The sequence below is a fragment of the Duganella sp. GW822-FHT06D06 genome (assembly GCF_058799615.1).
This window is the reverse complement of record NZ_JBXALQ010000001.1, coordinates 56906-167832: the sequence shown is the minus strand read 5'-3', so window position 1 is coordinate 167832 and position 110927 is coordinate 56906. Positions and strand designations below refer to the sequence as shown.

General features: G+C 61.8%; 113 protein-coding genes and 1 tRNA gene (2 of these 114 running past the window's edge). 49 read left to right on the top strand and 65 right to left on the bottom strand.

Going from position 1 to position 110927, the window contains the following annotated elements; all coding sequences use genetic code 11:
- On the top strand, positions 1-109 hold the final stretch of the coding sequence (locus AC1RMD_RS00820; protein WP_492922717.1) for a type II toxin-antitoxin system VapC family toxin. Its footprint begins 302 nt before the window's first position; only the last 109 of its 411 coding nucleotides appear in the window; its start codon lies beyond the left edge, outside the window; the stop codon is at positions 107-109.
- Here AC1RMD_RS00820 and AC1RMD_RS00815 read toward each other — a convergent pair.
- Positions 106-336: a RidA family protein gene (locus tag AC1RMD_RS00815; RefSeq protein ID WP_492922715.1), complete on the bottom strand. Its 231-nt coding sequence runs from the start codon at positions 334-336 to the stop codon at positions 106-108. The two genes, AC1RMD_RS00820 and AC1RMD_RS00815, sit on opposite strands and share 4 nt — an antisense overlap.
- Before the next feature lie 69 nt (positions 337-405).
- Between AC1RMD_RS00815 and soxR (AC1RMD_RS00810) the strand changes: the two genes are divergently transcribed.
- Entirely contained in the window at positions 406-969 is a 564-nt protein-coding gene (gene soxR, locus AC1RMD_RS00810) for a redox-sensitive transcriptional activator SoxR (protein WP_492922713.1), read from the top strand.
- 26 nt (positions 970-995) lie between these two features.
- Here the strand turns inward: soxR (AC1RMD_RS00810) and AC1RMD_RS00805 are convergent, their stop codons facing one another.
- The 4 genes from AC1RMD_RS00805 to AC1RMD_RS00790 form a co-directional block, all read right to left on the bottom strand.
- The gene (locus AC1RMD_RS00805) at positions 996-2084 is read right to left on the bottom strand and encodes a type I restriction endonuclease (RefSeq protein WP_492922711.1); all 1089 of its coding nucleotides are present in this window, start codon (positions 2082-2084) and stop codon (positions 996-998) included.
- Positions 2085-2266: 182 nt separating this feature from the next.
- Positions 2267-2692 (bottom strand): putative toxin-antitoxin system toxin component, PIN family, encoded by a 426-nt coding sequence (locus AC1RMD_RS00800; protein WP_492922709.1) that lies wholly within the window; start codon positions 2690-2692, stop codon positions 2267-2269.
- Positions 2676-2915: a hypothetical protein gene (locus AC1RMD_RS00795; RefSeq protein WP_492922707.1), complete on the bottom strand. Its 240-nt coding sequence runs from the start codon at positions 2913-2915 to the stop codon at positions 2676-2678. The genes AC1RMD_RS00800 and AC1RMD_RS00795 overlap by 17 nt, the downstream gene beginning before the upstream one ends.
- Positions 2916-3010: 95 nt before the next feature.
- A complete protein-coding gene (locus AC1RMD_RS00790; protein WP_492922705.1) occupies positions 3011-3406 on the bottom strand; it encodes a RidA family protein in 396 nt (131 codons plus the stop codon).
- Between the two features lie 69 nt (positions 3407-3475).
- On the opposite strand from AC1RMD_RS00790, the gene soxR (AC1RMD_RS00785) reads away from it, so the two are divergent.
- The gene (gene soxR, locus AC1RMD_RS00785) at positions 3476-3916 is read left to right on the top strand and encodes a redox-sensitive transcriptional activator SoxR (RefSeq protein WP_492922703.1); all 441 of its coding nucleotides are present in this window, start codon (positions 3476-3478) and stop codon (positions 3914-3916) included.
- Between the two features lie 317 nt (positions 3917-4233).
- Here soxR (AC1RMD_RS00785) and icmF read toward each other — a convergent pair whose 3' ends face one another.
- The 3 genes from icmF to AC1RMD_RS00770 form a co-directional block, all read right to left on the bottom strand.
- A complete protein-coding gene (gene icmF, locus AC1RMD_RS00780; protein WP_492922701.1) occupies positions 4234-7533 on the bottom strand; it encodes a fused isobutyryl-CoA mutase/GTPase IcmF in 3300 nt (1099 codons plus the stop codon).
- Between the two features lie 106 nt (positions 7534-7639).
- The gene (locus AC1RMD_RS00775; protein WP_492922699.1) at positions 7640-11203 is read right to left on the bottom strand and encodes an indolepyruvate ferredoxin oxidoreductase family protein; all 3564 of its coding nucleotides are present in this window, start codon (positions 11201-11203) and stop codon (positions 7640-7642) included.
- Positions 11204-11419: 216 nt separating this feature from the next.
- Positions 11420-12352: a LysR substrate-binding domain-containing protein gene (locus tag AC1RMD_RS00770; RefSeq protein ID WP_492922697.1), complete on the bottom strand. Its 933-nt coding sequence runs from the start codon at positions 12350-12352 to the stop codon at positions 11420-11422.
- A 132-nt stretch (positions 12353-12484) separates the two neighbouring features.
- Between AC1RMD_RS00770 and AC1RMD_RS00765 the strand changes: the two genes are divergently transcribed.
- Entirely contained in the window at positions 12485-13705 is a 1221-nt protein-coding gene (locus AC1RMD_RS00765) for an HD-GYP domain-containing protein (protein WP_492922695.1), read from the top strand.
- A gap of 9 nt (positions 13706-13714) precedes the next feature.
- Here AC1RMD_RS00765 and AC1RMD_RS00760 read toward each other — a convergent pair whose 3' ends face one another.
- Positions 13715-14758, bottom strand: a complete 1044-nt coding sequence (locus AC1RMD_RS00760; RefSeq protein ID WP_492922693.1) for a GGDEF domain-containing protein — start codon at positions 14756-14758, stop codon at positions 13715-13717.
- 464 nt (positions 14759-15222) lie between these two features.
- Here AC1RMD_RS00760 and AC1RMD_RS00755 point away from each other — a divergent pair, with 464 nt between their 5' ends.
- The 11 genes from AC1RMD_RS00755 to AC1RMD_RS00705 all read left to right on the top strand — a co-directional run bounded on the left by AC1RMD_RS00755 (position 15223) and on the right by AC1RMD_RS00705 (position 25289).
- Positions 15223-15402 carry a Flp family type IVb pilin gene (locus AC1RMD_RS00755; RefSeq protein WP_492922691.1) on the top strand — a complete coding sequence of 60 codons (180 nt, stop codon included), beginning with the start codon at positions 15223-15225 and terminating at the stop codon, positions 15400-15402.
- Positions 15403-15458: 56 nt separating this feature from the next.
- Positions 15459-15989 carry a prepilin peptidase gene (locus AC1RMD_RS00750; protein ID WP_492922689.1) on the top strand — a complete coding sequence of 177 codons (531 nt, stop codon included), beginning with the start codon at positions 15459-15461 and terminating at the stop codon, positions 15987-15989.
- 100 nt (positions 15990-16089) lie between these two features.
- A complete protein-coding gene (locus tag AC1RMD_RS00745; protein ID WP_492922687.1) occupies positions 16090-17454 on the top strand; it encodes an ATP-binding protein in 1365 nt (454 codons plus the stop codon).
- Positions 17451-18287, top strand: a complete 837-nt coding sequence (gene cpaB, locus AC1RMD_RS00740) for a Flp pilus assembly protein CpaB (protein WP_492922685.1) — start codon at positions 17451-17453, stop codon at positions 18285-18287. The genes AC1RMD_RS00745 and cpaB overlap by 4 nt, the downstream gene beginning before the upstream one ends.
- A 7-nt stretch (positions 18288-18294) precedes the next feature.
- Positions 18295-19815, top strand: a complete 1521-nt coding sequence (locus tag AC1RMD_RS00735; protein WP_492922683.1) for a type II and III secretion system protein family protein — start codon at positions 18295-18297, stop codon at positions 19813-19815.
- Positions 19816-19828: 13 nt separating this feature from the next.
- Positions 19829-20107: a hypothetical protein gene (locus AC1RMD_RS00730; protein ID WP_492922681.1), complete on the top strand. Its 279-nt coding sequence runs from the start codon at positions 19829-19831 to the stop codon at positions 20105-20107.
- Positions 20108-20116: 9 nt separating this feature from the next.
- Entirely contained in the window at positions 20117-21289 is a 1173-nt protein-coding gene (locus AC1RMD_RS00725) for a CpaE/TadZ family protein (protein WP_492922679.1), read from the top strand.
- 23 nt (positions 21290-21312) lie between these two features.
- Positions 21313-22665 (top strand): TadA family conjugal transfer-associated ATPase, encoded by a 1353-nt coding sequence (locus AC1RMD_RS00720; protein WP_492922677.1) that lies wholly within the window; start codon positions 21313-21315, stop codon positions 22663-22665.
- A gap of 4 nt (positions 22666-22669) precedes the next feature.
- Positions 22670-23647 (top strand): type II secretion system F family protein, encoded by a 978-nt coding sequence (locus AC1RMD_RS00715; RefSeq protein ID WP_492922676.1) that lies wholly within the window; start codon positions 22670-22672, stop codon positions 23645-23647.
- A 10-nt stretch (positions 23648-23657) separates the two neighbouring features.
- Positions 23658-24593 carry a type II secretion system F family protein gene (locus AC1RMD_RS00710; RefSeq protein ID WP_492922675.1) on the top strand — a complete coding sequence of 312 codons (936 nt, stop codon included), beginning with the start codon at positions 23658-23660 and terminating at the stop codon, positions 24591-24593.
- Between the two features lie 9 nt (positions 24594-24602).
- Complete coding sequence (locus tag AC1RMD_RS00705; protein WP_492922674.1) at positions 24603-25289, top strand: LytR C-terminal domain-containing protein; 687 nt, start codon at positions 24603-24605, stop codon at positions 25287-25289.
- An 80-nt stretch (positions 25290-25369) separates the two neighbouring features.
- Here AC1RMD_RS00705 and AC1RMD_RS00700 read toward each other — a convergent pair whose 3' ends face one another.
- Both AC1RMD_RS00700 and AC1RMD_RS00695 read right to left on the bottom strand, forming a co-directional pair.
- Positions 25370-26143, bottom strand: coding sequence for a GIN domain-containing protein (locus AC1RMD_RS00700; protein ID WP_492922673.1), 774 nt, complete (start codon positions 26141-26143; stop codon positions 25370-25372).
- A 36-nt stretch (positions 26144-26179) separates the two neighbouring features.
- Positions 26180-26383, bottom strand: coding sequence for a hypothetical protein (locus AC1RMD_RS00695; protein WP_492922672.1), 204 nt, complete (start codon positions 26381-26383; stop codon positions 26180-26182).
- A gap of 399 nt (positions 26384-26782) precedes the next feature.
- On the opposite strand from AC1RMD_RS00695, the gene AC1RMD_RS00690 reads away from it, so the two are divergent.
- The gene (locus AC1RMD_RS00690) at positions 26783-27772 is read left to right on the top strand and encodes an alpha/beta fold hydrolase (protein WP_492922671.1); all 990 of its coding nucleotides are present in this window, start codon (positions 26783-26785) and stop codon (positions 27770-27772) included.
- A gap of 99 nt (positions 27773-27871) precedes the next feature.
- A complete protein-coding gene (locus AC1RMD_RS00685; RefSeq protein WP_492922669.1) occupies positions 27872-28615 on the top strand; it encodes a substrate-binding periplasmic protein in 744 nt (247 codons plus the stop codon).
- Positions 28616-28624: 9 nt separating this feature from the next.
- On the opposite strand, the gene AC1RMD_RS00680 is transcribed toward AC1RMD_RS00685, so the two are convergent.
- The 22 genes from AC1RMD_RS00680 to AC1RMD_RS00575 form a co-directional block, all read right to left on the bottom strand.
- On the bottom strand, positions 28625-29509 hold the full coding sequence (locus AC1RMD_RS00680) for a dienelactone hydrolase family protein (protein ID WP_492922667.1): 885 nt from the start codon (positions 29507-29509) through the stop codon (positions 28625-28627).
- A gap of 108 nt (positions 29510-29617) precedes the next feature.
- Positions 29618-29935, bottom strand: coding sequence for an HVO_A0114 family putative DNA-binding protein (locus AC1RMD_RS00675; RefSeq protein WP_492922665.1), 318 nt, complete (start codon positions 29933-29935; stop codon positions 29618-29620).
- Between the two features lie 28 nt (positions 29936-29963).
- Positions 29964-30230, bottom strand: coding sequence for a hypothetical protein (locus AC1RMD_RS00670; RefSeq protein ID WP_492922663.1), 267 nt, complete (start codon positions 30228-30230; stop codon positions 29964-29966).
- A 12-nt stretch (positions 30231-30242) separates the two neighbouring features.
- Positions 30243-31400 carry an FtsX-like permease family protein gene (locus tag AC1RMD_RS00665; RefSeq protein WP_492922661.1) on the bottom strand — a complete coding sequence of 386 codons (1158 nt, stop codon included), beginning with the start codon at positions 31398-31400 and terminating at the stop codon, positions 30243-30245.
- On the bottom strand, positions 31397-32512 hold the full coding sequence (locus tag AC1RMD_RS00660; protein WP_492922659.1) for a hypothetical protein: 1116 nt from the start codon (positions 32510-32512) through the stop codon (positions 31397-31399). The genes AC1RMD_RS00665 and AC1RMD_RS00660 overlap by 4 nt, the downstream gene beginning before the upstream one ends.
- Positions 32513-32560: 48 nt before the next feature.
- On the bottom strand, positions 32561-33280 hold the full coding sequence (locus AC1RMD_RS00655; RefSeq protein WP_492922657.1) for an ABC transporter ATP-binding protein: 720 nt from the start codon (positions 33278-33280) through the stop codon (positions 32561-32563).
- Between the two features lie 17 nt (positions 33281-33297).
- The gene (locus AC1RMD_RS00650) at positions 33298-34428 is read right to left on the bottom strand and encodes an efflux RND transporter periplasmic adaptor subunit (RefSeq protein WP_492922655.1); all 1131 of its coding nucleotides are present in this window, start codon (positions 34426-34428) and stop codon (positions 33298-33300) included.
- The gene (locus AC1RMD_RS00645) at positions 34425-35063 is read right to left on the bottom strand and encodes a hypothetical protein (protein WP_492922653.1); all 639 of its coding nucleotides are present in this window, start codon (positions 35061-35063) and stop codon (positions 34425-34427) included. The genes AC1RMD_RS00650 and AC1RMD_RS00645 overlap by 4 nt, the downstream gene beginning before the upstream one ends.
- Positions 35060-37207 carry a hypothetical protein gene (locus tag AC1RMD_RS00640; RefSeq protein ID WP_492922651.1) on the bottom strand — a complete coding sequence of 716 codons (2148 nt, stop codon included), beginning with the start codon at positions 37205-37207 and terminating at the stop codon, positions 35060-35062. Before AC1RMD_RS00640 ends, AC1RMD_RS00645 begins: the two co-directional genes overlap by 4 nt.
- Complete coding sequence (locus tag AC1RMD_RS00635) at positions 37204-37815, bottom strand: hypothetical protein (RefSeq protein ID WP_492922649.1); 612 nt, start codon at positions 37813-37815, stop codon at positions 37204-37206. The genes AC1RMD_RS00640 and AC1RMD_RS00635 overlap by 4 nt, the downstream gene beginning before the upstream one ends.
- A 2-nt stretch (positions 37816-37817) precedes the next feature.
- Complete coding sequence (locus AC1RMD_RS00630) at positions 37818-39125, bottom strand: YcaO-like family protein (protein ID WP_492922647.1); 1308 nt, start codon at positions 39123-39125, stop codon at positions 37818-37820.
- Positions 39122-39970 carry a hypothetical protein gene (locus tag AC1RMD_RS00625; protein WP_492922645.1) on the bottom strand — a complete coding sequence of 283 codons (849 nt, stop codon included), beginning with the start codon at positions 39968-39970 and terminating at the stop codon, positions 39122-39124. Before AC1RMD_RS00625 ends, AC1RMD_RS00630 begins: the two co-directional genes overlap by 4 nt.
- A gap of 4 nt (positions 39971-39974) precedes the next feature.
- Entirely contained in the window at positions 39975-41108 is a 1134-nt protein-coding gene (locus AC1RMD_RS00620) for an ABC transporter permease (RefSeq protein WP_492922643.1), read from the bottom strand.
- Positions 41098-42018, bottom strand: coding sequence for an ABC transporter ATP-binding protein (locus AC1RMD_RS00615; RefSeq protein WP_492922641.1), 921 nt, complete (start codon positions 42016-42018; stop codon positions 41098-41100). The genes AC1RMD_RS00620 and AC1RMD_RS00615 overlap by 11 nt, the downstream gene beginning before the upstream one ends.
- A gap of 119 nt (positions 42019-42137) precedes the next feature.
- Positions 42138-42347: a hypothetical protein gene (locus AC1RMD_RS00610; protein ID WP_492922639.1), complete on the bottom strand. Its 210-nt coding sequence runs from the start codon at positions 42345-42347 to the stop codon at positions 42138-42140.
- A gap of 32 nt (positions 42348-42379) precedes the next feature.
- A complete protein-coding gene (locus AC1RMD_RS00605; protein WP_492922637.1) occupies positions 42380-42556 on the bottom strand; it encodes a hypothetical protein in 177 nt (58 codons plus the stop codon).
- A 91-nt stretch (positions 42557-42647) separates the two neighbouring features.
- The gene (locus tag AC1RMD_RS00600; RefSeq protein ID WP_492922635.1) at positions 42648-43148 is read right to left on the bottom strand and encodes a toxin-activating lysine-acyltransferase; all 501 of its coding nucleotides are present in this window, start codon (positions 43146-43148) and stop codon (positions 42648-42650) included.
- Entirely contained in the window at positions 43145-44902 is a 1758-nt protein-coding gene (locus AC1RMD_RS00595) for a hypothetical protein (RefSeq protein ID WP_492922633.1), read from the bottom strand. Before AC1RMD_RS00595 ends, AC1RMD_RS00600 begins: the two co-directional genes overlap by 4 nt.
- Positions 44903-45347: 445 nt before the next feature.
- A complete protein-coding gene (locus AC1RMD_RS00590; protein ID WP_492922631.1) occupies positions 45348-46124 on the bottom strand; it encodes a LytR/AlgR family response regulator transcription factor in 777 nt (258 codons plus the stop codon).
- Positions 46121-47227, bottom strand: a complete 1107-nt coding sequence (locus tag AC1RMD_RS00585; RefSeq protein ID WP_492922629.1) for a sensor histidine kinase — start codon at positions 47225-47227, stop codon at positions 46121-46123. Before AC1RMD_RS00585 ends, AC1RMD_RS00590 begins: the two co-directional genes overlap by 4 nt.
- Before the next feature lie 46 nt (positions 47228-47273).
- Positions 47274-47684, bottom strand: coding sequence for a hypothetical protein (locus AC1RMD_RS00580; RefSeq protein WP_492922627.1), 411 nt, complete (start codon positions 47682-47684; stop codon positions 47274-47276).
- 66 nt (positions 47685-47750) lie between these two features.
- Complete coding sequence (locus AC1RMD_RS00575) at positions 47751-48785, bottom strand: tetratricopeptide repeat protein (RefSeq protein WP_492922625.1); 1035 nt, start codon at positions 48783-48785, stop codon at positions 47751-47753.
- A 312-nt stretch (positions 48786-49097) separates the two neighbouring features.
- Here AC1RMD_RS00575 and AC1RMD_RS00570 point away from each other — a divergent pair, with 312 nt between their 5' ends.
- From AC1RMD_RS00570 to AC1RMD_RS00560, 3 genes are all read left to right on the top strand, one after another.
- Positions 49098-50078: a CE1 family esterase gene (locus tag AC1RMD_RS00570; RefSeq protein ID WP_492922623.1), complete on the top strand. Its 981-nt coding sequence runs from the start codon at positions 49098-49100 to the stop codon at positions 50076-50078.
- A 64-nt stretch (positions 50079-50142) separates the two neighbouring features.
- Positions 50143-50883 carry a DUF2306 domain-containing protein gene (locus tag AC1RMD_RS00565; RefSeq protein ID WP_492922621.1) on the top strand — a complete coding sequence of 247 codons (741 nt, stop codon included), beginning with the start codon at positions 50143-50145 and terminating at the stop codon, positions 50881-50883.
- Between the two features lie 265 nt (positions 50884-51148).
- On the top strand, positions 51149-52039 hold the full coding sequence (locus AC1RMD_RS00560; protein ID WP_492922619.1) for a PLP-dependent cysteine synthase family protein: 891 nt from the start codon (positions 51149-51151) through the stop codon (positions 52037-52039).
- 547 nt (positions 52040-52586) lie between these two features.
- On the opposite strand, the gene AC1RMD_RS00555 is transcribed toward AC1RMD_RS00560, so the two are convergent.
- Complete coding sequence (locus AC1RMD_RS00555; RefSeq protein ID WP_492922617.1) at positions 52587-52910, bottom strand: DUF1496 domain-containing protein; 324 nt, start codon at positions 52908-52910, stop codon at positions 52587-52589.
- A 37-nt stretch (positions 52911-52947) separates the two neighbouring features.
- Complete coding sequence (locus AC1RMD_RS00550; protein ID WP_492922615.1) at positions 52948-54369, bottom strand: hypothetical protein; 1422 nt, start codon at positions 54367-54369, stop codon at positions 52948-52950.
- A gap of 1056 nt (positions 54370-55425) precedes the next feature.
- Here AC1RMD_RS00550 and AC1RMD_RS00545 point away from each other — a divergent pair.
- Together AC1RMD_RS00545 and AC1RMD_RS00540 are read left to right on the top strand one after the other, a co-directional pair.
- Entirely contained in the window at positions 55426-55887 is a 462-nt protein-coding gene (locus AC1RMD_RS00545; RefSeq protein WP_492922613.1) for a hypothetical protein, read from the top strand.
- A gap of 373 nt (positions 55888-56260) precedes the next feature.
- Positions 56261-56854 (top strand): hypothetical protein, encoded by a 594-nt coding sequence (locus AC1RMD_RS00540; protein WP_492922611.1) that lies wholly within the window; start codon positions 56261-56263, stop codon positions 56852-56854.
- 28 nt (positions 56855-56882) lie between these two features.
- Here AC1RMD_RS00540 and AC1RMD_RS00535 read toward each other — a convergent pair whose 3' ends face one another.
- The 7 genes from AC1RMD_RS00535 to AC1RMD_RS00505 form a co-directional block, all read right to left on the bottom strand.
- The gene (locus AC1RMD_RS00535) at positions 56883-57098 is read right to left on the bottom strand and encodes a hypothetical protein (protein ID WP_492922609.1); all 216 of its coding nucleotides are present in this window, start codon (positions 57096-57098) and stop codon (positions 56883-56885) included.
- A 108-nt stretch (positions 57099-57206) separates the two neighbouring features.
- Positions 57207-57794, bottom strand: coding sequence for a hypothetical protein (locus AC1RMD_RS00530; RefSeq protein ID WP_492922607.1), 588 nt, complete (start codon positions 57792-57794; stop codon positions 57207-57209).
- 47 nt (positions 57795-57841) lie between these two features.
- Positions 57842-58408: a recombinase family protein gene (locus AC1RMD_RS00525; RefSeq protein WP_492922605.1), complete on the bottom strand. Its 567-nt coding sequence runs from the start codon at positions 58406-58408 to the stop codon at positions 57842-57844.
- A gap of 154 nt (positions 58409-58562) precedes the next feature.
- Positions 58563-59453, bottom strand: coding sequence for an Abi family protein (locus tag AC1RMD_RS00520; RefSeq protein ID WP_492922603.1), 891 nt, complete (start codon positions 59451-59453; stop codon positions 58563-58565).
- Positions 59454-59755: 302 nt separating this feature from the next.
- The gene (locus AC1RMD_RS00515; protein WP_492922601.1) at positions 59756-59923 is read right to left on the bottom strand and encodes a hypothetical protein; all 168 of its coding nucleotides are present in this window, start codon (positions 59921-59923) and stop codon (positions 59756-59758) included.
- Positions 59898-60368, bottom strand: coding sequence for a hypothetical protein (locus AC1RMD_RS00510; RefSeq protein ID WP_492922599.1), 471 nt, complete (start codon positions 60366-60368; stop codon positions 59898-59900). The genes AC1RMD_RS00515 and AC1RMD_RS00510 overlap by 26 nt, the downstream gene beginning before the upstream one ends.
- A 27-nt stretch (positions 60369-60395) precedes the next feature.
- Complete coding sequence (locus AC1RMD_RS00505; protein ID WP_492922597.1) at positions 60396-61085, bottom strand: hypothetical protein; 690 nt, start codon at positions 61083-61085, stop codon at positions 60396-60398.
- A 571-nt stretch (positions 61086-61656) separates the two neighbouring features.
- On the opposite strand from AC1RMD_RS00505, the gene AC1RMD_RS00500 reads away from it, so the two are divergent.
- A complete protein-coding gene (locus tag AC1RMD_RS00500) occupies positions 61657-62439 on the top strand; it encodes a hypothetical protein (protein WP_492922595.1) in 783 nt (260 codons plus the stop codon).
- A 26-nt stretch (positions 62440-62465) separates the two neighbouring features.
- On the opposite strand, the gene AC1RMD_RS00495 is transcribed toward AC1RMD_RS00500, so the two are convergent.
- Complete coding sequence (locus AC1RMD_RS00495) at positions 62466-62792, bottom strand: DUF2280 domain-containing protein (protein ID WP_492923547.1); 327 nt, start codon at positions 62790-62792, stop codon at positions 62466-62468.
- A 638-nt stretch (positions 62793-63430) separates the two neighbouring features.
- On the opposite strand from AC1RMD_RS00495, the gene AC1RMD_RS00490 reads away from it, so the two are divergent.
- Positions 63431-64564 carry a tyrosine-type recombinase/integrase gene (locus AC1RMD_RS00490; RefSeq protein WP_492922593.1) on the top strand — a complete coding sequence of 378 codons (1134 nt, stop codon included), beginning with the start codon at positions 63431-63433 and terminating at the stop codon, positions 64562-64564.
- A gap of 417 nt (positions 64565-64981) precedes the next feature.
- Here the strand turns inward: AC1RMD_RS00490 and AC1RMD_RS00485 are convergent, their stop codons facing one another.
- Together AC1RMD_RS00485 and AC1RMD_RS00480 are read right to left on the bottom strand one after the other, a co-directional pair.
- On the bottom strand, positions 64982-66220 hold the full coding sequence (locus AC1RMD_RS00485; RefSeq protein ID WP_492922591.1) for an AAA family ATPase: 1239 nt from the start codon (positions 66218-66220) through the stop codon (positions 64982-64984).
- 483 nt (positions 66221-66703) lie between these two features.
- Positions 66704-66967 carry a helix-turn-helix transcriptional regulator gene (locus tag AC1RMD_RS00480; RefSeq protein ID WP_492922589.1) on the bottom strand — a complete coding sequence of 88 codons (264 nt, stop codon included), beginning with the start codon at positions 66965-66967 and terminating at the stop codon, positions 66704-66706.
- Positions 66968-67297: 330 nt separating this feature from the next.
- Between AC1RMD_RS00480 and AC1RMD_RS00475 the strand changes: the two genes are divergently transcribed.
- Both AC1RMD_RS00475 and AC1RMD_RS00470 read left to right on the top strand, forming a co-directional pair.
- A complete protein-coding gene (locus AC1RMD_RS00475) occupies positions 67298-69199 on the top strand; it encodes a hypothetical protein (protein WP_492922587.1) in 1902 nt (633 codons plus the stop codon).
- Positions 69200-69400: 201 nt separating this feature from the next.
- Positions 69401-70867, top strand: a complete 1467-nt coding sequence (locus AC1RMD_RS00470) for an ApeA N-terminal domain 1-containing protein (RefSeq protein WP_492922585.1) — start codon at positions 69401-69403, stop codon at positions 70865-70867.
- Between the two features lie 293 nt (positions 70868-71160).
- On the opposite strand, the gene AC1RMD_RS00465 is transcribed toward AC1RMD_RS00470, so the two are convergent.
- The 4 genes from AC1RMD_RS00465 to AC1RMD_RS00450 all read right to left on the bottom strand — a co-directional run bounded on the left by AC1RMD_RS00465 (position 71161) and on the right by AC1RMD_RS00450 (position 75104).
- The gene (locus tag AC1RMD_RS00465) at positions 71161-72384 is read right to left on the bottom strand and encodes a tyrosine-type recombinase/integrase (RefSeq protein ID WP_492922583.1); all 1224 of its coding nucleotides are present in this window, start codon (positions 72382-72384) and stop codon (positions 71161-71163) included.
- A 383-nt stretch (positions 72385-72767) separates the two neighbouring features.
- Positions 72768-73577 carry a HesA/MoeB/ThiF family protein gene (locus tag AC1RMD_RS00460; protein ID WP_492922581.1) on the bottom strand — a complete coding sequence of 270 codons (810 nt, stop codon included), beginning with the start codon at positions 73575-73577 and terminating at the stop codon, positions 72768-72770.
- 496 nt (positions 73578-74073) lie between these two features.
- Positions 74074-74412: a hypothetical protein gene (locus AC1RMD_RS00455; protein ID WP_492922579.1), complete on the bottom strand. Its 339-nt coding sequence runs from the start codon at positions 74410-74412 to the stop codon at positions 74074-74076.
- Entirely contained in the window at positions 74409-75104 is a 696-nt protein-coding gene (locus AC1RMD_RS00450) for a hypothetical protein (protein ID WP_492922577.1), read from the bottom strand. Before AC1RMD_RS00450 ends, AC1RMD_RS00455 begins: the two co-directional genes overlap by 4 nt.
- Before the next feature lie 360 nt (positions 75105-75464).
- Between AC1RMD_RS00450 and AC1RMD_RS00445 the strand changes: the two genes are divergently transcribed.
- The gene (locus AC1RMD_RS00445; RefSeq protein WP_492922575.1) at positions 75465-76529 is read left to right on the top strand and encodes an ImmA/IrrE family metallo-endopeptidase; all 1065 of its coding nucleotides are present in this window, start codon (positions 75465-75467) and stop codon (positions 76527-76529) included.
- Positions 76529-77020 (top strand): PIN domain-containing protein, encoded by a 492-nt coding sequence (locus AC1RMD_RS00440; protein ID WP_492922573.1) that lies wholly within the window; start codon positions 76529-76531, stop codon positions 77018-77020. Before AC1RMD_RS00445 ends, AC1RMD_RS00440 begins: the two co-directional genes overlap by 1 nt.
- Before the next feature lie 175 nt (positions 77021-77195).
- On the opposite strand, the gene AC1RMD_RS00435 is transcribed toward AC1RMD_RS00440, so the two are convergent.
- The 6 genes from AC1RMD_RS00435 to petA form a co-directional block, all read right to left on the bottom strand.
- A tRNA-Thr gene (locus AC1RMD_RS00435) sits at positions 77196-77271 on the bottom strand.
- A gap of 26 nt (positions 77272-77297) precedes the next feature.
- A complete protein-coding gene (locus tag AC1RMD_RS00430; RefSeq protein ID WP_492922571.1) occupies positions 77298-77777 on the bottom strand; it encodes a ClpXP protease specificity-enhancing factor in 480 nt (159 codons plus the stop codon).
- A 91-nt stretch (positions 77778-77868) separates the two neighbouring features.
- On the bottom strand, positions 77869-78480 hold the full coding sequence (locus AC1RMD_RS00425) for a glutathione S-transferase N-terminal domain-containing protein (RefSeq protein WP_008443913.1): 612 nt from the start codon (positions 78478-78480) through the stop codon (positions 77869-77871).
- Positions 78481-78588: 108 nt separating this feature from the next.
- Entirely contained in the window at positions 78589-79353 is a 765-nt protein-coding gene (locus AC1RMD_RS00420) for a cytochrome c1 (protein ID WP_492922569.1), read from the bottom strand.
- A 36-nt stretch (positions 79354-79389) separates the two neighbouring features.
- Positions 79390-80802, bottom strand: coding sequence for a cytochrome b (locus tag AC1RMD_RS00415; protein WP_492922567.1), 1413 nt, complete (start codon positions 80800-80802; stop codon positions 79390-79392).
- Positions 80803-80805: 3 nt separating this feature from the next.
- The gene (petA, locus tag AC1RMD_RS00410; protein WP_492922565.1) at positions 80806-81414 is read right to left on the bottom strand and encodes a ubiquinol-cytochrome c reductase iron-sulfur subunit; all 609 of its coding nucleotides are present in this window, start codon (positions 81412-81414) and stop codon (positions 80806-80808) included.
- Between the two features lie 360 nt (positions 81415-81774).
- Between petA and mscL the strand changes: the two genes are divergently transcribed.
- Genes mscL through AC1RMD_RS00395 form a run of 3 tightly spaced genes read left to right on the top strand, consistent with a single transcriptional unit; the run spans position 81775 to position 84098 of the window.
- Positions 81775-82209 carry a large conductance mechanosensitive channel protein MscL gene (gene mscL / locus AC1RMD_RS00405; protein WP_492922563.1) on the top strand — a complete coding sequence of 145 codons (435 nt, stop codon included), beginning with the start codon at positions 81775-81777 and terminating at the stop codon, positions 82207-82209.
- Between the two features lie 35 nt (positions 82210-82244).
- Entirely contained in the window at positions 82245-83408 is a 1164-nt protein-coding gene (locus AC1RMD_RS00400) for a Do family serine endopeptidase (RefSeq protein WP_492922561.1), read from the top strand.
- A gap of 9 nt (positions 83409-83417) precedes the next feature.
- Complete coding sequence (locus AC1RMD_RS00395; protein WP_492922559.1) at positions 83418-84098, top strand: DUF2461 domain-containing protein; 681 nt, start codon at positions 83418-83420, stop codon at positions 84096-84098.
- Between the two features lie 97 nt (positions 84099-84195).
- Here AC1RMD_RS00395 and AC1RMD_RS00390 read toward each other — a convergent pair whose 3' ends face one another.
- From AC1RMD_RS00390 to AC1RMD_RS00370, 5 genes are all read right to left on the bottom strand, one after another.
- A complete protein-coding gene (locus AC1RMD_RS00390; RefSeq protein ID WP_492922557.1) occupies positions 84196-85227 on the bottom strand; it encodes an NAD(P)H-dependent glycerol-3-phosphate dehydrogenase in 1032 nt (343 codons plus the stop codon).
- Between the two features lie 39 nt (positions 85228-85266).
- Entirely contained in the window at positions 85267-85710 is a 444-nt protein-coding gene (locus AC1RMD_RS00385; protein ID WP_492922555.1) for an SH3 domain-containing protein, read from the bottom strand.
- A 96-nt stretch (positions 85711-85806) separates the two neighbouring features.
- Positions 85807-86292 (bottom strand): protein-export chaperone SecB, encoded by a 486-nt coding sequence (gene secB, locus AC1RMD_RS00380; RefSeq protein WP_217943493.1) that lies wholly within the window; start codon positions 86290-86292, stop codon positions 85807-85809.
- A gap of 152 nt (positions 86293-86444) precedes the next feature.
- Entirely contained in the window at positions 86445-86705 is a 261-nt protein-coding gene (grxC, locus tag AC1RMD_RS00375) for a glutaredoxin 3 (RefSeq protein WP_492922553.1), read from the bottom strand.
- Positions 86706-86715: 10 nt separating this feature from the next.
- Positions 86716-87117 (bottom strand): rhodanese-like domain-containing protein, encoded by a 402-nt coding sequence (locus AC1RMD_RS00370; protein ID WP_332853433.1) that lies wholly within the window; start codon positions 87115-87117, stop codon positions 86716-86718.
- A 107-nt stretch (positions 87118-87224) separates the two neighbouring features.
- On the opposite strand from AC1RMD_RS00370, the gene gpmA reads away from it, so the two are divergent.
- The 18 genes from gpmA to AC1RMD_RS00280 all read left to right on the top strand — a co-directional run bounded on the left by gpmA (position 87225) and on the right by AC1RMD_RS00280 (position 107414).
- Complete coding sequence (gene gpmA / locus AC1RMD_RS00365; RefSeq protein WP_492922551.1) at positions 87225-87971, top strand: 2,3-diphosphoglycerate-dependent phosphoglycerate mutase; 747 nt, start codon at positions 87225-87227, stop codon at positions 87969-87971.
- A 73-nt stretch (positions 87972-88044) separates the two neighbouring features.
- The gene (locus AC1RMD_RS00360; RefSeq protein ID WP_492923545.1) at positions 88045-89508 is read left to right on the top strand and encodes a murein hydrolase activator EnvC family protein; all 1464 of its coding nucleotides are present in this window, start codon (positions 88045-88047) and stop codon (positions 89506-89508) included.
- Positions 89509-89522: 14 nt separating this feature from the next.
- Positions 89523-91076 (top strand): S41 family peptidase, encoded by a 1554-nt coding sequence (locus tag AC1RMD_RS00355; RefSeq protein WP_492922549.1) that lies wholly within the window; start codon positions 89523-89525, stop codon positions 91074-91076.
- A 28-nt stretch (positions 91077-91104) separates the two neighbouring features.
- Positions 91105-91854: a HesA/MoeB/ThiF family protein gene (locus AC1RMD_RS00350; RefSeq protein WP_492922547.1), complete on the top strand. Its 750-nt coding sequence runs from the start codon at positions 91105-91107 to the stop codon at positions 91852-91854.
- A gap of 29 nt (positions 91855-91883) precedes the next feature.
- Positions 91884-94007, top strand: coding sequence for an amidohydrolase family protein (locus AC1RMD_RS00345; protein WP_492922545.1), 2124 nt, complete (start codon positions 91884-91886; stop codon positions 94005-94007).
- Between the two features lie 138 nt (positions 94008-94145).
- Complete coding sequence (gene gspG / locus AC1RMD_RS00340; RefSeq protein ID WP_492922543.1) at positions 94146-94592, top strand: type II secretion system major pseudopilin GspG; 447 nt, start codon at positions 94146-94148, stop codon at positions 94590-94592.
- Positions 94593-94612: 20 nt separating this feature from the next.
- A complete protein-coding gene (locus tag AC1RMD_RS00335; RefSeq protein WP_492922541.1) occupies positions 94613-95080 on the top strand; it encodes a GspH/FimT family pseudopilin in 468 nt (155 codons plus the stop codon).
- A complete protein-coding gene (gene gspI, locus AC1RMD_RS00330; protein WP_492922539.1) occupies positions 95081-95449 on the top strand; it encodes a type II secretion system minor pseudopilin GspI in 369 nt (122 codons plus the stop codon). It abuts the gene before it with no gap.
- The gene (locus AC1RMD_RS00325) at positions 95446-96060 is read left to right on the top strand and encodes a PulJ/GspJ family protein (protein ID WP_492922537.1); all 615 of its coding nucleotides are present in this window, start codon (positions 95446-95448) and stop codon (positions 96058-96060) included. The genes gspI and AC1RMD_RS00325 overlap by 4 nt, the downstream gene beginning before the upstream one ends.
- Complete coding sequence (gene gspK, locus AC1RMD_RS00320) at positions 96057-97004, top strand: type II secretion system minor pseudopilin GspK (protein WP_492922535.1); 948 nt, start codon at positions 96057-96059, stop codon at positions 97002-97004. The genes AC1RMD_RS00325 and gspK overlap by 4 nt, the downstream gene beginning before the upstream one ends.
- A gap of 39 nt (positions 97005-97043) precedes the next feature.
- On the top strand, positions 97044-98306 hold the full coding sequence (gspL, locus tag AC1RMD_RS00315; protein WP_492922533.1) for a type II secretion system protein GspL: 1263 nt from the start codon (positions 97044-97046) through the stop codon (positions 98304-98306).
- Positions 98303-98821 (top strand): type II secretion system protein M, encoded by a 519-nt coding sequence (locus AC1RMD_RS00310; protein ID WP_492922531.1) that lies wholly within the window; start codon positions 98303-98305, stop codon positions 98819-98821. The genes gspL and AC1RMD_RS00310 overlap by 4 nt, the downstream gene beginning before the upstream one ends.
- 16 nt (positions 98822-98837) lie before the next feature.
- Positions 98838-99611 (top strand): type II secretion system protein N, encoded by a 774-nt coding sequence (gspN, locus tag AC1RMD_RS00305; protein ID WP_492922529.1) that lies wholly within the window; start codon positions 98838-98840, stop codon positions 99609-99611.
- A gap of 21 nt (positions 99612-99632) precedes the next feature.
- Positions 99633-101900 carry a type II secretion system secretin GspD gene (gene gspD / locus AC1RMD_RS00300; RefSeq protein ID WP_492922527.1) on the top strand — a complete coding sequence of 756 codons (2268 nt, stop codon included), beginning with the start codon at positions 99633-99635 and terminating at the stop codon, positions 101898-101900.
- Between the two features lies 1 nt (position 101901).
- Positions 101902-103323: a type II secretion system ATPase GspE gene (gspE, locus tag AC1RMD_RS00295; protein WP_492922525.1), complete on the top strand. Its 1422-nt coding sequence runs from the start codon at positions 101902-101904 to the stop codon at positions 103321-103323.
- A 10-nt stretch (positions 103324-103333) separates the two neighbouring features.
- Complete coding sequence (gene gspF / locus AC1RMD_RS00290) at positions 103334-104554, top strand: type II secretion system inner membrane protein GspF (RefSeq protein WP_492922523.1); 1221 nt, start codon at positions 103334-103336, stop codon at positions 104552-104554.
- Between the two features lie 16 nt (positions 104555-104570).
- A complete protein-coding gene (locus AC1RMD_RS00285; protein ID WP_492922521.1) occupies positions 104571-105155 on the top strand; it encodes a type II secretion system protein N in 585 nt (194 codons plus the stop codon).
- A 9-nt stretch (positions 105156-105164) separates the two neighbouring features.
- A complete protein-coding gene (locus tag AC1RMD_RS00280) occupies positions 105165-107414 on the top strand; it encodes a patatin-like phospholipase family protein (RefSeq protein ID WP_492922519.1) in 2250 nt (749 codons plus the stop codon).
- On the opposite strand, the gene AC1RMD_RS00275 is transcribed toward AC1RMD_RS00280, so the two are convergent.
- From AC1RMD_RS00275 to AC1RMD_RS00255, 5 genes are all read right to left on the bottom strand, one after another.
- Positions 107404-108156: a helix-turn-helix domain-containing protein gene (locus tag AC1RMD_RS00275; RefSeq protein ID WP_492922517.1), complete on the bottom strand. Its 753-nt coding sequence runs from the start codon at positions 108154-108156 to the stop codon at positions 107404-107406. The genes AC1RMD_RS00280 and AC1RMD_RS00275 overlap by 11 nt on opposite strands.
- Before the next feature lie 185 nt (positions 108157-108341).
- On the bottom strand, positions 108342-108548 hold the full coding sequence (locus AC1RMD_RS00270) for a hypothetical protein (protein ID WP_492922515.1): 207 nt from the start codon (positions 108546-108548) through the stop codon (positions 108342-108344).
- 25 nt (positions 108549-108573) lie between these two features.
- Entirely contained in the window at positions 108574-109923 is a 1350-nt protein-coding gene (gene hslU / locus AC1RMD_RS00265) for an ATP-dependent protease ATPase subunit HslU (RefSeq protein ID WP_492922513.1), read from the bottom strand.
- The gene (gene hslV / locus AC1RMD_RS00260; RefSeq protein ID WP_217943513.1) at positions 109920-110462 is read right to left on the bottom strand and encodes an ATP-dependent protease subunit HslV; all 543 of its coding nucleotides are present in this window, start codon (positions 110460-110462) and stop codon (positions 109920-109922) included. The genes hslU and hslV overlap by 4 nt, the downstream gene beginning before the upstream one ends.
- A 71-nt stretch (positions 110463-110533) precedes the next feature.
- Positions 110534-110927, bottom strand: the 3' portion of a protein-coding gene (locus AC1RMD_RS00255) for an STAS domain-containing protein (protein WP_492922510.1). 932 nt of this gene lie beyond the right edge of the window; 394 of the gene's 1326 nt are visible here — the last part of the coding sequence; its start codon lies off the right edge, out of view; the stop codon is at positions 110534-110536.

The window sequence follows — 110927 nt, the reverse complement described above, 5'->3', positions numbered from 1 at the left end:
TGACAAGCAAATTGCGGCAATTGCGCTCGTTCATGGACTTGAGGTTGTGACCCGCAATGTCCATGACTTTGCCGCGACGGGAGCCATTTTGTTGAATCCGTTTGTTTAGACGACGGCGGTGGCTTCGATCTCGAACAGCATGCCGTCCAGCGCGGTTTGCAGGATGGCCAGCGCCTGCTGGACCTGCGCTTCAAAACTTTCCGACAGCACGCCATCGATATTCTCGCCGCCCTGGCCTGAAATGTAGATGATGCGCGCGGGCGCTTCGGCGACGACGACGTGGCTGTAACCGTTGGGGCGTGGATCGTACAGACCGGCTGGGTTGATGAATTTCATGGCGTCCTTCAGGCAGTGAATGTGCGGACACTATAAAATCTCAACTTAACTTGAGGTCAAGGATTTTATATGGCATCTCCTCCGAAAGAACTCGGCGTCGGCGAGCTGGCCGAACGCGCAGGCGTCGCGGTATCGGCGCTGCATTTTTACGAAGCCAAGGGATTGATCCATTCGGTCCGTTCCAGCGGCAACCAGCGGCGCTACGCGCGCTCGGTGCTGCGGCGGCTGGCTGTGATCAAGGTGGCGCAGCGCGTCGGCTTGCCGCTGGCGGCGATCGCGCAGGCATTGGATGCGCTGCCGTCGGGACGAACGCCCACCGTCGCGGATTGGCGCCGTCTCTCCGCAGCGTGGAAGCTGGAGCTGGAAGAACGGATCAAGACTTTGACGCAATTGCGCGATCAGCTCGGCGGCTGCATCGGTTCGACGCCGGCCGTAGCCAATTTTGGCAATGCTCAGCAAGCATCTCAGATGCATGCTGCCGGATCTCATTGCGTAACATCGCTTCTAGCTTCGGCGACTCAAGTAACCCCAGCTCATTGGCATCTCGCGCTACGTCATCTGGAAAATCGCAGGCATGGGCTCCATGGGCGCGCTGCTCGCGACGCTGGCATCGACATCGGAACGGAGATGTGAGGCGATGATACACATCGCCTCGGGTATTAGCTTTTTGCCGTGTCGGGTGGAAGATGGAACAGAATGGTCGCTTTTAACTGTTCAGCATGTTTGTACAGATCGTCGAGATGATCCAGTGCCACTCGCTCCTCTTCCTTTTTGTCGTTGAACAGGCCGAGCGACAGTTTTTGAAGATTATTGAAACGCAATCGGCACACGGGTTTGCGATTGTTATCGTCAAGCAGTATCGCGCAATAACTTTGCGAGTCTCGCATGACAATGCGGCGAGGATTGACTACATCGCGCAAAATTGATCGGACTATATGCAAGCCTTCAATTTCTTCCGCCGTGGTAATGATCGAAGCGTCATCGATACCCTCAGGGACCATCACGGGTATCTGCTCAGATGCAGGCGACGATTCAGGCGTCATCGCACCCTTCAGGCGATCATTGATGCGCTCCCCCAATAGTTGTTCGAATGCCCTCTTTGTGATGATCGTGAACTGATCTTTTACCGTTGGTGTGAAGCGCTTTCCAGCTAAAAGATCGGATGACAAAAGCCTGACAAAATCTTCCGATGGATTGAGCATCCATTCGGCGAGTCGGTTTTGGATTGCACGTGTATATTTCAGATCGTTTGCCGTTGTGAGTATGGTATCCACATCGAACATTGTCTTGGCGAATTTTTTAAGCTCGTCAACATCGCGCTCTTTGAAGTCCAGGATATTGAACTCAAAAAAGGGTTTTTCGTCCATCTTGTTGGGTTGCTCAAGATCGGTAAAAAACTTGTAGGTCAAACCGTTCGTTAGCACTCCAAACCGCGCAGCGGTGACATGGAAATATCTGAATAGTTGCCCCGCATGATTGATGTTGAGGTCGGCGCCGCTTTTTTTGCATTCAAAAAGCATGATGGGTTTTCCTTCGCGAAGTACCGCGTAATCAACCTTTTCGCCCTTTTTTGTACCTACATCCGCGATCAATTCCGGTGTGACCTCCGTCGGATCAAAAACGTTATATCCAAGAATTTGAATGAACGGCATGATCATGGCGTTCTTAGTGGCTTCTTCTGTTTGAATCAAGTCTTTTGAAGTTGTAACTCGTGCTGCTAATGCTCTTAGTTGATCGATCAGATCCATTACTGCTCCCTAGCGCTATCAGTTTTAAAGCGAAACAAGTCGTTTTTGTAGAAATGAAACAGCAAGTAAGTTTTGCATAATTTTTTATTAATTATCAATAAATAAATCCATCTGGATCAGTGGAAATTGTCGAAGTGATCAAAGAAGAGACAGATTGCAGGCGCAGGGAAGGTCGGATCAGATTAAGGGTATGGTGGTGACAATACGTCTAACGCTTCTCTTGGGGTCCATATCTGGACGCCTTGAAGTTGCCGCAAGACGAGCAGATCTTTGTCGCCGGAAATTATCGCGTCGGCTTGTGCGGATAAAGCGCATGCTAGAACGATATCGTCCTTGGGATCTCGGGACAGGTGGGGAATGATGGAGGGCAGATTGACTCGGATCGAAATATTTCTATACATCGTGGTCATGCTTTGTGGATCTGCGCGGCTAACGGCTAAGCGCTTGGCAAACTTCGGACGAGCCAAAACATCTAGCAGCTCCGTCAGTAGTTCCTGGCAAGTGTAAGGGACGAAAAGTTTTTTGCTGGCGCAGTCTAATAATTTTTGCGGTGTTCCGTACCAAAATAACCCTGACACTACAGTATTGGTATCAAGGACGAACCGCATTTTCTTCTTCTCTGGCGGCGCGGATTTCTGCCTGAACTTCTTCAGTGGTCATCGGAATGTCCCCAGCAGCAGCCAATCTGTCTGCTACCGAGAAAATATACTTAAATGCGCGACGCCGCATTTCTTCTTGGAGAATTTCTGCAATGGTATTGGCTTCCAGAAGGCCCATTTCTTGAGCGTCTTTCGCTAATTCTTCTGGGAGCGAAATTTGAAGTGTGACCATGACTACCTCCGGATTTGATCTAGCCTTATCAGTGTAGTACGACATGAGGGGCGGCGAAAGGCCGGAGATGTTGACCAGCCTCTTGCTGCGCTGGATTAGCTGATGACTGCGGTGGCTTCGATCTCGAACAACATGCCATCAAGTGCCAGGCGGGGCACGGGGATCAGCGTGCAGGCTGGGGCGGGGTGGTCGCCCCACGTGGCGCGTAGCGCGCTGCTGAAGATGCCAAGGCGCGCTTCGCTGTGATCGACGATCAGTGCCGTGACCTTGGCGACGTCGGTCAGCTTGGCATCGGCTGCGGCCAGCGCGGTTTGCAGGTTGGCCAGCGCCTGCTGGACCTGCGCTTCAAAACTTTCCGACAGCACGCCATCGATATTCTCGCCGCCCTGGCCGGCGATGTAAATGATGCGCGCCGGTGCTTCGGCGACGACGACGTGGCTGTAACCATTGGGGCGTGGATCGTACAGACCGGGTGGGTTGATGAATTTCATGGCGTCTTTCAGGCAGTGAATGTGCGGACACTATAAAATCTCAACTTAACTTGAGGTCAAGGATTTTATATGGCATCTCCTCCGAAGGAACTCGGCGTCGGCGAGCTGGCCGAACGCGCAGGCGTCGCGGTATCAGCGCTGCATTTTTATGAAGCCAAGGGATTGATCCATTCGGTCCGCTCCAGCGGCAACCAGCGGCGCTACGCGCGCTCGGTGCTGCGGCGGCTGGCGGTGATCAAGGTGGCGCAGCGCGTCGGTTTGCCGCTGGCGGCGATCGCGCAGGCATTGGATGCGCTGCCGTCGGGACGAACGCCGACTGTCGCAGACTGGCGCCGCCTCTCGGCCACTTGGAAGCTGGAGCTGGAAGAACGGATCAAAACTTTGACGCAGCTGCGCGATCAACTCGACGGCTGCATCGGCTGCGGATGCCTGTCGCTGAAGGCCTGCCCGCTGCGCAACGCGCAGGACGCGCTGGCGCAGGAGGGCGCTGGGCCGCATTTCGAGTCGTGATGGCTTGTTCTGGGCCGATGCAGCGACTATATTGAATTGAGATCAAACCGTTGGGGACAGCACCATGACAAACGCGCACGATTCATTGACGTTGCAGATGTTGGACTGGCTGCAGCAGCGGCCACATTCTTACTCCGAGGTGATGGAGGTATGGCGCAGCTCGTGTCCCCGGCTGACCATATGGGAGGACGCTTGCGCCGATGGTCTGATTGCTAGCGAAGGAGGCTACGCCGGCCGCGTCTTCGTTTCGGAAAAGGGCCGGAGACTGCTGCAAGCGACTGCCGGGAGGCATTGAGCCGCCTCCCTCCTCGCTGGTCTTACATATTGCGGCGGTACTGGCCGCCGACTTCGAACAGCGCCGTCGTGATCTGGCCCAGCGAGCAGACGCGCACGGCGTCCATCAGCTTTTCAAACACGTTGGCGTTGTCGATGGCGGCCTGCTGCAAGGCCGCCAGCGCTGCCGGCGCCGCGTCCGCATTGCGGGCGTGGAAGTCGTCCAGGCGCGTGAGTTGCGATTGCTTCTCGTCGTCGGTGGAGCGCGCCAGTTCGATCTTTTGCGGCTCGCCGGTCGCCTTCGGATTGCGGAAGGTGTTGACACCGATGATAGGCAGCGTGCCGTCGTGCTTCTGGTGCTCGTACAGCATCGACTCTTCCTGGATCTTGCCGCGCTGGTAGCCGGTTTCCATCGCACCCAGCACGCCGCCGCGTTCGGCGATGCGTTCGAACTCCTGCAGCACCGCTTCCTCCACCAGGTCGGTCAGCTCTTCCATGATGAACGAGCCCTGGTTCGGATTCTCGTTCTTGGCCAGGCCCCATTCGCGGTTGATGATCAGCTGGATCGCCAGCGCGCGACGCACCGATTCGTCGGTCGGCGTGGTGATCGCTTCGTCGTAGGCGTTGGTGTGCAGCGAGTTGCAGTTGTCGTAGATCGCGATCAGCGCCTGCAGCGTGGTGCGGATGTCGTTGAAGTCGATCTCCTGCGCGTGCAGCGAGCGGCCCGAGGTCTGCACGTGGTACTTGAGCTTTTGCGAACGGTCGTTGGCGCCGTACTTGTCGCGCATCGCCACCGCCCACAGGCGGCGCGCCACGCGGCCCAGCACCGTGTATTCCGGGTCCATGCCGTTCGAGAAGAAGAACGACAGGTTCGGCGCGAAGTCGTCGATGTGCATGCCGCGCGCCAGGTAGGCTTCGACAAACGTGAAGCCGTTCGACAGCGTGAACGCCAGCTGCGAGATCGGGTTCGCGCCCGCTTCGGCGATGTGGTAGCCGGAGATCGACACCGAGTAGAAGTTGCGCACCTGGTGGTGGACGAAGTATTCCTGGATGTCGCCCATCACCTTCAGCGAGAATTCGGTCGAGAAGATGCAGGTGTTCTGGCCCTGGTCTTCCTTCAGGATGTCGGCCTGCACGGTGCCGCGCACGTTCTGCAGTACCCAGTCCTTGATCTTGGCCGCTTCGTCGGCACTAGGCTGGCGCTTGTTCTCTTCGACGAATTTTTCAACCTGCTGGTCGATGGCGGTGTTCATGAACATCGCCAGGATGGTCGGCGCCGGGCCGTTGATGGTCATCGACACCGAGGTGCTCGGGCTGCACAGGTTGAAGCCGTCGTACAGCACCTTCATGTCGTCCAGCGTGGCGATCGACACGCCGGAGTTGCCGACCTTGCCGTAGATGTCCGGGCGCAGCGCAGGATCGGCGCCGTACAGGGTCACGGAATCGAACGCGGTCGACAGACGCTTGGCGTCCATACCGGTGGAGACCAGCTTGAAGCGGCGATTGGTGCGGAAGGCGTCGCCCTCGCCGGCGAACATGCGGGTCGGGTCTTCGCCCTCGCGCTTGAAGGCGAACACGCCGGCCGTGAACGGGAAGGAGCCCGGCACGTTTTCCAGCATCAGGAAGCGCAGCACTTCGCCATGGTCTTCATAACGCGGCAGCGCCACCTTGCGGATCTTGGTGCCGGACAGCGTGTGTTGGATCAGGCGGGTGCGGATTTCCTTGTCGCGGATTTTGACGACGTAGTCGTCGCCCGCGTAGGCGGCCTGCATGTCCGGCCACTGGGCCAGCAGCTTCTTGGCGCCGCCGTCCATTTCCGCGTCACGCTCGGCGATGAGGTCATCAAAGTCGGCGGTCTTGTGGGCGATGGCCAGCATGCGTTTCGATTCGGTCAGCTGCTGGCGTTCGCGCGCCAGCGTCACCTGCTTGCGCGTGAAGCGGTGGTAGCCGCGCACGGTGTCGGCGATCTCCGCCAGGTAGCGCGCGCGTGCCGGCGGCACGATCACGTGTTTGCCGCTGGAGAAGCGCACATCCACCGGCGCCAGCTTGCCCGGCTTGGTCTTCAGGCCGAACTGCTCCAGCTTGGGCAGCAGGCCCTGGTACAGCGCGGTGACGCCGTCGTCGTTGAAGCGCGACGCCTGGGTGCCGTAGACCGGCATTTCGTCCGGACGCTTGCTCCACATTTCGCGGTTGCGCTGGTACTGCTTGGCGACGTCGCGCAGCGCGTCCTGCGAACCCTTGCGGTCGAATTTGTTGATGGCGATGAAGTCGGCAAAATCGAGCATGTCGATTTTTTCCAGCTGCGATGCGGCGCCGAATTCCGGCGTCATCACGTACATCGACACGTCGACGTGCGGGACGATGGCGGCGTCGCCCTGGCCGATGCCGGAGGTTTCGACGATCACCAGGTCGAAGCCCGCCACTTTGCAGGCGGCGATCACGTCCGGCAGCGCCTGCGAAATCTCGGAGCCCGCTTCGCGCGTGGCCAGCGAGCGCATGAAGACGCGGCTTTGAAGCTGACCATTGGCCGACCACGGATTGATCGCGTTCATGCGGATACGGTCGCCCAGCAGCGCGCCGCCGGATTTGCGGCGCGACGGGTCGATCGAGATGATGGCGATGTTGACGGCGTCGCCCTGGTCGAGGCGGATGCGGCGTATCAGTTCATCGGTCAGCGAGGATTTACCGGCGCCGCCGGTGCCGGTGATGCCCAGCGTCGGCACGGCCAGGCCTTCGGCGGCGGCCAGCAGTTCGGCGCGCAGGGCAGGGGAGGCCTTGTCGTTTTCCAGCGCGGTGATCAGCTGGGCCAGCGGGCGGTGGCGCGCGGCGATGTCGCCTTCGCGCAGCGGCGCCAGCGTGGTCGGCGAGTAGCTGGACAGGTCGATGTCGCATTGCTGCACCATCCACTGGATCATGCCGACCAGGCCCATGCGCTGGCCGTCTTCCGGGCTGAAGATCTTGGTGACGCCGTAGGCGTGCAGGTCGGCGATTTCGTCGGGGACGATGACGCCGCCGCCGCCGCCGAACACCTTGATGTGCGCGCCGCCGCGCGCGCGCAGCAGGTCGATCATGTACTTGAAGTATTCGACGTGGCCGCCCTGGTAGCTGGAGATGGCGATGCCTTGCACGTCTTCGGCCAGCGCCGCGGTGACGACTTCGTCGACCGAGCGGTTGTGGCCGAGGTGGACCACTTCGACGCCGTTCGATTGCAGGATGCGGCGCATGATGTTGATCGAGGCGTCGTGGCCGTCGAACAGCGAGGCGGCGGTGACGAAACGGACTTTATTGTTCAGGCGCGGTTGATCCGGCACGGCTACAACTTTCGGAGCGGAGAGGTCGTTCATGGTGTCCCTTGGGCTTTTATGCTTTATTTGGTTCATTATATGACGTTTACGTTAACGTCAAGTCAAGCGAATTATCGGGGCAGGCCGTAGCCCGCCCCATGATGCCTTACGCTGCGCGCTGCTGGGCCAATTGCGCCAGCAGGCGCGCCTTCTCGGTACGGAAGGTGGCGACCGCCTTTTCCTTCACGTGGCCGAAGCCGCGCACTTTCTCCGGCAGGCCGGCCAGTTCCACCGCGGTGGCGTGGTTTTCCGGCGACAGCTTGTCCATCAGCGAATTGATCAGATCGCGGTATTCGACGATCAGCGCGCGCTCCATCTTGCGTTCCTCGGTGTAGCCGAAGATGTCGAAGGCGCCGCCGCGCAGGCCTTTGAATTTGGCCAGCAGCTTGAACGCGCTCCACATCCACGAACCGAATTCCGCCTTGACCAGATGGCCCTTGGCGTCCTTCTTGGCGAACATCGGCGGCGCCAGGTTGAACTTGAGCGAGAAGTCGCCCTCGAACTGCTGCTTGAGCTGCTCGACGAAACGGCCGTCGGTGTACAGGCGCGCCACTTCGTATTCGTCCTTGTAGGCCATCAGCTTGAAGGCGTACTTGGCGACGGCGGTGGACAGCTTGTTGCCCAGGCCCAGAGCGGTCTCCTTCGCGCGCACCTGCGACACCAGCTGCTCGTAGGTGGCGGCGTAGGCGGCGTTCTGGTAAGCGGTCAGGAACTCGACGCGCTTGTTGATGACGTTCTCCAGGCTTTGCGGCATCTGCATCACGATCGCCTGCGTCGGCATGGCCACGCGCTCGACGCGCTTGAGGTCCACGGCGGCGCGGCGGCCCCACAGGAAGCTCTTCTTGTTGGAGGCGATACCGACACCGTTGAGCTCAATCGCGCGCAGCAGCGATGCCTCGTTCAACGGGATGCGGCCCTTCTGCCATGCGTAACCGAGCATGAACAGGTTGGCGGCGATGGAGTCGCCCATCAGCGCTGTGGCCAGCTTGGTGGCGTCGATGAAATCGGCGGCGCCGGCGCCGACCGATTCCTCGATCAGCGCGCGTACTTCGGCCACCGGATACTGCCAGTCGGCGTTCTGCGCGAAGGTGCCTGGCGGCTGCTCGTGCAGGTTGACGATGGCCAGCGTGCGGCCCGGACGCATCTTCGACACCGCGTCGGCGGCGCCGGCGGTCAGCATGTCGCAGCCGAGGATCACGTCTGCCTCGCCGGTGGCGATGCGTTGCGCGCGCAGGTGGGCCGGGGTCTTCGCGACTTTGACGTGCGAGGTGACCGAGCCGTTTTTCTGCGACATGCCGGTCATGTCCAGCACCGACGCGCCCTTGCCTTCCAGGTGCGCGGCCATGCCCATCAGCGCGCCGACGGTGATCACGCCGGTGCCGCCGATGCCGTTGATCAGGATGTTGTACGGCTGCTCGCACGGTGGCAGCGCCGGTTCCGGCAGGGCGCCGAAGCCGTCGTCGGCGTTGTCCTTGGTGACGCCGGTCTTGGTCTTCTTCAGCGATCCGCCTTCAACCGTGACGAAGCTCGGGCAGAAGCCCTTCACGCACGAGTAGTCCTTGTTGCAGGACGACTGGTCGATGGTGCGCTTGCGGCCGAACTCCGTTTCCTTCGGCAGGATGGAGGTGCAGTTGGACTGGATGCCGCAATCGCCGCAGCCTTCGCACACGGCTTCGTTGATGACCATGCGCTTGGCAGGGTCGGGGAACTCACCCTTCTTCCGACGGCGGCGCTTCTCGGCCGCGCAGGTCTGGTCGTAGATCAGCACCGATACGCCGCCCACTTCGCGCAGCTCGCGCTGCACCGCGTCCATGTCCTTGCGGTCGTGCAGGCTGACGATCGACGGCAGCGCGCTGCGGTCGGTGTAGCGGCCCAGGTCTTCGGTGACCAGCGCGATGCGTTTGACGCCTTCGGCGGCCATCTGCTGGGCGATCATCGGCACCGAGGTGATGCCGTCGACCGGCTGGCCGCCCGTCATTGCCACAGCGTCGTTGTAGAGGATCTTGTAGGTCATGTTGACCTTGGCCGCCACGGCCGCGCGGATCGCCAGGTAGCCTGAGTGGAAGTAGGTGCCGTCGCCCAGGTTCTGGAACACGTGCGGGATCTTCGAGAACGCGGCCTGGCCGATCCACGGCGCGCCTTCGCCGCCCATGTGGGTGGTCAGCTTGTTGAACTCGGGGTAGATCGAGGTCGCCATCACGTGGCAGCCGATGCCGGCCAGCGCCAGGCTGCCTTCCGGGACCTTGGTCGAGGTGTTGTGCGGGCATCCGGAGCAGTAGAACGCCGGACGGAACGGGGTGTTGATGGCTTTCTTCAGCACCGCGTCTTTGGCGTCGAGGAAGCTCAGGCGGGCCTTGATATGGTCGCAGGTGACCGGGTCCGAGATCAGGCGCTTGACGCGCGAGGCGATCACGCGCGCCACTTGCGACACGGAGAAGTCGGCCTTGGAGGTCAACAGCCATTCGCCGCGCGGGGCGACCCATTCGCCTTTTTCATCGAACTTGCCGATCACGCGCGGACGCACGTCGTCGCGCCAGTTGTACAGCTGTTCCTTCAGCTGGTACTCGACGATCTGGCGCTTTTCCTCGACCACCAGGATCTCGTCCAGGCCTTGCGCGAATTCGCGCACGCTGTCCGGCTCCAGCGGCCATGGCATCGCGACCTTGAACAGGCGCAGGCCGACGTCGGCCGCCATCTTTTCGTCGATGCCCAGTTCTTCCAGCGCTTCCAGCACGTCCAGGTAGGACTTGCCGGAGGCGATGATGCCCAGCTTGGCGTTCGGGCTGGTGATGGTGGTGTGATTGAGCTTGTTCTCGCGCGCATAGGCCAGCGCCGCGTAGATTTTGTAGTCCTGCATCAGCGCTTCCTGATTGCGCGCCTGCTGGCCCAGCGGGATGCTGGACAGGCGTGCGTTCAGGCCGCCTTCCGGCATGACGAAGTCGTGCGGGATCTTGACCTCGACGCGGAACGGATCGGCGTCGACCGAGGCCGACGATTCGACCGTGTCGGCCAAGGCCTTGAAGGCCACCGTGCAACCGGAGAAGCGCGACATGGCCCAGCCGTGGATGCCCAGATCCAGGTATTCCTGCACATTGCATGGATACAGCAGCGGGATCATCGAGGCCGAGAACAGGTGGTCCGACTGGTGCGGCAGCGTCGACGAATAGGCGCCGTGGTCGTCGCCGGCCACCAGCAGCACGCCGCCATGCCTGGACGTGCCGGCATGGTTCATGTGCTTGAAGACGTCGCCGCAGCGGTCCACGCCCGGGCCCTTGCCGTACCACATGGCGAACACGCCGTCGTACTTGGCTTCGCCGATCAGGTCGACCTGCTGCGAACCCCAGACGGCGGTCGCGGCCAGATCCTCGTTCACGCCCGGCACGAACTGCACGTGGTGCGCTTCCAGGTGCGACTGGGCTTTCCACAGGTTCTCATCCAGGCCGCCCAGCGGCGAGCCGCGGTAGCCGGAGATGAAACCGGCGGTGTTCAGGCCGGCCGCCTGGTCGCGCACGCGCTGCATCATCGGCAGCCGCACCAGCGCCTGGATGCCGGACAGGAAGATGTCGCCTTTGATTGCGGTGTATTTGTCGTCGAGGCTGACGGTGGTGAGGCGGGATGGGGCGGCGTCTCTGGTGGACGTTGTTGGGCCGTTTGCCGTGGTATCGGGCATGGTGGTGTCTCCGGTGTTGTGTCAGATCGCGCCCAAACTTGGTGGCGCCGGGTAGGCGCGCCAGGATCAGGCCATGGGCCGCATGGTTAGCGGCGTTGCAGGTATTTTAGGCTTAAAAAACCCGCTTTGTAGCAGAGTATGGGCGCTAGTTGACGTATACGGAAATACGGAATGCCGATGGGGGTATAAGAAAAAGTGATGGCTAAGGGAGAGGGCTCAGCCGATGGCGGTCGCGCCCGGCCAGGTGTCGCCGGCGCACAACTGCGCGCTCACTTGCTGCACCAGCCGGCTGACCGCCGCCGCCGCGTTGGTCAGCGGAATGTTCTTGGAGGCGCACAACACCACCGTGCGCGAAATCGACGGGCTGTGGATGCGGTGGGAGCGCATCGCGCCGCGCTCCAGCTCGTCCAGGACAGGCGCCGACGGCAGGATGGTGGCGCCCATGTCGGCCAGGATGGCGGATTTGAGGATAGCGATGGAATTGATCTCGATGACCTTGCCCAGCGCTAGTCCGGCCTCGCGCGCCACGCTTTCGATGCGCGGGCGGACGCCGTGTTGCAGGCCGGGCAGGATCAGCGTGGTTTTCAGCGTCTGCGTCAATGTGAGTGCCTGCTCACCTTGCGCGTAAGTCGCATCGGCGCGACAGATGAAGCGCAGTTCTTCCTCCACCAGTGGGGTGGTGGCGAACTGGGCCAACTGGCCGTCGTCGAACAGCACCGCCAGGTTGACGCGGCCGGATTTGAGCTGCTCGCTCAGGTTGCCGGTCAGTTCTTCCGTCAACTGCAGCGTAATTTCGGGATATTGGGCGCGCGTTGCCGTCAACAGCGGCAGCGCCAGCGCGCCGGAAATGCTGTGCGGCAGGCCCAGCGTGACGGCGCCGCTGGGACGTTCGGCCGACTGCGCCACGGCCGAGCGGGCGTCCGCCACCTGCTTGAGGATGGCCTGGGCATGTTCGTAGAAGATCTTGCCGGCATCCGTGCTGAGCACGCCTTGTGCCGAGCGGTGCAGCAACTGCACGCCCAGCTCCTCTTCCAGTTGCCTTAACTGTTGCGTTAGTGCCGGTTGCGCAACATGCAGCACCACGGCCGCCCGCGACAGCGAACCGTGGTCTGCTATGGCTACAAAGTAACGAAGTTGGCGTAATTCCATGGCTTTGAGGGAGAGTGTTAACCTAGACAAACAAATGGTAGCATCTGTAAATCTAATCCTGATAGGAAACTATTTGCTATACTGGCATCAGCACTTTCCGCAGCCTCCAGCCATTTAAAAGTGGGTACCAGTATGTTAAAGAAAGTCGACTCTTCGCAGCTAAAAGTGGGCATGTACATCCACGACCTGAGTTGCGACTGGATGACCCATCCGTTTGTCCGCAACCGTTTTTTGATCTCCAGCGAAGATGAAATCCGCAAGATCATCAATGCCGGCATCCATGACGTTGTCATAGACAACAGCAAGGGACTGGACGTGCAGGATGCACCGTCGCTGGCCGAGGCACAAGCGGCGACCGAACGCGAAATCGTCGAAATCGTCGCCAAGGCGCCGGTCATCACCCGCGTCTCGCTCGGCGAGGAAATGAAGCGCGCGGTGCAGATCCGCCACCAGGCGTCGACGCTGGTGCGCACCGTGATGCAGGATGCGCGCCTGGGCAAAGCCATCGAACTCGATCAAGTCCAGCCGGTGGTGCAGAATATCACCGAATCCATCCTGCGCAACCCGGGCGCGCTGGTTGGTTTGCTGCGCATCAAGAACAAGGATGATTACACCTTTTTGCACTCGGTTAGCGTCTGTACGCTGCTGGTTGCATTTTGCCGTTCGCGCGGCTTCGATGCGGAAATCACCCATCAGGCCGGCCTCGGCGGCTTGCTGCACGACACCGGCAAGGCCCTGGTGCCGGACGCCATCCTGAACAAGCCCGGTCCGCTGACGGACGAGGAATTCGCCGTCATCAAGCGCCACCCCCAGGATGGCTACAACATCCTGCTGCAATCGCCGGAGATCGGTCCGATACCGCTGGACATCACGCTGCACCACCACGAACGGCGCGACGGCAGCGGCTATCCGAACAAGCAGGCGGCCGACGGCATCAGCGAACTGGCGCAGATGGCGGCGATTGTCGACGTGTACGACGCCATTACGGCGGACCGCTGCTATCACAAGGGCATGTCGGCGGCGGCGGCCTTGCGCAAGATTTATGAATGGAGCAAGTTCCACTTCAATCCACAGTATGCGCAGGAATTTATGCGCTGCGTGGGGATCTATCCGGTCGGCACCATGGTGATGCTGGAGTCGGGACGGCTGGGTGTTGTGATTGAGCCACACGAGACCAACTTGCTGGCGCCCAAGGTCAATGTTTTCTTCAATACCAAGCAAAATCTCTACATCAAGCCGGAAACCATCGATTTGTCGCGGGGACTGGGCTTTGGCGGCGGCGACAAGATCGTCGGCCACGAATCGCCCAGCAAGTGGAATGTCGACCCGATGCGCTTCCTGACGTTAGCCTGAGGCCAGCGCTTAGAAAAACTCGGCGGTATCGTTGGATTCGATGGCTTGCAGCATGCCGCCATCGACCAGCTCGTCGTAATGGCAGGCCAGGTTGCGGCCGTGGCTTTTCGCGTAATACAGCGCCTGATCGGCGTGTCCCAGGATGATCACCGGCGCCTCCAGCGCGCTGATGCTGACAAACCCAACACTGACCGTCACCTTGCCCACTTGCGGGAAATCATGCGACGCCACGTTCATGCGGAAGCGGTCGATGATTTTCTTGGCGTTGTCCAAGGTGGTCGAACGCAGCAGCACGACGAATTCCTCGCCGCCGAAGCGGAACACGCGGTCTTGCGCGCGGAACGAGGAGGTGAGCAGGTTGGCGATCAGGATCAAGACCTCATCGCCGTATAAATGGCCGAAACGGTCGTTAACGTGCTTGAAATGGTCCACATCGACCACGGCCAGCCATTGCTTTTCCTGCTCGTAGTGGCTGCGGCGCTCCGGTTCGCCCGGCAGCGTGAGGGCATCCTGTTCGGTGCTGGCGGCCAGCATCTTGGCCAGCTGGTCGTCGAAGGTCTTGCGGTTGAGCAGGCCGGTCAGCGAATCGCGCTCGCTGTAGTCCAACAGATTCTGGAAATTGCGGTAGACGCTGACGATGCCGCCGATGACGTGGATGGTGTCGCTGGTGTACGGGGTCGGGTTGACAATTTCCAGGCAGGTGTCGGCCTTGTCGCCCAGCCAGATCGGCAGCCACAGCGTGTGTTCGCCCGCCTCGTTGGCGACGTCGGCGCCTGATTCGTGGTGGGCGATGCAGTGGGCCAGGGCCGGGATGTTCTCGATGGGTTCGCCGGGATTGTGCAGGTCCGTGGTATCGACCATGCGTGCCGCTTCGCCGGCGCAGATGATGGTGCGCGGGCGGACAAAGGTCTTGCCCCTGACTGTGGCCAGCGTCAGAACGCGGACCTGGCTGGCGCGTGCAAGCTCCTGCACCGCCGAGATCACGGAGATGTCGAGCATCGTGTGATCGCGGTGGCCGGTCATGTCCACCATGTGTTTCAGTAGGGAATCCATTTTCTTCTCTGGAAAATAATCACACAACCTTGTGTCGAGCCACGTTTCGTACACGCCTATCAAGCCAATCTCTTTGATAGTCAGGCGCACAGTGAAGCTGCAACACGGGGCCTTTCCAAAGAACAGCTAAGCAGGATAATAGCTTTTTGCAATCAAGGCAATTCATGTGTGCGAAAAAAAACATTCCATGCAACTGTATGCGACCTTTTTCCGACAGCTGGAGTACCCGTTCCAGCTTACCGGCCAGGAAACTGATGCAGTTTGACATAAGCCAGCCGTGAAGTGTGTTTCGTGCGCACATATTCATCAAACCCATGAAAATAATGCCACGTGGAAAGCTTGCGTCAAGTCAACTCTCGGAAAACTCCGATCCGTATAGTAAGCCTTAATGGCGTGGCACTGGCGATTTGGAAGTCAGCCAACCGCGCCAGGGGTACTTTCTTGACTTAATCCAGGAGTAAATCATGAACTCGCTTATTGCAGCTGCAAAGGTGTTCGCACACGACGAAGACGGGATCACCGCCATTGAATACGGCTTGATCGCGGCAACCATGGCGACGGCGATCATTGCCGTCTTCTCTTTGTTGAACACCGGGCTGACCACTGCCTTCACCACCCTCGCCGGGAAGATCACCGGCGCGTAACCACCCGGCTTTCCAGCCGCAGTCTGGCTGGAAAGCCTTACGTCGGGGAGACCGTCATGTTGAACGCGATCGAAGTGATCTTGATCTGCCTGGTGGCGCAAGCGGCCGTGACCGACCTGGCCCTGCGCAAGATCCCGAATGTGCTGATCCTCAGCGGCCTGCTGCTGGCGCTGATGTTGCACATGCTGGGCGGCCTGCACTGGGCGCCGTTGACGCAGTGGGTAGCCGGCAGCCTGGCCGGCTTTTTTTTATTCCTGCCCCTGTATCTGCTGCGCGGCATGGCCGCCGGCGACGTCAAGCTGATGGCCATGGTCGGCAGCTTCGTCGGCCCGCTGATGGCGCTGAAGGTGGCGGCGCTGGCCACGCTGATCGGCGGCCTGATGGGCCTGCTGATGCTGTTGTTCAACGGCCGCTGGCGCGACGGCTGGCGCAACGTGGTGACGATCTGCAAACCGCTGCTGTTGCGCAGCCTGGGCATGCCCCTGCAAGCGGTGCCGCTGGCGCCGGGCGCCAGCGTCGGCGGCATGCCCTACGGCCTGGCGATCGCGCTGGCCACGATGGCGATGTTGGCGCTCGCACATCGCTGATCGGCCGCTAGCCGTGAATTTGCTGTGCGTCAATATCCACAAAGCGCGGGCCGATAGACTTGATTCCTCAACGTAACTAATTCCACCGCTGGAGATCGTCATGCTCGCCGTAGAATCGCCTTCCTCCGCCCTCCATGCCGATCCCGCCGAGCTGCTGCCGGCCCAACCGAAGACGGTGCGCGACAGCGGCTTGCCGCAACAGCTGATCGTCGAGCTGATCGCCAAGACCATCTTCATCACCGGCAAGATCCACTTGCCGGTGCTGACCACGCGCTTGCACCTGTCGATCAATGTGCTGCGCGAAGCGCTGGAGTTCATGGTGGCCGAGCACGTGGTCGAAGTGGCCTGGCGCGGCGAATCGGACATCGACGTGCAGTACCAGCTGACCTCGGCCGGCCGCCTGCGCGCCAGCGCCTGGATGGACCGCTGCGCCTACGTCGGCCCGGCGCCGGTGACGCTGGACGCCTACCGCGCCGTGGTCGAGCGCCAGGCCGGCCAGGCGCCGCAGCTGTGCGCCGACGAACTGGCCGCCGAATTCGCCGACGACTTCCTCAGTCCCGCCGTGCAGCGCATGCTGGGCGCGGCCATGCACGCTGGCCGCACGGTGCTGCTGCATGGGCCGTCGGGCAGCGGCAAGTCGGCGCTGGCGCGCCGCCTGGGCGCCCTGCTGCAGGGCGTGATCGCGGTGCCGCATGCGCTGGTGGTGGGGCAGGAGATCATCCAGGTCTACGACGCGTTGCTGCACCGCGCGCCGGCGCCGCAGCATTTGCGTCAGCTGCGGCAGGCCCAGGAACGCCGCAGCAGCGATCCGCGCTGGGTGCTGTGCGCGCGGCCCGTGGTGGCGCTGGACGCCGACCTGAGCGCCGACATGCTGGAACTGCAGGCGGACAGCCATAGCGGCTGCTATCGCGCGCCGCCGCAGCTGAAGGCCAACAACGGCTTGCTGATCGTCGATGACCTGGGCCGGCAGCGCATGGCCGCCGCCGATTTGCTGAACCGCTTCTCGCAGGCGCGGGAACTGGAGCGCAGCCAGCTGGCGCTGGCCGGCGGCTGTCACTTCAGCGTGCCATGCCGCATGCAGCTGGTGTTCGCCACCAGCCTGGCGCCGGAGGCGTTGCTGGACGCAGCGGCGTTGCGCCGGGTCGGCTACAAGATCCCGGTCGGGCCGCTGGAGGCAGCCAACTACCGCATCCTGTTTCGCCAGCAGTGCGCCGCCGCCGGCGTGGCGTTCGACGAGGCGGCGCTGGGCTATCTGATAGAAGAGCTGCATGCGGGTAGCGGCCTGCCGCTGCTGGCCTGCTACCCGCGCGAGATTATCGGCCGTGTCCTTGATTTCGCCGGCTTCCTGGGCGAGCCCGCGCGGGTCAGCGTGGAGACGCTGGAGCAGGCCTGGATCAGCATGTTCACCACCGGCGTCGCGGCGCCGGCCGACGCCATCGACCAACTGCAACGGCGCCTGGCATGAACAACCGGCGCGCATTGATGATGATGGCGCTGGCCGTCGTACTGGGACTGGTGGCGGTGGTGCTGGCCTCGCGCTGGCTGCTGCGCCAGACGCCGACGTCGGCCAACAAGATCATCGTCGCCGCCACCGATGTGAACCTCGGCCAGCGGCTGACGCCGGAGATGTTGAAGGCGATCGACTGGCCGGCCGAAAGCCTGCCGCGCGGCGCCATCCGCGACGGCTCCAAGCTGGTGGGACGCGTGCTGAAAACCAGCGTGCTGCGCGACGAGCCTTTGAGCGAGGCCAAACTGGCGCCGGCCGGCACGCTGGGCGGCTTGTCGGCGCTGATCTCGGAAGGCAAGCGGGCCATCACGGTGCGCGTCAACGACGTGGTGGGCGTGGCCGGATTTGCGTTGCCGGGGAATTTTGTCGACATCATCGTCAACACGCAGGCCGCCGCCAGCGGCAACGAGAACGCGATTTCCAAGATCGTACTGGAACGGATACTGGTGCTGGCCGTGGCGCAGGAAGTGGGGCGCGACGAAACCAAGCCGCGCGTGGTCAACGCCGTCACGCTGGAGGTGACGCCGGCGCAGGCCGAGAACATCGACCTGGCGCGCAGCGTCGGCACGCTGTCGCTGGTGCTGCGCAACCAGGTCGATCCGCGTCCGGGCGTGACCGACGGCGCGACCAAGACCAGTTTGCTCGGCATCGCCAAGCCTCCGGCGGCGCCGCCGGCGGAAGCGCCCGTCGACGCTGCCAAGCCGCGCCCGCAACTGGCGCAAGCCGCGCCGCGCGCCCGCGCCTGCGTCGGCGTGATCGCCGGCGTGCAGCGCACGCAGGAATGCCTGTGAGCCGGCCATGACGACGCTACGACACGCGGCGCTGTTGTTGGCGATGGCCAGCCTTGGGCCGGCCGCCGCCGCCGCACCGCCCCCCGCGGCCGTTCCCGCCGTGGCGTCGCCGGCCTCGGCCCCTGTCCGCGCCGCGGCGGAGGCGCCGCAGCCGCAGCCGCAGCCATCGACGGGGCGCGAAGCCGTGAGCCTGCGGTGCAGCGGCCAGGCGGCCACGCCGGGCAGCCTGACGCTGGCGCTGGGCAAGTCGACGCTGATGCGCATGCCGGAAGCGGTGCAGGCGCGCAGCGTCGGCAATCCAGCCGTGCTGCAAGCGATGCTGGTGGCGCCGGACACGCTGTACGTGGTCGGCGTCGACATCGGCAGCAGCAATATGATCGTGCAGGGCCGCAGCGGCGTGTGCAATGTGATCGAGGTGGTGGTCGGCATCGACCCGGCGGCGCTGCAAAACGCGCTGGCAGCGCTGATGCCCACGCAAAAAGACATCCAGGTCAGCGCCGCCGGCGATACGCTGGTCCTCAGCGGCACGGTCGACGACGCCCAGACCGCCGCGCGCGTGCTGGAGCTGGCCGCCGCGTTTGTGCGGCGGCCGGCGCAGGCGCTGGAGGCGGCCAAGGGCGACAAGGGCGGCGCGCCCGCAACGCCAACGCCCCCTGCGTCGGCATCGGCAGCGGCCGGCGGCGTCGCGCGCATCGTCAACTTCCTCAACGTCGGCGCGCCGCAGCAGGTGATGCTGGAGGTGAAAATCGCCGAGGTCTCCAAGACGCTGCTGGATAAACTGGAGACCGGGCTGTCGCTGAGCTTTGGCGGCGGCAGCTGGAGCACCACGCTGGCGTCCAACTTCGTCAGCGGCACGCTGAAAGGCCTGCTCAGCGGCGGCAAGGCCACAGGCAACCACCTCGGCATCGCGGCCGACAAGCAGGATGGCCTGGTGCGCATCCTGGCCGAGCCGACGGTGATGGCGATCAGCGGCCAGGAAGGCAGTTTTCTGGCCGGCGGCAAGATCTTCGTGCCGGTCGCGCAGGACAACAACAAGATCACGCTGGCGGAAAAGGAGTTCGGCATCGGCCTGCACTTCACGCCCACCGTGCTGGCCGGCGGCCGCATCAACCTGCGCGTGGCGCCGGAGGTGTCGGAGCTGTCGCGCGAAGGCATCGGCATCTCGGCCGCCGGCTTCTCGGGCGGCGCCATCCTGCCGCTGATTACCACGCGCCGCGCCGCCACCACGGTTGAACTGTTCGACGGCCAGAGCTTCGCCATCGGTGGCCTGATCAGCAACAACCAGACCACCAACATCCGCGGCCTGCCGGTGCTGGGCGAGCTGCCGGTGCTGGGGGCGCTGTTCCGCAGCGCCGACTACCAGCAGGACCGCACCGAGCTGCTGTTCGTGGTCACGCCGCACCTGGTCAAGCCGCTGCCGCCCAACTACAAGCTGCCGACCGACAGCGTCACCACACCGAACCGCGCCCAGCTCTTCCTCGAAGGGCGCATGGAAGGGCCGCCGGCCCAGAGTACCGACCACAAATAAACGGGATATGACGATGCGATACCTACTAAGCCTGCCGCTGGCATGCACGCTGGCCTCCTGCGCCCTGCCACCGGCGTCCACCACGCCGGAGTGGGACCGGCATTTCGGCGCCGCTGCCCGCGTCGCGCTGGCGCAGCAGGTGATCGACCGGGACGCGGGCCGCAACGGCGACCCGGCTGCCGGCATGGACGGCCGCGCCGCGCGCGCCGCCTTCGAACGCTATCAAAAGGCCAGCAGCGATCCAGCGCCGCAGCCGTCCGCATTTACCATCGGCGTCAGCGGCGCCAAGTGAGGAACGACCATGAAAGCACTGATGATCAGCAAGGACAGCCTGCTGCATGCCGAAGTCGCCGCGCAAGGTTCCGCGCGCATGCCCGCCATGCAGCTGGTGGCGTCGCGCAATGGCCTGCGCGACGCGGTTGAACGCCAGCTGCCGGAGCCGCCGGAGCTGGTGATCGTCGACGCCAGCGATGTAACGCCGGACGAGGCGGAACTGGTCGAGCGCCTGAGCAAGCTGTATCCATCCTCCTCCTTCATGCTGCTGACGCGCGAACCGCAGCAGGACCTGCTGATCCGCGCCATGCGCGCCGGCATACGCGAGGTGCTGCAACTGCCGCTGGTGCACAGCGCCTTCCATGAAACGATGAGCCGCATCGAAGTGGCGGCCGGCGTCAGCCAGACGCGCGAGGGCAAGGTGCTGGCCTTCATCTCCTGCAAGGGCGGCAGCGGCGCGACCTTCCTGTCGACCAACTTCGGCTACGCGCTGGCCGCGCTGGCCGACAAGAAGGTGCTGCTGATCGACCTGCATGGCCAGTTCGGCGACGCCACGCTGTATGTGTCGGACCAGAAGCCGGCGATGACGCTGTCCGACATCTGCGCGCAGATCGGCCGCATGGACGGCTCCTTCCTCGATTCCTGCCTGGTGCACGTGGCGTCCAACTTCGGCGTGTTGGCGGCGGCGGACGATCCCAATCACGCGGTCGACATGAAGCCGGAGCACATGGACACCATTCTGCGCGTGGCGCGCCAGCACTACGACTTCATCGTGCTCGACGTCGGCCGCCAGATCGACGCCATCTCGCTGCGCGCGCTGGACCAGGCCGACACCATCCACCCGGTGCTGCAACTGGCGCTGCCGGATATCCGCGACGGCCGCCGCCTGCTGGACATCTTCCGCTCGCTGGGCTATCCGAGCGAGCGCACCCGCCTGATCGTCAACCGCTACGAGAAGGGCGGCAAGCTGCGTCTGATGGACCTGGAGCAGGCGCTGGGGGCGGAGGTGGTGCACACCGTGCCGAACGACTATCTGTCGGCCACCGATTCGGTCAACCAGGGCATCCCGGTGCTGCAGCTGTCGCGCAGCAGCGCGGTGGCGCGCAGCCTCGCCGAGCTGGTGGAGCAGGTGACGACGCGCCGGGTGGCGGAAAGCAAAGGACTGTTCGACCGCCTGTTCGGTCGCAACGATAGCGAGTAGCAACCACGACAGCGGAGAATGACATGAGCTTACGCGAACGCTTGGCGACGGCGGACGACAGCCGCCAGGGACTGATTCTCGGCGGCCTGCCGGGACTGGCGGCATCCGCCTACCAGGAGCTGAAGAAGAGCATGCACCAGACGATACTCGACCGTATCGACCTGGAACGCCTGAAGCGGCTGACGCCGGAGCAGTTCAAGCACGAGCTGGCGCTGCTGGTCCAGCGCATCATCGAGGAAGAGCGCATCGTGCTCAATCAGCACGAGCGGCATAGCCTGGTGCTCGACATCCAGCACGAGATGCTGGGCTTCGGGCCGCTGGAGCCGCTGCTGGCCGATCCCGGCGTGTCCGACATCCTGGTCAACACCTGCGCCAAGGTCTACGTCGAACGCGCCGGCCGGCTGGAGCTGACCGACGTCACCTTCAACGACAACGCCCACCTGATGAAGATCATCGAGAAGATCGTTTCGCGCGTGGGCCGCCGCGTGGACGAGTCCAGCCCGATGGTCGATGCGCGGCTGCCGGACGGCTCGCGCGTGAACGCCATCATTCCGCCGCTGGCGATCGATGGGCCGATCCTGTCGATACGCCGCTTCTCGGTCCATCCGCTGACGGTGCAGAACCTGCTCGACTACCGCAGCCTGACGCCGCCGATGATGGAGGTTCTGAAGGCGCTGGGCCAGGCCAAGGTCAACATCCTGATCTCCGGCGGCACCGGCAGCGGCAAGACCACCATGCTGAACCTGCTGTCCGGCTTCATCCCGGCGGCGGAGCGCATCGTCACCATCGAGGACGCGGCGGAGCTGCAAATGCGCCAGCCGCATGTGGTGCGGCTGGAGACGCGGCCGCCCAACATCGAAGGCAAGGGCGAGGTCAATCAGCGCTCGCTGGTGCGCAACGCGCTGCGCATGCGGCCGGACCGCATCATCCTCGGCGAGGTGCGCGGGCCGGAGGCGCTGGACATGCTGCAGGCGATGAACACCGGCCACGAAGGCTCGCTGGCCACCATCCACTCGAACACCCCGCGCGACGCCTTGTCGCGGCTGGAGAACATGGTCGGCATGACCGGCTTGAACCTGACCCCGCGCGCCACGCGGCAGCAGATCTGCTCCGCCGTGACGGTGGTGATGCAGGTGTCGCGGCTGACCGACGGCACCCGCAAGCTGGTCAGCCTGCAGGAGATCACCGGCATGGAGGGCGATGTGATCGCCATGCATGAGATCTTCCGCTACGAGCAGAAAGGCGTGGACGCGAACGGCAAGGTGCTGGGCCATTTCTCCGCCACCGGCGTGCGGCCGCGCTTCGCCGACCGCTTGCGCATGTTCGGCGTGCCGGTGGCCGATTCGGCGTTCGATCCCGACAAGATCTACGAGTAGCGGCATGGATGCGATCTTCTCCGCTTTCGCGGTGCTGCTGTTCGCCGCCGTGATCCTGATGATCGAGGGCGCCTGGCTGTGGTGGTCGGGCGCGCACGGCGGCGGCGCGCGGCGCATCGCCAAACGCCTGCGGCTGATGGCGGCGCGCGGCGAGCGCGGTGGAGAGCGGATCGATATCCTCAAGCAGCGCAGCTATAGCCGCAATCCGGCGCTGGAAAAATTCCTGCGCCGCTACAAGCACCTCGCTGCGCTGGACCGCCTGCTGCTGCAAGCGGGCGTGCGCTGGTCGGTGGCGCAGTTCATGGGCTGCGTGCTGGCGTTGCTGGCGCCGGCGCTGCTGCTGCCGGCCATGCTGGAGTTGCCCGCGCTGGCGGCGAGCGGCATGCTGGCGATGATACTGTCGCTGCCCTGGGCGCTGTTGATGCGCACGCGGCGCGCGCGCCTGGTCAAGCTGGAGGAGCAGCTGCCGGAGGCCGCGGATTTTCTCGGCAGGGCCCTGCGCGCCGGCCACTCCTTCGCCAACGTGATGCAGATGGTGGGCGAGGAAATGCCGGAGCCGATCGCCGGCGAATTCAAGTTCGCGTATGAAGAGATCAACTACGGCGTGCCGATGAACGAAGCCTTGCACAACCTGGCGGTGCGCGTGCCGCTGACCGACCTGCGCTACCTGGTGATCGCGGTGCTGATACAGCGCGAATCCGGCGGCAACCTGGCCGAAGTCCTGGGCAACATCAGCCGGTTGATACGCGCCCGCCTGCGGCTGCTGGCGCAGGTGCGCGTGATGTCGGCCGAGGGGCGGATGTCGGCGTGGATACTGGGCTTGCTGCCGCTGGGCGTGCTGGCGCTGATGATGCTGTCCAATCCCGCTTACGTCAGGGTGCTGTGGACCGATCCGGCCGGCGTGAAGCTGACCTGGTACGCGCTGACGATGGCGGCGGGCGGCGTGGTGTGGATGCGCAAAGTGATACGCATACGGGTCTGAGGAGCGTGGCATGGATATCCGGCAGATAGGTTTTCTCGTTATCGTGTTCGCGGTGGTGGTGGGCGTCGTGCTGGTGGCGCTGCTCAGCTTTTCGTCGGTGCCGATACGCGAGCGCCTCGGTGATTTTATCGGCAAGTCGGAGTCGCCGGCGCCGGTCGACGGCGGCTGGATAGAGAAGGTCGCGCAGGCGGCGCAACCGTTTTCGCGGCTGTCGCTGCCGGAGGAGGGCTGGGAACGCTCGCCGCTGCGCACCCGCTTCATGAACGCGGGCTGGCGCGGCGCGTCGGCGCCGTCGCTGTACTTCGCCGCCAAGACCCTGTTGGCGCTGGGACTTCCGGCCTTGCTGGCGGGACTGTGCGCCGCCGCGCTGGAGAATATGCTGAACCGGGGCTTCATCTATCTGCTGCTGATGACGGCGGGCATCGGCTACTACCTGCCGAACATCATACTGACGCGCCGGGCGGCCAGCCGCTGCCGCGAGATCTTCGAGAACTTCCCCGATGCGCTGGATCTGTTGACCGTCTGCGTGGAAGCGGGCCTGAGCCTGGAGCGCGCCATGGCCAAGGTGGCCGGAGAAATCCACATCAAGAGCGCGGCGCTGGCGCAGGAACTGCAACTGGCGCTGATGGAGATGCGCGCGGGCTTCAGCAAGGAGAAGGCCTTGCGCAACCTGGCCTTGCGCAGCGGCGTCGATGATGTCGATACGCTGGTGGCGATGCTGATACAGTCGGAACGTTTCGGCACCAGCATGGGCGAATCGCTGCGGGTGCACTCGGACAATCTGCGCAGCAAGCGCAGCATGATCGCCGAGGAGGCCGCCGCCAAGATCGCATTGAAGCTGCTGTTCCCGCTGATCTTCTGCATTTTTCCGACCTTGATGCTGGTGCTGATCGGCCCCGCCGGCATACAGATTTACCGCATGCTGCCGAGCGTAACGGGAAATTAGGAGGCGATGATGAAACGTACACTGGGCGCCGCGTGCACCGGCGCGTTGCTGATGGCGTGCAGCGGCATGGTCCCGGCGCCCATGCCGGAGACCGGCCGGCAGGCCGGCGCCATCACCGCGCTGGAACAAGCCTGCCTGCTGGCGCCGACCGACGCGGCGCGCTGGGAGCAGCTGGGCGCCGCGTTGGAGGCGGGCGGAGAGCGCGCACGGGCGGCGACCATGTTCAGGCAGGCCGCCACGCTGCGCGCGCACGATGTGCAACGCGACTACGCGCTGTTGAAGGAAGGCGCGGCGCAGGCCAGGGCCGTCGTCGACGCCTCGATGCCGCGCACCGAAGTGAGGAAGGTCGGCGCGGCGCTGGTGGAAGTGCTGCGCGTGGCCGCAAGCGTTGAAGCGGCGCCGGTGGCGCAAGGCGTCAAGCTGGAAATCAGCAACGGCAACGGCGTGGCCGGCGCCGCCGCGCGGCTGGCGCGCACGCTGGACGCGGAAGGCATCAAGGCCACGCGCCTGACCAATGTGAGGCCGTTCGTGGTGACGGCCAGCCGCATCGAGTATCAGCATGACCAGCAGCTGTTGGCGCAAGCGCTGGCGCAGCGACTGGGCCTGCCATTGCAAGCGCAGGGCGGCAAGTCGGTCTACGCCGACATGCGCATCGTGCTGGGGCGCGATGCCGTGCAGGCACGCTATCTGAAGTAAAAAAAACCGTCCGAGAGGAGTGAGCCTCGCGGACGGTAAAAACACACCCATGTGTTTCCTGCTGCGGACTACCGCATTCCTTACTGCCAGCTGATGCTGCCCATGCCGCGGGCGCTGGCGCTACGATTGGCCGGGTTGCCATACACCTTGGCCGAACCCATGCCCGATAACTTCATGTTCGCGCTGGTCTTCGCGTACACCGACGCGCTCCCCAGTCCCGACATATTGACTTCCACCATGTCGGCGCGCAGCTGCTCGGCGTCGAGGCCGCCGACGCCGCCAAGGCTGGCGTGCAGCTGCCTGGTCTGGCCGGTGATTTCGATGTGGCCGGTGCCGCGCAAATTCAGGTCGACGTTGTCGCTGTTGCCGGCGTTGACGGTCATGCTGCCGACCCCGCCCAGCTTCACATCGACGTTGCGGTACTGGGCGTTGACCTTGACCGAACCCGCGCCGTCCAATGCCAGGCGCAGGTTGTCGCCGCTAAAGCCGTACACCTCGGTGGAACCGACGCCGTTCGACGCCACTTGGCGCAGATTTGGCAGCGTCAGTTCCGCCCGCAGGTCTTGCTTTCTTCCGAAGCCGAAGTTGAAGCCGCGGGACTTGCTGGTGCCGATGTGCAGGGTATCGCCCGTCTGCTCCACCGTCACTTTTTTCAGCGCGTCAGCCTCTCCGTGTAGAGTCAGCGACGCGACTGGACCTTGCTTGATCTTGAGGCTGATGACGCCATCCAGATCGATGTTGACGGCGCGCGCATCGACGCTGCGGTTTTCGCTGATCACATCGGCGGCCAGCGCGGCGCTGGCGCCGCTGCTTAGTACCGTGGCCAGCATCGCAGCCTTCAAATATTTTTTCATCATGCGCTCCGTCGTTCAGCGTGAGTTAGAAATCGATTACAGCGCGGCTTTTTCAGCAGCGGTCAGGCGCTTGGCGCTGACGGTCACCACTTGCATTTTCGTGGTGTCGGCCGTGGCGGCGACTGCTGCCACTGGGGCGGCGCGGTGCACTGCCGGTACGGCGGCGGTGGCGAACGAGGTAGCGCTGGCGACGACGATTGCGGCTACGAAGATGGCTTCCATGTTTTTAGCGATGTTCATTTTGAGCTCCTTGGGTTGTTTGGTTCACTGCGTTTTGTCTTGCGTTGAGTGAACTATAGACAAGGGCCCCCTGTACATCCACCGGGATGTGACGAACTGCAAAAACGAGGGGTCAGAATGCGGATTGGCGGTTTGAGACCATGCGGCACGACGCGTCCCGGCAACCGGCGTCGCGCTGTACCTCGCCGCCGCCGATGCGCATCGTCATGCCCAGGCTGTTCACCTTCAGCGCCCGAGATACCGGGTCGCCGGCCGGCGGTCCAAAAATAATGCATAAAAATAGTTTGCTATTTAGTAGTGCACGATATATATTGGGCGCATGGACAGCGCAAACCGTCCGCCCAGAGTACACAAACATAGTTCACTATTAAATCGTTGACTATTAAAATGGAGCCCGTCATGAACAAGAATACCCAAGACCAAGCAGTGAGTCCTTCCCGTCGTTCCGCCCTGTTCGGTGGCGTCGGCGCCGCCGTGGCCGCCGTAGCGGTTCCCCTGGCCGCGTTTGCCGGCAGCAGCGCACAAGCCGCGCCGGTTGCGCGTCCCGTCAGTAAGACGGCCAGCACCATCACCACCCGCGACGGCGTCGAGATCTACTACAAGGATTGGGGGCCACGCGCCGGCCAGCCGGTGATCCTGAGCCATGGCTGGCCGCTGAACGCGGATAGCTGGGAATCGGCGGCTTTCCACCTGGCCAACAACGGTTTCCGCGTCATCACCCACGACCGCCGCGGCCACGGCCGTTCCAGCCAGCCGTGGGACGGCAACGACATGGACCACTACGCCGACGACCTGGCGCAGCTGATCGAAGCGCTGGATTTAAACAACATCATCCTGGCCGGCTTCTCGACCGGCGGCGGCGAAGTGGCGCGCTACGTGGGCCGTCACGGCACCCGGCGCATCGCCAAGCTGGGCCTGATCTCGGCGGTACCGCCGCTGATGCTGAAGACCGCCAGCAATCCGGGCGGCTTGCCGATGGAAGTGTTCGACGGCATCCGCGCCGGCTCGGTGGCCAATCGTGCCCAACTGTACCTGGATATCGCCTCGGGTCCGTTCTACGGCTACAACCGTCCGGGTGCCAAGCCGTCGCAGGGCATCATCGCCGCCTGGTATGCGCAAGGCATGCAGGCCGGCCACAAGAACACCTATGATTCGATCAAGGCCTTCTCGGAAACCGACTTCCGCGACGACTTGAAGAAATTCGACAAGCCGACGCTGATCATCCATGGCGACGACGACCAGATCGTGCCGATCGCCGCTGCCGGCCGCGCCTCGGCCGCCATCGTCAAGCATGCCAAGCTGATCGTTTATGCTGGCGCGCCGCACGGCCTGACCGACACCCACAAGGACCGCTTCAACGCCGATTTCCTGGCCTTCGCCCAGTCCTAAAACGAAGAAAGGGCCCCGCAGGGCCTTTTCTTATGCGCCGGCTTGCAAGGTTGGGACAGGCTTGAATCGGGCCGCGCGGTGGCGTGCTATATTTCAAGTATGAAAAAGTTCCTGACGGCACTGGCGATGCTGTGCCTATGCGTGCTCCACGGGGCGGCGCAGGGTGAGGTCGTCAACGTCTACACCAGCGCCCGTGTCGCCCCCCTGATGATCGGCGACGGCGGCGGCATCTATCCCGACCTGGTGGATTACCTGAACCGTAAAAAACTCGGCCAGCTGAGTTTCAAGTTGATCTACCTGCCGCGCAAGCGCTTGCAGCTGCAAGTGGAGCGGGGCGAACTGGACGGCATCGTCATCGGCATGATGCCGCCCTGGTTCAATGACGTCGGCCAGAAAAAATACCTGTGGACCGTGCCGTTCGGCATCGACCGCTATGTGATCGTGCTGCCTGCGGGGCAGGCCTTCAGCGTGTCCAAGCCTGGCGCGCTGCGCGGCCGCACGGTCGGTTTGGTGCTCGGCTACAGCTATCCCGACCTGGACGCGTGGATGCGCCAGCAGGGGCTGGTTCGCAACGACGCCATCAGCGACGACAACAATCTGGAGAAACTGCGCTTCGGACGGGTGGACAGCGTGGCCGCCGCCGAGTCGGTCGTGCGCTACTACCTGAAGGTGCACGCGGTGGCGGCGGACAAATTCCAGCTGCACGAGTTGCCGTCGAACATCACCGAGCGGCGTTTTCTGGTGCCGCGCGCCAAGGGGGCGATCTATGAAAAGATCGCCCCGGTGATCCGCCAGCTCAAGGACGACCCCGAGTGGCAGCGGCTGGCGGCCAAATACGAGTAGCTGGACGGGTCAGGCCAGCCGCGCGCGGAAGAAGTCGGTTGTGCGCTGCCAGGCCAGCTTGGCGGCGGCGGCGTCGTAGCGCGGCGTGGTGTCGTTGTTGAAGCCGTGTTCCACGCCGGGGTAGACGTGGTACTGGTAGGCCGCGCCGGCATCCTTCAACGCCTGCTCGTAGGCGGGCCAGCCGGCGCGGATGCGTTCATCGTTGCCGGCGTCGTGGATCAGCAGGTGGGCCTTGATGCGCGCCGCGTCCGCCGCGTCCGGTTGCCCGCCGTAGAAAGGCACGGCCGCCGCCAGCTCGGGCAGCTGCGTGGCCAGGTAGTTGGCGATGCCGCCGCCGAAGCAGAAGCCGACCACGCCGAGCTTGCCGTTGCCTTCCGGCCGTTGTTGCAGCCAGCGGGCGGCGGCGACGAAGTCGGCGCGGGTCTTGGGCTGGTCCAGTTTGCCGAACAGGGCGCGCGCCTGGTCCTCGTCGCCGGGGTAGCCGCCCAGGGTGAACAAGGCATCCGGCGCGAAGACGATGAAGCCGTCCAGCGCCAGGCGGCGGGCGATGTCTTCGATGTGCGGGTTCAGGCCGCGATTCTCGTGCACCACCAGCACCAGCGGCAGCTTGCCCTTGGCGTCGGCCGGCGAGACCAGGTAGCCGCGCACCGTGCCGTTGCCCTGCGGCGAAGGCAGTTCGAGGTAGCGGGCCTTGATGCGGCGGTCGTCCGGGGTGACCAGCGGCGCGGCGAAGCTCGGGCTGAGCGCGCCGAGCAGGCCGGCGGCGGTGGTGCCGCCCACGGCATAGCGTGCCGACGAGGACAGGAAATCGCGTCGCGTGATGCCGCCGTGTACATACTGGTCGAACAGCTTCAATACTTCCGGGTCAAAATCGGCGGCGGTTTTGCGTGTCATGTCTCGATTCCTCAGGCAGGTGGGCGAGCGGCCAGTGTAGCGCAGCGCCGTTCCGCCGGCGTTTCGCGCCGGCGGAATATTTCTGCATATCCAAGCGCGGGTTTTGGCTCAGGCGAGTTTGAATTGATCAGCTGTCAGGCGCACACCTTGCGGCGCCACAGTGACCAGACCGACCTTTTCCAATTCTTCGATATCGCGCCTTATCATGTCGGGAACATTGCCCACGCGTTCTGCAACAGACGCAATCGAACCGGGATGCTCGGCGATTGCGCGAAGCAGGGTCAGACGCGCGGGTGTCAACAACTTAAGCCGATCGGCAGGATCCTCGAAGCTGACGATGTATTCGACGGGGAGTTCCTGCTGTTGGTCGGCTAGTTGGGCAATGCGTCTTCCTTGTCCGTGCGCATGTGCGGCCCTGAGTTGCACGCTTGGATCTAAGGCCTGCCGGCGCCTGTCACGACCAATCGGCCTCGCCCTCCTGCGCCGACCCGGGCTCCGGGCGGAACAGCATGGCATGCAGCCTGGCGAGGGTCCACATCCCGCCCGCCACGCCGAGCAGCAGCACTCCGGCCACCAGCAACAGCGTCGCGGGCGGCAAGGCGCGGCCTTGCGCCAGCAGCGGACGCAGCACGCCGAAATACAGGCCGGCGCCGACCCCGGCCACGCCCATCAGCGCGCCCGCGCAGGCGCAAAAAAATGCGATCTTTTTGCTGCTTTGCATATGCTCCCCCTTTCAATCCATGCCTGTTGTGCCGGCGCCGACCATCCGCCGCCTGAAGTAAAATGCCGCTCCCCCCAACGCCGCTGCCAGCGTCAGCGCCAGCACGCAGCTCAGCGGATCGCTGTGCAGGGACATGTCGAGATCGGCGCCCGGCAGCGCGATCTTCAGGCTGTGCCGACCTAGCGCCAGGCCGCTGGCGAGCATCGCCAGCGCCGCGCCCAGCAGGCCCAGCAGCATTCCCTCCAGCACCGCAGCGGCCTCGATCTGGCGTTGGCTGAAACCGATGGCGTGCAAGGTCGCGTAGGCCGCGCCGCGTTCGAAGGCGATCACGCCGGCCAGCATGGCTTGCGCCAGGCCGGCGCAAAACACCACCAGGCACAGGACGCAACGCCATAACCACAGCACGCCTTGCTTGACGTTCGCCGTGACTTGCTCGACCTGGCGCCGGTACTGCACCAGCTCCAGCGATTTCTCGTGCACGCGGCCCAGCGCGGTGCGCAGCGTCGTCGCCGCCGCGTCGCCGTCGGGCAGGCGCAAGCTGAGCGAACTGATGGTGCCGGCCATCTCGAAGTCGGTTTGCACCGTCTGCAGGGAGGTCACGATTTCCCAGTCGCCGCCGCCCATCGGCGAGCTGGTCACGCCCACCACCTGCCAGCGCCGTCCGGCCAGCACCATGCTGCCGGTCGCGCCGCCATGTCCGGCCAGCCAGTCGAACAACGGCTGGGTCAGCAATGCCTCGCGGCTCCCCACGCGCGGCCAGCGGCCCTGGCGCAACACATAGTCGCGGTTTCCCGCCAGGCCGATGCCGCGCAGCGTGGCGGCGGTGAGGGCGCTGCGGGCCGGGTTCTCCACATTGACATCGAGCGCGATGGCGGGGCTGATGCCACGGTCGTCCAGGCCGCCTTCGTTGCTCATCAGTGCGATCGCCATGGCGCCGATCTGCGCCGGGAAGAAACTATGCGTTTCCACCGTGGCGGCGCTGTCCATCACCAGATAGCGGTCGGCCGGAATTTGCTCGATGCGCCGCTGGAAGGCGTTGGAAAACGCCAGGCCGCCCAACAACAGGATGGTGGGCGCCGCCAAAGCCAACAGGAAGATAACAAACCGTAGCGGCTGCCGCCGGTGGGCCCGCAGGAAGATCGCCAGCAGATGCAGGGTCGCGCCGATCACATCGTCTCCTCGTTCAAGGCCGCCGGGCCGGTGTTGTGCAAGGCCAGATACAAGGCAAACCCGCTGCAGGCGGCGGTCAGCAGCGCGACGCCGGCGGCGCCGGCCAGGCCGAGCGCGGGCGACTCGAAGCGCAACCAGACCACGTCCGCCGTCAGCGCGCTGCCGTCCAGCAGCCAGGCCAGCGCGAATGCGCTGGCGCAGGCGGACGTCACCAGCAGCGCCACCGCGCACAGCAGCTGGCGATACAGGCGCGGCCGGCGAAACCCCAGGCACAGCAACAGCGCAAAAGCAGGCCGGTGCACCACCCCGTTCAGGTAGCAGATCAGGGCCGGGATCGCCAGCACCGTCAGCAGCACGCAGGCCACCACGGCGATTGCGAGCGTCCGCAGATTCATCACCGAATGCAGGTGTGCGCCTTGCGCCGCCGAAAAAGGACCGCTGCGGGTGGCGTAGGTGTCGTTGGCAAAATGCGCGTCGATCCGCGTGGACAGGCCGGCGCCCGCGGCCGCGCCGCCGGCGCCGCGCACCAGGATCGCGCTGACGATGCCGCGGTAGGCGGGCAGCGCCTGCTCGATCGGATCGCGTCCCACCAGAATGCAATATTCGCAATCGAGCGCCGCCGAGCGCTGGAAGCTGCCGAGCAGGCTCAGGCTTAACGCCTGTTTTTGTCCGCCATTGAGCACCAGCAGCTGAAGATTGCTGCCCGCATCCAGCGACAGGCGGCGCCACAAGGCGGCGCTGACCAGGGCGCCGTCGCGTCGCTGCCGCCAAGCGGCCAGGACGCCCGGTTCAAGCGCGAGCGCCGGCACCACGTCCGGCAAGCCGTCCTTGTCGACCAGCAGGATCGCGCTGGTGTGGCTGACCACGGGCAGCCAGGCGAGCGCCGAGCTGAGTTCGGAACTGGCCTCGACGCCGTCCAGCTTGCGGACCCGCTCCAGGTAGGAGAACGGCAGGAACTGCTGCGGCGACAAGGCGTTGCTCACGATCAGCAGGTCCGGTTCTGGCGCGCTGAGGCCGGTCCAATAGCTGTTGGACGCCAACATGACGGCCAGCAAGGAGGCCGCCGTCACCAGCAACCAGCAGGCCGTCAATTGGCGCAGATGTTGACGCATCAATCCCAGCATCGCGAGCCTCGCTGCTGGCAAGCCGGCAGGCCGGGGTCAGCCATGGCACACCTCGCGCGCACCGGCCGGCTGTAGCGCGGACAGCAATTTCCCTCCGTGCAAAAACAAGCGGCGATCGGCCTGCGCCGCCAGATGGTCGTTGTGCGTGATCAGCACCACCGCGCGGCCGTGGTCGTGCGCCAGTTGCTGCAGCAGCTGGAAGATATCGTTGGCGGCCTCCTCGTTCAGGCTGCCGGTCGGCTCGTCGCACAGCAGCAGCGCGGGCGCGGCCGCCACCGCCCTGGCCACGGCGACCCGCTGCTGTTCGCCGCCGGACAGCTGGCCGGGCAGCGAGCGCAGCTTGTGACCCAGCCCCACGTAGTCCAGCGCGGCGCGGGCTTGCTCGCGCCGCAGCTGCCGGCTCAAGGGCTTGAGCTTCAAGCCCAGTTCGACGTTTTCCTGCGCGTTCAGGAAAGGCAGTAAATTGAAGCGTTGGAAGATGAAACCCAGGTGTTGCGCCCGCAAGCCGGCCCGGGTGTTTTCGTCTAGCCCCGCCAGTGAGCGTCCCAGCAGGAGTATCTCGCCCTGGTCCGGCGCCTGGATGCCGGACAACAGCTTGAGCAGCGTCGACTTGCCGCTGCCGGAGGGGCCGCTGATGGCCAGCAATTCGTGCCGGCGTACGGCGCAATCGCTGCCTTGCAATACCTGTTGCCGTCCGGCCGCCGAGACGTAGCCGTAATGTAAGTTCCGTGCGCTGACCACCAAATCCTCGTCCATGCGTGTTCCTGTTCTGTTCAATGTTGACGGGCGTCCGGCGCGCAGCGTGCATCGTTGGCACCGACAAACACCACGTTCGCCTCGCCGTTTAAGATCGGCCATGCGGTCGTTGCCTGCCGGCTAGCCAGGTACACGGTGAGCGTGCCGCGCTGGCGGTCGGCCGTTTGCGCGACCTCGTCGATCACATACGGGCTGGCGCTGATCTTGTCCGGCTGGGCGACGGAGCTGACCAGGGCGCAACCGGCCTGGCGCACCTTGGCGTACAGGCTCTCCTGCACCGACAGCTCGACCCGCAGCGACTGCGGGTCCACCAGGGTCAGCAAGCCGGACTGCACAAAGCGCTCATCGTAATTCCCCGGCGATACCACTTCGCCTTCGGTGGCGGCGATCGCGATCACCTTGCCGGCGAACGGGGCGCGCAAGCTCAATTGGCGCTGGCGCTGATCGATGCCCAGCAAAAAATTGCGCAGTTCCCGTTGCTGTGCCCGGGCGATGTCCAGCCGCAGCCGCGCCTGCTCCATTCCCAGCCGGGTCCGCGCCAGGCTTTGCGCGGAGACGTAGCCTTGCTGGCGCAGGTCTTCTTGCTGCTTGAGCTCGATGGCGGCCTGTTGCAGGGCGAGCTTTTCCGTGTTGATCTGGAGTTCCTGCCCATCCAGCTTGGCTTGCGCCGCCGCCCGCTCGGCATCGCCCCCGGCCACGTCCAGCAGCAGCAATTGCTCGCCGGCCCGCACGTGCTGTCCCTCGCGCACCGCGATCCGCGCGACCCGCGCCACCACGTTGCTCGTCAGGCGCGACAAACGGCGCGCCATGAAATGCCCGCTGATGTGCATGTCGCCGGCCGGCGCGGGCGCCTTGTCGGCATCGTTGGCCGCGGCCGCTTGGACGGGGCGGGCCGCTGGCGCCGCCGCCGGTGTGGCCCAGGGGCGGACATACCAGGCGGCCAGCGCCATGCAGAGCAGCACCAGCAACACCAGCAACAGCGCGGCGCGCGCCGACAACGCGGAGCGCGGGCCGGCCTGGCGCTCCGTCGACTGCGCGGCATGGCCGTCGACGCGGTCCACCATGGCCTGCAATTTTTCCCTGGCGCTGGCGCTGTCGGGGCGGGCATCGGCCGCCGGCGCCGCCTGGGCCTGGACCGGCGGCTTCAAGCCTGCACCCACAGCAGAAAGCGGTAGGCCGCGACCGGCATCGCCGCCGCCAGCGCGACGGCGCCCGGCAGCAAGGCGTAATTCCAGTAGCGCGCCAGCGCGGACGGTTCGGCGCAGCTGGCGAGCGCCTGGCCCAGGTCGCTATCGTCCAAGGCCAGCAGGTTGAAAAAACTGCTGAAGCAGGCGCAGAACGCCGCCGGCCACAATATGGCGGACCCGTGCGGCAGGCCCAGCATCAGCAACAGCTGCGCCAGGCAAAACACCTGGTCGGACAGGGGACCGGCCAGATACACCGTGCAACGGGTGGCGGCACGGGCCAGGCCCGCTTGCGGCGCGACCACATAGCGCGGCCGTGGCCAGGCGCCTTGCCAGAATTGCAGTCGCGCGCTGTGCAGGGAACAGCGCCGGCCCGCCAGCCAATGCGCGCCTTCGTGCGCGGCGACCATCACACCCATACTCAGCAGTAGCCAGCCGGCGCTGCACGCGGCGACGGCGGCGCCGGGCCAGTCCGGCGTCGACCCGGCGCGCGCGGCGGCCAGCAGCAAGCCGCCGTTGATGCCGAACAGCAGCCACAAGGCCAGCAAACGCCGTGCTCCCCGCCATGGGCGCGGCCAGGCGATCAAGCCGCTGCTCATCGCGCCGGCACTTTGCCGAAGGAAAAGGAGAACAGGCCGGAAAGCCGGGCGTAGTCGCGCGGCAAGGCGCGCAGCAGATCGCTCTCGACCATGATGCCGGCCGGGCAGCCGCCATGCTGCTGCGCCTTCAGGCCGAGCCAGAAATGCCCGACCCAGCGGCCCACGCAGGCCAGCGCCATATCGTGTCCGCTCGGGCCAAACTCGCCGACCAGATCGTGCAGCGGGGCCAGCATGAAGAGGGCGGCCGGCGCCGCGTTCAGATTCTTTTGTACCGTGAGGTCATCGAGCTGATGGGGCAGGAGCTGGCCCGGCTGCGCCGCGTCGAGACGGGTCAGGCCGGTCTTCAGCTGGAAGCGGTAGCTGCCTTGCGCCTGGCCCTCGCGCACCAGCAGGATGACGACGAGTTGCTCGGTCAGCTGGCGTTCGATCGGCGTCAGCATGGCCAGCTCGGCGCCGCGCAGCAGGCGTTCGATCCGCCCGATCGACATGGCCAGGCCGTCGTAGTCGCGCAGCGCGTGGCTGGCGGCCAGGCGCTGGTCGAGCTTCAGCGCCGCCGTCGGCCGGGCCAGCGAACTGAGCCATCCGGGCGCGCTCAGTTCCGCGCACCAGCCGCTGCCGTAGCGATGGGCGCGATCGCCCAAGGCCGCCATCACGCTGGGCAAGCGGTGGGACGGATCCTCGAAGCGCAAGTCGATGCCCAGCGCGACGGCGCTGGCCTCGCCGAACGCGCGCGCGACACCGGCGTCGAGCTGGACCAGATTCAGGCCGAAGGCGCTGTACTTGCTCTGCGCCTTGCCCAGGTTCATCAGGCAGGCCAGCCACACCCGCGGCTCGGCCAGGGTATCGCCCGCCTGCAGCGCACGGGTGAAGACCAGCTCGAACCGGTCCACCACCGGCACATAGCGATACAGGATCTCCAGTCCCAGGGTGGCGCAGCGCAGCACCGCGATGCCCTCCGGCGAACCGAGGTTGCCGCCGCTGGGCGTGATGCGCTTCAACGCCGGCCCGGCCTGGGCATAGCCGAACGCGCGCTGGGCAAGCTGCTGCGCCGCGTTCAGCAGGCGCTGCGCCGCCGCCGGCAACACCAGGTCGCGCTCGAAATGGGCCGGGCGCGGAATTTCTTCCGCCGCCGCGATATGGCGCGGATCGTAGTGGACCTCGTGCATTTTGCTGCCGATAAAACGTTTCGGCGGCGTGGCGATGGCGGCCAGGCGCTCCAGCCGTGCCCAGCCATCGCTGGACAGCGCGGCGTGTGGCGCCAGCGGCCGGCCGTCCAGATGGCAGCGCCGCACGATGGGGAGCTCGCTGACCTGCGGCGCGCCGTCGTGCCAGTCCCAGACCTTGCTGACGTTCACCAGGCGCAGCGCGGCGCAGCGGCCCAGCACCAGCGTCAGCGTATGCACCAGCACGGCGAACTGCAGGCCCTCGGCGCCGTCCGCCACGCCGAACGGCAACGCCCGGGTCGCGTCCAGGTAGCAATACGCGTTGGCGCTGCCCTGGCCCAGGATCATCGGCCCGATATGCAGCGCCTGCTGGCGGAACGAGATCAGTAGAATGGAGTGTCCCGCCGCCATCAGGGCGGCGGTGCGCGGGCACAACCCGGCCTGGTCTTGCAGGCAGATGAGCAGCTGTCCGGCGGCGGGCTGGTCGCCGCCCAGCCGTGGCCGCAACCCCGCCTGGCGCGCGTGCGCGGCGAACCGGTCCAGCAAGGCGGCGTTGCTGCCGACCACGGAAAATTCGCCGCGCGCGGCGTCGGCCACGGCGGTCCGCGAGCGGAACACCCGGGTTTGATCCATCAGCGGCGCCAGCGCGACGGCGAAGCGGTCGTCGTCGTCGTCCGCCGCCGGCGCGGCGCCGCCTTCTTCCAGCAAGCCGTGGCGCGCCAACTGGATCAGCAGGTCGCGGGTGGCGTCGGTTTCCGCGCCCGAGCGCAGCAACAGCTCGGACATGGTGTGGCTGCCATCCAATTGCTGCAGGAAACGCACCACGTCCAGGCCGCGGTCGAAGGTCGGCAGCATCGGCGCGTTCAGGCCGCCCAGCAAAATCACCCGCTCCACGCCGCACGGCACCAGCATGAGTTCCTCCAGCAGGCTGGGCCGTTCAGGGAGGACGCTGTCGATCTCTATATCGCCGGTCAATGTCATGCTGGGACTCCTTGCGTGGTGGTGGCGCCGGCCAGGCAGGCTTGCAGCTCGGGGACGAAGGCCACGAAGCGCCGGCCGCCGACCCGCTCCGGGGGGATGCCGGCGCGCCGGCAACGGCAGGCGTGCAGCGGCAGGACCGGGTCGGACAGGATGTTCAAGCTGCCGAGGTCGAGCGCCAGGGCCCGGTTCGCCTTGCCGGCGACGGCTTGTTGCCGCACCAGTTCCGCCGCCAGCTGCAGCGTGCCGCGGTGCCAGTTGTGGTAGGCGAACTCGGGATGCTCGTCGCAGATCCGGACCGCCGCCCGCACCACGAAATCGTTCAAGGGCTGCGGCGGATGGCTCAACAGACGCGCCGTGTAGCAGGCCGCGCAAGGGCCGTCGTCGTTGCTCAACAGCGGGGTGACGAACAAAAAGCGTTCAAACAGGAAGACCCCCAGCAAGCGCTGTTGGCCGTCCAGCCCGCGCGCATATTCCTGGAAGCTTTGCAGATTGAGCGCCGAGGCGCAATACACGTGCAGACCGGCGCCGCCGGCGTCGGCCCAGGGCTGAAGCAGGGCGGCGAGGGACCGGCCGAACTGTCCGGTATGAGCGAGTTGGATAGGGTTCATAGTCAGGCGAAGGATTGCGGAAAAGGGGTGATGGCGTCGTCCAGCGGCGCCGCGATCTGCCAGTGCTGGTGCATCTGCCGCAAACGCCGGGAAGCCAGGAAGCGGCAACGCATATCGGTCGTCATCGGCATCAGGCCGGGGATCAGCGCGCGAAACACCCGCACGCCGGCATCGTGCAAATCGTCCGGCGTCAATTCGCTGATGAGGATATCGTGGCCGCCGGCCCTGGCTTGCGTGACCAGCCACTGCAGGCGTTCGGCGTCGTTGGCGGCGTCCGGCTGGCTGGCCAACAGTTCGCTCAAGCCGACCGTGACGCCGGAGGCGCCGAGAAAATCGAACGCCGCGGCACGTTCGGGCAAGGCCATGAAGACCGCGCCCTCTTCGATGCTGGCGCACTCGGAGGCGTTCTCGCGCGGCTTGATGCGGCCGGTATCGAGCCCCGCGCTCATGGACACCATCTCGCGCAGCGCATTCGCCACGGCGGCGTGGTAGTCGAAATTGGCGGCGCAGGTGACCAGGTTGGCGGCATAGGGATGATTCGCGCGGCGCCGGTGCAGATAGACGATCGGCAAGCCGAAATCGCTGCGCGCGTCGTAGAAGGCGAACTCCTCCTGGCGCAGCAGTGGCTGCACCGCCGGCGCGAAGCTGGCGATCTCCTCCTCGGTAAACCGGATGCGCCGCAAGGGGTGGCGCAGCAGCCAGTTGAGCGCGATCGCATCGCGTTCGATCACCTCGCAAATGGCGGAGATGATGCAGCGCCGCCAGTCGGTGTGCGCGGCCAGCCCGGTCGAAATGGTGTAGGTGAAGCGCTCCGCGGTCCAGCCGCGCGGTTGCAGATGGGTCAGGGCCAGCGGCACCGCCTGCTCGCGGCCGCTGCACAGGTTCCAGGCGGCGATCCAGCGGATAGGCGCGGCCGGATCGAAGTTGCTGTAGATCTGCTGCGGCAGCGCCAGTTCGGCCTCGGACAGCAGCGGCAGGCTGCGCCAGTCGAACGCCTGCTCGCCCAATTCATCGGCGCTGGCGATCCGGTATTCGCCGTCCCGCAACACGCAGGACGCGTAGCGTTCCAGGGTTTCGCAGACCGCCTTCAACTGCGCCAGGTCGGCGTCGATATCGGTACCGGCGCCCGACATCGGCACGCCCCACAAGGGATGCAGGAAGGGCGACGAGGCGCCGTCGTGCAAGGCGACCGTGCTGCCGCTGACACAGGAATAGATGTGGTAGGCGCTGTCGATGAAACTACCGGGCGGCAGCATTTCCACCTTCTTCAGCAAACTCATGTGCGCACCGCACAAGGTCATCGGGCTCATACGCCGGCCTCCTCGAGTGCGAGTTCGCACGGCAGGGAATTGGCCAATAGCAGCAGGTAATCGGTCTCCACCTGGCTGAATCCGAGCAGGCTCAAAAATTCCCGACAAACCACCAGCATGTCGCGCATGGTCTGGCTCTCCTGGGCCAGTTCGGCCTGCAGCGCGCCGGCCCAGGCTTGTCCCTGGCCGTCCAGCACCAGACGCCGCTCGCCGGCTTCGCGCCGCAGGCTGGCGCACAGGTCCAGCAAGGCCTGGCGCGTCTCCGGGTCGTCGCAATACAGCATCAATTGTTCGGGCGCGGGGGCGCCATCCTCGCGCCACAATGGTTGCAGCAGCGCCGCCAGCATCAGCGGCAGGCAGTCTTTCAAGCGCCGGCGGTCCAGCCGCAACCAGCGCGCGGCCAGGGCGGACAGGCGGCACAGCAGCGCCGGACTCAGGACGCTGCTGGGGCGCAGGTTGGCGAACCAGTCGTCCAGGCTCACCGGCGTGCACGCCACATAGGGGAAGCCGACGAACAGCCGCGCGCCGCCATCGAACACCAGGCCGGCCTGGTCCCACAGCAGGCTCTGTTCAAAACTGTCGAGCTGGCGCTCGGCCCAGACATAGGCGGCGCGGCGAAAGGCGTCGGCGTCGCGCTGCGGCACACGCACCACGCTGTCGAGCGTGCAGCGATTGGACCAGGTGCTCAGGGCATGGCAATGCAGGCTGGCGCCGCCCGGTTGGCGCTCCAGAAACGCCAACAAGGCGCCGGCGAAAGGCAAAGCCAAACCCGGACGGGCGCCGAAGTCCACCAGCAGTCGCACCTCCGACCAGTACTCGGTATCAGAAACGTCTAGCCGCAACATAAATTCATTCCCCCGCTGTGTATTTGAAATTTTTGACGGTGAGCCACAAGGACAGCACTGAAAAAACGACCAAGAAAACTATCGATTGCCACACGGCGAATGTGGCGTGGGCATCGGCCATGACGATGCGCAGCAGGTTGCTGACATGCGTGGTCGGCATGAAAAATACGATGGGCCGCAAGAAATCAACCGACGACGCCGGCATAAAAAGGTCGCCCAGGAAGCAGGTGACGAGATTGGTGATGGTGAAGGCGTGCACGCCCTTGGACAGATTGGGCAGCACGGCGCCCAGCGCATAGCCCAGCAGGATCAAGGGGATGCCGCACAGCGTCGCCACCAGCAGTGTGAGCAGGGTCTGTTGCAAGCCCATGTGGAAGTGATAAAAGGCGAACGCCAGCCCCAGCATGAATGCCGTCTGCAGCACCACGAACAGCAGCCGGGTCGCCAGTTCCGCGCCGATATAGACGTAGAAGGAAACCGGGAAATTCCGGTAGAGGCGCAATGCGCCGCTCGAACGGTCCTGCAGCAATTTGACGCCGGCCGAGAACAGCCCCAGGTTCAGCAAGGCCATCACCAGGATGCCGGCGCTGACCTTGGCCACGCTGAGCTGGGTCTCCGCTTCGCCGGGACGGCTGGTCAGGATGGCGATCTCGCCGCCGCCGTCCGCCGCCTGCTCCGGCGCCGTCCCGTCCCCCGCCTTGGCCGTCGCGCGGATGGCGCGCGCCAGCAGCAGTGCCGTCACATGGTCGCCCGGCGCGGTGTGCAGCACCAGGCCCTTGGCGCTGCTGCTCAACACCATGCGCGCCTGCTGGCTGGCCATCAGCTGCTCCGGGCTGGAGGTGCCGGTGGCGGCTTTCAACTCCAGCCCGGGGATCTTTATCGTTTGCAGGCGCGCCAGTTCGGCGGCCGGCAGCTCGGGCGTGGCCAGCACCACCATCGCCGGCTCGGCGCCGCCGCTCATCGAAATCGGAATCAGGTAGATCACGAAGAAGACCAGCGGCACTCCGCTGGCCATCAGCACCGATACCCAATTGCGGAAGTAGGAGGCAAACGCGATCCGCGCGAACACGAAAAACACGTGGCGCCCGGTGCCACGGGATGCCGGTGCGATGGCGGTTGGGATCGAACTAGTGTTCATGAGAAATCGTATCCAGATAAATGTCTTCCAGTTTTCCGCTCGACACCTGCACCCCCGATAAAAAATCGAACGCCGTTTCCGCGCGCAGCAGATCGTCCAGGAATTGCGCCGCGGCGTCGTGGTCGCACTCGACTTGCCAGCGTCCTAGCGCCAGTCCCAGGGGCACGCTGGTGCGGGCCTCCAGGCCGGCATGCAATTGCCGCGTCACCGCTTCCGGCGCGCTGAATTCGAAGCGCAGGCGACCGCGATTCATCTGGCGCAGTTGTTCCGAGGTCGCGTCCAGCTTGATCTCGCCGTGGTCCAGGATGTAGATCCGGTCGCACAGCGCGGCCGCGTCTTCCAGCTCGTGCGTGGAGAGCAGCACGCCGAGGCGATGGGTGCGGCAGCGCTCGACCAGCAATTCACGCATCGCGCGGCGCGAACGCACGTCGAGCGCCGAGGTCGGCTCGTCGAGTATCAGCAGGCCTTGCCGCCCGTAGACCGCGCAAAAGAACGCCAGGCGTTGCTGCTGGCCGGCGGACAGGCTGCCGATGCGTTTCTTCAGCAACTGTCCCAGGCCCAGGCGCGCGATCAAGTCGGCGCCGTTCTCGTGCGGGTAGAGCGCGGCATACAGGTCGACGAATTCCGCCACCTGGCTATAGCCGGGCAGCGCGTAGCGTTGGAACATCAGGCCGACGTCGCCGCGCTCCTGCGGCGTCAGTTGCTGCGGATGCTTGCCCAGTACGACCACGCTGCCGCTGGACGGCTGTAGCAGGCCTTCCAGCAATTCCATCAGCGTCGTTTTGCCGGCGCCGTTCGCGCCCAGCAGGCCGACGATCTCGCCGCGCCTGACGTGGATGGCGATCCGATTGAGGGCCAGGGTCTGGCCGTAGAACATGCTCACATCAATGAGTTCACAGAGTTTTTCCATCGTCCCTCTTCCTCGCTGGAAGATGTCAACAGGAATGCTCCGGTTGACATCTTCTGTGCGCCAATCAGCCGGCACAGCGGCCTCAATGGCGCCCTATTTGCTACCGCTGCAAGGCGTCGTTAGATGCTGGAGCAGCCGAAAGAGCCGATCGAGCCGGCGGTACCAAAAGTACCGCAGGCGGAACCGGCGGAGCCGAAGGTACCGGCCGTGCCGATGCAGTTGAACGCCGCTTCCAGCGTCGTGGAGGCAACGCCGGCCAGCGGTTGGCTGGTGCCGAACAAGGCCACGTCGAACTTGCTGGCGTCGCTATCGATACGAATAACTTTCATTGAAATATCTCCTGAATTATTGTTGAGTTGGATTAGATGGAGCCGCAGCCAAAGCTGCCGGCGCTGCCGAAGGTGCCGGCCGTGCCGCAGGCCGAACCCAGCGTTCCCATCGAGCCGACACTGCCGAAGCAATTGAAGGCTGCCTCCAGCGAGGCCGTGGCGGCGACGCCGCCGGATATCTGGGCGTCGACCAGGGCCACGTCAAACATGCTTGCATTGCGATCTAAACGTATGACTTTCATTGCATCACCTTTAAAAAACGGCCTATTTAAAAATAGGTTCGGCCAACTACCTATCCGGTTAGGCGCGCTCGCACGCGGCCTGGCGGAAGAAGGCGCTGTGCTCGGACCTGGCTACGCTCTTCAGCAAAATATGACCGCGTTTGAAACGGCAATACGAAACCTGCTGCTGGCCGGGAAAAAGCTCATCGCGCATTTTCCGCAGCACGTAACGCAGGTTGCCGTGCGGGACCAGGAAATCGACGATCCATAGCTGGTCTCCCTCGTTCCATTCGCTCAAGTGCAAGTCCAGGCGCCCGCTGCCGCACATGCGCGCGATGGTCGCTTCGCTCAAGTAGGCCCATGCCAGCATGGCGACGACTTCACCGTCGTCATTGAAATAGCACTTCACATTGTTGTGTCGGATGGCCGGCAGCCACACCTTGGCCAGATAGGACAAGGGCAGTTGCGCGTGGCTGGCGCTTTTGCTCATCAAACTGCTGACCCAGCCCAATAGCTCGTATTGCTGACGGAATTCGTCGCCGCCGGCGTCATACACTTGCAGGTAGCTCATGGTGTTCATGGCAAGGCGTCTCCCTGTATCCGCGTACGCAATTGTTTAAGCAAGGCATCGGCGCCCGGCAGCCCGACCCAGACCTCCCCGCGCTGCGCCGGCAGCAGCGCGTCCACCCGGAACGCCCCCGCGTCGGGCTCGGCGACCAGGCTGCGCGCCGTCTCCACGTGGCGCGCGACGAAGGGCGCGATTGCGCCGCCGTCGGCCATCAGTTGAGCGATGCTTCGGTCGAAGACCGGGCGATACAGGTCCGCAAACGGCGCGTTGCAGCGCCAGGCATTGAGCCGCAAATAAGCCGCCGCGTCGGCACTGGCGGCGTGTTGCTGGAGCCAGGCGGCGCGCAGGGCCATGTAGCTGCCCACCAGTTCAGCCCGTAAATCGTCGGCCGGCAGGGCGGGCCGCAATAGCGCATCCATGGCGCTGGCCGTGGCGGCGCGCGCGGCCGTCCGCAGCAGCGTATTCAGGTGAAAATCGCCCATCTTTTGGGGCATCGCGGACACATGGGATGGCGAGAGCTTGAACGGTTCGCGGTTGCCGCAGCCGATGATGCGCTGGCAAATGGCAAAGAAGCGCCGCACGACGGCGGCATCGATGGCCTCCAGATCGGCTTCGGGAATGCCTGACAGCTTGCCAAACTCGATCGGAAAGCGGGCCGCCAGCTCGGCATGAAAATGGCCCGCCCAGGCGGTCGCGCTCAAGAGCCCCGTCGTGAGCCGGGTGGGCAGGTATTTGAGCAGATAGCAGTGGAAATTTTCCAGCGTGTCGTACAGGGCGGTGTGCTGATTCCACAAATCGGGCATGTTCTTCGCCACGATCACCCGGCCATAATCCGAGACGGTGGTTGGAGTGCCGTAATCGATCCAACGTCCATCGACGCAGATGTTCGAGCCGGACAAGCCGCCGTGGAAGATCCGTTTGGCGTGGGCACAGGCCAGCTGCCGCGCGAAGCGCGAGGTCATCGCGCTCAGATAGCGGTTCAAGTCGGCCGCGCTGCGCAAGCTGCCGCCGTAGGCGCTTTCCAGGCCCGCGCCGATCATCCCGATGGCCAGTGCGGTGCGGCGCGCGTCGGCCATGCCGTCCAATGGCTGGCCCGCCGTGGTTTTCTGGAAGATGGCCCGCATGTAGTGCGCCGGCCGCAACGCGCCTTCGCGCAAGATCAGGCAGCGCTGTGTCTGGCGCGGCCCGGTCGGCGCCGCGTAAGGGGCGGCGGTTCCGGTCGCGATCAAACCCAGCGTGCGCACCCCGCCGAATGGCAGGGCGATATTGCACACCTCGCCCCACACCGCTTCGCGTATGCCTTCCTCGACCGACGCCGCGCCGTGGCTGTGCCAGTAGTCGGCATCGGTGCCGGCCAGCGGATTGCGTCCGATCCCCTTGACCTGGACCTGCCCGCGCAGGCCGCAGCGCACACCGCCGCCGTTGCTGCTGATGCCGTTGCCGCCGTAACGTTCGGCCAGGAAGGTTTGTGCCGGCGCTGCCGTGTCATAGGCGTCGTCGGTTTCTTCCGGCAATGGCAGGCAGTAGCTGAAATCGTCCAGCTCAAACGGAATACTGCTGGACGGATTCGACCACAGCAGCTTTGCCTTGCGTAATTTTCGCGCGGCGAACGGCACAAACGATGCCGTTGGCAGCAGTGTTTCCAAAGCGGGCTGCAAGGCCGATGCATTCGACGTCGCCGTCGATGCATCCTCCCGCCCCAATGACAAGGAATTCTGTGGTCCCGCAACCATCGTGTCTCCTTGGTCGGCGTAGTTCGCCGCCATGTTTTGTCTTTTGTTTTAGCCGGTATATCGCACCAAATGAGTGCGTTCGGCCTAAATTCAGGATGCGATGCTGGCGATTGGTCGTCAAGTGGTTTTTATAAATCAATAACATTGCATACCAGTTACGTAATGCAATAAATGCAATGAATACGGATGGCTGCAACTTGTCTGGTCGCTAGAGATTGTTCCTGGCGACTAGTTTTCCATTGAGAATTTCGGCAAATTTCCTGCGTCTGGCGTCAGGGGATGTATAGCAGGTAAAGGAAATGATAATTGCCTTTATGGCAATAAAATACTTAAGTTAAATTAGTACCAATTTTTTCCTTAGGTTTACTGGTATTAGAGGGGCGTCTCGCTTGAGTGAGTCGTGGACGGATTTTTACCAGTTTGAACCACGCTTGTTAAGTAAGCGTCAGCTGGAAGAAGTTGCCCTAGGCGGGCGGGCCTACATCTCTTTGAAGAACTGCAAGTAGCTGCGGCTGACTGGCAGGCGCTCGCTACGTCCCTTGAGCTCGATGTCGGCGGTCTCGTTTTCGCCTCGGGTGACGCGGCGTATCGCCCGCAGATTGACCGCCACCGAGCGGTGTACCTGCGCAAACAGCTGCGGGTCGAGTTGCGCGATCAGCTCCTTCAGCGGCATGCGTATCAGCGCCTCGGCGGGCTGGCCCTCGTCGCGGAACGCGACCAGGGTGTATTTCGTATCGCTCTTCAGATAGTCGATGTCGTCGACCGGTATCATCCGCAAGGAGCCGCCCACCGTCGCGCGTAACCAGCGCAGCGCCTCGGGCTGGCCGAGTTTGAGGCGCTCGGCCAATTGCGCCAGCAGCGCCTCGGTATGCACGGCCGGTTGCGCCGTTTGCGTGCGCGCCTTGAGGCGTTCCACCGTTTCCGCCAGACGCGCGGCGGTGACTGGTTTGACCAGGTAGTCCAGCACGCCATGTTCGAAAGCGTCCAGCGCGTACTGGTCGAAGGCGGTGACGAAGACCAGATGCGAACGTTTGCCGATGTGCCGCGCGACTTCGATGCCGTTCAGGCCCGGCATATGCATGTCCAGGAAGCATATCGTCGGCAGATGCTGCTCGAATAGTTCGATCGCCTGCCGGCCGTTGCGCGCCTGCGCGACGATCCGCAACTCCGGCCAGGCGGCGGCCAGCCGTGCTTCCAGGATCTCGCGCAGCAGCGGTTCGTCGTCGGCAATCAGGGCGGTGATGGGAGTGGTCATGTAGGCTCGATATTGAATTCAATGGTCACTTGTACGCCGTGCGGCTCCACTTCGACCAGGTCGAGCGTCGCGCTGCCCCGGTAGGCCCAGGTCAGCCGCTCGCGCAGCGCCGCCAGACCGGTGCCGAGGCCCCGGCCGGCCGCCTGCAGGCCGATGCCGGTGTCGATGACGGTCAGGCGGCAACGCGGCGTGCCGCCTTCAGCTGCGAGCACGTCGGCGTGCACATCGATACGGCCGCCTTCTTCGCTCGGGTCGATGCCATGCTGGACCGCGTTCTCAACCAGGGTCAGCAGTGTCATCGGCGGGCAGCGCAGCAGATGCACGCCAACGCCGATGTGCAGCGCGAAGGCGAGACGGTCGGGCATGCGCATCTGCATCAGTTCCAGATAGGCGCGCACCAGTTCCAGCTCCTGGCCGAGCGTGTTGGTCGAACCGTCGAGCCGGGGCACGGCGGCGCGCAGATAGGCCGTCAGGCTTTGCAGCAGTTGCGGCGCACGCGGCGAACCGGCCTCCACCAGGGCCTGCACATTGGCCAGGGTGTTGAACAGGAAATGCGGCTGCGCCTGGGCGGTGAGCAGGCGCATGCGGGCATCCAGTGCGGCCCGCGCCATTTCGCTGCGCTCCAACTCGAAGCCGATGGCTTGTTCTTCCACCGTCGCTTCGCGCTGGCGCAGCAGGGCCGTCAGCGCGGTCCAGGGCGCGAGCAGCATGCCCAGGAACGTGAAGGTCATGAAGCCTTCCAGCCGAACCGGATCTTTCCAGAACATCGGCGCGCCCGCTGCGGTGCTCCACATGTAGGCGATGAACATGGCGATCGGCACCATCACCCCGACCGCCGCGACTTGCAGGACCCAACGGGCCAGCCACTTGGGCAGGCTGCGCGGCCATTGTTCAAACAGGCCGAAGGCCAGCAGCAAGGTCAGGCCGACACCGAATATCCTGATCACGAGGACGGACAGGCCGGCCTTCCAGCCAAAGCTGAACAGCAGGATGATCAGCGTGCAAAGGATGGCGACGGTGCGCAGGCGGCGCCAGCCGAACATGGCGCGCCAGTTGGCCGGCACGGCGGGGGCGTTGAGTCGGGCGGTTTGGTCGGTTGGCATGGCGATATGATACTCGATGGGTTGAATGGGCTAAGGGGGGAGCGGCTTAGCGCCAACGCTGCGCCGGCTTGGCGAAATAGTGCTGCGCGATATGGCGCCATGGCAGCACCAGCGGCGTCAGCACGATGCCCAGCAGGCAGGCAAAGGCGGTCTCTTCCACTGCCGGCGTCATGGCTCCACCCAGCCACAGCGGCAGGGCTATGGCCAGCAGCCAGAGCGATTTCCAGACCAGTTCGAAGATCAGCAGCGGCAGCATTTGCAGCGGATAGCGCAGCCCCCACACACAGAGGATCGCCAGGCCGCTCAACAGCGCCGCGGTTTCGCCCTTGCGCTGCGCCCAGAGGTCGCTGTGCTGCAGCATCAACGGGCCGAAGCTGAGCGTCAGCCCCAGCGTCACCAGCAAATAGAAGGCGCGCAACAGGTTCAGGCGCCAGAGTGGGAGGTCGTCGTGGTTCATATGAGTTCGCTTTCAGTGGAGGAGTTTGACTGGCCTCGACGAGGCCGCCTTGAAGCTTGGATAGGTTCAGCCGAGTTTGGCCAGGCTCTTGCGAGCGGCGTCGGCATTGGCCGGATTGGCGCGCTTGTTCGCGATGAAGCGTTCATAGGCCGCCTTGGCCTGCGCCTTGTCGCCTCTGGCCAGATAGGCGTCGCCCAGGCGGTGCTCGATCGGATATTCGTCGGCGCCGCTCATGGTCTTGGCGCGCTCGAAGTTGCGAATCGCCTCGTCCGCTTGGCCCATTTGTGTGTAAACCCGGCCCAGCCCGTAGTAGCCGGCGGCATGCTCGGGCTGGTCGCGCAGCAGGGTCGCGTACAGACTCCTGGCCTTGGCCAGGTCTTTGCCGTCCGCGAGGTAGGCCTGTGCCAGCTGCATGGTGGCGCCACGAATTTCTTCCAGCATGGCGCCATCCTTGCCCGGTTTGAGCGCCGCCAACTCGCCCTCCATCGTGCCCCATTGCTTGGCTTCGGCGGCGATGTGGACCCGGATGATGCGCGCCGTTTCAGGTTGGCTGGCGCGCACGGTGGCCTCCAGTTCCCTGGCCTTGGATACGCTGCCGCCCATCATGCCGGGCACGGTCAGGTAGAGCTTGGCCAATTGCACACGGGCCACGAAGCTGCCGGGGGCCAGCTCCAGCGTGCGGATCCAGGACTCTTTCAGGGTATCGAGCATGCGCATCGCCTTGAACATGCCGACGTTGAGCATCTGCATGCTCAGGTTCTGCGCCGTCGCCAGATGGCACACCGCCGCCGTCGGATGCTGCTCGACGCAACGTTTGGCCTGCTTGGCGCCGGCTTCCAGCCGTTTTGCGTCGCCGGCGTCGATGAAGGTCAGCGCCAGGGACAAGGCCGCGCTGGCCTCGGCATCTGCGGCGTCGGCCTTCAAGCGGGCTTGCGCCTGCCGTTCCAACTCGACGTAGTTGCCGGCGTCTTGCAGCGACTCAAGCTGCGCATCCTTGAAGATGGCGGCCTGGGCCGTGCCCATGTTGGCCAGCAGCGCCAGCGTGGCTATCGCGCTGCTGATTGAACGGGTGTTACTTGGACGAATGCGTTGAATTTTCATGGTCGGCTTGGTCTTAAAGTAGGCGGTTGAAGAAGCGGGCAGAAGAACGATGTGGTGCATCTCGGAAGGACAGCGCCATGGTATGGGGCCGCCACCGCAGCCAACAGGCGTTTCGGACGAACGACGGCGCGCGGGTCGTTAGCGACGGCTTGGCGGCATGAGTGACGCTGCGGGCCGGTCCGCCGGCGCCGGCGTCGTTCGTCGCTCCAGGGCGTCGGTCGTGCTGGCGGCGCCGTGGCCGGTCACTTGTGGCTTGGTCCGGCCGGGGCGTACTGTTAAGGTAGACGTTTTCGCAACGAAGAGAGCCTTGCCATGAAAAAAGTCCTACGGTTCCTGATGTTCACCCTGTTGGGCCTGCTCGCCCTGGTGGCTGTGCTGGCCGGTCTGCTCGGCTATTTCGTCTACACCCCCGAACCCGAGAAGCCGCAACTGTCCGGCGTGCTGAGCCAGGGCTCCATCGACGTCGCCGGCTTGACGCGCAGCTACCGGACGTATGTGCCCAAGGGTTTGCCCAAAGGTGCGCCGCTGGTGGTGGTGATGCATGGTTCCGGAGAAGGCATCCAGCAAATTCGCGTCGGCACCGGTTATAGCTTCGAACGCTTGGCCGACCAGCATGGCTACGCTGTTGTCTACCCGAAGTCTTATGCCTTCGACTGGAATGACTGCAGTTCGATCGGCGACACCAAGGTGAACGGCGTCAGCGCCGACGATGGACGCTTCCTGGCCGCCATGGTCGACAAGCTGGTCGGCGAAATCGGGCTCGATCCGACGCGGGTGTTTGCGGCCGGCGTGTCGAACGGCGGCTCGATGGCGATACGCCTGGCGCTGGAACAACCGACCCGTTACCGCGCGGTTGCCGCGGTGATCGCCAATCTGCCGGCGTCGCAGAATTTCCAATGCAAGCCGGTGGCGCAGACCACGGCGGTGATGATCATGAACGGCACCAAGGATCCACTGGTGCCCTACGCGGGCGGCGAGATCAACCTGTTGGGGCTGTTCTACAAGGGCGGGCAGGTGATTTCCTCGCAGGCATCGGCGCAGTATTTCGCGGATCGCAACCAGCTTGTGGGTGCGCCTCGGATCAGCGTGACAAAGGCGGCCGAGGGCGTCAGCGTTGAGCAGGCCCGCTGGCGCAACGATGGCAAGCGCGAGGTCGAGCTGGTGACCATACATGGCGGCGGCCACGGCTTGCCGCAGCCCTATGCGCGCCGCCCGCGCCTTTTGGGTCCGTCGCCGATGGAGCCCAACGGGCCGGCCATGATCTGGGCCTTCTTCGAGCGGCAGCGGCCGTGATGCGCGTTCTGGCTGCCGCGAACGCGGCTCCGGCAACTATCCTTTTCACGCAACTTTGGAGTGAATGAAAATGACCATCCTGTATGTCGATCCCGGCAGTTCTGTTTTGGTTCACGTTGCTGCGGCGGCGGTCTTGTACCTGCACATCGGCGCCGGCAGCGTCGGCCTGTTGTCCGGCGCGGCCGCCTTCGTGTTCCGCAAAGGTTCCGAGTTGCACCGCCAGGCCGGGAAAATTTTTGTCGTGGCGATGATGTTGATGTCCGGGATCGGTGCCTGCGTGGCGCCGTTCCTGCCGACGCCGGAGCGCGCTTCGGTAGTCGCCGGCGTGTTGACCTTTTACCTGGTCTTGACCTCGTGGACCGCCGTCAAGCGCAAGCCCGGCCAGGTCGGCCGCTTCGACTACGGCGTGCTCCTGACTTCGTTGAGCATCACCATTGCCGGCACCTATCTTTTCTGGCTGGCCGGACAGAGCCCGAATGGCAAGCTGGACGGCCAACCTGGCGCCGCCTTTGTCTTATTCATGATCATCGGCAGCGTGGCTGCTGTGGGCGATCTGAGATTGATCCTGAACCGCGGCGTCACCGGCGCGACGCGCCTGGCCCGCCATCTGTGGCGCATGACCGTCGCCTATTTCATTGCGGCCAATTCACTCTTCCTGGGGCAGCAGCAGGTCTTTCCGAAAGCGGTGCGGGATTCGGGGGCGCTGAATGTACCGGCGCTGCTGATCCTGGCGGTGTTGGTGTACTGGCTTTGCCATGTCGGCTACGGCGCCTACCGGCGCAAGCGGGTTCTAGCAATCGGATAGAAGGACAGAGCACCCATCCACGCAATATCGAGAGGGCGCTGCAAAACGATTTTTCCCAGCAGCCGGCTGAGGCCCAAGTAATTCGACGACTAATTTCACAGGCCCGGCCTACATCCATGGTATCAAAACGATAAATGCAAGGATGCAAAATATTTTTTGCAACGATCCAGCATTAATTATTACTGGAGAAATAATTGCATTATGATATCTTTATTTCAACACTGATGAAGGGTGCGACGTGGGGTCCCAAGTTAAAGAGTCCGTAATGGAGGCCATTGGCAATACACCAGTGGTCAGGTTGAAGCGTATTTTCCCTGACGCACACGTCGTAGCCAAACTAGAGTATATGAATCCGGGCGGGAGCATCAAGGATCGTATGGTGCGGCATATGCTTAAATCCATGCCTAAAGGGACCGAGCGGGTTGTCGAGAGCTCCTCAGGGAACACCGGTGCGGCGCTGGCGATGGCGAGCGCCGTTTTTGGACTGCGCTGTGACGTCACTGTGCCGGAGACCACGAGCAATGAAAAGATCAAGCGCATCGGTGCGTATGGAGCGCGCGTCCACCTGTGCAGCGTCGATAATGAGCGGGCCACCGAGCTTGGCTACCATGCGGTTGCCGAGCGGCTTGCAAAGGAAGACGATGCGTTTTACCTCGACCAGTATTGTTCCGATTTGAACCGGGAGGCCCACTACACTGATACCGGGCCTGAGCTGTGGACGCAACTGGACGGCGAGATCGATGTCTTTTTGTGTGGTATCGGATCAGGCGGCACCATCTCGGGTATTGGACGTTACCTTAAGGAGCGCAATCCGGCATTGCGGGTGATCGGTGTCGAGCCGCTTCACTCGTCCTACCGAAAAGTAGTGACGGACGCGCCGACTCAGGGACAGTTTGGTACTGTTATCGAAGGAGTTGGAAAGCTGCAGCCTTCATCCAGTTTCGACCCGTCGGTCGTCGATGATGTCCTACAGGTTTCTGATGAGCAGGCATTGGTATGGGGACGGCGTCTCGCACGGGAGGAAGGTATTCTCGTCGGCGGCTCAAGCGGCTGCGTGGCCGCCGGTATTGCAGCGCTTTTGCCGAAGTTGCAGGGTATGCGGATCGCAACATTATTTCCCGATTCGGGAGTGTTTTACCTGTCGAAGTACTCATAGCGCGCCGCCGGTCTGCCGTCGGGAGTGGTCGTCCCAATCGGCAGGCGCTCGATTCAAAGCGGTGTGCATGGTATGTGTCAGCGGAACCCGTTCCCGGCGTACCGCCTACAAATCAATGATCTTACGCAGCAACCCGGGCGAGACACGCTACTGTTCGCCGTCACAGAGTAACGAGCACGACTTGCTCGTCTGTGACACCGCGTATGGCGCGGTTCGCGTCGGACTGCCCCTGGATACGCTCGGTATGCTTTTCCCAAACCTGTACCCCGAAGCGAATCTTCCGCTGGATTAATTGCAGTGACATGCCACAAGGCTATGGGCTGACAGAGCGCTTGAAAACCAAAACAAAAGGGCTTACATCGCTGTAAGCCCTAGATATTGCTGGTGCGACTGCCGGATTCGAACTGGCCACCTGATGATTACAAATTCTTTCGTGCCAGTAACACTAGCTAACAATACACAACAAAATCAGGCGCTTACGCCAACTGACGCAACAGTGCTGCCTTGCCGATCTAACAGTAGTGTTGACGTTCTGTTGACAGGGGAATCACTTGGTGACGTCAGCGGATGCCTTAAGTCGCGACTTGCCGCGAAACGAACTGCCAAGCTCCCATACCAAGTCGCGTTGCGCTTGAACGCCTTCCTCAAAGGATACGCTAATTCCGTCCCTAACCATGCAAATCAGCACTTGAGCGTCGACGGCCTTAACCGCACCTTCCGAGTACTTCTTGTCGTCGTATAGGCAATACGATGTTGGCGCATACTCCCGCTTCGGCTTCTCAGCTGTTGACTGACTCTTCGTAGGTGCGTTTTGCGCACCGGCAGACATCGAAAGTACTAAGAGCGCGCTTGCAGTCAGGCTTTTAATCATGAGTTCTCCAATAGAGTAATAATATTGCCGCACGACATTATTGCATAAATTCATCATCTTCAAACCCACCGACCATGAGCCAGCGACCAGCGCCACAATTCTTGTATAGTTGCCCTTTCCCCCACCCTATGCCTTCACCGCGCAACTTGAAACAGTGCCCGCACATATTCGCCCACATATGATCATCAGCAACCTTGCCATCTATAAAATATTTTTCGTTGGCAAGTGTTTTCCCGCAGAGATCGCAATTGTCTGGCGGCCCGGCATAGTAGTCGTCTCGTTTTTCGCCCTTTTCCGGATTTGCCACCTCATCAAAAGCGGAGACTATCGCCGCTTTAGTTTCAACTAAAGCATCAACGGCATGGTCGCCAACCTCAGTATCCATTAGATCTATGGTCGCATTTCCTGATTGATATTTTTTCTGCAATTCAGAAAAAAATATTTCACCAAAAATCCCCCAGCCGATAAATGCAATCTTTTCCGCTCGAGGCTGCATTTTCATTCGATGTTGCTCCCACGGGTAAAATCCTTCATATCTTGGGTCGCATATATCTTCAACAAAATCCCTACCAGCTTTAGAAATTTCTTTCAGCGCTTCACCGTGACCTGATGGGCAAAAATCCCGGATGACATTATGGAATTTTTTGAAGAATGGAGCATTAACAATTTCTTCTTCATCTAAAATTTCATCCGAAAAAGCAAATGGTGCTACGACCATACAAGTAATTGAATACGGAGCCAAACTAAAACTTGCATGATCGCGCCAAAGATAGGCAAATCCATGAGAGCGTTGTTGACTACCCTTATTAGCCATTAGTTGTAGGGCAGCCTTCAATTGGTTTTCATGCAGTCTGAGATCGGCCTTATTTTTATAGTTATACAAGCAGATCTGGTAGCCACAGACCTGCTCCGGAGTCAATCGGTATTCAAGATCTTTTCCGGAAATTTCACTTGGATCAACAATCTGTAATGCGATCTCTGAATCGGTGAGTCGAACTGGAGCTAGACACAATAAGTTGCGACCTTGCCAAAGAATTTGATCGCGAGCATAGTGTTTAAGGAGAGTTGGCCAAACTGCGGAGATCAAAACATGTGCCATATCTCCCTCTGCGAGCAATGGAGTAAATTTTCTTATTCCAGCAGAATATGCCGCAAGCTCTGTACCGGCTTGACGAGATGGTGAAACCAAATTTTTCAATTCAACAATAACCAGTGATTGAGTTTCTGGTGAATATAGCACGAAGTCGGGTTTTAAAATTTCATCAACGACGGAAGAAATATCTTCGTCTTCTGAAATTTTTATAGTGTTATGCAGAGATGAAAAAACTTTCCTAATGGAATCTATAATTCGTGCTTCTGCATAGTTCTGAGGCTTACGCTCCTCCATAGCTTCCAGATTAACTATTAAATCACTTAATCCCTCTTCTTTTTCCAAATGGTTGCTGAGCCATTCTTGCATGTCCTTCTCTGAGGAAAATATTGACATTGTTTAACCTAGTTGATGAGTTGTTGGTATTGGCCGGATGGCATCGTCGCTGGCCGGGACCACAGGCCAAAACGCTCCTGCATGCCACCGTGAGACAAAATGGTTCCGCTGTCCAGCGACAATTAGAAATGCCGGCGCATTGACGCCAGACAGGCTTACATCGCTGTAAGCCCTTGATATTGCTGGTGCGACTGCCGGTATCACATTCCACTATGAAAAAACGAGAAAAATTCTCAGGATACCAACAAGGATACCAACAAAAATTGGCCCTTTTTATTTTGTTGTAAGGACGCATTAGATTTTGTAGTAGTTCCTTCCGTCATCGTGGTGCATCGCTAAAGACATACTCGTTGTAGCAGCCGCTCTGATACGCGATCCAGAAGTCTTCGCCCTCCGTAGCATTCCTCTTGGCGTAGTACGGGGTAGGTATGGGGCACTGTCTTAGGATCAAGTACGCCAATCGAAGGCGCATAATTTCCCCATGAGTGCCAGCTTCCGCAGGTCTTCATCAGTGTCGTCAGTTCATCATTCTGAAGCTCTTCGATCGTCATTCGATCCCAGGCCTTAGTCAGCAGCTGATTCTCACTGAGTGGATTGGTCAGTCAATAGCACCCCGCTAAGTGGGCAAATGGATCCATCTTGGTTAGAACGTCCTGTAATTTAAAATTGTAGTTCCTGTAATTTAAAGTTGTATTTAAGGAAAAACCTTAAGGTGATACACTGTTCCACAAACAAGTCCTGTTGAAAGCGTGAAACAACTTATGACGATACCTAACAATGACGATGGCGCTCAACAAATGATCCCGGAGCGGGCAAATCAACCTTGTCTCGGGGTACGTTCCCGCGTCACCATTTGCTACGTCAAAGAAGATGATGGCGGCGCAGAGTATGCAGCTCGCGGGCGTCTCCATAGGATGATCGATGCGATCCGTTGCCTCTTGGGCGATCGTAGGTACTGTCGGCCATTCAGTACACGCCAGTGGGACTGATCGTTGAAATTTACGAATGTATAACGCCATTGGAAATGACATGGAATTAGATATAAATTCGCCCCAACAGCCGTCGGAGGGATCCGGTGTTACTTGGCAATCTCGCGTACCAGTATTGAACCCAGGGGCGGTGATGCAGAGTTTGAGAACAGCAGGTTTGCCGCTGGCAAATTCAGTGGACACTGAAGGCGAAGAAAGTAGCCAAAGTTCGCTAGTCTGTGTTGCGGAGGTTCGAGAAAACCTGATTCATGCGCTGGTGGCATGTCCGACCGGCCTAGTTTATCGATTTGAGCCAGTCGAGTTTGAAGCCTTTTTTTGGGGATTTGCTGCTCGTAACTACTACTGGGTGACCTCATCCATGGCTGACAGGGAATGGGTCAGCAAATTAACCGATGTGCCATTGAAGTCTATGAAGGGTAAGGCCTTGTCTCGTTCAAAAGACGGACTAAGCAACGTACCGTTGAACTCGATTTTAGCGACTTTGGGGTGCGTACTGCAATAACAGAGGTTTGGGACAAGGGGAGATGGCCATTCGACGTCCCGCTTGCTAGGCATTAAACGGCGCCGAGGTGCTGTTGTTGCATATCCGCTCGACGCGCGACTCGCGCCCACACTGGCGGGCATGGCGCATCGGGTCAACAGTATAGTATTTTTTCAATGACTGAGAAGTAGGACATCGGCTGCGCTATTGGAGCTACTTAGACCAGTATTAGGCGCTGTCACTAGATGCTTCTAAGCTGAGGGTCGCAGGTTCGATTCCTGCTGGGCAGGCCAATAAAATTAATGAGGTATCCGTCGATTTGAGCATTTCCATTAATTTAGAAAATTCCATGTAGGCGCTATGTAGGTTTCACGCCCAACTCTTAGGAGCAGTAATGGTGAAATCAAAGGAAGTGGGCCTGTGTCGCCCGGAAGCGCATGGTCTTGCAGCAAGTCAAGCGCGCGTGCATGCCGCTCTTGCTCGCAGTATTGACGCTGAGATATCCAAGAGAAAGCAGGCGAAGCTTGATTTAGCTGAGGTGCTTGCACTGCTCGTAAATGCCTCTTTTGCAATTGAGCTATTCTTCAAAGCATTTATGCTAGGTAGCAATAATGGAAATTTTACTCGGGGACACGACCTATCTTTACTGCTGAAAGACATACCTGAAGAGCTAAATGAAATTCTCAGCGCCAAGTACTTGGCGTATCTAAAAGACAGCGAAGTACGGGTTCATGTTGTCGCGTTTAGGCTTGGAGAGGATGTCAAGGAAAAACCAGTTGAGCCGGAGTTTTCGATTGCAACTTTTTCTGATGTAATCGCTTGCCTTTCGGATATATTTGTTAGGGCGCGCTACTATTTCGAAAAACAAACCGCTGATGACTGGTCCGTCGTTGTGTTTCCGCAAGGCCCCTTGTTGTTTGTACTGGAAGCTCTCGAGACCACATATTCCGAGGCGCTAGCAGGGCGCACGGAAATATCCTCCAAGTAGAAATGTGGGTCACGGCTATATGCTGGCTTTACGCGAGGGTGTTCGCGCACGATACAGTATACATCCGCGCCAGCGCACTGCCACTTTTGCCGGCCCTGTACTTGGCGATGATGTGAGCGCGCTGCTCGGCGGCGGCTTTTGAAGGGCGGCCCAGCGTCTTGCCTTCGTTCTTCGCAAGGACCAGGCTGGGTTGCGTGCGCTCCACCAGTAAGTCACGCTCCCTCTCTGCCACGGCGGCCAGCATTTCAGCATGGTCAGCATCATTTTGCCCGCTGGCGAAGTCTGCGGCCCAAGGGCGGCGCCGACATCCTTCGCATTCCGACCTAGGCGCTGTCGATAATTCTCTGAGACATCATTCTTCTTGAATTTCAATCAACCGGTCCGAAGTAGACTTAACAGGCCGGCGTCGCTTGCGGGATTTTATGTCACCAGTGTCCATCAAAATCCGCTGGCTTAATAAGACAACAGTAATGGTAAACCGCCACCTTAGTTCTGTAAGGTGCTCAGCTGGGAACATTGGCCCGTCGACTCCGTCCCATCGAAGCAACGAACCGGCAAAGGAAAGTTTATTACATGCATCAGAAATGACTTCGTCCGAGAATGTTTTTAGAACGTAATGGTGTGCGCATTGGTTGCGCATCTCAGCAATTACACCTAAGTCCCTATGCATGACTTCAGAAATTAACCCAGCGGCGTAGCTTAAGTCGCAACGAGCTGAGAACGTCCCAAGTGCTCCGCCTTTAGGACTAAGCATGTTGCTTACGGTACCGCTGCCACCAATGAGAAACTTGGTCAAAATCGCACCCAAGCAGGCGTCAAGGTAAGCCGCGCTGACAATTATTACGGAGTGGTCCGGCTCGGCATTCAGGACGTCATAAAGCTTTTGCGTATCTTCCGTTAGCGTCTCTACTGGTAAAACTCTAATGTGCTTTTTACTCAAGTGACGAGTCCTTCCGAGGCATGTTCGTGATTAGTCAGCGAAAAATCTCATGAAGGTTTTACCACGCCAAGAATATTTGCGCGAGAAACTTCGTACTGGCGAGCCAGCGCGCTGATGCTTTCGCCAGCGGCGTACTTGGCGACGATGTCGTTGCGCTGTTCGGCCGTAGTCTTCGACGGACGGCCCAGCGTCTTGCCTTCGGACTTGGCGCGGGCGAGGCCTGCTTGAGTGCGCTCCACCAGCATGTCGCGCTCCATCTCGGCCACGGCGGCCAACATGGTCAACATCATCTTTCCCGCCGGCGAGGTCAGGTCTAGCTTGCCCAGTTGCAGGACGATGACGCTGATTTTGCGGCTGGCCAGCAGCTTGACGGTGGCGCCGACGTCCTGCGCGTCACGGCCCAGGCGGTCCAGTTTCGCCACCACCAGAGTTTCCCCATTCCGAATCTGCCCGAGCAGTGCCGCGAACTGCGGGCGCTGCGTCGCGCTTGTCTTGCCGCTGATGGTGTCCGCGAACCAGAAATCGACTTGGTGGCCGGCGGCTTCGATTTCGATGCGCTGATTGTCTGCGCTTTGTTCGGTGGTGCTGACGCGGCCATATGCGAAGGTTGCCATGGTGTTTCTCCGGTTAAGACTGTTAGAAAACACTGTTAGAATATATCAACCTGTTAGAAATGGCAAGCCCTATATTTTTAACATTGAGATCGCTTCCTTTTCATACCTGTTGGAAATCGTTCGTTTTCTAACACTGGCTTGTTGAACGTTGCACCTAAGTCCAAAGTGCTTTTTTCTGCCAGTCCGGCGGGAAACCCGCCGCGCTTAAGTCAATGAGGGGATTTGAAGGGAATGCAATGCACAATGCTTTCATGCGTGCAGCCCAATCGTCGTGCGGCGCGATAACGGATAGCATTTTTTTCAGCACGCACAGCGTCCCGTAAATCCTGGTTTGGGCATGGTTGTTACCAACCAAATGATTGAGATGGTGATGGGGCGGACTAGGCGGAAAAGTGGGCCGGTCCGCGAAATTGCGGTTCCACAGCCGGGAGTGATGGGCACTTGCATTGCGGGCGAAGTTGATGGCGCGCAGCCAGGACTCTAAGTATTTCGCCTCGGGCATTCCATACCGTTGAGCTATGTAGAGGCGGTCCTTGTATTTCATTCCCGCGAAAAACTTCGAAAGCAGGCCAAAATCCCAAACCTCTACGGCTACCCAAATTGGCATCTTGCCGCCATAAGCAATCGCGTGATGCTTAACGAAGTCTTCTTTGTGGGCTTTTTTAACGACCTCTTGAAGCCGCAGACACCACGCCTGATAAGCAGTTTTGCTCGTACGAGTATCGATATCAGAGCAAAACTTACCGTCAAGTTGTTCTGGCATTTCGTGTGCGATGCGGTGCCTTTGTCCAAGTCGATGGGCTATGTCAAAGCGAAGTGAAACTTCCACACGCTCTACTGCATCTAGCACGAGGAGGCGCAACTGCCTATCGAAGTCATAAAGTTGGCTTACGAGTTCAACACTAGTTCCTTGTTGAAAGTCGTCCTGCCGTCCGGGTGTGCCTCGTGGCTGCGTCTTGCGTAGAGGGTAAAAATATCCAGATAGCCGATAATATCCGACCCTGGCCAGCGTAGCGCTCGCGGCTGCGTCATCCGCGACAGACATACCTCGACTCTTTAGGAGAGCGAGCTGCTCCGCTACCGTCTTATGGAACTTAATTGTGGAATAGTTACCTGGAGGCATAAAGAGAAATCCCCTACTTGAGACACCAGCACATGACCGGGCACAGAGGTAGGGGACTTATTAACAAGAAGTATGCCATTAGCCCGGGCGGCTTGTCTACATAAAAATCAATCGTACGCAATAAATTGCATGTAAAAAATTGCACGCAGAAGCGCGTAATTTTTTGCGGATATTCAGCAAGATGCCAGAAGATGTAAATTTTTACAATGGAAATCGTTGTTGCATTATGACACATCCATCCGCCACTCGCCGCACGCGCGCTGCCCCTCAATTACCTTCTCCACGATGCGCTGCAGATAGTCCAGCTGGCCGGGCAAGTCCGTCAGGCAGGCGGCAGGGTCATGCACCTGCAGCACAATGCCGGGGTCAGCGGCGCCAACATCCATGCTCATGCTGATCGGCTGCGGCGCCGGCGGCTGGCCGGGCGCGCGCGGCGGCGTCCTCAATGGCGGCAACTAGCTGCGGGCGAGCCCTGATGTCAAGGGGAGCCCAATTTTCCCCAGTTGGGGATTGTTGGGTTCCCACTGACACCCTGACGAACAGCTCGGCCGCGGTCAGGCCGCTGGGCAGTAGCCGGGCGACTTCGCACCAGACCTCAAGCCGGCCGGGCACGCGCACGATGCTAGTCCGCTGCTCCAGCACCTCGGGCCCGCGCCGCGCCAGCACGATGCGGACGTCGCCGGCCCACTGCCTATCCCCCTCGGCCTGGCCCTCCGCCACGATGCGGCCTGCATCCGCGACGCTCACGCCCAGTAGCAGCGCTAGCCCTCGGTCGTTGAACACGTCGTAGAGCGGCTCGCCGATGGCCGCGTCCAGCGGCATCGATGAGCGGCTCACTTCACACCTCCATCATCGCCGACCAGCTTAATGCGGCCGGGCGGCACGGGCTGCCGGAGGGGAGCTTGTGACGTTTGATGACACCGAGGATGGGTGGTGTGCATTAGTTTTTTCGCCGATGGCCATATATGCAGGTACTCCTACCGCCAGTGCCAGCAATAGTCCGCCCACAACAGCAAGGAGGCTTAAAGCCCACTTCAAGGTATTCCGGTAGGCTGCTTCGCCCAATTTCACTGCCGCCCACTCCAAATTTAATACAACCGATGCTTGCTCCGTTGCTTTTTCAACCGCGTCAAAAACCGGGGTGATATCGGCATCAAAATCCTGTAGGTAACTGTTCTGCGCAGTAATCACTGTCTTCAGCAAGTTGACTAACGTCTTTTGCTCCGGCGGCCCTTGATGTATCCGTAATAGAATTTTGCTGAAGGTTTCCGCAGCTTCATGGCGGATGTCAGAAATCTTCGCCGTTGATATGTAGAATCTCGTGTCAGCAACTCCCTCATCCTCATTCACGCGAGACTCTTGAGCGGCACGCGCCATAGTTCGGGCACTAGCTAGAAACTTGGCAATATCGTCCCGTAACGCCCCGGTGTCCGTATGTCGAAACTCCGAAATCTTTGATTCTTTCGAAACTATCAAAGTCGCGAGAGCAAGACCGCCCGTTACGAGAGCGGCCGACAGAGTGCCGAGAACCGGAAGTAGTGAAGAAATTTCCATTTTGTCTTTCCAACGTTGCTATTTAGCAGGCATGTATAGCTAGAGTCCAGCCACCCGTCAACTTCAACATCGCTCGAAAATCCGGTTAGCGCCAGCACGATGCGAGCACCCACCGTGCACCAGACCGATACGGTGCGGGCAAGGTGCTGACCTCCAAAGATTTATGGGCGTCGACCGCGCAACGTCGGAAATTGTCCCGTGGTCGTCCGCTGGCATTGCTTTGCTGAATGAGTCAGCGTCGAGTCCCCCGCCGAGTGACAGTGTACTCACGGCCGCAGTTAACGCCAGCAACGTTATTTGCGCTGCGTACCACCTGCCCGTTCCTGGATATTTTCGCTGGACTCGGCTTTATCACGCTCTAGCGGCGAGCTAAACTGCGCACCTATTCGCATCGAAATCGTTCAGAAATCAGCCGATTTCCACACAAATATTGGGTCATTCCCCCTATGACGAGGCGCCTTCTTTGATCGTTTCGAAACTGCGCACTATCCGCGAAGCATCTGCGCATTTATCTTGGAGGCGTTATGGCAAGTGATAAGATTGCAACAACACAGCCGAGAGGAATTTTTCAATGGAACGGCCCAAGTTTATACCACCGCCTGAGCATGCAAAAATCAATCAGTTTGCTATTAGGTGTTTTCGAGATACGGGGGATGCAGACTACCTCGCTGCGCGCCTAGCGATGAAGTCTCGTTTGCCCGGGCCATTTCTTTGGTCTGCTGAGCAGGCCATCGAGAAATATCTTAAGTGTATTTTGATGCTGAACCGGCAGCGGACGAATGAGCTATCGCATAAAATTGAAGTGGCTCTGGCCCAGATTAATACTGCCCTACCTTTCAAGATTTCGCTTGGCAAGGACGAACAAGACGTTTTCGACCATATCGCCAATTGTGAGGGGGACAGGTACCTAATATATTCGCTAGAATTGGATGACATTGAGGTCATAAAGCTGGACCGTCTCGTGTGGCGCCTACGGCAATACTGTCAGCCACTAAACGTAGTGCACTACGCCGACGCCCCCAGTGAGGCGGTGCTGCTGCAGAATGTACGCCGTATCGAAGCAGGAATTGGTGGCCCACCTAAGCAAGGGCATATTCAAGGCGCCTTTCTTGAGACTGTGCTAGTGAATCGAAAACACCCCGCGCATGCAGCACTTGTCTGGCAAAACGTCATGTTTTCACTATCAACTAGAAAACATGTCCTTTTTCGAGATAACTATCAAGCAATAAATGCGCCGCTATTTTTAAACCCCGAGCTTGCCGCCGAAGCTGCGAAATGGATGAAAATCCCGAAAGACATCATCGCTGGCGCCCAGATACTTGCCAAGCGACGAGCCGAAGAACGGCAAAAGTAAGCAAATAGCTGGGCCATTGCGTCGGGTTAATCATTTGCGCATTCTTTCGCGGCCTGCTCAAGCATCTGAGAGAGCAGCATCAGATTGCCCATGCTCTCGACCCGCTCCGGCATACGCTCCAACTGCCGCAGCCTGTAGGAACGGTGAGCGATGCTGATGTCGTCGAGCTCAGTCAGCAGCTTGGCGCGCGTCTCGTAGAACATCGCACGCCAGTGCCTGCCCAGCCGGGCGCTGGCGCGGCGCTCAGGATGCCACGCCTCAATGGGCTGGCGGCTCAGCACCAGGCCGAATTGTACTTTGACGGCGGCCGCCACCTGATAGGGTGTGTCATAGCACGCGAGGGCGGCAAAGATATGACTCGCGTCCTCGGTCGGCTCAGGTCGTGCAAGTGGCGACTGTAACGTCTAAGTTCATCGGACTAGGCAAGTGGCAAGGTTTTGTTGTCTCGCACTGAGAATGCGTTGCTCAGATCGTCGCTGATGTGCGGACAGACCCCACCAGCCGTTTATGGTTGCAGGCAATGACTTTTTGACGAAACTAGACCTGAGCTGCAACCAATGTATGTTTTGAAATCTGCGGGATGTAACTCGACGCTGTGCCTCTTAAATAACGATTCTGAATGTCTCAAACGACGAAGATCACCCTGCAACCACCAAATCCGCTAGGGGTGTAACCTGCAAAATCGCCTCCGCTGGCGGCGGCCGTCCCTGGCTTATTGCACTGGCCAAAAAGCCGTGAAAAACAGCGACTGGCGCGTCTGCAAATCCGAACTATTCCGGAGGGCAAAAAAATGGCGAAATCACTGCCGCTTTCCCTCTAAATCCGAACTATCTGTAAGAGTCTATTTTTCTCCAATGGCGTGGGGCACCATCGCCCAATTTCATCCGACCGATCCGCATGTAGGCGATCAACAGCTCTCTGCCAGTAAATTCCAAGTTTTTGAGAAACGGCCCATAAGATGCCGTCAACTCTCGAACGGAAGGAATTACCAATGAAGAAGAACTATCAAACTATATCGGCCCAACCTAAAGAAGTCTCACCAACTTCCAGGGGAACTACAGACCCAAGCAGGCATCTTCGCCTCATTAGAAACATATGGCATTACCGTTTCTGTATCGCAGGCGTCAGGATTCAACGAACGACGCATGAGCGCGATCGGGCACGAGCCGAGCTGGTTGCGCAGAAAGCCTATGAAGACGCCTGCACCGTTGCCAGCGGCGGAAAGCTTATCCCCACGCTATCTGCGCTAACCGCTGAGTGGCTTAGTGTTCGTGGACCGGCCGTGAGCCGAGCCCATGTGAACGGCGTCTGGTCTTTCGCGCGCGGCCATTTGTATGATCTCGGTGAATTACCTATCAGTGAACTGACTACGAAGCGAGTTGAGCTGGCGCGTAACAAGCACCTCGAAAGCCATAGTCCAGCTACGGCAAACCATTGGCTACGCATCATAAAACTGATCGTCAACTGGGCCGTTCGCCGCGAAATCATTGATCGCCTCCCATGGAAAATCGACATGATTAAAATACAGCGGCGCCCAAGATCCACGCTGCCAATCGAATTGGCCAAAGACTGGTTCGTGGCTATGGACAGTGCTGTACTTAACTCGCCATCGATCAGTACCGCTGTTCGGCTTATGTTCGGGCTTGGTCTGCGCGAGTCGGAAGCGTCTAGCGCGCGCTGGGAGTGGATTGACTGGGAGCGAAGGACATATACGCCAGGCGTGACGAAGGGAAGGGAGGCGACTGCGATCCCGATGCCGCGTTGGATCATCGACCACCTTAGTCCGTTAAGACTGCCAGCTGGCCTGATTGCCCCAAGTCGCCGCAGAAAGCAGATGTCTTCAGGCTACGCAACGAAGGCCATCTCCGTGGCTAATTTGTCTTGCGGAATTAATGGCATTACACCGCATCGGTTAAGAGGATCATTCGCAACTCTTCTTGCTGAAGAGGGGACGCCTATCCAAACCGTTCAACAAATGATGAGGCACAAAGACGTGAAGACTACTATGGCCTACTTGGAAGTGAACCTCGACACCGCAGCCTTAGCCCAAGACCGGCTGGGAGACCGCTTGGGGCTAAACTCGATAACTGCGAGGGCCGTTCCGTGTGAATTGTCGAAGCCCTGATTGGATCTGACGCAAATGCCGCCACAAGGTGGCACCTGCTTGACGCGGACTTAACCATCCGTCTCTTGGCCCGTCGCGCTTAACCTATCCCAACCATCTACCATGGGAAAAGTGGCCGGCATTTCGGCCATCAACTCGGCGAGTACGTAACGGGGCCGTTGAGGCACGCTAACGATAATTTTTGTATCGGACACAGTCAAACATACCCTCGATCCATCGTGCAGATTGTTCTGCTCAACAAACATTCTGGGCATCGTGATAACCAAAGAGTCACCTTCACGGCGCAGTGTCCGAAACATATGTGTCCTCGCCTTTCCGTGAGAATCAAAGTCGGTTGTAAATCCTATCTATGTGGCATAGATTATCATGCCGGACAAGCAGGGTGACATGTGCGCCGATTTGGCTCTTTGATGCTAATTACGAAGATGGCGCCGAAGGGAGCGAAGAGCGCACCACATTTTGTGCGGTTTTGTTGTGCGCCCTTGGGACTTCGGCATCGGGCAGGCACCAGAGCCATGCGCCGCCCATGCTCGACTTCTCAGCTTTAATACCCAGCGATTTCTTGATGCGCTTAGCGGCATCCCATGAATGGCCTGCGTCGCGTACTTCGGTCTGTAACTGCTTGGCTGCCATTCTTCCGCCGGCGTCTTTTAAGATATCGATTAGCATTCCCGCGAGTTCGTCGCGCGTAGATTTATCTCCATCCTCACCGATTTCAACTTCGCCCAGAATTTCACGAGCCGTACCTTCGATCACTCCTTCCCATACGGCGCGTGTGGCCTCGATGCCGCCGTCAATTGTCACCAGTTCAAGCCCATAGGCTACGCCACCGTCATCTGGTGCTATATTCGATTTCGCCCTTGCTAGCACGCGCCGACTACTGTCTTCCTCCTTCGCCGTCACAAGCACCATTCGCGCGAGCGCACCGAAGGCCTGGGAGCCGATTACACGATCTTGTGGCGTTTTTCCCGCGCCTCCCTTGGCGAAGTGAGTGATCCCGATTACCGCGCAGCCGTGGGCTTCTGCGAAGTCCACCACAGCCTGCAAACTGCGACGCACATCATTGGCTCTGTGCATGTCACCGGCCACGGCCGATACGATCGGATCTATCAACAGAAGACTCACACCTCCCATAGCCTCAGCTGCACGGTGCAGCTCTGGTATGTCCTGTGACGGATCGAATGGCATGCTTTCGCCGTTCTGAGCGACACCCTCAATAAAGTGGCAGCGCCGCAAGTCGGCGCCGGACGCGATTAGACGCGGCACAAGGGTATCGTCAGCCACATCTTCACTGGACCAGATTAGAACATTACCCGTTCCCTTGCTGTAGGTGCCATCTGGCCAGCGGCCGCCGGCTGTGAGCACGGCAGCTAAGGCTAGCGCCAGGGTTGTTTTGCCGGTCCCTGCGGCGCCGGCCAAGATCGTCAATTTACCGGCGGGAAGCCAGCCAGGCCATATCCAGCTAATTGCTTGAGGCTTGATTTCGGCGCCGCAACGAATTTTCACGACGCGCGCATCAGGCGGAGTCGCAAAGCGGTCAAGGGGCAGTCCGCCGGTGGCCTTTTCCAACAACATTCGTGCTGCTCGCGCGGCATCGTCCTCTTTGCTGAGAGTAAAGCCTGCCAATTCTTCGCTTATATTTTTGTTCGGGATCATGGTTTTGCCAACTTCAAAAAGGCAGTGCGGTTGTGATCGCTGTCAACCAACAGCAACCGCCTAGGTCTTGATCGGTAGAGGAGGTCGGACAGCGCACGCAACTGGCCATAACGTACCAACTCACCTGGGAACGCTAAGACAACATCAAGACCGGCGACAGCACTGCACTCAGCAAGCGAAGGCAGATTGACTAAGTCGATCTCGATGGCGTTTCGCTTCGGGGGCCTGTAACCGACACCTAGCCAAATTGTCCCATCGGTAGGCGCTAGACCTAGCTCTGTCCTGATGCGCGCAAGTTCTGCAAGAGTGCTCATGCTGTAGCTGCCAGTCCGTTCAGCCTATTTTTCAATCGATAAAAAGACGCTGCTTGAACCGCACGGCTGCGCGAAGTGTGCGGAAGCGCGCATTCAAAATAGATCGCTCCCTTTACTCCCTTCGCTCCCTTCGATAGGCTTTCCTGCTCGCTAGCATACAAACTCTGCATCATTGCGCACTCCTATCCGTATGGTTCGGAATGGCCTGCTGCACAATAAATTCGTCAACCTCGGCAGTGTCCCAAACGGTGACAGATGTACCCAATTTAAAGGGTTTGGGGAACTTGCCTTCACGAACCCAGCGCCAAATGGTTGCTGGGCTCACAGGCAATTTACCGAGCTTGGTCGGAGTGCTTGCTAACTCACTGATTCGAATGACCTGCTGTGACACTTGATTCTCCATCTTGGCACGACATAGTGCGATGGCGAGCATATTAACAACTCGACTCCGTTTCACGACAAAACTTTGACGGCGTAAGATTTTTGCAAGCGATCAGCCAAGCGGCAGGGCGCTCCCCAGGAAGTTGGCATTTGCACTTTTGGCTGGCCCCTGGCTTGAGCTAGATTACAGTCGGTGTTAAGATTGCAGCCGTGCCTCGGCGGGGCGCTCCCTGTCGGCAAATCGGGGAATCCCTTTGGGAACCTGTCCTCTCTGTAACGATCTTCAAGATCATCCAATTTTTTGGCCCGAAACCCTTCGTGTTTTCGTTCGGGCGCATAGCCGACGTGCGCGCTCCCGAACGCAATCAGGAGGAGTTTTTCAGTGTCCAGTATCCATACGAACGAACAAGCGTTCAAATCGAAGGCCAAATTATTGGCCACTTTTTTAGACTTGCAACATAGCGTTGCATTGAATCTGCTATCGAGGATTCTAGGGTACCTTGACTATGACGCCGCCCGCCGTCTCCGTCTAGAAATTCCGGAAATCGCTTCTAGGCGGCAATTGGCCGAACGTATTGGCCAACTGGTTCCTGAGCTCACTTCCGGTAAGCGCCAAGAGCTGATGGCGCTACTCAAGCTGCGCACGCTCGATGATTTGGTGGTCTCGCCCGACGGGATGGGTGATGTTTCAAGTTATATTGAACCAGCCACTGGGGCACTGAGTACCTCTTACCAAGCGGCCATTCGGGAAGTCCAGCCCGTTTTTTTGAAGATATCGGAGCTGTTCTTGCGTTACAAGCAAGGGGAGATGCCTCCCGGTTCAGTCCGCGCCGTCGTTGACGGCCTAAAAAAACTTCATATAGATGATGCGCGCGAGGCCATTGCGATGCTCGCTCCAGTCCAACTTTCGTTCCCTCTCCTGCTGCCGGTGAGTACGGCGATGCTTCAGCTTCAGTTACTCAGAAACGAACTGCGGAAGATGCGCGCGCATCAGGACAAAGCCCTTCAGACATTCAACGTAATGTACGAAATGGCCACAGCTGACGACGGCTTGGCTGCAGACAAGACCCGCGCCGAACTTGAGCACTATGGCTTGCTGATCGCAGGAGCCATGAGGCAACTCGGAGCGCACGACGAATGTTTTAGAGTGTTGCAACGCATCGCTGCCCTGCGCTCGTCACTCTCTGCGAAAAAAGAGCATCTGGCGTTGTGGATGCGCGAGCGTGTACGTAGAGAGGCCGCCATTTCAGCCATGTTTGCAAAGGATTACCAGAGCGCTCTGATGCAGTTGACGCCGGATATGCTCGAATCGGATAGTCGTGCTTGGCCCGTGACCGCGACCGTCGAAGCAATTTGCAGAGCTCAGCTGGGAGATAAACGCCGGGCGGGACATCTGGCCGACCTCCTTCTGAGCAGCAACAAAACACGGTCAGCGCTCGGCCTTTGCTGCGAACGTGGCATGTCCCGTCGGCGTCCAGAGTCTTTGCCGATCGCCATTGACGTAATGGAAATTTTCGAAAAGGGTAATTGGGACACGTTGCGACATGTTGACCTCAGAGCTTTTGGCGAAGCCAAAAAGCTGTTTTCGCGCCATGATCAGCGACTCCAGAATATTTTAAGTACAAGCGAACTTGTCTTTAGGGGTGTACGATTTCCGAACCTAAGTTATCGGGAAAAGCCAACCAAGAAAAAGAGAGACTTCCTCGATACACCGGAAATCCAGCCGCTTGTTCTCGAGTTTGACCGTCCCTGCAACGGACCAGGCAATGAATCGGTATCTGTTCTCTGCTTGGCACACTCGGATTTTTTCGGGATGAGTACCTTCGGGGTGCCAGCTCAACTGGCGGATATCCATGTGGGAAATGCGCTTTTCCAATCCGATCCTGCGAAGCTACGTTGGCTCACGCACATTCTGTCAAGTGAGGAGTTTCACACGCTATATAAGGAACACCATATGACTTATGAAAGCGTGAGCATCCAGTTGTCCTCAGGGCGCACATTGCCGGGCCGGCTGCGTTCAAACGGGGCTCCATCGCAAAGCCATCTCAACTGGCCAGAAAACATGGGATATTTTTCTAAGGAGGATACTGGACTTGGCATTGACTGGGCGAGGAGCGACTTGTGTTTCGAGTTGTTTCTGGCATGTGAGGATGCCATCAAGTCACCGCTACCGCCCGTCGGAAAGGTGAAGGAATTACCTGCTACCTTGGTTAGTCAAGCGATGGAAGCATTGCAAGAGCAGCTGGAGTCATATCTGAACCTAAGTTCGACCGAGCTCGGTTGATCATCCCAATTGCCAACTCCCCTTGGGTGCTCGCCTGAGGGTAGCTGGCTTAATGGGCAGTAATCCTTACTTCATCTGACAACAACAGTCAGATGAGTTAGAGTCCTTATATGCCACTGCCGCCAAAAATGGTCTCTCGATATCAACAGCCAAGCGCGTTGTATGGCCGTTTGCGCTTATTTCTGACGCAAGGACAATTCGATGCCCCAAGAAGACCCAACTTACTTCGGTACTTTTCAACTGCACGGGCATGATGTCTGGGGACAAATAAAACTCGCTGGATCGAAGACTCAGCTAACTTTGAGGACGGAGCAACGATCAATCAAGAGGCGAGCTCCTTCAACAATATATGGTCGGCTTCATGACTTTAAGCTTGTATCTTGCGTCCATTGCGTTGGTGGGGAATCTCCATTACAAGCTTGGAATAGTGAAGGACTCACCTCCATTTCGTGGGATATTTTTCCACATCAAATCTTGATCGGTAACACACATTTTGATCCGGCGACGAACCGGGTTAAGAAGGTATGGTTTTCGACAGGAGATATATATCGGATACTCGACGATTTCGATTCCTTTGGAATAGTCTTTTCACCGTCAACGGAACAGCAGGCTGTAATTCCCAAGACGATCGGTAAACGAGAGATACCAATCGGTCCGAAACCAACGCTTGTGTATTTTGCCGGTAGAACGACTTTGCTGAGCGCGCAGTTCCCTTTTGGAAAATTCGAAGTGTTAGTATCAGTAGGGGCCAACGATAGTTCGCGTGGTGCCAGTATTGAAGCTCACATGTGGCTACAGTTGGAATTCGAGCAACCTACCGATCTAGAAATTTGTCTTAAGCGAGTTAGAGCAATTGGGCAATTCCTCAGCATTATTGCCGGGAGATCGCAAGGCATTGAGCGGTTGCAGGTCGAAGTCGATGGCGGGGAGGATGGGGCTTCGCCGCTTGATGTGCATTGGAATCTTGGACCACTACAGGGTGAACAAGAACAAGACACGCCTTTTTGGGATGATATGCCGCTCGACGGTGTTAGACGGCCCGAGGAATTCACAAACGTTATTCAGAAATGGTTTTCTTCAGATGCACGTATAGCCGCAGGAGCGAAGCTTTATTCTTGCCTTCAAGACGGCAGTAGCTTTAAGCCTGACCGGCTCGTGGCTGTGGCAAATCTATTTGACTTAACGAGTATTGGTTCGCTTAGCGAAATCTCCCCCGAGTTGGAACGAGCAAAACAAGAGTGTTTAAGCACTCTTCGCTCGGTGTCGCCTAACGATGATCGGGACAGTGCTATCCAGGCAATACAAAGGATTGGCTCCCTTACACTTCTTAAAAAAGTGCTTTCGAGAGCTGAGGTCCTTCGGGGATATTTTCTCCTAGATGATTTGGACAAAGTTTTACGACAAGCCGTTCTTTTCAGGAATTATTTTGTTCACGGGCATGGCGACACGAGATTTAAATATGCAATAGTTGAACCATATATGATTTTCCTGACTGAAACCTTGGAGTTTGTATTTGCAGCGGCGGAGCTCATTGACTGTGGTTGGGCCGCGGCCAACTGGCGTTCACGAGCTCATTACGGTCGCCACTGGTTTACTCGTTATCTTTCTGACTATGAACGGGAGAGTCGCGCGCTTTTAGACGCATTGGAACAAAAGAAGAAAAAATAAGTGGAACTATCGTTGCACCTACGATTGTAATGGTCGGAGCCATTCGGTTACCTGCCCAATAATTTGACTGGTGTGTTGCGTTGACCGATTGAATCCGCTGGCAAAAATGACCTGTCGTCTGACGGCAAGTGTGAGTGACCTAGGGAGGCGCTGATTTAATCGATTTTTCGGTCCATTTCCCGCTGTAAGTCCTTGATTTATCACGGAATGGACTTTCAGAAAACGAATAAATCAGCGCTTCCCTAAGGGCTGCTAAGACTGTTATTCAATCTATTTTTTTGCTGTCATCGGGACTAAGCCGTGCCGCGCAGCTGCACTACGTCCGCCCCTATGCGTAACTTTTCCAAATAGTCTGCCCAGCGCTGCATCATTTCGCGGCGGGCCGGTAGGTGTGCTGTTCGATTGTAGGCTCGGCCGTTAGCGTCCTTGACGGCGTGTGCAAGCTGGTGTTCGATCAAATCTACGCGCTCGCCCAACACTTCGTCCATGATGGTGCGAGCCATTGCCCGGAAGCCGTGGCCGGTCATAACTTCCTTGGGGTAGCCCATGCCCCGCAACGCGGCATTGATCGTGTTCTCGCTCATGCATGTCTTACTGCGAAGGCTGGGGAAGACATACTTACCGAGTCCGGTCACCGGATGCAGCGAGCGAAGTATTTCGACCGCCTGCGACGATAACGGCACCATGTGTTCGACCCTCATTTTCATCTTACTGGCCGGTATGCGCCATTCTGCCGCGTCAAGGTCAATCTCACTCCACTCAGCGGTGCGGAGCTCACCTGGGCGCACGAACACCAGCGGCGCTAGTTTGAGCGCAGCGACAGCCGCAGGGAAGCCGTTATAGTCGTAGATGGCCCGCATGAGCGCACCGGCCTGCTTAGGCTCCGTGATGGCCGAGAAATGGGTTCTAGGGACCGCTGCCAATGCGCCCTTGAGATCTGCTGTCACGTCGCGCTCTGCCAAGCCGGCGGCCACTGCGTACCGGAATACCTGCCCGCATATTTGTTTGACGCGGTGAGCTGTGTCGATCGCGCCTCGCGCCTCCATTTTTTGAACTGTCGTCAGTACATCCAGTGGCTTAATTGTGGATATGGGAGTCTTTCCCAGGAAGGGGAAGACATTGTTTTCCAAAGCGGAGGTGACTTTTTCCTGGGTATTGGCGCCTCGCTCTGCGGAAGTCTTAACGAGCCATTGACGTGCCACGACTTCGAACGTCTGCTCCGCCGCTGCGTTCCTGGCCAGCTTCTCCTCGCGTTTGGCCTGGCTCGGATCGATAGGCGGAATCGATGCCAGCAGTTTGCGTGCGTCTTCACGGCGTGCCCTTGCCTGAGCTAGCGATACAGCGGGGTAAATCCCTAGTGCTAGTGTCTTCTGTTTGCCATTGAATCTGTAGTTCATGCGCCAGCATTTTGCTGTCGCGGTTACTAGCAAATACATGCCGCCGCCGTCGCTGAGCTTGTCGCCAGCAGGCGCTCCACTATGCTTCACCAGCCGGATACCCGTGTCCGTCAATGCCATCGTCTAACCCTTTGTTGGTATGCTGCTTTTTGTACTTCAGTGATACCAACAAAAATCCCATCATTTTGTTGGTATCGCATGCTATTGCATAACTTGGGGTGAGACAACAAAAAACCCGCTTCACCTATGAGGCGAGCGGGTTTCGAGACTGCGTAATACAGGGTGATACATGTTGCTGGTGCCGACTGCCGGTTTCGAACTGGCCACCTGATGATTACAAATTAGCTGAGAAGACTGTATGTCTTTGATTATTAAGCGAATCATACCGTAATCGAGCGTATGGAAAAGCACTTTAACATCAGTAACTTAGCGTAATTTTGCGAAGTCGATGAGAACTAGGAGATGTACCGCTGCTGTACCTGCTAGTCCTGCTGCGCAGTTTGTCACAAGGAGAAGAAAGGGTCACCAAGCGATCCGGCTTGATCGTGATGCGGACAAATCATATCGCGCAGATAGGCTGCCTTTGAACTCGTCATCAGGATATTCTTGTTCCCATCATATTCGAGCAGTAATTCTGGACGCTGTTCTTTGGCCCAAGGGAGGATAAGCGACATGAATTGCCCAACCGCCGCCGAAGCCAAAACACCGTTTGGCCAGACAACTTGGGGGCGACCACCAGCTTGACCATACTTCGCGGCCTCTTTTGCCAAATCGCTGTCCCGCAAGATGCCCATGCAACGCAGGCAGGGGCTTCTTGGCAAGGAAATCGCAACTTGTCCACTAACTGCGAAACCGTTCGTGATCGCGTGAACATCCATTCCGATGTCGATGTATGGAATAAGAAATCGTCGACAGAACTGTTCAAGTTCGCTGCGAGCTAGTAGGCTATCGACGCATCCAAAAACCACTGAGCAATTGCGCAATCGGGATGCAGCTTCGTGCCATCGAACAGGTAGCGCCATCACGTTAGCGCCTGGGTTGATGTTCTTAATCAAACGTCGAATCACTACGGTTTTCTTGCGAGCGGCCTTCGCGTCAGATGGGCGGCTTCCTATCATCCTGGTGAGATTTGAATCTTCGACATGATCGAAATCGCACAGTAGGAACCGAGAAAATCCTATGTGGGCAAGCTGCTGCGCCACATGTGAACCGCCGCCGCAAAGTCCAATGATCGCTATTTCTTGGGCTGCGAACTCCACTTCGGCTTGCGAACCCAAGAAGCCTTGCCGGCCATTTCGATGATCGGTATTCATGCGCGAACGTTCTTGGTTGGGAGGCCAATGAGGCCAAATTCTCGGATCGGGACTGGAGACCGCTCGTTGGGAAGCCAACATAGACCATACGCCGAGTCGTGGCTGAGCACTACAACTCCATGCGGCCTGTTAGGTTGCACCTTAAAGAAGTCGGGCACAAATTTGTAGCTCTCCGCGATGTCGGTTTCGCTAAATCCCGGAACTCCATTGTGTTCGTGACGATGGACATGAAAGATCGAGCAAGGCGAACTGTACGCATGCTGCAGTTCGCGCCTAAACGCTCCCGACCCGATCATGGCACCAACCTTTGGGTTCTTCTCGTAGTGCTCGTCTGCCACAGGTGCGTAGCTCTCAGCGAGTAGAATGAGTTCATTACCCTCCCCCATACCTGCTGCGCAGTGCATGAAACCCACACGTTCATGTGCAAACTTATGGCGGCGTGAGAAGTCGTTTTGCATTTCGGCGTAGAGCTCCTGTGCCATTCGAAATTTGATTTTCATAGTAGCGCCCTCAGATGTGCGGCCAAGATTTGTGCTAGCGTAAGGCTGGCCGGCACGTTTTGCCAAGACCATGAATGCCACTGACGTTCAAGGATGCGAAACGTGTTCCAGTTGGCGCTCTGCCCACATCCTTCACAAGCCTCCGACAGAAAAAGCCGTGTCATGTAGCCGGTTGGGTGAGCCATCGGGCACAGAAGCGCATTCAAGGTTCTTTGCCCTTTGCTAGTCGAAATGGTGATGGCAGGGATGTAGATGAAGTCAATCCCAGCCTCAGCCATCGTCTGCGCATTCGGGTAAATCGCCCGAATGCCGTTGAGCTTGTCGTCCGAAATCACGACGAAGACCCCGTGCGAACGTGAGACACAAACTCTTCGTGGTGTCGGAGTTCAAACATCGAATCATCCGGCAAGTGCTCGAAGACCCCATGCTTCACATGATCGAGATCGTAGTCAGCATGGACATCCAGCAATTTCTTCAGCTCGGATACGCGGTAGGCACCTACCGGCAACGTGACATCTTTCCCATCAATGCGGACAGAAACCGTGTGCGGCTCATGTTGTTCTTGAGCAGGGATCACGATAAATTTGTCGTTTGGCTTAACGATGATGCGGTATGCATCGTCGAGCAGTTCGTCAACAAGCCCGTCCAAGTCCGCAACGAGCCGGCTACCTTGGGCTGCATTCGGGTCGAGTGCCTTGAGTTCAGCGGCCTTGAGTTTGGGATGGCGCAGTGCTTGAGTTTCGCTAAGCATCAGATCGTTGAGGAAACAGCGGATTGGATGCCGAAGCGGCGGATTGTCTTCGACCAGATGAGTGCCGGGCGGTGCGACCGAGAATTCTTCGCCGCCAGTAACCAAAATATAGTCGTGGGCAGCGACATGAACGTCAATGTCGCCTTTGATTTCGAGGAAGATGTTGTCGTCTTGCCCCAAACCCAGCGCATCGCGCAGGTCTGCCCCTTTCTTAAGGCCGGGAACAATCGATTTGGGTTGGCGATCAACGATCACCTGAACTTGATGAGTAGACATGAGTGAAAATCCTATAAGTGTGTGCAGCCCTCGCAAGTGAAAATTTCCACAGCGAAAGACCAAATAAATTACAGGAAGCTTGACAAGGCAAACACTCATGGACACACTCATGGTTCTCACACCGAATTCAGCGTCCTGCTGTGTTCACTCAAGGCAAGCTTCCAAGCTTGCCTTGTTTCATTTCGTGGTCTTCATTTTTCCTCCTAGCATTTTTATCCGGCGAATCCAGCTCGGCCGACCTACCTGAGCCTAGCCTTTATTGACCAATTTTCATTGACACGACCGAGTTTACAAACTAAACTTTCATCTGTCAATCTGTAAACCAAATCTTACTCGAAAAATTTTCTCAGGAGGATGTCAATGATCGGTAACCGGCTGAAGCGAGCCCGAGAGTCTGCCGGCCTTTCTCTGCGCGAGCTCGAAGCCCGCATCAACAATCAAGTCTCAGCACAAGCAATTGGGAAATATGAACGTAATGAAATGATGCCTGGTTCGAGCGTGCTTTTTGCGATAGCAAGAGTGCTGGGTGTGCCCGCTGACTATTTGCTGAACGAGCGTGAAATTGAACTAGCCGGAATTGACTTTCGCAAGGCGCCGCAAGCGGGAGCGAAAGAAGAGAGAGCGGTGGAGTCTCTTATTCTGGACAAAATTGAACGCTACATTGAGCTGGAGGAGCTGATGCCGCCAGTTCATCAAGAATGGAACTTTCCCCAAGATAAGGAATTTCTTGTCGAAAGAATTGAAGATGCGGAGCAGGCTGCTGAAGCGCTCCGCAAACGATGGGAAATTGGAGTCGATCCGATCCCACTTATGGCTGAGCTTCTTGAGGAACGTGGTGTTAAGGTAATCGCCTTGCGTTTACCCGAGAATGTGTCGGGTTCAAAGGCATTTGTTCAGCGCCCCGGTTTCGAAGACGTCCCGGTAATCGTTGTCAATCAATTGCACAATGGTGAGCGACAACGATTTACGCTCGCACACGAGCTTGCGCACTTAGTCCTGCGTTTTACCGACCTTAGTGACAGTGATCAGGAAAAGGCCGCAGATAGATTCGCTGGAGCATTTCTTATGGCGAAGGAGATGGTGAAGCGCCTGCTTGGCGAAAATCGCACCTCCATTTCGCTTGGTGAACTTGCAGAGCTGAAGAAGATTTTCAAGGTCAGTATTGCATCTCTTGTAGTGCGATGTGCCCAATTGAACATTATTTCGAAAGCGATGTACGGACGGCTGTTTGGCCAGATCAAATCATTGGGATGGAATGGCGCAAATTCTCAAGAACCCTTTAGATTAGCCCCAGAGGTCCCTCTGCGCATGGAGCGGATGTGCCTTCGAGCTGTGGCCGAGGGTGCCATTTCAGTTTCCAAAGCAGCCGAATTGCTTCAGGTAGGGGTTCGGGAAGTTGATGCACGGCTTGCGGGAGCCTTCTAATGAAGGTCTTAGTCGCCGACACTTCGGTTTTGGTCGATTTGGATCGTGCAGGATTATTGGAGAAGGCGTTTGATTGTGGCCTTACATTGATAGTGCCCGATATGCTTTACGAACAAGAGCTCGCAGAGCACAACGGGCCGTATCTCCGTAAGCTGGGTTTAGGCGTAGTTGCACTAAGTTCGCTTGAAGTCCAGTTGGCGCAGGATATCAAGCGAGGGCGCATGGGCCTCTCTTGGCCGGATAGCTTTGCGCTTTCATGTGCACACAGAGACGAACACGTATTGGTGTCTGGTGACAGGACGCTGCGTAGCGAAGCGACAAAACGTCTAGGCGTCGTATATGGCCTGCTTTGGATTCTTGATCACATGGAAAATTCTGGACATGTTGATGTAAAGGGATTGCATGATGGGTTGTCCGCAATCGTCGCTCACCCGACTTGCAGGCTCCCACGTGACGAAGTAGCCAGCAGGCTCGCAAAGTGGGTGAGTTGAAGAGGCTCGACACCTAGCAGCCTACCGCTCGACTTGTTTGGCCGAGGGAGTGACGGTAAATACAATCAACCGCGAGCACGCTTAAGCGGCATGAAGTAATCCACTTGCCGTTGACGGTTGGTTGACACTCAGCCAAAACAAAAGGGCTTACATCGCTGTAAGCCCTTGATATTGCTGGTGCCGACTGCCGGTTTCGAACTGGCCACCTGATGATTACAAATCAACTGCTCTACCAAATGAGCTAAGTCGGCGAAACTTGTACGGGGCGAATTATACGCTATTTAATTCGCGTAAGAGTAGGCCGGCCGCCCTTTTTTGGCGGCTCGTTATCGTCGTCCGGAGCGCTTGGAGCCTCGCTCTTGACCTCTTGCAACGGCGCTGGAACGGCCGCCAACACCGGCGCCGGCGCGCTGGTTTCTTCTTCTGCCACCGGCTCGGCATAGCCCGCTTGCGGCTCGAACGCCATCCCCTGGCCGTTCTCGTTGGCATAGATCGCCATGACGTTGTTGACCGGGACGTAGATCTCGCGCGACACGCCGCCGAAGCGCGCGTGGAAGCGGATGCTGTCGTTGTCCATCTTCAGGCCCGAGGTGGCGCCGAAGCTGATGTTGAGGACGATTTCGCCTTTTTTCACATATTCCATCGGCACCGTGGTCGAGGCGTCGACCTTGACGGCGAGGTAGGGCGTATAGCCGCTATCCGTGCACCACTCATAAATGGCGCGCAGCATGTAGGGCTTGGTTGAGATTTCGGACATGGTATTCCAGACTGCAGTAGAACCCGGCGCGCCGCCGACTAAGGCCGGCAAACGCGCCGATAGACTTCAAGTAAAACGGTCAACGCTCGAATTAACGGCGCATGACCTTTTCCGACGGCGTCAGCGCTTCGATGTAGGCCGGGCGCGAGAAGATGCGCTCGGCGTACTTCATCAGCGGCGCTGCGGTCTTCGACAGTTCGATGCCGTAGTGATCCAGACGCCACAGCAGCGGCGCGACCGCCACGTCCAGCATCGAGAACTCATCGCCGAGCATGTATTTGTTCTTCAGGAACAGCGGCGCGAGCGTGGTCAGGCGGTCGCGGATTTCTGCGCGGGCCTTGTCGTGGCTCTTGTCGTTGCTCTTGGCGCGTTCGCTTTCCAGCACGTGCACGTGAACGAACAATTCCTTCTCGAAATTGAACAGCATCAGGCGCGCGCGCGCGCGCATCAGCGGATCGGCCGGCATCAGCTGCGGATGCGGGAAGCGTTCGTCGATGTACTCATTGATGATGTTCGATTCGTACAGGATCAATTCACGTTCGACCAGGATCGGCACCTGACCATAAGGATTCATGGTCGAGATGTCTTCCGGCTTGTTGAACAAGTCGACGTCGCGCACTTCGAAGTCCATGCCTTTTTCAAACAGGACCAGACGGCAGCGTTGCGAAAATGGGCAGGTTGTACCCGAGTAGAGAACCATCATTTTTATAGTTCCTTAGAAACAAAGGGGGTGAAGCCGCGAACGGATCACCCCAGATCGCCCGCCAACGCGGGCATCGCAAAACAAGCGCCGGCCAGCCGGCGCTCTCGATTATTTAACTTCTTTCCAGAACGACGCGTTCAGGCGCCATGCCAGGAAGGCGAACAGGGACATGAACAGCACCACCGCTACGCCCAGTTTCTTGCGGGTCTGCGCTGCAGGCTCCGCCATCCACTCCATGTAACCGACCAGGTCGGCCACCGCAGTGTCATATTCCAGCTTGCTCAGCTTGCCCGGCGTGACCTGCTCGAAACCGGCAAACTGATGGATCTTCTTGCCTTCTTCGTGCGGATCGGCCACTTCTTCCATCTTGACCTTCTGCACGCCTTGCAGTTCCCACAACGCATGCGGCATCGCCACATTGTTGAGCACCAGGTTGTTCCAGCCGGTCGGGCGGGTGTCGTCCTTGTAGAAGGTGCGCAGATAGGTGTACAGATAGTCGCCGCCGCTGCCGGCGCCCGACGATTTCGCGCGCGAAATGACGGACAGGTCCGGCGGCACCACGCCGAACCATGCTTTCGCATCTTTCGGGTTCATCGTGGTGGTCATCATTTCGCCGACTTTATCGCCGGTGAACAGCAAGTTGGCCTTGATTTGCTCTTCCGTCAGGCCGAGGTCGCGCAGACGGTTGTAGCGCATCGAGGACGCATTATGACAGTTCAGGCAGTAATTGACGAACAGCTTGGCGCCATGTTGCAATGCTGCCATGTTATTCGAGCGGTCCGGCGCCTTGTCGAGTGCGATGCCGCCTTCGTTAGCCAGTGCCAAACCCGGCAGCAATGCCAGGATGGCGAGCAATTTTTTAGGAAAATTCATGTAATGTCCTTTGTGTACTTTAGCCGGGGTGGTCGATCAGTGCGCGTGGAACACTACGCGGTCCGGGACCTTCTTGAACGTGCCCATGGCGCTCCACCAAGGCATGAACAGGAAGAAGCTAAAGTAAAGCAGGGTGCATACTTGCGCGAACAGCGTGCGGCCTTCGGTCGGCGGCAGGGTACCCAGGTAGCCCAGCGCCAGGAAGCAGAAGAAGAACACGCCGTACACATACTTGTGCCAGCTTGGGCGGTAGCGGATCGACTTGACCGGCGACTTGTCCAGCCAAGGCAGGAAGGCCAGGATCACCACCGAACCACCGAAGAACACCACGCCCCAGAACTTGGCGTCGAGCACCTGCGGCAGCATGCCGATGATGGCCACCAGCGCGATCACGGCGATGGCGGTTTTCACGATGCCAGGCAGGCGCGATTTCAGCCACACGAACACCACGTAGGCGGCGACGAAGAACATCAGCACCCACATGAAGTCGGCGGTGGTGGCGCGCAGCACCGAGTAGAACGCGGTGAAGTACCAGGTCGGCGCGATGTGCAGCGGGGTCTTGAGCGAATCGCCCGGCAGGAAGTTGTTATATTCCAGGAAGTAGCCGCCCATTTCCGGGGCGAAGAACACCACGGTGCTGAAGATCAGCAGGAAGATCGACACGCCGAACAGGTCGTGCACGGTGTAGTAAGGGTGCGAAGGGATCGAATCGACCGGGTGGCCGTCGGCGCCCAGGTTTTCCTTCACTTCGATGCCGTCCGGGTTGCTTGAACCGACTTCGTGCAGCGCGATCAGGTGGGCTGCCACCAGTCCCAGCAGAACCAGCGGGATGGCGATCACGTGGAAGGCGAAGAAGCGGTTCAGGGTGGCGTCGGACACCACGTAGTCGCCGCGGATCCACAGCGACAGGTCAGGGCCGATCAGCGGAATCGCGCCGAACAGGTTGACGATCACCTGGGCGCCCCAGTACGACATCTGGCCCCATGGCAGCAGGTAGCCGAAGAACGCTTCGGCCATCAGGCACAGGAAGATGGCGAAACCGAACAGCCAGATCAGTTCACGTGGCTTGCGGTACGAGCCGTACAGCAGGCCGCGCGTCATGTGCAGGTAGACGATGATGAAGAAGGCCGAGGCGCCGGTCGAGTGCATATAACGCACCAGCCAGCCCCACGGGACTTCGCGCATGATGTATTCGACCGAACCGAAGGCCAGGTTGGCGTCCGGCTTGTAGTGCATGGTCAGGAAGATGCCGGTGACGATCTGCAGCACCAGCACCAGCATGGCCAGCGAGCCGAAGATGTACCAGAAGTTGAAGTTTTTCGGCGCGTAGTACTTGCCCCATTGGTCATTCCACAGCTTGGTGAGCGGGAAGCGGTCGTCGACCCAGCCCAGCGCTTTTTGCGCGGCCGGAGCATCGGCCGGGAATTTCGTCTCTTTGAAAGCCGCCATGATTTACGCCTCGCCTTTCTCGTCTTTACCAATGATCAGCTTGGTGTCGCTCAGGAACATATGACGCGGCACTTGCAGATTGTCCGGCGCCGGCTTGTTCTTGAACACGCGGCCGGCCATATCGAAGGTCGAGCCGTGGCATGGGCACAGGAAGCCGCCTTCCCAGTCGTCCGGCAGCGATGGCTGCGGGCCCGGGGTGAACTTGGACGAGGGCGAGCAGCCCAGGTGGGTACAGATGCCGACCGCGATCAGCAGCTCGGGTTTGCGCGAGCGCCATTCGTTGCGGGCGTATTCCGGCGTGAACTCGTCAGGGTTGCGCTTGGAGTCGGCGTCGGCCACTTTGCCGTCGGTATTTTTCAGCGAGGCCACCATTTCAGGGGTGCGCTTGATGATCCACACCGGTTTGCCGCGCCATTCGACGGTTTTCATTTCACCGGGATTGAGGCTGGAAATATCCACTTCCACCGGTGCGCCGGCCGCTTTAGCGCGCTCGGACGGTTGGAACGTGCTAACCAGTGCCCCGGCAGTTGCCAGACCCACCACACCACCCGCCGCGCCTGTTGCGACGAGCAATCCGCGTCGGCCGGAATCGACCTGCTTTTCGATACTCATACAAACCCCAATCAGTCAAAGTGCGAACAAAATCCGAGAACCGAGAACAAAACCTGAAACTTGATGAAGCACGAATATAGCTTCTAGCAACCTTAAATTATAAGGTAAGCGTGATACGAATTAAAGCAAAAACGTTGCCGTAACCCCAATTGGGGCGAATTGCGCACCGTTTTGGACTTGAATTCCGCCGGGCCATCCCCTACTGGCGGGGCGCAAGCCATAGATATTGACACAAGACAAATTTATAGCGTAATTCGCTACCCAAATGCGCACGGGGCGCGCCTGTTTGGAATCTAATTGAAAAAATAGTATGATCCAGACGCAGTTTTGTTCACAAATGACCACAGCGGGGATAGAGAAATGGCAATGATGCAGGAATTTAAAGAATTCGCGATGAAGGGCAATGTGGTCGACCTGGCTGTGGGTGTGATCATCGGCGGCGCCTTCGGCAAGATCGTCGACTCGCTGGTGGCCGACATCATCATGCCGCCGATCGGCAAACTGTTCGGCGGCCTCGATTTCGCCAACTACTACATCGGCCTCAACGGCCAGGATCCGCAGCTGAGCCTGATCGAAGCGAAAAAGCTGGGCGCGGTGTGGGCCTATGGCAATTTCGCCACCATCCTGCTGAACTTCGTCATCCTGGCCTTCGTGATCTTCCAGATGGTGCGCCTGATGAACAAGGCGCGCACCCTGAACACCAAGGTAGCGGCGGCCGAAGCGGCCGCGGCGCCGGCGCCGACGCCGGAAGACATCGTGCTGCTGCGCGAGATCCGCGACGCTCTCAAGAAATGACAAGGACGCCGTCCGGCGGACGGCAGGCTGAAGCTATGCGACGACTCTGGTTATTGTTTGCGCAAACGGTGACCGTCGTACTGGCACTGTATTTCGTCTACACGGCCGTGGGGCCGGAGCGGCGCGCGCCGGTGCGGACCCAGCAAATGGGCAGCGCCGACCATCCGGCCGTGATGCTGGAGGCGGCGCCGGGCAAGGCGCCCGCCGTGGCGGTCGGCTCCTACCGGGCGGCGGCCGGGCGGGCCATGCCGACCGTGGTCAACATCATCACCAGCAAGAAACCCAAGCGCGGCCAGCATCCGCTGCTGCGCGATCCCTTCTTCAAGAAATTCTTCGGCGAGCGCGACGGCGAGGGCGACGACGACGAGTCCAGCCTGGGCTCGGGCGTCATCGTCTCCGGCGAAGGCTATATCCTGACCAACAACCACGTGGTCGAAGCGGCCGACGAAATCGAGGTCATGCTGGCCGATGGCCGCAAGGCCGCCGCCAAGGTGGTCGGCACCGATCCCGAGACCGACCTGGCCGTCATCAAGATCGAGCTCGACAAGCTTCCGGTGATCGTGCTGGGCCAGGCCGAGCAGGCGCGGGTGGGCGACGTGGTGCTGGCCATCGGCAATCCCTTCGGCGTCGGCCAGACGGTGACGATGGGCATCATCTCCGCGCTGGGGCGCAACAACCTGCACATCAATCATTTCGAGAACTTCATCCAGACCGACGCCGCGATCAACTTCGGCAATTCCGGCGGCGCGCTGGTGGACGCCAACGGCAACCTGCTGGGCATCAATTCGGCGATTTATTCGCAGTCGGGCGGCTCGGTCGGCATCGGTTTCGCGATTCCGGTGTCGACCGCCAAGGCGGTGATGGAGGCCATCATCAAGTCCGGCCACGTGGTGCGCGGCTGGATCGGCGTGGAAACCCAGGAGATCACGCCGGAGCTGGCGTCGAGCTTCGGCCTGAAGCGCCAGAGCGGCGCCATCATCGCCGGCGTGGTGCGCAACGGCCCGGCCGACAAGGGCGGCATGAAGCCGGGCGACATCCTGCTGTCGGTGGACGACAAGCCGGTGGCCGACACCAACGAGATGCTGAATCTGATCGCCCAACTCGTTCCTGGCGGAAAAGCTAAAATGAGAGTCTTGCGCAAGAGCCGCGAGACCACGCTGGACATCACGGTCGGCAAGCGTCCGGCCGGCGCCAAATAAGGAACTTTAATGCATCTGCGCGACCTGACTCAATTCCTCAAGGAACTGGCGGAGAACAACAACCGTCCCTGGTTCATCATGAACAAACCGCGCTACGACATCCTGCGCGAAGAATTCCTGCAAGTGGTGACGGACATGATTGTCGAGCTGGGCAAGTTCGATGCGGCCGTCAAGTTCTGCAATCCGAAGAAGGCGATGTTCCGCATCAACCGCGACGTGCGATTCGCGCACGACAAGAGCCCGTACAAGACGCGCTTCTCGGCCGCGGTGGCGCCGAACGACCTGCGCCGGCCGAGCAAGGCCGGCGGGCCGACCTACTACATGCAGATCGACGGCAGTGGCAAGCTGCTGTTCGGCGCCGGCGAATACATGCCGCCGCCGTCGCGGCTGAAGGCGCTGCGCCAGCACATGGTCGACGACGCGGCCGGCTTCGGCAAGGTATTGAAGAACAAGAAGTTGAAAGCCACCTTCGGCGACATCCAGAACGAAGGCAAGCTGATGCGCCCACCCAAGGGTTTCGATGCCGAGCACGAGCACATCGAATACATCAAGCTGAAGAGTTTCTTCGTCTGGACCGAGCTCGACCTGCCGATCAACCGGCCGGAACAGCTGGTGACTATGATCGCCGGCGGGCTCAAGGATGCGTTCCCGCTGGTCGAATGGATGCGCGCGGCAAAAGAAGTGGAATAAAAACCACGGGGGTCAAGTCTGACATTCGGACACGAGCTCTGCCGTAGCGGCCGCTACGGCAGAGCTCGTGTCCGAATGTCAGACTTGACCCCCGTGCTTATTTTTCGTCGCGCGGGTCGCGGGCCAGCAGGCGCGAGACCATCGCCTGCGGCTGGTCGCCGTCGAACAGCACGCCGGCCACCGCGTTGGTGATCGGCATGTCGACGCCCAGCCTGGCCGCCAGTTCGCGCACGGCTTTCGAACACGGTACGCCTTCGGCCACATGGCCCAGCTCCTGCACGATGACGTCCAGCGGCTTGCCCTGCGCCAGCCCAAGGCCAACGCGGCGGTTGCGCGACAGGTCGCCGGTGCAAGTCAAAATCAGGTCGCCCATGCCGGTCAGCCCCATGAAGGTTTCGGTATGCCCGCCCAGCGTGGTGCCGAGCCGGGTGATTTCCGCCAGGCCGCGCGTGATCAGCGCGGCGCGCGCGTTCAGGCCCAGGCCCAGGCCGTCGGCCACGCCGGTGGCGATGGCCAGCACGTTTTTCACCGCGCCGCCCACTTCGACTCCCACCAGGTCTTCGCTGGCATACACGCGGATATTGCCGCCATGGACGGTCGCCACCACGCAGTCGCGCAAGGCCGCCGAGTCGGAGGCGATGGTCAGCGCGCACGGCAGGCCCTTGGCCACCTCCTGCGCAAACGATGGCCCCGACAGGGCGCCGCCGGCCACGCCGGCGCCCAGCACTGCGCGCACGATCTGGTGCGGCAGCAAGCCGGTGCCGTATTCGAAGCCCTTGCACAACCACACCACGTTCGGGATCGCCCGCGATTTCAGCTGCTCCAGCAGCGGCCGCAAGCCCGCCACCGGGCAGGCGGCGATCAGCAGGCTGTCCGGACCGGCCACATGGGCCAGCGCGGCGTCGAAATCGGCGGCGATCCGCAGGCCGCCGGGGAAGGGATAACCCGGCAGGTAGCCGCTGTTTTCGCGCGCGCGCGCCATCTCTTGCAGGGCGTCGCCGTTGCGGCCCCACAGCAGCACGTCGTGACGCTGGGCCAGCGCCATGGCGACGGCGGTGCCCCAGGCGCCTGCGCCGAGCACAGCCACCTTGCGGACCGTCGCCGCCGGTTTGTTTGGATTATCTTGCATGGGACCTCATTCGGCGACCGGATGTCGCCGTTACGGCAATTATATGCCCCAGACTTCGGAATTCTTGACGTAACCGACCAGGCCGTCGCGGTGACGCACCTTGAGCCAGCCGCCGGCGGCCGCTTCGGTCACTTCCAGCAGCACGCCCTTGTCGGCGCTGAACACCGGCGCGCCGCCATCGTCCGGCGTGGCGCGGATTTTCAGGTTGGGGGTGCGGATGATGACGTTGCGCTTGCCGACCAGGCCCTTGGCCTCGGTCCAGGCCAGCTCGCCGTTGACGTCGCGCACCTTCAGCCATTCGCCATAGGCCAGCACCACTTCCAGCGGCGCGCCGCGCGGCACGACGAACAGCTTGCCGCCCTTGGTCGACGGTGCATCGTACAGGATGACGGGTGCGGCGCCCACCGTTTTGAAGTCGAACGCGTGGCTGGCACTCATGGCCAACAACATGGTCAGACTGGCGATTAAACGGGGAAATGTCATGGCTTACCTTGCAGATGGACAGCGCGCACAGGCGCGGCATGTCGGGTGATACCGCTGCCGGGCGTGGCGCCCGGCAGCGAAGTACTTCAGTACGACTTAGTGCGTGGTGGCAGCGCCGTCGGTTGCTGCCGGTGCTGCGGCGGCCGCGTCGGCGATCGCTTGCATGCGCTGCTGGTAGAACACTTCGAAGTTGATCTCAGCCAGATGCACTGGTGGGAAACCGGCACGGGTGATCACGTCGGCGATGTTGGCGCGCAGGTAAGGATAAACGATGTTCGGGCAACCGATGCCCAGCAGTGGATCGAGCTGCTCGGCAGGAATGTTGCGCGCTTCGAAGATGCCGGCTTGCTTGCCTTCAACCAGGAAAGCGACCTTGTCTTTGACTTTGGCGGTCACGGTGATGGTGACGGTCGACTCGAACACGCCGTCGGCCAGTGGCTCGGCGCCAACGTCCAGGGCGACTTCGATGGTCGGTGCTTCCTGTTCCAGGAAGATCGATGGGGAGTTCGGTTGCTCCAGCGACATGTCTTTCAGGTAGACGCGTTGGATTTGGAATACTGGTTGCAGGTTTTCGTCAGACATGGAACGCTTTCGTTATAGTGAAAACGAGCGGCACGGGCCGCTCAGAATAAGTTTGCTTGGTATGGAGCTCAAATCAAACGCGAGGGCAATTGTATCAAAACCATTATGGTTTCAAACTATTTCTGCGGCCCTCTCGTTGTATTTGGGGTTGATTAGCCATTTAACAAGGGGGACAGGCCGCCCGCTTGATCCAATGCATACAAATCGTCGAAGCCGCCGACATGGGTGTCGCCGATGTAGATCTGCGGCACGGTGCGGCGGCCGGTCTTTTGCATCATCAGCGCGCGCTGCTCCGGGTCCAGGTCGACGCGGATCTTCTCCAGGCCGGTCACGCCCTTCGATTCCAGCAGGCGCTCGGCGCGCACGCAGTAGGGGCACACGGCGGTGGTGTACATGATTACACGGGCAGTCATCTCGACCTCCTTATTTGGCCAGCGGCAGGCCGGCTTTTTGCCATGCAGCAACGCCGCCGTCCAGGTTGACCACGTCGGTGAAGCCGGCTTTGGCCAGTTTGGCGGCCGCCGACGAGGCGCGCGCGCCCGTCTTGCACACCACGATCACGCTCTTGGTCTTGAACTTTTCCAGTTCGCCGAGGCGGTTGGAGAGCTCGCCCAGCGGAATATTCTTGGCTTCTGGCAAGTGACCAGCAGCAAATTCCGTTGCGTCGCGTACGTCTACAATGGTGGCTTTGCTACGGTTGATCAACAGCGTCACCTCTTGCGCGGAGGCGCGTTTGCCGCGCTGCGTCAGTACCGGCCAGAGCAGGGCGCCGCCCGAAAGGAGCACGATGGCGATGATGAAAATATTGTCAATGAAGAATTTCACAGGGTTCCAATGGTTTAAGTCAATCCGCGCATTATAAAATAGAAGCTGGAAGAGTTCTCGCAGTACCGGTTTTCCGTCCCGTTCAATCCTTTTTGAAGATAGTTCAAATGTATAAAATCGTATTCATGCGCCACGGCGAGTCCACCTGGAACCTCTCGAACCGCTTCACCGGCTGGACCGATGTGGACCTGACCGAGAAGGGCATCGCCGAAGCCAAGGCGGCCGGCAAGGTACTGAAAGAGTCCGGCTACACCTTCGACCTGGCCTACACCTCGGTGCTCAAGCGCGCGATCCGCACCTTGTGGCTGAGCATGGACGAGATGGACATGATGTACCTGCCGGTCAAGAACGACTGGCGGCTGAACGAGCGCCACTACGGCGCCCTGCAGGGCCTGGACAAGGGCGAAACCGCCGCCAAGTACGGCGACGACCAGGTGCTGGTATGGCGCCGCAGCTACGACACGCCGCCGCCGCCGCTGGCCGAGAACGACGGCCGCGCCTCGTTCAACGACCCGCGCTACGCCGGCCTGGACAAGTCGCAGATCCCGCTGACCGAATGCCTGAAGGACACCGTGGCGCGCGTGATGCCGGTGTGGGACGAGGACATCGCCCCGGCCATCCGCGCCGGCAAGAAGATCATCATCTCGGCCCACGGCAACAGCCTGCGCGCCCTGATTAAGATGCTCGACGGCATCAGCGACAACGACATCGTCGGCCTCAACATCCCGAACGGCCAGCCGCTGGTCTACGAGCTGGACGAGAACCTGAAGCCGATCCGCCACTACTATCTGGGTGACGCCGACGCCATCGCCGCGGCCCAGGCGGCCGTCGCCAACCAGGGCAAGGCCAAGTAATTTGTCGCATTCTTCCTTCCGAGGCTGGCGCGGCGCCGCCGCCGGTGCGGCGCTGCCGCTGTTGCTGGCACTGATGATGCTGAACGGGGCGCACGCCGCGCCGTTCGGCAAGACCACCGAGCGCAGCAAGCAGAAAGCGGCGGCCGAGGCCGAGCGCGCCGGCTTGCAGCAAAAGCTCAGCGCGCTCAAGAAAGACATCGGCAAGACCGAAAGCGCCAAGGACGACGCGGCCGACACGCTGGCCGAGTCCGAACAGGCGATCTCGGACGCCAACCGCTCGCTGCGCGAGCTGGCGCAGGAGCAGGGCGACACCAACACCAGGCTGCAACAGCTGGCCGTCGAGCACGACAAGCTGGCGGCCACGGTCGCCCAGCAAAAGCAGCAGCTGGCCAAGCTGCTGCGCGACCAGTACGTGGCCGGCAATGAAGACCGCATCAAGTTGCTGCTGTCCGGCGACAACCCCAACCGCATCAACCGCGACCTGCAAATGATGTCCTATGTGTCGCAGGCCCAGGCGCGCCTGCTGGACGCGCTGCGCGCCAACCTGAAGGCGGTCGAGGTCAACCAGGCCGAGGCGCAGAACGCCAAGGATGAATTGCAGGAAATCGCCGCCGAGGAAATGGAACAGAAGGCCAGGCTGGAGCAGGAGAAGACCCGCCGCGCCAACTTGCTGGCCTCGCTGTCGAAGAAACTGGTGGCCCAGCGCAAGGAAGTCGGCAACGTCGAGCGCGACGAACAGCGCCTGACCGGCCTGGTCGACAAGCTGGGCAAACTGATCCAGGAGCAGGCGATCGCCGCCGCCGCCGAGAAAAAACGCCAGGAACAATTGGCCGCCGCCCGCGCCAGGGCGGAGGCGGAAGCCAAGGCCAGGGCGGACGCCGAGGCGCGCGCGCTGGCCAAGGCCAAGGCCGCCGTCGAAGCCGAGCGCCAGCGCCTGGCCAAGGCCAACGCCGGCAAATCGGGCGCCATCAAGCCGGCGCCGACCAAGCCAGGCACCATCGACAGCGAGCCGCCGAAAGTGGCGCAACAGCCGCCGCCGAAACCAGCGGAACCGCTCAAACCGGCGCCGCGCGAGGAAGAACCGGCCAGGCCGCCAGCCAAGGCCGCAGATATCGCGCTGGCCCCGGCGGTGCCGTCCGGCGCGCCGTTCGTCAGCCTCAAGGGCCAGCTGCGCCCGCCCGTCAGCGGCAAGGTCGCCGCCAAGTTCGGCACCAAGCGCGGCGACGGCCCAAGCTGGAAGGGCGTGTTCATCCGCACCGGCGAAGGCGCCGAGATCCGCTCCGTCGCCAGCGGCAAGGTGATCTTCTCCGACTGGCTGCGCGGCTTCGGCAATATGATCATCGTCGACCACGGCGGCCAGTACTGGAGCATCTACGGCAATTGCGAGTCGCTGCTGAAACGGGTCGGCGACGTCGTCAAGCCTGGCGACTCGATCGCCAGCGCAGGTAACAGCGGCGGCAACGAGGAATCGGGGCTATACTTTGAGCTTCGCCATCAGGGCACAGCATTCGATCCGGCTGGCTGGGTCAAGTTTTAAGGTTTGCGGAAAAAATGGGCAACAAAGTCAAGAGCATCGGCCTGATCGGCCTGGGGATGGTGGCTGGTGTCGCCGTCTCCTTGCAGTTTTCCGCCATCGCGCAAAAAGTCACCGGTTCGCCGCTGCCGCTCGAAGAGCTGCGCCAGTTGTCCGATGTGTTCGGCCTGATTAAAACCGACTACGTCGAAAACGTCGACGACAAGAAGCTGCTCACCGAAGCCATCTCCGGCATGGTGGCCTCGCTCGATCCGCATTCGGTCTACCTCGATAAAAAAGCCTTCCGCGAAATGCGCGAGACCGTGGCCGGCAAATTCGTCGGCATCGGCATCGAAGTCGGCATGGAAGACGGCTACATCAAGGTGGTCTCGCCGATCGAGGATTCGCCCGCCTTCAAGGCCGGCATCAAGGCCGGCGACCTGATTACCCGCATCGACGGCACCCCGATCAAGGGCATGTCGCTGGACGAAAGCGTCAAGAAGATGCGCGGCGAGCCGCACTCCAAGGTCACCGTCACCATCAGCCGCAAGGACGAGGACAAGCCCATCGTCCTGGCCATCCTGCGCGAGGAAATCCGCGTGCAGAGCGTCAAGGCCAAGATGATCGAGCCGGGTTACGCGTGGCTGCGCATCTCGCAGTTCCAGGAGCCGACCGTCGAGGACATGGCCCGCAAGATCACCGCCCTGTACGCGCAAGACCCGCACATCAAGGGCCTGGTGCTGGACCTGCGCAACGATCCGGGCGGCGTGGTGCCGGGCGCGATCGGCGTCTCGGCCGCCTTCCTGCCCAAGGATGCGGTGATCGTCTCGACCAACGGCCAGCTGCTCGATTCCAAGCAAACCTTCTACGGCCGCAGCGAGTTCTATTCCGCCCGTGCCAAGAACGATCCGCTGGCCAAGCTGCCGGCCGCGCTCAAGGACGTGCCGATGGTGGTGCTGGTCAACGCCGGTTCGGCCTCGGCCTCCGAGATCGTCGCCGGCGCGCTGCAGGACTACAAGCGCGCCACCATCATGGGCACGCAGACCTTCGGCAAGGGCTCGGTGCAGACGCTGCGCCAGCTGACCGCCGACACCGCCGTCAAGCTGACCACGGCGCGCTACTACACGCCGCACAACCGTTCGATCCAGGCGCGCGGCATCGTGCCGGACCTGATGGTCGACGAAACCGCCGACGGCGACGGCTTGAACAGCCTGCGCGTGCGCGAAGCCGACCTGCAAAAGCACCTGAACAACGACAAGGACCCGGAAGGCGACAGCGCCGCCAAAAAGGCCCTGAGCGCGCAACGCGAAGAGCTGGAAGACGGCGCGGTCGCGCCGGCGAAGAAAGCCAAGCCGGTGGAATTCGGCTCCAGGGACGACTTCCAGCTGGCGCAGGCGATCAACCACTTCAAGGGCTTGCCGGTCAAGCTGTCGAAAGTGGAGGCGGCGCCCGCCGCCGGCGGCGATGTCGGCGAAATCAAGTCGGACAGCAAGAGCGACGCCAAGCCGGCCGTCAAGCCAGCCGCCAAACCGGAATCCAAGCCCAAGGCCAGCGAAAAAAAGCCGGCCTTGAAACAGCCAGTAACCCAATAAACGACGGGCGCGCCGCCGCTCCGAGACCATGAACGACTCGCAACTGCTGCGCTATTCGCGCCATATCCTGCTCGACGAAATCGGCATCGAGGGCCAGCAAAAGCTGCTGGCCGCGCATGCGCTGGTGATCGGCGCCGGCGGCCTCGGTTCGCCGGCCGCCATGTACCTGGCCTCGGCCGGCGTCGGCCACATCACGCTGGTCGACAACGACACCGTCGACCTCACCAACCTGCAGCGCCAGATCGCCCACACCACGGAGCGGGTCGGCCAGCCCAAGGCCGAATCGGCGCGCATCACGCTGGCCCAGATCAATCCCGACATCGCCATCACCGCGCTGAACGAGCGCGTCGACGACGCCCGCCTGGCCGCGCTGGTGGCGCAGGCCGACGTCGTGCTCGACTGCACCGACAACTTCGCCACCCGCCACGCCGTCAACCGCGCCTGCGTCGCGCTGGGCAAGCCGCTGGTGTCGGGCGCGGTGATACGTTTCGACGGCCAGGTCAGCGTGTTCGATCCGCGCGGCGGCGCGCAGCCCTGCTACTCCTGCCTGTTCCCGCAGGACCAGCAGTTTGAAGATGTCGCCTGTTCCACCATGGGCGTGTTCGCGCCGCTGGTGGGCGTGGTGGGCGCCATGCAGGCGGCCGAAGCGCTCAAGCTGTTGATGGGCGTGGGCGCCTCGCTGGCCGGGCGCCTGCTGATGTTGGATGGTCTGCACATGGAGTGGACCAGCATAGGTGTGGGGCGCAACGGCGATTGCCCGGTCTGCGCGAAAAAATAACACTAACCGGAAGGAGACTTACCTTGTTGATGAAACGACTCGCTGTATTGCCGTTGGCCTTGGCCGCGGCGTTCGCCGCCCAGGCAGCTACCAGCACCAAGTACCTGATCATTTCGGAAAGCGGCAAGCAGATCGGCGAACAGGCCGTCGAACGCCAGGACGACGGCCTGACCAAGGTACGTTTCATCTTCAAGAACAACGGCCGCGGCCCGGAACTGACGGAGCAATTCCGCATGGGCACCGACGGCGTGATGACCGAGTACAGCGTCAAGGGCAATTCCACCTTCGGCGCGGTGGTCGACGAGCGCTTCGAGCGCAAGGGCGACCAGGCCGAGTGGAAGTCCACCTCCGAACAGGGCAAGAAGGCCGTCAGCGGCCCGGCCGGCTACCTGCCGCTGAACGGTTCCTTCGAAACCGTCTCGGCCTACATCACCGCGCTGGACGCCGCGCCCGGACGTAAAATGGCGCTGCTGCCATCGGGCACGCTGTCGCAGACCGTGCTCGATACGCTGGAAGTGAGCAGCGACAACGGCCAGAAACAAACCGTGCGGCTGCTGGCGCAAACCGGCGTCGGCCTGTCGCCGTCGTTTTACTGGGCCACCACCGGCGCCGCAGGCAAGCCTGCGCGCCTGTTCGGCGTGATCATCCCCGGCTTCGCCAACATGCTGGAAGAGGGCTGGCAGGGCGCCGCGCCAGTGCTGGCCGTGCGCCAGAAGCAGGCCGAGAGCAAGATGCTGGAAGACCTGGCCGCCAGGCTGCAACACCCGCTGACCGGCCTGACGCTGGTGCGCAACGCCCGCGTGTTCGACAGCGAAAAAGCCACCGTCGGCGCGCCGTCCGACATCTACGTGCTGCGCGGCCGCATCACCGCCGTGCTGCCGGCCGGCTCGCCGGTGCGCGGCGCCGTCAACACCATCGACGCCGCCGGCCGCATCGTGCTGCCCGGCCTGTTCGACATGCACGGCCACGTCGACCGCTGGTCCGGCGCGCTCAATATGTCGACCGGCGTGACCAGCGTGCGCGACATGGGCAACGACAACAAGCAGCTGCAGGCGATGCTGGACGAAACCGCCGCCGGCAAGCTGCTGGCGCCGCAGGTGGTGCCGGCCGGTTTCCTGGAAGGCGAGAGCCCGTTCAGCGCCATGAACGGCTTCACCATCAAGGACCTGCAGGGCGCGAAGGATGCGATCGACTGGTACGCGGAGCACGGCTACCCGCAGCTGAAGATCTACAACTCCTTCCCGAAAGCCATCCTGAAGGACACCGTGGCCTACGCCCACAGCCGCGGCATGCGCGTGTCCGGCCACATCCCGGCCGGGCTGCGCGCGCAGGAGGCGCTGGACGCCGGCTACGACGAGATCCAGCACATCAACCAGGTGCTGCTGAACTTCCTGGTCAAGCCGGACACCGAAACCCGCAACCTGAACCGCTTCCTGCTGCCGGCCGAAAAAGTCGCCGGCATGGACTTCAACACCAAGCCGTTCAAGGACTTCATCGCCGGCCTGGCGAAGAAGCAGATTTCGGTCGACCCGACACTGTCGGCGTTCGCCTTCATCCAGCAGAAGGACGGCGACGTCAATCTGCCCTACCGCGCCTTCGCCGCCAACATGCCGCCGGACGTGGCGCGCAGCTTCGCCGTCGGCGCCATGAAGATCGAGGGCGCCGATACCCTCAAGCGCTACGAGAAGTCCTACGCCAAGATGGTGGAATTCGTCGGCATCATGTACAAGGCCGGCGTGCCCATCGTCGCCGGCACCGACGACATTGCCGGCTTCACGCTGCATTCGGAGCTGGCGCTGCTGGTCAAGGCCGGCCTGACGCCGGCCCAGGCCCTGCAGGTGGCCACCCGCAACGGCGCCCGCTACACCCGCACCAGCAATGACCGCGGCAGCATCGTCGCCGGCAAGCTGGCCGACCTGGTGCTGGTGGACGGCGATCCGACCAAGGACATCGCCGACGTCCGCAAGGTGGCGGCGGTGATCACGCGCGGCTATGTGATCTATCCGCAGGAGATCGACACCGCGCTGGGCATCGCGCCGTTCGTCAAGGATGGGCCGCAGGTGGGGCAAGCCGCCGCCGTGGCCGATGCCGCTGGCGGCGGCAACGACGGCGCGCGCCGCCGCATCGACGCCACCGCCCATCGCCACGACTAGGTAAAGCGGGGTAAAAACCGGGTGCGCCGAGCACCCGGTTAAGCCCCATTTAAGCCTGCCGGCGCAAAACTCGTTTTAGGGTGCCGCTGGCGCCGATTCAGCCTTATACTCTGCAATCATTTTAATTTGTCATCAAATATGAAAAAACTCTCCCTGCCCCGTCGTGCCGCCTCGTGCGGCTTTACGCTGATCGAAATCATGGTGGTGGTGGTCATCATGGGCGTGCTGGCGGCGCTGGTCGTGCCCAAGCTGCTGAGCCGTACCGGCGAGTCCAAAGTGGCCGCCGCCAAGGTCGATATCGCCACCGTCATGCAGGCGCTCAAGCTGTACAAGCTGGACAACCAGCGCTATCCGAGCACCGAGCAGGGCCTGCAGGCGCTGCTGACCAAGCCGACCGCCGGCCCGGCCGCCAACGGCTGGAAAGCCGGCGGCTACCTGGAAAAAATGCCGAAAGACCCGTGGGGCAACCCATACCAGTTCCTGTCGCCGGGCATCAAGGGCGAAGTCGATGTGTTCTCCTACGGCGCCGACGGCGCGCCGGGCGGCACCGGCGACGATGCCGACATCGGCTCCTGGGATAACTGATCGCAGCGGGAGCACGGCCTATGCGCGCCGCCCGCCAGCGTGGTTTCACGCTGATCGAACTGCTGGTGGTGATGGTCATCCTGGGCGTCACGCTGGGACTGGTGTCGCTCAACGCGCTGCCGGGCCAGAAGCAGTCGCTGCGTGAAGACGCGCAGCGCGTGGCGCTGCTGCTGCAATTGGCGCGCGACGAGGCCATCGTGCGCAACCGCCAGATCGCCTTCGAGGCGGGACCGGACGGCTACCGCTTCCTGATCCGCAACGACAAGCGATGGGACGTGGCGGTGCAGGACGACCTGCTGCGCGAGCGCGAGTTCAAGCACGCGCCGATCACGCTGATGCTCGACCCGCCGCCCAACGTCGCCGACGCCAGCCTGCGCATCGTCTTCGGCCGCGAGCCGGTCGACAAACCCTTCGTGCTGACGCTCGGCGCCGGCGATGCCAGCATCGCCATCCGCGCCGATGGCATCGGCCATTTCACGGTGGACTAGATGCGCCTTCCTCGACAACGCGGCTTTACTTTGCTGGAAGTGCTGGTGGCGCTGGTGATCGTCGGCACCGCGCTGGGCGCTTCGCTGCGCGCGGTCGGCAGCCTGACCGCCAACAGCGACGGCCTGCGCGGCGCCATGATGGCCACCTGGTCGGCCGAGAACCGGATGGTGCAGCTGCGCCTGACGCGCCAGTTCCCGGCGGTCGGCAAGCAAACCTTCGAATGCCCGCAGGGCGACATGAAGCTGATGTGCCTGGAAGAAGTGATCGCCAGCCCGAATCCGCGCTTCCGCCGGGTCGAGGTCAGCGTCTACGACCAGGCCGCGCCGGAGCGGCGCATCATCAAGCTGGTCCAGTTGGTGAATCAATGACGGCGCCATTGCGCCGCGCGCGCGGCTTCACGCTGATCGAACTGCTGGTGGCGATATCGATCCTGGCCATCGTCGCGGTGCTGGGCTGGCGCGGGCTGGACGGCATCATCCGCTCGCGCAGCGCGCTGACCGCGCAGATGGAGCAGACGCGCGGCCTGCAACTGACCTTCGCTCAACTGCAAAGCGATTGCGCCAACCTGGCGCCGCAGACGCTGATCGGCACCCGCACCATCCTGAGCGCGGAAGACAACCGCATCACGCTGGTGCGCCTGACGCTGGCCGAGAACGAGGCCACGCGGGTGCAGGTGGTCTCCTACCGCGTGCGCGACGGCATGCTGACGCGGCGCGAATCGGCCGGCACGCGCGACCTGGCGCAGCTGGATGTGCTGTGGCAGGCGGCCAATAGCGACATCGACCCGGCCGCCAGCGTGGCGCTGAAATCGGGCGTGCAGCGCATGGCGATGCGCTTCTGGACCACGCAGGGCTGGGTGCCGGCGGCGGGCGTGATGCCGACGCCGGCCACCGGCGCGCCCGCCGGCATGGAAGTGTCGATGCTGCTGGACCAGCAGGAAGTCCCGATGCTCAAATCCTTCCTGCTGGGGGCACTGTGAAGCTGCGGCGCCAGCGCGGCGTGGCCGTCATTACGGCGTTGTTGCTGACGACGCTGGCGGTGACCATCGTCGCCAGCCTGTTCTGGCAGCAGCAGGTGCAGGTGCGTTCGATGGAGAACCAGCGCCTGCAACTGCAAACCCGCTGGATCGTGCGCGGCGCGCTGGACTTGAGCCGGCTGGTGCTGTATCAGGACTTTCTGGATTCGCAATTGGTCACGCAGGCGGGCGGCATCTGGGCCACGCCGCTGGAAGAAACGCGGCTGGACGATTACATCGAACGCGAGCGCGCCGAGGCGGAAAATTTCAACGCCACCCTGTCCGGCAAGATGATCGACGCGCAGTCGCGTTACAATCTTGCCAATCTGGCGCTGAACCATGTGATCGAAGGTCCCCAGGTGAAGGTGTTCGAGCGCTTGCTGACCAATCTGCAGCTCGATCCGTCGCTGGCTCAGGCGGTGGCTACCCAGGTGGCAAACGCCCAAACGGCGCTGCCAAAGGAAGGCCAGGCGGCGCCGAAAATCACCGGCCCGCAGCCGATCGACTTGCTGCGAGTGGAGGATTTGCTGGCGGTGAGCGGCTTTACGCCGCCGACGATAGAGCGCCTGCGCGAGTTCGTCACCATTCTGCCGGAACGCGCAACGGAATTGAACGTGAATACCGTGCCAGCCGAGCTGATGTCGGCGCTATATGAGCGCTTGTCGCTGTCGGATGCCGCGGCCATGGTGAATACGCGCAAGCGGATCTACTACTACAGCCCGGAAGCGTTTAAGGCGCAGCCGCAGCTGACGGGCATGAAGGCGCCAGACGTGCCTTACGGCGTCAAGAGCAGCTACTTCCTGGCCTACAGCCGGGTGAGGCTGGACCGGGCGGCGCTGGACACGGAGTCCCTGATGCATCGGGAGAAGAACGGCATCACGTCAGTGGTATGGATACGGGAAAACTAGAACAGCTATGAACGACAGCGTGAACGAAAGCGAGACCCTTTGACTACACTACTTATCCGCTATCCGGCCAAGGCCAGCGTCGACAGCGGCGCGGCCCAGACCTGCCCGTTCGCGCTGGTGGGCGACGGCGGCAACCTGCTGCAACAGGGCGCCTCCCCGCTGGGCAACCTGTCGGACCTGGTGGCATCGGCGCGCCGCGTGGTGCTGCTGCTGGCCGCCACCGACGTCACGCTGCTGCGCGTGGTGGCGCCGCCGCTGTCCGCCGCGCGCCTGAAGGCCGCGCTGCCGGCGCTGGTGGAGGAACAGGTGCTGGGCGATCCGGTCGACTGCGTGCTGGCGGCCGGCGCCGCCGACGCCGAGGGCGCCCGCACGGTGGCCGTGGTCCAGCGCAGCTGGATCGAAGTACTGGTCAAGGCGCTGATGGCGCAGGGCGCGCACAATATCTCGGTGCTGCCGGCGCAACTGTGCCTGCCGTTCCAGCCGGGCTCCGTCTCGGCCGCGCTGACCACCGGCGACGCCGGTTTCGAGCTGATACTGCGCCAGTCGCAGACCATGGGCATGGGCCTGACGCTGCCGGCGCAGCCGCAAGCCGCGCTGCAAACCTTGCGCGCCATGGCGGGCGACGAGCCGGTCACGCTGTACCTGTCGCCGGCGCAGATGGCGCAGTTCGCGCCGCTGGTGGCCAACGACGCCGCCGGCCACGGTATCGGCCATGGGATTACGCTGCTGGAAGACCACTGGGCGCACTGGGTGGCCGCTTCCCGCTCGGCGGGCCTGGACCTGGCGCCGGCGCTGGGCGCCAGCGGCACCTCCGCGCGCCAGTGGCAGCGCTGGCGCTGGCCGCTGCGCATCGCCGCGCTGGCGCTGCTGGTCAACGTGGTCGGCCTGAACGTCGAATGGCTGCGCCTCAAGCGCGAGGCCGACGCGGTCAGCCTGGCTATGCTGCAAACCTTCAAGGCCGCCTATCCGAAAGAGCTGGTGATACTCGACCCGGCCGCGCAGATGCGCAAGAACATCTCGCTGGCCAAGGCCGACGGCGGCCAGCCGGCCGCCGATGAATTCACCGCGCTGAGCGCCGCCCTCGGCGAAGCGCTGGGCGTGCTGCCGCGCAAGGACATCATCGCCACGCTGGAATACCGCGAGCATGCGCTGCAAATGAAGGTCAAACCCAACACCGTCGATACCGGCACGCTGGCGCAGCTGCGCTCCGCGCTGGCGGCGCGCAAGCTGGAGCTGTCGGAAGACCGTCCGGGCACCTGGCAAATCCGTCCGCTGAGCGGCACGGGCGGAGGAAAATCATGAGCAAGCTGACACTGACGATACAAGAGTACCGCGGCCGCGCGGCGGCCTTCTGGAGCGAACGCACCGAACAGGAACGCAAGTTCCTCGGCATCGGCGGCGCCGTGCTGGGACTGGCGCTGTTCTATTCGCTGCTGATCTCGCCGGCGCTGGACGGCCGCGCCAAGCTGCGCAAGTCGCTGCCCGAGCTGCGCCAGCAGGCCGCCGAGTTGCAGGCGCTGGCGCTGGAAGCGGCCGCGCTGCGCGGCCAGAACACCATCGCCCCGGCGCCGATGACGCGCGAGATGCTCAACACCGGCCTCACCGCGCGCGGCCTGGCCACGCAATCGGTGTCCGTCACCGGCGAATACGCCAAGGTCCAGATGAGCGGCGTGTCCTTCCCCGCCTTGATCGCCTGGCTGGACGCGATCCGCACCGAAAGCCGCATCGCCGTCTCGGACGCGAACATCAGCGCGCAGGACACCGCCGGCATGGTCAACGCCACGCTGACGCTGCGCCAGAATGCGGGCGGGCGATGATGCGAAAAGCTTATCCATGAAGCGCACCGTGCTATGGTTGCTGACCATCGCGCTGAGCGTGGCGGCGACGCTGGCGATGTTCTTCCCGGCGGCGTGGCTGGGCGCCCTGGTGGAGTCGCGCACGGGAGGCCGTTTGACGCTGGGGGACGCGCAGGGTACGCTGTGGCGCGGTTCGGCCTTTATCGGCGGCGCGGCCAGCGGCAACAGCCCGGTCACGCCGCTGCTGCCGGGCCGTTTCAGCTGGAAGATTTCGCCGCTGGCGCTGGTCGGCATGGTCGACCTGCAACTGGAAAACAGCGAGGCGCTGGCGCAGCCGCTGGCCTTCAAGGGCGGCTGGTCGCACTGGCAGCTCAGTCCATCGGCGCTGCTGCTGCCGGCCGCCGGCCTGGCCGGGCTGGGCGCGCCGCTGAACACCGTGGCGCCCAGCGGCACCATGCGGCTGTCGTGGACCGCGCTGGAGCTGGCGCTGGTCGAGCGCCAGGTCAGCATCAACGGCCGCACCACGCTGGAGATGACGGATATGGCCTCGCGGCTGTCGTCGGTGCGCCCGCTGGGCAGCTACGCGCTGGCGCTGGACTGGCACGGGCAGTCGGCCGGGCTGACGCTCAATTCCGTCAAGGGGCCGCTGTTGTTGAGCGGGACCGGCAACCTGAATAACGGCCGCCTGCAGTTTTCCGGGCAGGCCGAGGCAGCAAAAGGATTTGAGGAGCAGTTGGCCAATCTGTTGAATTTGCTGGGCCAGCGCAAACCGAATAGTGACCGCAACATCATCGCTTTAGAGTTCCACTAAGTTCAGATAAAAGTTCAGACAATGAAAAAACAGTCCGTGAGCAAATCCAATCTTCCCGCGCTGCGCCGCCTGAGCGCGGGCGCGATGCTGTGCTGTGCGACCAGCGTCGCGCCGGTCGTGACGCCCTTGCTGGCGCTGCTGCCGCTGGCCGCGCACGCCGCGGCCGACGACGCCGCGCTGAACTTCGTCGGCGCCGACATCGAGTCGGTGATCAAGGCGGTCGGCCACTACACCAACATCACCTTCGTGATCGACCCGCGCGTCAAGGGCACGCTGACGGTGGTGTCGGAAAAGCCGGTCACCAAGTCGCAGGCCTTCGGCCTGCTCACTTCCGCGCTGCGCCTGCAAGGCTATGCGGTGGTCAGCGGCGACGGCTACGCCAAGGTGGTGCCGGAGGCGGACGCCAAGCTGCAGGCCGGTCCGACCCAGGTCGGCGCCAGCCAGGCCACGGCCAAGGGCGACCAGGTGGTCAGCCAGATCTTCCATCTGAACTACGAGTCGGCGGCCAACGTGGTGACCGTGCTGCGCCCGCTGATTTCGCCGAACAACACCATCAACGCCAATCCGGGCAACAACACCGTGGTGGTGACCGACTACGCCGACAATGTCAAGCGCCTGGCCAAGATCGTCGCCGCGCTGGACGCGCCGGCCGTCGCCGACCTAGACGTGATCCCGGTGCGCTACGCCATCGCCAGCGACCTGGCGGCCATGGTCAACAAACTGATGGACAGCGGCGCCGGCGCCGGCGCCGGCGACGCGGGCAAGACCAGCGTGCTGGCCGATCCGCGCACCAATTCGCTGATCCTGCGGGCGCCGTCGGCGGCCCGCTCCAACCTGGCCAAGTCGCTGATCGCCAAGCTCGATCAGCCGACCCAGGAACTGGGCAACGTCCACGTGGTCTACCTGAAGAACGCCGAAGCGGCCAAGCTGGCGCAGACCTTGCGCTCGGTGATGTCGGGCGACACCTCGGCGGCCAACGCCACCGGCGGCGGCGGCGCCGGCCAGAGCGGCCAGGGCCAGGGCCAAGGCCAGGGTGGCCTGGGCGGCCAAAGCAGCAACACCGGCGGCGGCATCGGCGGCAACAGCGGCGGCAGCAGCAGCGGCGGCCCATCCAATCCGCTGTTGACCGGCTCCGGCCAGCAGCAGCAGGGCGGCGGCGGCACGGCCGGCTACATCCAGGCCGATTCCACCACCAACACCCTGATCATCACCGCGCCGGAATCGGTGTACCGCAATCTGCGCGCCGTGATCGACTTGCTGGACGTGCGCCGCGCCCAGGTCTACATCGAATCGCTGATCGTCGAAGTCTCGTCCGACAAGGCCTCCGAATTCGGCGTGCAGTGGGTCGGCGCGACCGGCAACGAGAACAGCACCTACCGCGTCGGCGGCCTGCAGTCGTATTCGAGCGGCGGCAACAACATCGGCAACCTGGCCACCCAGCTGCTCGGCAAGACCACCGGCACCACCACCACCGGGCCGACGCTGCCGGGCGCCGGCCTGACCGTCGGCGTGTTCAAGCAGGTCGCCGGCGGCCTGGGCCTGGGCGCGCTGGCGCGCTCGCTGGAATCGGACGGCAACGCCAACGTGCTGTCGACGCCTAACATGATCACGCTCGACAACGAGCTGGCCACCATCTCGGTCGGCCAGAACGTGCCGGTCCTGACCGGCCAGTTCACCACCACCTCGGGCACCAACAACAATCCGTTCCAGACCATCGACCGCAAGGAAGTGGGCCTGACGCTGAAGGTGCGGCCGCAGATTTCCGAAGGCGGCACGGTCAAGCTGGCGATTTATCACGAGACCTCCAGCGTCGACAAGACCACGCTGACGGCGGCCGCCGGCATCACCATCAACAAGCGCGTGATCGAGAACAATGTGATCGCCGACGACGGCCAGATCATCGTGCTCGGCGGCCTGATCGAGGACACCGAAGGCGACGGCGTGAACAAGGTGCGCGGCCTGGGCGACATTCCGGTGCTGGGCAATCTGTTCAAGTACCAGACCCGCGCCCGCAAGAAGACCAACCTGATGGTGTTCCTGCGCCCGGTGGTGATCCGCAACAAGGAGCAGAGCACCTCGCTGGCGACCGACCGCTACGACTACATGCGCGGCCAGCAGGAAGCGATCCAGCCGCCGGAGAGCATCCTGGTCAAGGATCTCGGCCAGCCTATGCTGCAGACCCTGAAGGACGGCAAGCCGCTGGGCGGCACGATGATGGCCAATCCGCTGCCTGCCGCGCCGGCGCCGGTGCGCCAACCCGGCGTCGCCGATCCAGCCAAGCAGAAGTGATATGAGCAATCTCCTCCCTTACGCTTTCGCCCGCGACTTCGTGGTGCTGGCGCAGCAGAGCGACGAAGCCGAACACACGGTGGACGTGCTGGTCTGCGGCGCCACCGCGCCGGCCGCCATCGCCGAGGTGTCGCGCCGTTTCGGCCGCGTCCAGCTGAAAAGCATGCCGCGCGCCGACCTGGAAATCGCCATCGCCGCGGCCTACGCCAGCTCGGGCGGCAACGCCTCGATGGTGGCCGAGGAATTCGACGCCGACCTCGACCTGACCAAGCTGCTGCAGGACGTGCCGGCCATCGAAGACCTGCTGGAATCGTCCGACGACGCGCCGGTGATCCGCATGATCAACGCGCTGCTGACGCAGGCGCTGCGCGACAGCGCCTCCGACATCCACATCGAGCCGTTCGAGCAGACCTCGGTGGTGCGCTTCCGCGTCGACGGTACGCTGCGCGACGTGGTCCGTCCGCGCAAGGCCATCCACGGCTCGCTGATCTCGCGCATCAAGATCATGGCGCAGCTCGACATCGCCGAAAAACGCCTGCCGCAGGACGGCCGCATCACGCTGCGCATCGGCGGCAAGCCGGTCGACGTGCGCGTCTCGACGCTGCCGACCGGCCACGGCGAACGCGCGGTGCTGCGTTTGCTGGACAAGGAGGCGGGCCGGCTGGACCTGAACCACCTGGGCATGAGCGAGAGCATGCTGCCGCAGTTCGACGCGCTGATCAACCAGCCGCACGGCATCGTGCTGGTGACCGGGCCCACCGGCTCGGGCAAGACCACCACCTTGTACGCCGCGCTGTCGCTGCTGAACGCGGCCACCACCAACATCATGACGGTGGAAGACCCGATCGAGTACGACCTGAACGGCGTCGGCCAGACCCAGGTCAACCCGCGCATCGACATGACCTTCGCCAAGGCCCTGCGCGCCATCCTGCGCCAGGACCCGGACGTGATCATGATCGGCGAGATCCGCGACCTGGAGACCGCGCAGATCGCGGTGCAGGCCTCGCTGACCGGCCACCTGGTGCTGGCCACGCTGCACACCAACGACGCGGCGGCCGCGGTCACGCGACTGCTGGACATGGGCATCGAGCCGTTCCTGCTGTCGTCGTCGCTGCTGGGCGTGCTGGCGCAGCGGCTGGTGCGCAAACTGTGCGGCAGCTGCAAGAGCCACGACGGCAAGCTGTGGCACGCGGTCGGCTGCGAGCACTGCGGCCACACCGGCTACCAGGGCCGGGTCGGCGTCTACGAATTCCTGCAGACGACGGAGCAGATCCGCGCGCAGATCCACAACCGCGCTTCCGAGGCCGAGGTCAAGTCGGCGGCGGTGGCGGGCGGCATGCAGACCATGCGCGAGGACGGCGAGCGTTGGCTGGCCGCCGGCGTGACCACGCAGGCCGAACTGCTGCGCGTGACCAAAGACTAGGCGACCGAAGATGCCCGCATTCCGTTATGAAGCCGTCGACGCCGGCGGCGCCACCAAGAAGGGCGTGCTCAATGCCGACAGCGCGCGTTCGGCCCGGTCCGAGCTGCGCACGCAAGGCCTGGTGCCGCTGAAGGTGGACGCCATCGCCGCGCAGGTCGACGCCGCCGGCGTGACCAAGAGCCGCGGCTTCGGCGAGCGCCTGTCGGCCACCGAGCTGGCGCTGTTCACGCGCCAGCTGGCCAGCCTGCTGGAAGCGGGGCTGCCGCTGGAGCAGGCCTTCACCGCCTTGCTGGAGCAGGCCGAGCGTCCCTACATGCGCGACCTGATCGCCTCGATCCGTTCCGAAGTGATCGGCGGCGCCGCGCTGTCCGACGTGCTGGGACGGCATCCGCGCGACTTCGCCGAGATCTACCGCGCGCTGGTCGCCTCCGGCGAGCAGATCGGCCAGCTGTCGCGCGTGCTGTCGCGCCTGGCGGACTACATCGAACGCCGCAATGCGCTGATCCAGAAGGTCAAGCTGGCCTTCACCTATCCGGCCATCGTGACGGTGGTGGCGTTCTCGATCGTGATCTTCCTGCTGACCTATGTGGTGCCGCAGATCGTCTCGGTGTTCGCCAACACCAAGCAGAAGCTGCCCATCCTCACCGTCATCATGCTGGCGGTGTCGGACTTCGTGCGCAGCTACGGCATCGTGGTGGCGATCCTGCTGGTGGGCGCCTGGTTCATGTGGCGCCGCGCCTTGCAGAACCCGGCGCTGAAGCGGCGCTGGCACACCTGGCTGCTGACCGCGCCGCTGTACGGCAAGTTCGAGCGCAGCCTGAACACGGCGCGATTCGCCAGCACGCTGGCGATCACCACCGGTTCCGGCGTGCCCATCCTGCGCGCGCTCGAGACCAGCCGCGATACCCTGTCCAACGTCGCCATGCAGGAGCTGGTGGACGAGGCCAGCGACGCCGTGCGCGAGGGCGTGAGCCTGGCGCGTTCGCTGTCGGCGCAAAAGCATTTTCCGCCGATGCTGATCCACATGATACGGGCCGGCGAAATCACCGGCGAGCTGCCGGCCATGCTGGACCGCGCCGCCGCCGCGCAGGAAGCCGACCTGGAACGCCGCACGCTGACCATCGCCGGCCTGCTGGAACCGGCGCTGATCCTGGCGATGGGCGTGGTGGTGCTGCTGATCGTGCTGGCGGTGCTGATGCCTATCATCGAAATTAATCAGCTGGTACGCTGAGGAAGCAAAGAGAACCATGAAGCGTTTGCCATTATTCGTTACCGTCCTTGCCGTGGCGCTGTTGTCGGCGTCGCTGGCCTACTGGGGCCTGCAATTGTTCAAGCCGCAGCAGCGCGCCATCGCCGCGCCGCCGCAGCAGTTCGCCGCGCCCTTGAATATCGAAGCGGCCAAGGGCCTGTTCGGCGGCCAGATCACGGTCGCCGCCGTCAGCAACTACCAGCTCAAGGGCGTGATCGCCGCGCGCAACGGTGGCAGCGACAGCGCCGCCATCATCGTGGTCGACGGCCAGCCGCCGATGGCGCTGGGCGTGGGCCGCGAAGTGGTGCCCGGCGTGACGGTGAAGGAAGTCCATCCGAAATATGTGATGCTGTCCGAAGGCGGCGCCCTCAAGCGCCTGGAGCTGGCCACCGATGCCGGCGCCGGCGGCGGCCAGCCGCCGCCGTCGCTGCTGCCTGGCGCGGGCCAGCAAGCATTGCCGCCGATCGCGCCGCCGACGCCGCAAGCGCCGCCGCCGCAACAGCCGCAGCAGCAGCCGCCGCCGCGCTCCAGCGTCTCCGGCACCACTATCGCCCCCGTTCCCGGTTTCGACCGCACCCAATAGGCCTACCCCATGGTGATCTCCCGTACCCTGGCCGCAGCTTTTTGCTGCGGCTTTTTCTTGGCGGCCGCGATAGTCGCGCCCGCCGCCGCGCAAAGCGCGCCCGGCGCCACGTCGATCGCGGCCGACGCCTCCATCAAGCCGCGGCCGAAAGTCGCGCTGGTGCTGTCCGGCGGCGGCGCGCGCGGCTTCGCCCACATCGGCGTGCTGCGCGCCTTGCAGGAATTGCGGGTGCCGGTGGACTTCGTGGTCGGCACCAGCATGGGTAGCGTGGTCGGCGGCGCCTACGCGGCCGGCAGCTCGGTCGAGCAGCTGGAGCTGCTGGTGCGCCGCACCGACTGGAACGCCGTGGTGGCCGACCGTCCGCCGCGCGACGAGCTGGTGTTCCGCCGCCGCGAGGAAGACCTGCTGCTGCCGTCGCGCATCGAGTTCGGCGCCAAGCTGGAGGGGGTGTCGCTGCCGCCGGCCGCCGCCGGCAACGAGGCGCTGGAGCTGGCGCTGACCCGGGTGCTGCCGCACGGCGCGCGCGACAAGCCGGTCAACCTGCTGCAACTGCCGTTCCGCTCGGTCGCCTCCGACCTGGTGACGGGCGAGCTGGTGGAACTGAACGACACGCCGCTGTTCCTGGCGATGCGCGCTTCGCTGGCGGTGCCGGGCGTGTTCGCGCCGGTGCGCGTCAACCAGCGGCTGCTGGTGGACGGCGGCCTGGTGCGCAACCTGCCGGTGGACGTGGCGCGCGACATGGGCGCCGACATCATCATCGCGGTCAACGTCGGCACGCCGCTGGCGCAGGAAAAGGAATTGATCAGCGCGGTCAGCGTGGCGCAGCAGATGCTGCAGATCCTCACCGAGCAGAATGTCCAGCGCTCGCTCAAGGAGCTGCGTCCCAACGACGTGCTGCTGGCGCCGGACCTGGGCGGCATCGGCTTCCTCGATTTCGGCCGCCACGACCGCGCCATGAAGGCCGGCGAGGCGGCGGTGCGGGCCATGAGCGCGCAGCTGGTCAGGCTGTCGCTGCCGGAGGCGCAGTATGCCTCGTATGAACTCAAGCGCCTGTCGGCGCCGGTGGGCATCGACCAGCCGGTGCGGCTGACCAAGCTGGAGGTGGCGCCGAGCGGGCGCATCAATCCGAAGGAGCTGGAAGTGCAGTCCGGCTTGCAGGTCGGGCAGATGGTCACCAGCGAGCAGGCGCAGGCGGCCGGCAACCAGCTGTTCGGGCGCGGCGACCTGGCCCGGGTGGAAACCGAAATCCACGACGACCGGGATGGCCGCAGCGTACTGATCAAGCCCACCGAGGCCGACTGGGCGCGCAGCCGCCTGCGCGTCGGCCTGGAACTGCGCAGCGATTTCTCCGAGAATAACGCGTTCGAGCTGAAGGTGATGCATGTGCTGTCGTCGCTGAACAACTGGGGCGCCGAGCTGCGCACCATCGGCCGGGTCGGCACCGAACGCGCGCTGGGCCTGCAGTTCTGGCAGCCGCTGGGGGCGGGCTCGCAGTGGTACGTGGCGCCGGAGCTGCAATACAACTCGTCGGCCGTCGATGTCTTCAGCCAGAGCGGCTTCCGCCAGAAGCGCTACGCCTTCAACAGCCAGAGCGCCGGCGTGGCGCTGGGGCGCCAGCTGGGGCATTGGGGCAATCTGCGCTACAGCGTGTCGCGCGAGAAGCAGGTGTATCACCTCAGCATCCCGGAAGACCTCACCGAGGGCAGCGATATGCAGACCGTGCAGCAGCTGTCCTTCAATGTCGACAGCCTCGACACGGTGGCCTTCCCGACCCGCGGCACGCTGTTCTCGCTGGACTGGCAGCGGCTGGTGCACAGCGCCGCCGCCGGCGCCGTGCCGACCACCCAGTCCGTGCAGGGTCTGCAGGCCTTCCATCTGAACCGCTGGGCCGGCCATGTGTACGCGGAATGGTCGCGCAGCCAGGGCGGCGCCTCGTCGAACAACCTGGGCGGCTTCCTGCGCCTGTCCGGCTCGACGCCGCAATCGATCGTCGGCGACCGCACGCTGCTGGGACGGGTGGTGATGGCGCGCAGCATAGGCGCGATGCCGGCCGCGCTGGGCGGCGATGTGCGGCTGGGCTTTTCGCTGGAGGCGGGCGGCGCCTACAGTCCGACCAGTCCGCTGCGCTGGGGCGCGCTGCACCAGGCCGCCAGCGGCTTCATCGCGGTCGATACGCGCTTCGGCCCGCTGTACCTGGGGGCCGGCACCACCAAGGGCGGCAACTCCAGCGCCTACCTGTTCCTCGGTCCTATCTGGTAGCCGGCGGCGGCGCGCGCCGCAGCGCGGTGAAGGCGGCGAATTCCCACGAGCGGAAGCCGACCAGCAGGGTGAAGCCGTCGCGCTCCTGCGGCGCCAGCTTGCGGTCGCCCTGGTGCAGGCGCGCCAGTTCGCCGGCCAGCTGCTGGATGCGGCCCACCAGCTCCTCGGCGCTGGGCAGCGACAGCCGCGCGGGCAGGCACAGCAGCGTCTCGCCGGCGCCGGCGAAGCTGCCGCTGAAATAGTCGGCCACCGCGTGGTCGCGGAAGAATTGCTGCACCGGCCCGTCCGGCAGCCAGCGGAAGGCGTTCGACACGCGCAGGCGGTAGCGGTTCAGCGGCTTCAACTCGATCACCCCCAGCCGGTCCAGCTCGGCCAGCAGCATGATGCATTCGGGTTCGGTCAGGTTGTAGGTTTCCAGCACCTGCTCCACGGTCCAGTGGCCCAGGCAGCAGATCGCCATCAGCAGCAGGTGCGGCTGCGCCAGCAGCGATTTTTCCTGCGTCAGGGTCAGCGCGTCGGCCTGCGGCGTGGCGTCGGCCGCGCCGCGCAGCACGTCCTCCATCGCCACCCCCGCCGCCTTGCAGATTTGCGCCAGCCGCGACAGCGACATGTCTTGCTGGCCGAACATGCGCTTGACGCTGGACTCGCTCATGGCGATCCGCTCGGCCAGCATTTTGTAGGTGACGCCGGCGGCCCGCATCTGGGTCCGCAGCACTTGCAGCAGCAATTCCGGTGAGCTCATACCTTGCCTTGGTAAAAAAACAAAAGGTATCGTAACACGGTACCGGATGATGTGAAAAGCTGGGCTTGGAATAATCGGGTGGTACATCGGGCGGAAATGGGGGACACTGCGGCACGCTGTCCCTCGCGCCAGGGATGGCACCGGATAACCCGAGAGCGGACGCCACCACCGGCGTCCGCTAACGGTTATTTTTCGTCCGGGTCCGGCTTCAGGCTGAGCTTCGCCAGCAGGCGCTTGGCCGCCTGGCGCTCGGTCGCCGCCGGCTTGGCGTGCGGGCCGGCGCCGCCGGCGCGCGCCTTGGCCGCCAGCGCCACCGGATTGCGCGGCGGCTTTTGCGACGGCTCGACCCGTATCGTCATCTTCTGCCGCGTCGACAGCGCCTTGTTGGCCATGCTCCCGGCTCCTTGCCTCGGTTAATTACAGCACGTAGCGCGACAGGTCTTCGTTGACCGCCAGCGCATCGAGCCGCGCGTTGACGTACGCCGCATCGATGGTGAGCACCTTGCCGCTGTCGTCGCTGGCGGTGAAGGACAGTTCCTCCAGCAGCTTTTCCATCACCGTGTACAGCCGGCGGGCGCCGATGTTCTCGGTGCGCTCGTTGACCGAGTAGGCGATTTCCGCCAGCCGCGTGATGCCTTCCGGCGCGAACTCGATGGTGACGTTCTCGGTGGCCAGCAGCGCCTCGTACTGCTTGGTCAGGCAGGCGTCGGTGCTGGTCAGGATGCGTTCGAAATCGGCGATCGACAGCGACTCCAGCTCGACCCGGATCGGGAAGCGGCCCTGCAGCTCGGGGATCAGGTCCGACGGCTTGGCCAGGTGGAAGGCGCCGGAGGCGATGAACAGGATGTGGTCGGTCTTGATCATGCCGTACTTGGTGTTGACGGTGGTGCCCTCCACCAGCGGCAGCAGGTCGCGCTGCACGCCGGCGCGCGAGACGTCGGCGCCGCCCACTTCCGAGCGCGAGGCGATCTTGTCGATCTCGTCGAGGAAGACGATGCCGTTCTGCTCGACGTTCTGGATGGCCTTCTGCTTCATCTCGTCGTCGTTGACCAGCTTGGCGGCCTCCTCGTCGATCAGCACCTTCATCGCTTCCTTGATCTTGACCTTGCGCGCCTTCTTGCGGCTGCCGCCGATGCCGGAGAACATCGACTTGATCTGCTCGGTCATCTCCTCCATGCCGGGCGGCGCCATGATCTCCATCTGCGGACCGTTCTCGGCCAGCTCGATCTCGATTTCCTTGTCGTCCAGCTCGCCCTGGCGCAGGCGCTTGCGGAAGGTCTGGCGGGTGCTGTCGCCTTCCTTGCCTTCCTTCGGCGCGTCGCTCGGCGCGGCCTGGTGGAAGCCGAAGTCGCGCGCCGGCGGCAGCAGGATGTCGAGCACGCGGTCTTCGGCGGCGTCCTCGGCGCGGGCGCGCACCTTGGCCATCTCGGCCGAACGGGTCTGCTTGACGCCGATGTCGATCAGGTCGCGGATGATGGTGTCGACGTCGCGGCCGACATAGCCGACCTCGGTGAACTTGGTGGCTTCGATCTTGATGAAGGGGGCGTCGGCCAGCTTGGCCAGGCGGCGCGCGATTTCGGTCTTGCCGACGCCGGTGGGGCCTATCATCAGGATGTTTTTCGGCGTGATTTCGTGGCGCAGCGGCTCTTCCACTTGCTGGCGCCGCCAGCGGTTGCGCAGCGCGATCGCCACCGCCTTCTTGGCGTTGCCCTGGCCGACCACATGTTTGTCGAGTTCGCCGACGATTTCCTTCGGTGTCATGTTCATGCTGGGTCCAGTGTCTCGATGATGTGGTTCATATTGGTGTAGATGCACAATTGGCCGGCGATGGTCAGTGACTTTTTGACGACTTCCGTCGGCGACAGTTCCGTATTTTCCACCAGCGCCTTGGCCGCCGACTGCGCGTAGGTGCCGCCGGAGCCGATGGCGCCGATGCCGTCCTCCGGTTCGAGCACGTCGCCGTTGCCGGTGATCACCAAGGTCGATTCGCTGTCGGCCACCAGCAGCATCGCCTCCAGGCGGCGCAGCACGCGGTCGGTGCGCCAGTCCTTGGCCAGCTCGACCGAGGCGCGCAGCAGATTGCCCTGGTGTTTTTCCAGCTTGCCCTCGAAACGGTCGAGCAGGGTGAAGGCGTCGGCGGTGCCGCCGGCGAAGCCGACCAGCACCTTGCCCTGGTACACCTTGCGCACCTTGCGGGCCGTGCCCTTCATGACGATGTTGCCCAGCGTGACCTGGCCGTCGCCGCCCAGCGCGACTTGCTTGCCGCGCCGTACGCACAGGATGGTGGTGCCGTGAAATTGTTCCATAGTTACCTCAAAGTAAAGACGCAAACTGCTTCAAGACTGAAAAATGGGGCTGGACCTGGAAATTACAAGTTTCAGTATTTGTGCGGGTAGATCCGGGCGATGTCGGCGTAGCCCAACAGGCGCAGCAGCGCCGCCACCAGGTGGTTGACGTCGCGGAATTCGATCTTCTTGCCCAGCTGGGCCAGGCTGGCGTGCAGCTGGTTGGCGCAGCCGTAGTCGATGCGCGTCAGGCGCGAGCAGTCGAACACCAGGGTCTGGTATCGCTCGGCATAGTGCTGGATCTGGCCCAGTAAAGGGCCGAGCTGGCCTTCGAGCAGCGGCGGCAGCATGAAGCGGTCGGGCGACGCCGATACGTGCTGGGCCGCGGCGGTGGCCACCTTGTGCGGCGCCGTGAACGACGGCGGCGACACTTCGAAGGTGACGCAGTAATCCATGCCGATCTCCTCGAATTCCTTTTCGCGGTTC

Coding starts and splice junctions, on each gene's coding strand:
- AC1RMD_RS00815 (WP_492922715.1), bottom strand. CDS start 336: ATGAAATTCATCAACCCAGCCGGTCTGTACGATCCACGCCCCAACGGT.
- soxR (WP_492922713.1), top strand. CDS start 406: ATGGCATCTCCTCCGAAAGAACTCGGCGTCGGCGAGCTGGCCGAACGC.
- AC1RMD_RS00805 (WP_492922711.1), bottom strand. CDS start 2,084: ATGGATCTGATCGATCAACTAAGAGCATTAGCAGCACGAGTTACAACT.
- AC1RMD_RS00800 (WP_492922709.1), bottom strand. CDS start 2,692: ATGCGGTTCGTCCTTGATACCAATACTGTAGTGTCAGGGTTATTTTGG.
- AC1RMD_RS00795 (WP_492922707.1), bottom strand. CDS start 2,915: ATGGTCACACTTCAAATTTCGCTCCCAGAAGAATTAGCGAAAGACGCT.
- AC1RMD_RS00790 (WP_492922705.1), bottom strand. CDS start 3,406: ATGAAATTCATCAACCCACCCGGTCTGTACGATCCACGCCCCAATGGT.
- soxR (WP_492922703.1), top strand. CDS start 3,476: ATGGCATCTCCTCCGAAGGAACTCGGCGTCGGCGAGCTGGCCGAACGC.
- icmF (WP_492922701.1), bottom strand. CDS start 7,533: ATGAACGACCTCTCCGCTCCGAAAGTTGTAGCCGTGCCGGATCAACCG.
- AC1RMD_RS00775 (WP_492922699.1), bottom strand. CDS start 11,203: ATGCCCGATACCACGGCAAACGGCCCAACAACGTCCACCAGAGACGCC.
- AC1RMD_RS00770 (WP_492922697.1), bottom strand. CDS start 12,352: ATGGAATTACGCCAACTTCGTTACTTTGTAGCCATAGCAGACCACGGT.
- AC1RMD_RS00765 (WP_492922695.1), top strand. CDS start 12,485: ATGTTAAAGAAAGTCGACTCTTCGCAGCTAAAAGTGGGCATGTACATC.
- AC1RMD_RS00760 (WP_492922693.1), bottom strand. CDS start 14,758: ATGGATTCCCTACTGAAACACATGGTGGACATGACCGGCCACCGCGAT.
- AC1RMD_RS00755 (WP_492922691.1), top strand. CDS start 15,223: ATGAACTCGCTTATTGCAGCTGCAAAGGTGTTCGCACACGACGAAGAC.
- AC1RMD_RS00750 (WP_492922689.1), top strand. CDS start 15,459: ATGTTGAACGCGATCGAAGTGATCTTGATCTGCCTGGTGGCGCAAGCG.
- AC1RMD_RS00745 (WP_492922687.1), top strand. CDS start 16,090: ATGCTCGCCGTAGAATCGCCTTCCTCCGCCCTCCATGCCGATCCCGCC.
- cpaB (WP_492922685.1), top strand. CDS start 17,451: ATGAACAACCGGCGCGCATTGATGATGATGGCGCTGGCCGTCGTACTG.
- AC1RMD_RS00735 (WP_492922683.1), top strand. CDS start 18,295: ATGACGACGCTACGACACGCGGCGCTGTTGTTGGCGATGGCCAGCCTT.
- AC1RMD_RS00730 (WP_492922681.1), top strand. CDS start 19,829: ATGCGATACCTACTAAGCCTGCCGCTGGCATGCACGCTGGCCTCCTGC.
- AC1RMD_RS00725 (WP_492922679.1), top strand. CDS start 20,117: ATGAAAGCACTGATGATCAGCAAGGACAGCCTGCTGCATGCCGAAGTC.
- AC1RMD_RS00720 (WP_492922677.1), top strand. CDS start 21,313: ATGAGCTTACGCGAACGCTTGGCGACGGCGGACGACAGCCGCCAGGGA.
- AC1RMD_RS00715 (WP_492922676.1), top strand. CDS start 22,670: ATGGATGCGATCTTCTCCGCTTTCGCGGTGCTGCTGTTCGCCGCCGTG.
- AC1RMD_RS00710 (WP_492922675.1), top strand. CDS start 23,658: ATGGATATCCGGCAGATAGGTTTTCTCGTTATCGTGTTCGCGGTGGTG.
- AC1RMD_RS00705 (WP_492922674.1), top strand. CDS start 24,603: ATGAAACGTACACTGGGCGCCGCGTGCACCGGCGCGTTGCTGATGGCG.
- AC1RMD_RS00700 (WP_492922673.1), bottom strand. CDS start 26,143: ATGAAAAAATATTTGAAGGCTGCGATGCTGGCCACGGTACTAAGCAGC.
- AC1RMD_RS00695 (WP_492922672.1), bottom strand. CDS start 26,383: ATGAACATCGCTAAAAACATGGAAGCCATCTTCGTAGCCGCAATCGTC.
- AC1RMD_RS00690 (WP_492922671.1), top strand. CDS start 26,783: ATGAACAAGAATACCCAAGACCAAGCAGTGAGTCCTTCCCGTCGTTCC.
- AC1RMD_RS00685 (WP_492922669.1), top strand. CDS start 27,872: ATGAAAAAGTTCCTGACGGCACTGGCGATGCTGTGCCTATGCGTGCTC.
- AC1RMD_RS00680 (WP_492922667.1), bottom strand. CDS start 29,509: ATGACACGCAAAACCGCCGCCGATTTTGACCCGGAAGTATTGAAGCTG.
- AC1RMD_RS00670 (WP_492922663.1), bottom strand. CDS start 30,230: ATGCAAAGCAGCAAAAAGATCGCATTTTTTTGCGCCTGCGCGGGCGCG.
- AC1RMD_RS00660 (WP_492922659.1), bottom strand. CDS start 32,512: ATGCGTCAACATCTGCGCCAATTGACGGCCTGCTGGTTGCTGGTGACG.
- AC1RMD_RS00655 (WP_492922657.1), bottom strand. CDS start 33,280: ATGGACGAGGATTTGGTGGTCAGCGCACGGAACTTACATTACGGCTAC.
- AC1RMD_RS00645 (WP_492922653.1), bottom strand. CDS start 35,063: ATGAGCAGCGGCTTGATCGCCTGGCCGCGCCCATGGCGGGGAGCACGG.
- AC1RMD_RS00640 (WP_492922651.1), bottom strand. CDS start 37,207: ATGACATTGACCGGCGATATAGAGATCGACAGCGTCCTCCCTGAACGG.
- AC1RMD_RS00635 (WP_492922649.1), bottom strand. CDS start 37,815: ATGAACCCTATCCAACTCGCTCATACCGGACAGTTCGGCCGGTCCCTC.
- AC1RMD_RS00630 (WP_492922647.1), bottom strand. CDS start 39,125: ATGAGCCCGATGACCTTGTGCGGTGCGCACATGAGTTTGCTGAAGAAG.
- AC1RMD_RS00625 (WP_492922645.1), bottom strand. CDS start 39,970: ATGTTGCGGCTAGACGTTTCTGATACCGAGTACTGGTCGGAGGTGCGA.
- AC1RMD_RS00620 (WP_492922643.1), bottom strand. CDS start 41,108: ATGAACACTAGTTCGATCCCAACCGCCATCGCACCGGCATCCCGTGGC.
- AC1RMD_RS00615 (WP_492922641.1), bottom strand. CDS start 42,018: ATGGAAAAACTCTGTGAACTCATTGATGTGAGCATGTTCTACGGCCAG.
- AC1RMD_RS00610 (WP_492922639.1), bottom strand. CDS start 42,347: ATGAAAGTTATTCGTATCGATAGCGACGCCAGCAAGTTCGACGTGGCC.
- AC1RMD_RS00605 (WP_492922637.1), bottom strand. CDS start 42,556: ATGTTTGACGTGGCCCTGGTCGACGCCCAGATATCCGGCGGCGTCGCC.
- AC1RMD_RS00600 (WP_492922635.1), bottom strand. CDS start 43,148: ATGAACACCATGAGCTACCTGCAAGTGTATGACGCCGGCGGCGACGAA.
- AC1RMD_RS00595 (WP_492922633.1), bottom strand. CDS start 44,902: ATGGCGGCGAACTACGCCGACCAAGGAGACACGATGGTTGCGGGACCA.
- AC1RMD_RS00590 (WP_492922631.1), bottom strand. CDS start 46,124: ATGACCACTCCCATCACCGCCCTGATTGCCGACGACGAACCGCTGCTG.
- AC1RMD_RS00585 (WP_492922629.1), bottom strand. CDS start 47,227: ATGCCAACCGACCAAACCGCCCGACTCAACGCCCCCGCCGTGCCGGCC.
- AC1RMD_RS00580 (WP_492922627.1), bottom strand. CDS start 47,684: ATGAACCACGACGACCTCCCACTCTGGCGCCTGAACCTGTTGCGCGCC.
- AC1RMD_RS00575 (WP_492922625.1), bottom strand. CDS start 48,785: ATGAAAATTCAACGCATTCGTCCAAGTAACACCCGTTCAATCAGCAGC.
- AC1RMD_RS00570 (WP_492922623.1), top strand. CDS start 49,098: ATGAAAAAAGTCCTACGGTTCCTGATGTTCACCCTGTTGGGCCTGCTC.
- AC1RMD_RS00565 (WP_492922621.1), top strand. CDS start 50,143: ATGAAAATGACCATCCTGTATGTCGATCCCGGCAGTTCTGTTTTGGTT.
- AC1RMD_RS00560 (WP_492922619.1), top strand. CDS start 51,149: ATGGAGGCCATTGGCAATACACCAGTGGTCAGGTTGAAGCGTATTTTC.
- AC1RMD_RS00555 (WP_492922617.1), bottom strand. CDS start 52,910: ATGATTAAAAGCCTGACTGCAAGCGCGCTCTTAGTACTTTCGATGTCT.
- AC1RMD_RS00550 (WP_492922615.1), bottom strand. CDS start 54,369: ATGCAAGAATGGCTCAGCAACCATTTGGAAAAAGAAGAGGGATTAAGT.
- AC1RMD_RS00545 (WP_492922613.1), top strand. CDS start 55,426: ATGGAATTAGATATAAATTCGCCCCAACAGCCGTCGGAGGGATCCGGT.
- AC1RMD_RS00540 (WP_492922611.1), top strand. CDS start 56,261: ATGGTGAAATCAAAGGAAGTGGGCCTGTGTCGCCCGGAAGCGCATGGT.
- AC1RMD_RS00535 (WP_492922609.1), bottom strand. CDS start 57,098: ATGCTGGCCGCCGTGGCAGAGAGGGAGCGTGACTTACTGGTGGAGCGC.
- AC1RMD_RS00525 (WP_492922605.1), bottom strand. CDS start 58,408: ATGGCAACCTTCGCATATGGCCGCGTCAGCACCACCGAACAAAGCGCA.
- AC1RMD_RS00520 (WP_492922603.1), bottom strand. CDS start 59,453: ATGTCTGTCGCGGATGACGCAGCCGCGAGCGCTACGCTGGCCAGGGTC.
- AC1RMD_RS00515 (WP_492922601.1), bottom strand. CDS start 59,923: ATGAGCATGGATGTTGGCGCCGCTGACCCCGGCATTGTGCTGCAGGTG.
- AC1RMD_RS00505 (WP_492922597.1), bottom strand. CDS start 61,085: ATGGAAATTTCTTCACTACTTCCGGTTCTCGGCACTCTGTCGGCCGCT.
- AC1RMD_RS00500 (WP_492922595.1), top strand. CDS start 61,657: ATGGAACGGCCCAAGTTTATACCACCGCCTGAGCATGCAAAAATCAAT.
- AC1RMD_RS00490 (WP_492922593.1), top strand. CDS start 63,431: ATGAAGAAGAACTATCAAACTATATCGGCCCAACCTAAAGAAGTCTCA.
- AC1RMD_RS00485 (WP_492922591.1), bottom strand. CDS start 66,220: ATGATCCCGAACAAAAATATAAGCGAAGAATTGGCAGGCTTTACTCTC.
- AC1RMD_RS00480 (WP_492922589.1), bottom strand. CDS start 66,967: ATGCTCGCCATCGCACTATGTCGTGCCAAGATGGAGAATCAAGTGTCA.
- AC1RMD_RS00470 (WP_492922585.1), top strand. CDS start 69,401: ATGCCCCAAGAAGACCCAACTTACTTCGGTACTTTTCAACTGCACGGG.
- AC1RMD_RS00465 (WP_492922583.1), bottom strand. CDS start 72,384: ATGGCATTGACGGACACGGGTATCCGGCTGGTGAAGCATAGTGGAGCG.
- AC1RMD_RS00460 (WP_492922581.1), bottom strand. CDS start 73,577: ATGAATACCGATCATCGAAATGGCCGGCAAGGCTTCTTGGGTTCGCAA.
- AC1RMD_RS00450 (WP_492922577.1), bottom strand. CDS start 75,104: ATGTCTACTCATCAAGTTCAGGTGATCGTTGATCGCCAACCCAAATCG.
- AC1RMD_RS00445 (WP_492922575.1), top strand. CDS start 75,465: ATGATCGGTAACCGGCTGAAGCGAGCCCGAGAGTCTGCCGGCCTTTCT.
- AC1RMD_RS00440 (WP_492922573.1), top strand. CDS start 76,529: ATGAAGGTCTTAGTCGCCGACACTTCGGTTTTGGTCGATTTGGATCGT.
- AC1RMD_RS00430 (WP_492922571.1), bottom strand. CDS start 77,777: ATGTCCGAAATCTCAACCAAGCCCTACATGCTGCGCGCCATTTATGAG.
- AC1RMD_RS00425 (WP_008443913.1), bottom strand. CDS start 78,480: ATGATGGTTCTCTACTCGGGTACAACCTGCCCATTTTCGCAACGCTGC.
- AC1RMD_RS00420 (WP_492922569.1), bottom strand. CDS start 79,353: ATGAATTTTCCTAAAAAATTGCTCGCCATCCTGGCATTGCTGCCGGGT.
- AC1RMD_RS00415 (WP_492922567.1), bottom strand. CDS start 80,802: ATGGCGGCTTTCAAAGAGACGAAATTCCCGGCCGATGCTCCGGCCGCG.
- petA (WP_492922565.1), bottom strand. CDS start 81,414: ATGAGTATCGAAAAGCAGGTCGATTCCGGCCGACGCGGATTGCTCGTC.
- mscL (WP_492922563.1), top strand. CDS start 81,775: ATGGCAATGATGCAGGAATTTAAAGAATTCGCGATGAAGGGCAATGTG.
- AC1RMD_RS00400 (WP_492922561.1), top strand. CDS start 82,245: ATGCGACGACTCTGGTTATTGTTTGCGCAAACGGTGACCGTCGTACTG.
- AC1RMD_RS00395 (WP_492922559.1), top strand. CDS start 83,418: ATGCATCTGCGCGACCTGACTCAATTCCTCAAGGAACTGGCGGAGAAC.
- AC1RMD_RS00390 (WP_492922557.1), bottom strand. CDS start 85,227: ATGCAAGATAATCCAAACAAACCGGCGGCGACGGTCCGCAAGGTGGCT.
- AC1RMD_RS00385 (WP_492922555.1), bottom strand. CDS start 85,710: ATGACATTTCCCCGTTTAATCGCCAGTCTGACCATGTTGTTGGCCATG.
- secB (WP_217943493.1), bottom strand. CDS start 86,292: ATGTCTGACGAAAACCTGCAACCAGTATTCCAAATCCAACGCGTCTAC.
- grxC (WP_492922553.1), bottom strand. CDS start 86,705: ATGACTGCCCGTGTAATCATGTACACCACCGCCGTGTGCCCCTACTGC.
- gpmA (WP_492922551.1), top strand. CDS start 87,225: ATGTATAAAATCGTATTCATGCGCCACGGCGAGTCCACCTGGAACCTC.
- AC1RMD_RS00360 (WP_492923545.1), top strand. CDS start 88,045: ATGATGCTGAACGGGGCGCACGCCGCGCCGTTCGGCAAGACCACCGAG.
- AC1RMD_RS00355 (WP_492922549.1), top strand. CDS start 89,523: ATGGGCAACAAAGTCAAGAGCATCGGCCTGATCGGCCTGGGGATGGTG.
- AC1RMD_RS00350 (WP_492922547.1), top strand. CDS start 91,105: ATGAACGACTCGCAACTGCTGCGCTATTCGCGCCATATCCTGCTCGAC.
- AC1RMD_RS00345 (WP_492922545.1), top strand. CDS start 91,884: ATGAAACGACTCGCTGTATTGCCGTTGGCCTTGGCCGCGGCGTTCGCC.
- gspG (WP_492922543.1), top strand. CDS start 94,146: ATGAAAAAACTCTCCCTGCCCCGTCGTGCCGCCTCGTGCGGCTTTACG.
- AC1RMD_RS00335 (WP_492922541.1), top strand. CDS start 94,613: ATGCGCGCCGCCCGCCAGCGTGGTTTCACGCTGATCGAACTGCTGGTG.
- gspI (WP_492922539.1), top strand. CDS start 95,081: ATGCGCCTTCCTCGACAACGCGGCTTTACTTTGCTGGAAGTGCTGGTG.
- AC1RMD_RS00325 (WP_492922537.1), top strand. CDS start 95,446: ATGACGGCGCCATTGCGCCGCGCGCGCGGCTTCACGCTGATCGAACTG.
- AC1RMD_RS00310 (WP_492922531.1), top strand. CDS start 98,303: ATGAGCAAGCTGACACTGACGATACAAGAGTACCGCGGCCGCGCGGCG.
- gspN (WP_492922529.1), top strand. CDS start 98,838: ATGAAGCGCACCGTGCTATGGTTGCTGACCATCGCGCTGAGCGTGGCG.
- gspD (WP_492922527.1), top strand. CDS start 99,633: ATGAAAAAACAGTCCGTGAGCAAATCCAATCTTCCCGCGCTGCGCCGC.
- gspE (WP_492922525.1), top strand. CDS start 101,902: ATGAGCAATCTCCTCCCTTACGCTTTCGCCCGCGACTTCGTGGTGCTG.
- gspF (WP_492922523.1), top strand. CDS start 103,334: ATGCCCGCATTCCGTTATGAAGCCGTCGACGCCGGCGGCGCCACCAAG.
- AC1RMD_RS00285 (WP_492922521.1), top strand. CDS start 104,571: ATGAAGCGTTTGCCATTATTCGTTACCGTCCTTGCCGTGGCGCTGTTG.
- AC1RMD_RS00280 (WP_492922519.1), top strand. CDS start 105,165: ATGGTGATCTCCCGTACCCTGGCCGCAGCTTTTTGCTGCGGCTTTTTC.
- AC1RMD_RS00275 (WP_492922517.1), bottom strand. CDS start 108,156: ATGAGCTCACCGGAATTGCTGCTGCAAGTGCTGCGGACCCAGATGCGG.
- AC1RMD_RS00270 (WP_492922515.1), bottom strand. CDS start 108,548: ATGGCCAACAAGGCGCTGTCGACGCGGCAGAAGATGACGATACGGGTC.
- hslU (WP_492922513.1), bottom strand. CDS start 109,923: ATGAACATGACACCGAAGGAAATCGTCGGCGAACTCGACAAACATGTG.
- hslV (WP_217943513.1), bottom strand. CDS start 110,462: ATGGAACAATTTCACGGCACCACCATCCTGTGCGTACGGCGCGGCAAG.